Source organism: Paenibacillus sp. FSL H3-0321 (assembly GCF_038002865.1).
In the GTDB taxonomy this organism is placed as follows: Bacteria; Bacillota; Bacilli; order Paenibacillales; family Paenibacillaceae; genus Paenibacillus_AQ.
Genome location: NZ_JBBODH010000001.1, coordinates 1672469 through 1787811, shown reverse-complemented (window position 1 = coordinate 1787811; position 115343 = coordinate 1672469). Strand labels below are relative to the sequence as shown.

Here is a 115343-nt window from a genome sequence, read left to right as displayed (position 1 = left end):
TTATGCCGATGTTGCGTTTACCGGCCCTATGACCGTGAAGGAAAGTCTGTACGCCCAGTCGCTCACCAGTCTTCCGGTAAAAGGGATGCTGACCGGTCCGGTGACCATTCTGAACTGGTCGTTTGTCCGTGATGATCTCAGCCGTGAAGAGGTGGCTAACCAGATCGCCCTTACCTTACGTTATGAGGTTCAGGCGCTTGAGGAAGCGGGAATCGAGATGATTCAGGTGGATGAACCGGCGATCCGTGAAGGCCTGCCGTTAAAGGCTGAAGATCATGAGCATTATTTGAGCTGGGCGGTAAGATCTTTCCGTATCGCTACCAACTCTGTGAAGGCGACCACGCAGATCCATACGCATATGTGCTACAGTGAGTTCAATGACATGATCGGACCGATCTCGGCGATGGATGCCGATGTAATCTCCATCGAGACCTCGCGCAGCCATGGGGAGCTGATCGTCAGCTTTGAAGAACAGGAGTATGACAAGGGAATCGGTCTTGGTGTGTATGATATTCATAGTCCGCGTGTACCGAAGGTAGAGGAAATGACACAGGCTATTGAGCGGGCGCTGCGTGTGCTTGATGCCGGACAGTTCTGGATTAATCCGGACTGCGGCCTGAAGACACGGGGCTGGGAAGAAACCGGAGCGGCGCTGCGCAACATGGTGCAGGCTGCCGTGATTGTCAGAGAGAAGAGCGGAGCGGTCAGCCGCTGATACGTCCGTTATACCGGGCGCACATTTTCCCAGTGATCCGTAGGGGGGCTGAATATCCCGAGGAAGTCCAGCTAGGGTCGGCATATATACTGTAAAAACCAATCCGGGGTATTCCACCCCGGATTGGTTTTTTGTGGCGATCTTTTTAGCAGAAACACTTGATAATAATTCTCATTCTTGATAGAATGGGAAACAGAAAAGAAGGAACCGTGGAGGGTCCCTTCTACGTTTAACCTTATTTACTTTCGAAAGTTTTGCAGTCTGTTTCTTCAGACTGTGTAGGCTCTTTGGAGCTGTGATAAGCAACAAAAATGGACTCAGCGTTGCATTTGTTCTCTTCAGCCCAATAGGTGCAAGAGTTCACTGCGCACAATACGTCTTTTGCCATGAGGGTTCACCTCCCCTTATAGTGGATTGGCAACATGATTAGAACGTTGTGATTTGTCCTGTTCAGCAAGGTGGAGCTTGTCCGAACAGAACCATACCCTTATTCCTTGTGAATAGAGGGTATTTGGTGTTTCACTGTCTTTTCAGACACGATTATTGTAGCAAATAAAGCCTCCTTTCGCAAACAGGATCATTCAGCATTCGAATGATCCTGTTTGCGATGTAAACGGTGTTAAATTTGGGAATAAACATCAAAAAAGGTTCGGAATTCTCCAATCTCCTGCAACCTTCCAGCTTTTGGAACGTCAAAATAAATAACGCGGAAGAGACTCAGAGATCAAAGGGCCTTTCGCCGGAGTGTTTTATATAGAAGAAGCTGAAATTCCACTACACTTTTGGAGGAATGAGAATGCGAAAATGGGGTCTGCATTACTTTTTATCTTTATTGGTTCTAGCAGTTGTGCTGGCAGGCTGTGGTTCAGGCGACGACAGCAACTCGGCTGCTGATCAACTCAGTGCGAACACCTTCTCTGAGGGAGGGGCGGCAGATTCAGTACCTGCGGCTGCTTCGGTTCAATCGAAGGAATCTTCGGCGGAGTCTGCTACAGTAACAGCAGGCGGACAGGATCAGAAAACCGATGCGAACAAGACGGGGACAGCCAAGAATCTAGGTACAGAACAGGGTGCTGAACAACCTTCCGGATTTACCGGGAGCGATGTTGCAGCCGGACTGAACAAGAAGCTGATCTACCGGGCCAACCTCAATATGGAGGTAAAGGACTATGCCTCAGCGCAAAGTGATGTACGGAACATGATTACTTTGGCCGGCGGCTATATTATTGAATTCTCGGAGAATATGTCTGAATACGAGAAGGGCGGGACCTTTATTCTGAAGGTGCCGGCTTCCGGATTCGCCTCTTTTCTGGATAATCTGGAGAAGATCAAGAATGAAAAAATTCAGCAAAGCATCACCGGGCAGGACGTTTCAGAAGAATATGTTGATCTGGAATCACGTCTTAAGGCTAAGCAGCTGATGGAGAACCAGTATATCGAGTTTATGAAAAAAGCAACCAAATCGGCCGACCTGGTCGCTTTCGCTAACCAGCTTGGAGCGATTCAGGAGGAAATCGAACAGATTAAAGGCAGAATGCGTTATATTGATCAAAATGTCTCCTTCTCCACCGTGGAGCTCCGCCTCTATCAGACGGACGAAAGTTTTGCCGTTACGCAGAAGAAAGAGCAGGGTCCGCTGTTAGACCGGGCATCGGATGCACTCAAGAGCAGCCTGAACGCTTTGTCCATTATGTTCCAGTGGCTGGTTGTTTTTCTTGCAGCGGCCCTTCCGGTGCTCCTTATAGGCGGAGTGGTTACAGCGATTGTCCTCTGGTACCGGAGAAAATCCAAGGAGCGTGAGAAGACGCATATGGAGCGAATCGGTCAGATCAACCGGGAGCAGAACAGGGAGAATCTGAACCGCAGCAGCACAGAGCCTGCGCCGGAGAATAGAACTGCCCCCGAGGAAGATGGCGGTGAACCGGAGAATAAAGGATAAAGAATGAGCACCCTGTATGGGATGATAAGTTTTTTCGCAGCTTGGTTGTAATTCTCTTTTGAAATTTCCCTAATAGATGAGAAGCAAAGATGGCGCGCCAGCTTCTACTAACTAATATGTATAGGGAGATGGATAACAATGAACAGACACGGAGCAGTTAGAACAATTACCAATGCAGCCAGCTACACAGGGGTAACAACAAAGCTTATTCTGCCGACAACCATTAATCCGGTAAACGGCTACGTCGACTGGTACTTGGGCATCGGAGATGCCTCCATTGAAGCGGGGATTTCCTACTCTTACCTCGGGTTCAAAGTGTTTCTTGGAGCCTCCTACGGAGGAACCAGCACGTACTATGATTCCCAAGTTGTATCGAGTCTTGCCAAAGGCCAGACGGTTGACCTTAAGCTCACTTATGATCATTCCACGCGTCAAGCCACCTTGTATCTGAATGGTGCGGCGCTCCCTTGGACCGACCACAAGGATGTCGGCAATGCGTCGAAGGCGCTGGGGACGTATAACAAAGTGAAAATGATACACGGTGTGGAGGATCAAGGCGCCAGCTCGTACAGCCAGGCCAGCTTCTCCCAAACCCAGCTGCGTACGGACACAGCCGGGGCGAATTACACGCCTTGGACCAGCAGCCTCTCAACAACACAAAAGGTTGCTGTAGGCAGTGGTGATCCAACCAGTGCTAATAAATTCTCAGTGATTAATTTTGCACCACTTATTACGAAGCTTGACCCTGCATAAGCAAATACAAAAAAAGAAACTCTGTAATCAGAGTTTCTTTTTTTTGTATGGGTTAGATGTTTAGAATTCCTGTTCGTTATGAATCAGGCATGCTGGAAGAGCACACGGTACTCTCCATAGCCTTCCTTCTCCAGATCTTCTTTCGGCACAAAACGCAGGGCAGCCGAATTGATGCAGTACCGCAGGCCATTTTCACCGGGACCGTCGTTGAACACATGACCAAGGTGGGAATCGGCAGTTTTGCTGCGCACTTCCGTGCGGATCATCAAGTGGCTGAGATCGGTTTTCTCCTTGACCGAATAGTCGCGGATTGGCCGGGTAAAGCTGGGCCACCCGCAATCGGAATCGAATTTATCATGGGAACTGAAAAGCGGCTCACCGGATACGATATCTACGTATATACCGTCTCCATGATGATCCCAGAATTCGTTGCGGAAAGGCGATTCCGTAGCGTTGTTCTGCGTCACTTCGTATTGCAGCGGCGTCAAACGTTCCTTCAGACTGTTCTTATCCTCCTGATGTGTCCAGTGATTCTCGATAAAAGCATCCCGGCCGGAGCCCTTGCGGTAACGCTTGTAGTGTCCGGGATTCTTATGATGATAACCCTGGTGGTACTCTTCGGCAGGGAAAAACGGTTTGGCCGGCAGGATTGGAGTTACAATTGGCCCCGAGAAACGTCCGCTGGCCTGTAGCGCAGCCTTGGAAGCTTCTGCCTGCTGGCGCTGCTCCTCCGAATGGGTGAATATCGCCGTGCCGTAGGAAGTTCCGCGGTCATAGAATTGTCCTCCGGCATCGGTAGGGTCTATCTGTTGCCAGAACAGCTCCAGCAGCTTGCTGTATGGGAAAATATCCGGGTTAAAGGTAATCTGTACCGCTTCAACATGCCCGGTCGTTTCTGAGCACACTTCTTCATAGGTCGGATTGACCGTATGCCCGCCTGTATAACCGGAGAGGACCTCGACAATACCCGGCAGCTCCTCAAAAGGAGATACCATGCACCAGAAACAGCCTCCCGCAAAAGTCGCTTTTTCTGTTTTGGTGCCTATATGGTTAGACTGAACATCACTCATAAATATCCCTCCATTCATAGAATGCAATTAAATAGATCACAATTCAATTTAATTATAAAGCAAATTAGATCACTCTGCCAGCGGATGCCATTCGTGTGGCGGAATGCTTGTAAACAACATCCTCCTGGCTGCCGGGACTCTCACTGCTACATGTGTGCTCAGTTGACTCTTTATTCCAAGAAACGGCGGGGCCGGAGGGACCATACGGCCAGTGCGATTACGGCGACATAGACCAGAATAGCTATAACAGCGCTTTTCGGATGAAGGAACAGCTGTCCTCCAAGAAAGGCGTACAGCGATATGCCGGGGATTTTGCCTAGGCCGGTAGCGGCGAGATAACTCCAGAAGTGCAGTCCGGATACACCGGCGTAGATGTTCACCGCCATTTGCGGAATTACCGGAGTCAGGCGGGCAAGCACAATGGAAGCAAAGGGGCGCCGCTGTACGGCAGACGAGAATTTCTCAAGCAGTGGTATAGAGGCTAAGTATGTACCCGCCCTGTCTTGAAATATATATTTTACGATGCCGTACACTACCGCGGCAGCTATAGTGGTCGCTAACCAGCAGATGGCTGCGCCGGCTACACTTCCGTAGGCATATCCGTATAAAGCGATGACAGCCTTATAGGGTATGACAGGAAAAAAGGCCAGCAATGTGGCCGCGCCGATCGACAGGAGGAGATTGTGATCCTCCCGCAGCCAGCCCAGGATTTCATTTCTATAGATAAACGCAAGGATTACACCCGCAACATACAGCAAAGCCATCAGCCATTTTCTCATTCTACTATTCCCTTTCTTCCGTTCATTCATCTCATCATACTGAAAAAAAAGTAATTAATGAAGCAAAGATCATTTGTCGAATGAGCTTGTCACTGTATAATACATCTAAGAATGACAGAAGAGGGAGATGCTACGATGAATAACACTGCACGTAAAAGAGTGGCGATGGTCGGCATCGGGGATATTGCCCGTAAAGTCTATTTGCCGCTGCTCTCCCGTCATGACCAGGCCGAGGTAGTTGGAGTGCTAAGCCATTCTCCGGTTACGGTTCAGGGAGCGGTCGGTATGTACCGCTTGCCCAAAGGCACCACCGATCTAAATGAGCTGCTGTCCTGGGATCTTGACGCGGTCTTCGTGCATAGTCCCACGCCAACTCATTATGAAATTGTGACCCAGTGTCTGGAGCACGGATTATCGGTGTATGTAGATAAGCCGCTGTCTTATGAGCTGGAACAATCCCGGCGGATGGCGGAGCTGGCCGAAGACAAAGGACTGCTTCTGGCTGTAGGCTTCAACCGCCGGTATGCCCCGATGTATATGGCAGCCAAGGCCTGGCTAACCAAAGCCGGCGGTATCAGCCATTGTCAGGCGGTCAAACACCGCACGAAGCTGCAATCCGGCAGCAGCCGTGAAACTGTGCATGATGATCTGATTCATATGCTGGACCTGCTGCTCTGGCTCTGCGGCGGGGATTATGAGCTGCTTCACAGCAGTCTTAAGTCCGATCGGGAAGGCAGGCTGCTTCAATCCTCCGGAATGCTGTCCTGGACCAGCGGGGAGAGCGGAATGTACAGTATGGTCAGGGATGCCGGAGCTGACCTTGAGAAGCTGGAGCTGCACGGAAACGGCAGATCAGTAGAAGTGGTGGACATGGAGAAGGTTACGTTATTCGAGAAGGGTTCCCTGCCACGCAACCAAAGCTTCGGAAGCTGGGATACGATTCTGGAGCGGAGAGGCTTCAGCGGCGTGGTCAGTCATTTTTTGAACAATATTCATACCCCGGAGCAATGCGGCATCGCAGCTTCCGCCGTTCTGCCCAGCCATGTGCTGGCAGCGAAGCTTGCCGAATGACAGAAGAGCAGAAAGGAGCACACTATGGACGAGTACAGCAAATCAATGGAAGAGCAGATTATCGAAAGCTACAAACGGGATGAAGAAATGATGATTCTCGTGTTTGCCCAATGGTGTGTGAACAACAAATTAGACCCGCATGCGCTGTATCTGCAGGCTTACCCGCAGCAGGAGGGCAATGCCGCGCTCAGCAGGGCACTGGCGCTGACTGTACCCGAGGAGGAAGCAGGCTTTATCTCCGATGATACGGTTCTAGGAGTATTGTCTCTCTATAGCAACGATGATCTGGCTTACGTGGTAACCGAGGCGATTGCACAGCGAAAGCCGCCGCAAGGCACCGTGGATTGACATCAGGGATATAATAAGGTAGGCTAGTGAACTTTTTTTTGGTAAACGATGTTCATTACGCTATAAATGTGGTAAAATTATATATACTAACTAATTGTAAGTTTCATAAGTGAGAGGTGAGAACAATGGAAGAACATCAGCTGACGATGTGCCCAAGATTCGAAACGGCCTTCTCTTTCTTAGGCAAACGTTGGAATGGGCTGATTATCCAGACATTGATGAGTGGACCGAAGCGTTTTAAGGATATTTCCGGCCTGATTCCATCAATGAGCGATAAGATGCTGTCCGAACGAATGAAGGATTTGGAATGTGAGGGTATTCTGGTAAGGCATGTGTATCCGGAAACTCCGGTGCGCATCGAGTACGAATTAACCACTAAGGGCCGCGCACTTGAGCCGGTTATGCAGCAAATTCAGTCCTGGGCAGAGAGCTGGGTCGAGTAGCCCGCGCTTCAGCGTCCTATTGATCGCCTCTTTTCCGCTTCATGGAAAAGGGGCTTTTTCAAATTTATTCAAATTTATTCAAATAAAACTTGCACAATCAACCGCAGGATATAATATAATAGAAAAAACTGTTGCCGGACGTGTGCGGGCATGACCAAATATATGAATGTGCTTTCGAAGTAAGTTTTGTCGTAGTGGACTCGATAGAAGTAACGCTAACAAAACTAAGTGTATGCTTTCGAAGTAAGTTTTGTCGTAGTGGACTCGATAGAAGTAACGCTAACAAAACTGAGTGTATGCTTTCGAAGTAGTTTTGTCGTAGTGGACTCGATAGAAGTAACGCTAACAAAACTTTTAGGAGGCGAGGAAGATGAAAACCACCTTGTTTTCCCGGGAAATAACATATGGAAAAGACGATGTTGCCGAGCTGGAGACTGCCTCAATTAAAGTTCAGCTCATTTACGACAAGACGTTGTTTATGCTGCACGGACATCTTCCCGGCTCGTTATGGGATGCGTGGATTGGAGTGCCCTACGAAATCATATCCTCCTTATACAAGGGAGATAACGATAGCGGGAGCGTGTTTCAGAAATGGATCCAGAGCCCGACCGGCTGGAAATGCATCGGCTGTGAACGGCATTGCCTGGAACCATCGGCAGTCCCGGACAATCTCAGCTCCAGCCAGCAGCGCAGGTTCACCTTCCATAATGGCATCCGGCAGAGCATGGTGCTGCAGGCTGTAATATGGTCGCTATATGAGAATACGGTGCTGTTTCAGCCATACTTGGGCGAAGAAGCCTTTCTGGATGGCGATGATCTCGATACGATTTCCACGTATTTCGTACCGACCTATATGAATAATCTAAGGCTGGCCGAGATTGGCAAACCCAGCAAAGAATATAAAGAAAAGAACATAAGGGTGTATCAGGAATGGATCGCAGCTCCCGATCTTGTACTGCAGTGGAATGGCGGCCTGACTGAGGGGCGATGGATGACAGGAGTCTATGTAGACCATTCCCGCTTTGCCGGTCTGGGACCTTATCTGAAGGACGCTGAGGGCAAACGGACGTATATGCAGGCTACGGTTCGATAGCGAAGCTTGATAATAAGAAGAATGGTAAGAATATAAAATAAACCAGTGGGAATGTCTATGACAACAGCGCGTGCCGGCACAATCGGTGCGCGCTGTTTTGAGTTGGGCTTGAAATCGCTGAGAGTAATAAGTACGGACAATCTGAACTATGGCTGTGAAAATAAGTTATTGACTGTTCCCTTGGGTATTAGCTTATTTTATTACAAGGAGGTGTTATTGATGAAAATAAGTGCGATTATGGATATTACGGGCCTTACCAAAAAGGCAATAAACTATTATGAGGAAGAAGGGTTACTAAGCCCTCATGTTAATCCTGAAAACAATTATCGGGAGTATTCGCAAAGTGATGCCGATGTATTGGTGCAAATATCTGTTTTGAGACAATTTGATGTACCTCTAAAGGATATCAAAACCATGATATCGAACCCTCAAAGGTTGAAAGATTGTTTAGAACAACACCTAGTAAGACTTGACAATGAGATCAAAAGACTTGAAAAAAGCAAAAATGTGCTTCGATCCAGCCTGAGCAGTTTCGATTCTGATGAGATTGGACTTCTGCAATTAACACAACAACTATCGGTGCTGAATAAATCTCTTGAGCTGGATGAGCGTAGCAGAGAGGGTTTTATGAAAAAGCAGATTGAGCGTATTTTTCCAGGGAACTTTGGGAAGATGTTGATCATGCAATACAGTTCTTTCTTAAATGAACCTATAGATACGCCGGAAAAAGAGGAAGCGTGGATTTCCATAGTTAAATTCTTAGATGAAGTCGAAGTGATAAAATATCCACAGGAAATAGTCGACATGTATGAAAAGCTGACCATTAAAGATATTGAAAAGTATGAGAAACATATTAATGACTATATCGAGAAACGGCTTACCATAACAGACGAGGGACTTGTAAACGAAAGAGAGAAAATTTCTGATTATATTCACCGATTAAAACACGATCCTGATATGCAGGCAGAACATATAAGATTGACAAATCTATCCGAAGGGATGAGGGGATTGATGAATGATATTGGATATTATGATAAGTTTGTTAAAAATCTAAAAATTCTAAGCAAAGCGTTTTGTGCTTATAATGAAAAAGTCGAAGAGCTTTCGGAATTTTCAAAGTTATCAAATATTACATTTGACGTTCAATAAAATTTTATATATTCAGTGCGTTCAATCACTAGCTTGGGCTTCTCTGGGCGTTAAGGTGGAAGGGTAACAGAAACCAATTACGTAAGGGAGGGGCCATCATGACGGCCAATCAATTCAATAATACAATTACAGGAACACAGGACAATGCGGAAAACAGTTCTGCGGCAGCGCCTATCCAGTTTACCGGAGCGGACATGGTCAGAGATATTGTACTGCAATTCCCGAAGGCGGCAGATTATTTCAAGGGACAGCGGATCGATTTCTGCTGCGGAGGCGCAAAGGCGCTGGCCGAAGTGGCAGCTGAGAAAGGGCTTGACCCGGAGACACTGCTTGCAGATCTGCATAAGCTGCTGAAAGAGCATCCTGTGCTTGATGTAGATACTGCCTGGAATGAGGCATCTTCCGCTGAGCTGGTTGAGTATATTGTGAGCAAGCATCACCGCTACTTGCGCGAAGAGCTGCCCCTGATCAGTCAGAATGTAACCAAGGTATTCCGCGTCCATGGCGAGGATTCTCCGCATCTGGCCGAAGTTTACCGGTTATTTAACCTTCTGCGGGAAGATTTGCTGCAGCATACAGCGAAGGAGGAGGAATCTGAGTTTCCTAAGATGCTGGCGTACTCCGAGAATCCGAGCGAAGAAGGATTGGCCGAGCTGCGCGGGCTGCTGCATACGCTGGAAGAAGAGCATGACGGAGCCGGTGAGATTTTGCGGGAGCTCCGCAGAGTTACGAACGACTTCACTCCGCCAGAGCATGCCTGCACAACCTACCGCCTGACCTATGCCCGCCTGGAGGAGCTAGAGGGAATGACCTTCGAGCATGTGCATCTGGAGAATAATATCCTGTTCCTGCGTTATCAGTAAAATTGAGCACGCTGTTCTCAAAGTCCCTGCGGGGACTTTTTTTCTTCTGACCGCTCCGCTGCCTGATTAACGCCCGGAATTTATCGTTTGAGAACAAAGCTAGTTTGCGTTATTCTTAAAAGATAGTATACATAATGACTAAAGACCTGAGAAAATGATTGAGGTTATGATCGGGCGGAAGAGGGCGGTGCCGGGAATGTCCACGAAATTTCTGTGGCGTTTATGGTTAGGATTAATTATCATTGCGACGGTAGGCGGATGCTCGTCATTTGGTTCAGATGCGAACGGAAACAATGCCGCAGCCGGGGCTGCAGGCCCTACTTTTTCACTGATGGCCGGTGATAATGAGCTGGCAGGGAACTCGGGGAGACTGCTCAGCGAAGCCTACAAGCCGGGAATAACGCTTATAGAATTGCTGAAGAGTAGCGGTGTTGTTACTTTTGCCGAAGACGGATTTAGCATATTGGCAGTCAATAAAATATTTCTTGCCCCGGACATGATCTGGCAGATTCAGCTTGGCGGCAAAATCATAACCGATTGGAATAGTCCAGTCTCGCGTGAACAGGCGATTGTAATTACTGCGAAGCCGGCAGCCGGAGATGCCCCGCTTCTGCCCATCATTCTTGTAGTGAACGGCGGGAGCGAGCAGCCCGATCTGACACATTCGCATATTTTATCCTATAGCGAGGATCTGTCTGTCCGGGGTCTGCTGAAAAGTAGCGGAATTGTTCGGTTGGCGGAAGACAACAAGACGGTACTCACGGTTATGGGATATACTCCGCTCACCAGTGAAGACTGGAAGCTGAAGGTGAACGACAAAACGCTGCTTGACAGCGGAATTGATATGAAGCTCAGACCTCAAGATATACTCGAGATTTCACTGGTTCTCCGGTAAGGTGATAAATAACATAGCCAGTTGTCCTTAATGCAAGAGGAAGATTAAGGGGAGCGGGCTATTTTTCTATCACCAAAAAACCTTACATATGCTGGCATAAAAATATGTGAAAACATTCACATTTATTGTGATTTCAATCACAAATGCTCTTCAAATTTAAAACGTATAATTTTGTTATCAGATAAGTATATGAAGAAATCCAGAAGCATTGAGGAGGGTCTTAACAGTGACCGTGGAGAGAGAAAAGTTAGTTTTGATAGGGAATGGTATGGCTGGCGTAGGTACTATCGAACAGATCCTTAAGCTTGGCGGCACTTATGATATTACGATCTTTGGAAGCGAGCCTCATCCGAACTACAACCGGATAATGCTGTCCTATGTCCTCGAAGGAAGCAAGAGCATTGAGGATATCATTCTGAACGACCGGCAGTGGTACGAGGATAACCATATTACTCTGCATACTGGAACCACTGTTGTCCGGATTGATGAAGCCTCCCGTCAGATCATTACAGATAATGGAATGTCGGTTCCTTACGATAAAGTTATTATTGCAACAGGTTCAAATTCATTCATTCTGCCGGTACCGGGCAGCACAAAGGATGGAGTTGTAGGCTTCCGCGACATTGCGGATTGCGACGCCATGCTGGCTGCAGCACAGCAATACCGCACAGCGGCGGTGATTGGCGGCGGACTGCTTGGTCTTGAAGCAGCCAAAGGACTTGTGAACCTCGGCATGGATGTTACCGTCGTGCATCTGCTGGAGGATTTGATGGAGCGTCAGCTTGACCATACTGCTTCCTCCATGCTTCAAGCTGAGCTTGAACGACAGGGCGTGAAGTTTGCCATGGGAAAACAGACGGTTGAGCTGACCGGGGAGGAACGGGTAGACGGCCTGCGTTTCAGTGATGGAACCGAGCTGCAATCAGATTTTGTAGTGATGGCGGTCGGAATCAAACCGAATGTCCAACTGGCTAAAGACAGCGGCATCACAGTTAACCGCGGAATTGTCGTGAACGATTATCTCCAGACCTCGATGGCGAATGTCTATTCTGTAGGAGAATGTACGGAGCACCGCGGCACTTGCTACGGGCTGGTAGCTCCACTGTTCGAGCAGGGGATGGTGCTGGCGAAGCATTTGTGCGGCGCCTCCACCCAGCCGTATGAAGGTTCTGTCGTAGCCACCAAGCTGAAGATCTCGGGTGTGGATGTCTTTTCTGCCGGTGATTTCACTGAAACAGCGGAGCATACCGTCATTTCGGCTAAAGATGAATGGAAGAGAACCTATAAGAAAATTCTGCTCAGAAACAATATTATTGTCGGTGCAGTCCTGTTCGGCGATGTAACTGAATCCGCCAGTCTGCAGAAGCTGGTCAAGCAGGGCACCGAAATGACCGACGAAATTTATGGCGAAGTAATGGGCACGGGCTGCTGCGGCGGAGGAAGTGCGAAAAAAGGCTTGTCAGTCGAAACGATGGCTGATGAGGAGATCGTCTGCGGCTGCAACGGCGTGACCAAGAAGGCGATCGTTGATGCCGTTACGGAGAATGGTTTTACCACGGTAGACGAAATTAAAGCGTGCACCGGAGCTACCCGCTCCTGCGGTGGCTGCAAGCCGGTTGTCGAGCAGATTCTGCAGTTTGTTCTCGGTGACAGCTTCCAGGAAAGTGCGAAGCAGGGGATTTGCGGATGCACCACCTTGAGCCGCGATGAGATTGTAGCAGAGATTACCGCTAAAGGCTTGAAAACGACCAAAGAGGTTATGAATGTGCTGGGCTGGAAACAAGCAGAAGGCTGCTCCAAATGTCGTCCGGCTGTGAACTATTATCTCGGCATGATCTACCCGGATACCCATGAGGATGAGAAGGAATCGCGGTTCGTCAACGAACGGATGAGTGCGAACATCCAGAAAGACGGCACCTTCACCGTTATTCCACGGATGTACGGCGGTGTAACTACACCGGAAGACCTGAGACGAATTGCTGATGTTTCCTTGAAATATAACGTGAAGGTTGTAAAAGTGACCGGTGGTCAGCGTCTGGATCTGGTCGGTATCCAAAAAGAGGATGTGCCTAAAGTATGGGAGGAGCTGGATATGCCTTCCGGTTATGGCTATGCGAAATCGCTTCGTACGGTAAAAACTTGTGTAGGTTCGCAGTTCTGCCGCTTCGGGACACAGGATTCCATGGGTATGGGAGCTTTTATTGAACGTAAATATGAACGCCTTGATTTGCCGGCCAAATTCAAAATAGCAGTCAACGGCTGCCCGCGCAACTGTGCGGAATCCTGCACGAAGGATATCGGCATCGTCGGCAACGACGGCGGCTGGGAAGTGTTCATTGGCGGCAACGGCGGGATCAAACCGCGGATAGCCGATGCCTTCTGCAAGGTGAAAACCGATGATGAGCTGATCGAAATCTGCTCCGCCGTGATTCAGTACTACCGTGAAACCGGGAACTACCTGGAAAGAACCTCGGAGTGGGTCGAACGCATGGGACTGGAAAATATTCAGAACGTGATTCTGAACAATGAGGACAACCGCAAGGAGCTGGCTGCACGGATTGATTTTGCCCTGGCACAGGTAACTGATCCTTGGAAAAAAATGCTGAATGACGACAGCACCCGCACCGCGCTGTTTGAGAAGGCAAGAATCTAATCATAACCCAAAAGGAGAGAGAACAATGGATAGCGCAAAACAAGAATACGCCGTAGGACCGGTACAGAGTTTCCTGCCGCAAATTGGACGTGTTGTAACAGCCGGGAATCTGGAGCTGGCCATATTCCGCACCTCGGACGGAGCTTTCTATGCCGTAGAGAACAGCAGCCCTCATCCCAAGGGTGGGCCTCTCGCTGAGGGAATCGTATCGGGACATTATTTGTACGATCCGCTGTATGACTGGAAGATTGATCTTCGCAGCGGCGAGGTTCAGGCACCGGACCACGGTACAGTTGCAACCTTTCCCGTTTCTCTTGACGGAGATATTGTGAAAGTCAGCCTGCAACAGGCAGTTTTTCAAAGCTAAATTAAGATGAGGAATGGCGGGGTGGAGAGATGTTTACGCAAAGTGTCGAGAACATCGTAGAAACAGCAGTAGGCAAACGCGACAAAATGAACGAGAGTCTGCCGAGGTATTTTCTGGCTGCAATATTGGCCGGGGCTTACGTTGGGATCGGAATCATTCTTATTTTCTCACTCGGCGCACCGCTAGCGGCGGCCAAATCCCCTTTTCAGCCGCTTGTGATGGGCACCTCCTTCGGGATTGCACTGACACTGGTCGTATTTGCCGGATCTGAGCTGTTTACCGGGAACAATATGTTTTTTACCGTAAGTACACTTGCCGGAAGAACCAGTGTCTGGGATACGGTAAAGAACTGGATTATTGTATTTGTCGGCAATGTTGCCGGTGCGGTCATTCTGGCGCTGCTGATTCAAGGAACGGGCCTGTTCAATGCAGCTCCTGCTGAGCATCTGATCTTTACCGCTGCCGCCAAAAAAATGACACTGCCCTTCTCGGAGCTGTTCTTCCGCGGTATCCTCTGTAACTGGCTGGTCTGTCTGGCCTTGTGGATGTCCTCGCGTGCGAAAAGTGAAGCGGCAAAACTGGTGCTGATCTGGTGGTGTCTGTTCGCCTTTATCGCCAGCGGATATGAGCACAGTGTGGCTAACATGACACTGCTAAGCGTAGCCGTACTGCTGCCGAACCATCCGGAGACCATCAGCATTGCCGGCTGGCTGCATAACATGATTCCTGTTACCCTGGGCAATATCATCGGTGGTGGTGTGTTTGTTGGTATGGCCTATTGGCTGATTTCACCGGTGCGTGCTGCCCGAGGCAAACGTTAAGGTAATGATAAGTTTTGAATAGCAAGCAACTATAACTGTCTTGTGGGTCATAGCCCGCAGGACAGTTTTTTTGTTAAACTGTATCTGCACTGGGACTTTACATTAAGTCATATTGTTATTTTTTACAGGGAGAGATCTGCGATGAAGAGCTTCAATCATTTTGGGGTTTATGGAATTTGTGAACGCGAGGGCAGGCTGCTGGTCATACATAAAGGAAGAGGGGCTTACACCGGAAGATATGATCTTCCCGGGGGAAGGCTGGAGGAGAATGAATCGCTGGCTGATGGCTTGGTCAGAGAATTTGTGGAGGAAACCGGGTTGTCTGTAAAGGTGAGAGACAGTCTGGGCACCTTTGATTTTTTTGTACGCTATCAGGAGAATGACTTTACACATATGCATCACATCGCAGCGCTGTATACTGTGGATATCACGGACCCTCAACATGCTGTTACTATCGGCGTATTCGCGGAGCAGGATTCACTGGGGATGGAGTGGGTGGATCTGGCAGCCATTACGCTGGATTCGGCTTCACCAGTGGCGGTACTTGCAGCGGGTTGGCTAAGCGGAGGCAGCTTATCTCCAGAGGCTGGATATTATGGGGAATGGGAGATGAAAAGAGGCTCCATGTAGTATAGCTTCACAAATGGAACTCTGTCTTAAGGCAATACAAACGGAAAAAAAGACGCCCGCAAGCGTCTTAGACCACTCTATCTTTATTGTGAAGAAAATTTGGGCCCTATATGTTTCATTGAGGAGAATAGAGGGTATTATTACAAGGAAATTAAATACGGCAAATTTCGTTCGGACATAATTCACAGTGGCAGATTTCCTGCAGCATGCCAAGATCTTTAATTACGATCATGCCGTTTTCGTATTCCACAGCGTCTTTCTTGCGAAGGTCGCTTAGCATCCGGTTGACGCTCTCACGGGTAGCGCCGATCATGTTGGACAGATCCGTATGCGTAATTTTTTTGTTGATCAGAATGTTGTCGCCGTTCTTCTCGCCGTAAGTGTTGCCGAGGCGGATCAGCGTAGAACAAAGTGCGCCAGGTTTGCCGTACATCATCAAATCACGGAATTTCGTCTGGGTGAGACGGTGGTGAATGCCCATCCATTTCATAAAGTCGATGGCGAAATCACAGTGCTGGCAGATCAGAATCTCCAGATCCTTCTGCTCAATCACACCAACCTCGCTCTCCTCAATCACTTCTGCGGTGAAGCTGTGCTTCGTGCTGAAGAAAGGGTCTGCTTGGCCTACCATATCACCAGCCTGATACATATAAAGAATAAGTTCCTTACCCTCGTCAGTAGATTTGGTCAGTTTAACACGTCCACGTTTGATATAAAACAATTTATCCGAGTAGTCGCCTTCCCAAAACAAGTGAGATCCTTCAGGGACCATGCGTTCTTTCATTGTGACAAGAAGTCTGTTGAAGTTCTGTTCGGAGAAACAGTTTGTATTCCCGTGGGCTTCGATAACATTATAATGTTCCTTGATCATAATCGACATCCCCTTTATTCCCTCAGTTTTTCAGTAAATTTTAAATTAATTATACCTTGAAATCCCTCATTATGGGTAAAAATTTTCGCCAAAAAGTGTCGAATTTTTAACATTGTGATAATTTTCACTTCAAACGTGTGAGATTTAATATGCTTTTCAGGGCTGCTCAACTTCATTGATCATATCCTAAACTGCAGGATTCCTTCAACTCCGTAAAAATGCACATAACTCCATTACAGGCAGACATTGGCCAAGATTCTCCAGAAAGATACTCTTGAAGTGAGCGTCCGGCGTTTCCTGTGAGCACAGGGGGACGTGTGGATACAACTCGGGAGAAGGAGAAATCAGACATGGCAAAAGTGGCGGATAAATATTTAAAGGTCGATCCATGGGCGATCATTGAAGAGGGGTTTGACCCGGAAAGGAACCGTACCTCGGAATCGATTTTTTCACTGGGCAATGAGTATATGGGTGTGCGTGGTTATGCAGATGAAGGTTATAGCGGTGATTCACTGCCTGGCAGCTATTTTAATGGTCTGAACGAGCAGCAGGAGATTGGTAATCACTATAAGGGTATCATTCGTTCCTTGCGCTACATGGTAAATGCAGTGGACTGGCTGCACACCCGAATTACTGTGGACGGAGAAGTTCTGGATCTTGCAAAAAGCAAGGTTTCGGAGTTCAGCCGCAGACTGGATTATCAGAGCGGGACCTATTGCCGTGAATTCATCTGGCATCTGGAGTGCGGGAAGAATCTAAAAGTAACATTCACCCGGCTGGTCAGCATGACCCTGTCACATCTGGGGCTGCAGCAGGTTACCCTTCAGCCGCTGAATTTCTCAGGGACCGCAGAAGTGTGTGCAGGGCTTGATTTTAACATGATTCATGAGGAACGCGGGAAGAGTATGTGGAGAAGCCTTCGCAGCGGGGTGGAAGACGGCGTCACTGCGATTATGGCGGAAACGCTGACTACCGGCAATAAGCTGTTTAGCAGCTTTGTCCTGCAGTCTTCGCAGGTGATTAATGCTGTGCGGGTAGAACGGGATCGATTTATTGGCCAGCAGTTTACACTGGAGCTGACCCAGGGGAAAGCCGTGCATTACACGAAGCTTGCCGTCAATTGCACGGATAGTGACTCCTCACGGAGCGAAGATAGTCTGTGGGCAGAAGGAATGGAGCTTGCGGTTGCGGCAGGCAGACTAGACGAGCAAGCAGTATTCTCCGAACAAAAGACCTACTGGAGCGGCATCTGGCAGACCAGCGATATCCGCATCGAAGGAGATCCCGAGAACCAGCAGGGCATCCGCTTCTGTATCTTCCAGCTCTACCAGACATATCACGGTGACCATCCCGGCTTTAATATCGGTGCCAAAGGCTTAACGGGCGAGGCTTACCGTGGTCTTGCCTTCTGGGATACCGAGTCCTACTGCCTGCCGTTCTATATGTTCAATAATCCCAAGGCAGCTAAAAGCCTGCTCGAATTCCGCTATAAAACGCTGCCGGAAGCGATGATGCGCGCCAAAGACGTGGACTGCGAGGGAGCCTGTTATCCGATTGCCACGATTGACGGGACGGAGAGCTGCGACCTGTGGCAGCACTCTAATCTGCAGCTTCATGTTGGCACTGCCGTTTCCTACGGCATATGGCATTATGTGAAGAATACGGGCGACCGGGCCTTCCTGTACAGCAAAGGTGCAGAAATGCTGATCCAGATCAGCCGCTTCTATGCGACACGAGGGCAATGGGGACAGCGGAGCGGAGAATACGGCTATTTCGGTGTCATGGGTCCTGATGAGTTTCAATTGATGGTGAACAATAACTGCTATATCAACCTGATGGCCCAAAAATTGTTCGAATACACGCTGGCAACGGTCGCTGAAATGAAAGAGCAGGTACCTGATACGTTCGCCGGAGTGATGGCCAAGACGGGATTGCGTGACGAAGAATTAGCGGACTGGAGCCTTAAAGCGCAGCATATGCGGATTCCGCTGGACTCGAACAGCGGGATCTATGAGGAGCATGACGGATTTTTCGATATGCCGCATATTGATATTCATTCCATACCTGTCACGGATTTTCCGCTTTATGCGAATTGGTCCTATGACCGTCTCTACCGTTACGACATGATCAAGCAGCCTGATGTGCTGATGTTCATGTTCCTGTACAGCGGGCAGTTCTCCAGAGAAGCCAAAGTGGCGAACTATGAATATTACGAACCCAGATGTATCCATGAGTCTTCACTCTCTCCGTCGATCCATTCCATCCTGGCCAGTGAAATCGGCAAACATGAGGAGGCTTATACCTTCTTTGAATTTGCCACCCGGCTTGATCTGGATAATTATAACCGCAACACCCGGGAAGGCCTGCACACCACTTCAATTGCTGCCGCATGGATGAATATTGTATACGGCTTTGGCGGTATGCGTTCTGATGGCGATTGTCTGAGCTTCCAGCCTTATCTTCCGCAGCGCTGGACCTCTTACAGCTTCCAGGTGATGTATGAGGGAGTGCTGCTGCGCATCGAGGTCACGAAGGACGCGGTAAGCTTTAAAGCTGTGGATGGCGGAAGTACGGAGATTGTTGTCTATGGACAACAGTTGAAGGTGGATGCTGCCGGCACAGCGATTCCGCTGGGTGAAGGGATGTTGGCCGGATGAGCTGGACAGTAGCAGAGCATGGCTTCGACATAAGCAAGGTGACGACGAACGGAAACAAATATATGACCGGCAACGGCTATATGGGTTACCGCGGTACGCTGGAGGAATTCACCAAGGAGCAGCTGACAGCTGTAACTCTGGCCGGATTGTACGACAAATCCGGCGAGCAATGGCGAGAGCCGGTGAACGCTCCAAACGGTCTGTTCACCAAGTTGAGCTGCAATGGCCAGCCGCTTGGAGTTCTGGAGGCTGATCCGCTGTCCCATTGTCAGGAGCTGGACTTCCGTAACGCTGTCCATCGGCGGGAGACTGAATACGGGTTCCGCGGCGGCAAGCTGACCTTCACGGCCGAACGGTTTGTCAGCATGGATCAGCTGCATTTACTGGCAGGCAGGCTGACCCTGCACAGCACAGCGGATTGCCGTCTCTATATTGAGACCGGCATCGACGGAGAGGTGTGGGATATTAATGGCCCACATCTCACGGAGAGAAAAGAACAGTTCAAGGCAGGGACAGCCCTCTCCACTGCCATAACCGGAGAGTTGAAACTGCCGGTAGCTGTTGCGGAGAGGGCAGCTTTCACCTTTGATGTTCAGGAAACCGCCGGGGAAGGTGCCATGCGTGTGATCTCTTTTGACGCGAAGGCGGGAGAAACCTACGAATGGTTCAAATATGTTGCGGTTTATACCGGGCTTGATAACGCTGGCGATCCGGCAGCGGCAGCGGAGCAGGAGGTCCTGACCGCGGAAATGGCAGGCTACGAAGAGCTGCTCAAGGCTCACTGCGCGGTTTGGGAGGAGCGGTGGTCACGCTGCGATTGCCGGATTGAAGGTGATGAGGCGGCCCAGTTTGCGCTGAGGTACAGCATTTATCAGCTGCTGATTATTGCACCCGCCGAATCGGAGAAGGTTTCGATTCCGGCGCGGGGGTTATCCGGGCAAGTGTATAAAGGTGCCGTGTTCTGGGACACGGAAATGTTCATGCTGCCTTTTTTTCTGCACAGCGATCCCCGGATTGCCCGCAATCTGATGATGTACCGCATCCATACACTGGATGGAGCGCGCCGCAAGGCAGCGGAATACGGATTTCTTGGCGCTTTTTATGCCTGGGAAAGCCAGGACAGCGGAGACGATGCCTGTACATTATTTAATGTAAATGATATATTTACCGGCCGTCCGATGCGGACTTACTTCCGTGACAAGCAGGTGCATATCAGCGCGGATGTGGTGCACGGGATCTGGCAATACGTAACGTTTACCGGTGATGACAGTCTGCTGGTGGACGGTGGGGCAGAAGTGATCTGGGAATGTGCCCGCTTCTTCTATTCTTATGCCTACTATAACCCGGTCAAAAAACGGTATGAGATCCTCGATGTTACCGGGCCGGACGAATATCATGAGCGGGTGAACAACAACGCTTTTACAAATGCGCTGGTGAAGGAGACACTGGAAATCGCCCTGCGGGTTGTGCAGTTGCTGCAGGACAAATATCCCGGGCATTACCCGGGACTTGCAGCATTGTTTGCGGATGGACCTTTCGTGGCGGAATTTAACGAGATGCTGGAGCATTTTTATGTTCCACAGCCTGATCCGGAGAATCTTGTGATTGAGCAGTTCGACCGTTATTTCAAATTGGAAGAGGTGACACTTTCCGAGCTGAAATCCCGGGTCATCAACAAAAATGAATATTGGGGCGGCGGCAGCGGGCTGGCCACTACCACGACTATTCTGAAACAGGCTGATGTTGTGCTGATGCTGAATCTGTTCAAAGCTTCCTTCTCTAAGGAAGTGAAACAGGCAAACTGGGAATTCTATGAGCCGCGCACCGAGCATGGCTCCAGCCTCAGCCCCTGTATCTACGCATTGGTGGCCGCCGACATCGGCTCGCCTGATTGGGGATATCCGTATTTCATGCGTACAGCCACGGTTGATCTTACCGGGGAGTCGAAGCAATATGTCGGTGACCTCTACATCGGGGGAACCCATCCGGCCGCGAACGGCGGCGCCTGGATGGCTGCAGTACTCGGCTTTGCAGGGGTACAGTTTGACGGTGAAGTGCTGCACCTAAATCCTGCGCTGCCGGGACCGTGGCAGTCTGTGGAATTGCCTGTGATTCTGCGAGGAGGACTCTTCAGACTGCGGATCAGCCGAAATGAAGTGGCAGTCACTGCGGCTGCGGACAACCGCGAGCCATTGGCCATCAGCGCATTTGGCGGCGGGTGCGTGTTGTGTCTGCCGGGCGCCAAACTCCGTCTCTTGAATAGCGTAGCCGCCAGTGAGTAGGAGAGGACGGGCAAGGAAAGTTCATTAGAGAGGAAAGAAAATAAATGCTGGAACATATGAAAGGCGCAATCTTTGATCTCGACGGTGTGATTGTGGATACGGCCAAATATCATTTTTTGGCCTGGCGTTCACTTGCCGAGGAGCTTGGCTTCGTGTTTACAGAGGAACACAATGAACGGCTTAAGGGGGTGAGCCGGACGAGATCGCTGGACATTCTGCTGGAAATCGGCGGCATGGAATTCAGTGAAGCGGAGAAGCTTGCCATGGCAGACAAGAAAAACCGCCTGTATGTAGAGTACATCTCCGGTCTGAATGAATCTGCACTGCTGCCCGGCGTTAAGGGATACTTGAACAGCCTGAGAGCGCGTGGTGTGGCTATTGCCCTCGGTTCAGCCAGCAAAAATGCTGCGTTCATTCTGGATAAGCTGAACATTGCCGGATTATTTGATGCGGTTGTTGACGGCAACAAGGTAACCCTTGCCAAGCCGGACCCGGAAGTATTTCAAACTGCCTGCAAGGAGCTTGGTTTGCAGCCCGGCGAGTGCGTGGTGTTCGAGGATGCAGAGGCTGGCGTTGCAGCAGGCAAAGCGGCAGGGATGCTGGTTGTCGGTATCGGTAAACCGGAGGTGTTGAAGGAAGCTGATCTGGTGGTTGCCGGATTGCATGAACTGTAAGGCCTTGATAGACTAATGATAGAAGAGGATAAATTATCCTCCGTCTCATTATTCTATTATAGAAGGAAAGTATGAGGGATGCAGATGGAAACGTTGTTGTTATGGCCGGAGGGAGCTCCGGGAGCTCTGGGAAGTAGCGATGAGGACAGTCCGGCGATTACGCCGTATCTGGTAGAAGGAAAGCACAATGCTGCGGTATTGATATGCCCGGGTGGCGGCTACGGCATGCGGGCATATCATGAAGGGGAGCCGATAGCCGAGTGGCTGAATACACTGGGAATCTCAGCCTTTGTACTGCGCTATCGTGTGGCGCCATATCAATATCCAAGCGCGCTGCAAGACGCCCAAAGAGCACTGCGCACAATCCGCTTCCGTGCTGGCGAATACGGAATTGATCCCGGCAAACTTGGAATCCTGGGCTTCTCTGCCGGCGGACATCTCGCTTCGACCACTGGAGTCTCGTTTGACCGGGAAAATGCCGGGGCGGCCGAATCTCTGGACCGTCAGTCCAGCCGCCCGGACTTCATGATCCTGTGTTACCCGGTGATCACTATGTACGCCGCGGCAGCTCATGAAGGCTCCAGAACCAATCTGCTCGGGGAGACTGCGGAGGAGGAGCTGGTCAAGCTGCTCAGCAGTGAACTGCAAGTAACAGCGGACACTCCGCCAACCTTCCTCTGGCACACCTCAGATGACGGTTCAGTACCTGTGGCGAACAGCCTGCTGTTCGCCGCCGAATTAGAACGTCATCATATTCCGTTCGATCTGCATGTATACGCGCACGGGAGACATGGGCTCGGCCTGGCGGATGAAGAACCTCATACCCGCACTTGGACAGAGGCATGCGCTTCCTGGCTGCAACTGAACGGCTATGCCAAACAGCGCTAATATTTAGCTATAAGGAAATGCAAGGGAACTGTCCTGTGACAGTTCCTTTTTTGCCTGCCCACCGGAGAAATTGCATACAAATGCCCATAATAAACTTTAAAATAAACATATGTAAGCGCTTATTCATTTGATATATTATTGAAACTGGAGGTGTATCCAGATGTTGTCTGCACTTATGAAGCCGCTCGTCAGGCTGAACGTCAAGCAGCAGCTGATCCTGCTGTTTCTGATTATGGTCTCACCTATACTGATCCTGAACAGCTACGGAAATTACAAGGCGGAGGAGATTTTGAAGCGGCATGTCACCAATGCTTATGTAGAGCTGAATAAACAGAATTTTGCAATCATTAACAGGGACATTGATACAGTAAACAAAATCACTACGACGGTCATCCAGAACCCGATCCTGCAGCAGCTGAACATGCAAGGTGATGATACGGTATTGGAGCGGGTCGAACGTTATGAAACGATTGAAAAGCTCCTGGGGAGTTATTCACAGGGAGCCGAACACGGCGACGGAATCTTTTACTCTCTCTATGTGTACGATCCGGATAACTATTATTTTTTCGCACCTAACTTCCCGCAGGTGAAGAAAGCAGGCGTTTATTTTTTCTCCACAGGTGAGGAGCCGTATTGGTTCGATCAGGTGGTGCATGAGAAGGGCCGGGGGTATCTCATGTTTACGGAAAGACTCAGTCCGCAGGCCGAAAATATGAAGACACTCACCTACGTCAGAGCGGTCAACAACATTTACAGGGGAACAGGGACGATAGGCGTGCTGGTGGTGACCAAGATGGAATCCAAGATCGGCGAATCACTGAAATCCATCTCTCTGCCTGACGGAGAAATTTACTTAACGGATATGAGCAACCGTGTGCTGGCGTCCACTACAAATTCCACCGGTGAAGTGATTAAGCTGCCGGAGGGGGCAGAGAGCGGGGATCCCGAAGGGACGCGGGATGTGATTACAGATGATTTCATTTATGTTGTGAACAATAATCATATGCTGGGGCAGAAGCTGGTTTATAAGGTTCCGGTAAAAGCGCTGCTGCAGCAGCAGAATGAAATGAAGCAGGTCATTCAATACATAACGGTCGCTTATGCGCTATTCGGGATTATCATCATCACCTATTTTTGGCGCTCCCTAATGACACCGCTGCAGAAGCTGGCCTTTTTCGTCCGGAAATTTGAACCGGGGAACCGTGTGCCCGAAACGCCCAGAAGAGGGACCAACGACGAAGTCAGCGTCCTGATCTCCTCGACCTATGATATGGCCCGCAGGTTAAACGGCTTGATTATGTATAAATACCAAATGGAGCTGAAGCAGAAAGAATCCCAGCTGCAGCTGCTTTATCAGCAGATCAACCCACATTTGTTGTATAACACGCTGGAGAGCATCTACTGGAAAAGCTCGCTGGAAGGTAACGTGGAATCGGCGGAAATGATCAAGGAACTATCCAAGCTGATGAAAATCAGCCTGAGCCGGGGCAGGGAACTGATTACGCTGGAAGAAGAACTGGAGCATGCCAGTGCCTATATCAAACTGCAGCAGCACCGCTATGATTATGTTTTTGCTGTCATCTGGAGAATAGAGCCGGACACCAAAAGCAATCTGATTCCCAAGATCACTTTACAGCCATTGATTGAGAATGCCATCATACACGGTGTCAAAAACATGGATGAGGACGGAGAGATTATCATCAGCGCAAGCGCGCAGGATGACGTCATCCATATCACAATTGAAGACAACGGATATAAGCAGGCCGACTATGAGGCGATTAGGCAGGTGCTGAACGATGAGAGCCCGAACCCTGCCAGCGGCTATGGCATCCGCAATATTAATCAACGCGTGCATTTGCATTTTGGTCCTGATTATGGAATCAGTTATGCGCCGCGCCGGGAGGGCGGGACGGTAGTGACCGTCAAGCTTCCGAAGTCGGAGAATCAGGAATAGAGAGGAGAATCTGCATATGTTCAATATTTTGGTTGTGGACGATGAACCGCTCATTTGCAAAGGACTTAGCAGCCTGCTTGCTTCCTCTGGGCTGGATATCGGCCATATCTATACCGCGAACAGCGGTTTTGAGGCGCTGGATTGCGTTCGCATGGAAGAGATTGATCTGCTTGTTACCGATATCCAGATGGGAGCGATGAGCGGCATTGAACTGATGCAGCATGCGAAGCTGGCGAAACCCTGGGTGCAGACCATCGTCATTTCCGCCCATGAAACCTTTCAATATGCTCAAATGGCCGTAAGGCTGGGAGCTAAGGATTATTTGATTAAACCGCTGAACAGTGAGCAGTTTCTCGACTCGGTACGCAATGTGCTGCTCAAGATGGATAAGCCATCACCGGAGCTGGCGACTTTAATGAGCGGTATCGGCGAAAGCTTCCGGCTTGAGGAGCCGCTTCCGGCATACAGTCAGCTATTGAATGCGTTGCTGGCTGATCCGGGCGTTGTGATAGGCGATGAGGAAGGGATGCGCAAGCTGGATGAACTGCAGCTGAAGGGGCCTTATTTCTCGTTAATCAAGCTCAAGCTTCCGGGAGTAGGTCTGGGCAAGAAGTACAATGCCCGCGATAACGGCTTGCTGCGTTACGGTGTGCTTAACATCGCCAAAGAGCTGCTGGATCAGGAGTGGAGCTCCATTGCTTTTTATTCTCCCGGGGAAGAAATTACCGTTATCATCCAGTGGGATGAGAAAAGCTATGAGGAATCGGCGGCAGGCCAGGTAGGCAGGCTGGATATGCTCGGCCGCAGTCTGCATTTTAATATCCATAAATACCTGCATCTGAACGTGGTGATCGGGATCAGTCAGATTCTCAAGGGATTGTCGTTCATGGAGGTGCTGAACCGTCAGGCTTCCAAGGCTATTCTGTGGAACAAGGAACATAACGATCATTATGTGTTTTACTACGGAGATTTCAATTGGAACAATTATACCGCCGACCCCTCTGCAGAGGAGCTGCATACACGCAGCAATCTGATCGTACAGAAGGCCAAGGAATACATCGACGAGAATTACGCCCAGAAGGGCTTGACCATTCACGAGGTAGCTAAAAAAAATCATGTCAGCCCCAATTATTTAAGCTATCTGTTCAAAAAAAATACGGGCCACAACCTGTGGGAATATGTTATTAAGCTGCGGATGGAGGACAGCCGGGAGATGATTCTGCATACGGACCTGCGCCGTTATGAGATTGCCGAGCGGGTCGGCTACGAGTCACCGGAGCATTTCAGCAAGATTTTCAAAAAATATTATGGAATCAGCCCCAGTGAATTGAAGAAGTAAGAACGCTCACTACTTCGGTAGATATAGACATGTTCAGCCTCCCCCGCCTTTCCTACAATTAAGGTAGGAAGCACTTTGTCAAAGTGCTGAAGACGAAAGGAATGAGGGAGCAAGATGAACCAGACCGCTGCGTTACACGAGGAGCTGCCGGCGAAGCTCGAGAACAAACCGTACAAACAGAATCGCTGGAAAAAAAACTTTTGGGGCTATATGTTCCTTCTGCCAGCAATCATCATCTTTATCATGTTTATGTGGGTGCCTATTTTTAAAGGTTTTTTGTACAGCTTCTATACTGTAGATTTCGTTAAAGGCAATACCTTTGTCGGCATGGACAATTATGCGAGAGCCCTCACGGACCCCGATGTTCTGATTGCTGTCAAAAATACAGTCTACTATATGGGACTCTGTCTGGTTATAGGCTTTTGGGTACCGATCGCTTTTGCTATCGCTATCTCGGAACTGAGAAAATTCGGCGGTTTTGTACGCGTTGCGGCTTATCTGCCTTATGTTATGCCGGCCGTAGTGCTCTATGGGCTGTGGAGATGGCTGTATGATCCCGTAGGCCCGATCAATGCCTTGCTGGGCACGATGGGTGCAGACCAGATCCCGTTTCTGACGGACAGCAGGTGGTCGATGATCTCACTGGTGTTCATGGAAACCTGGCAGCAGTTCGGCTCCGGGATGCTGATTTATCTGGCAGCCGTGCTCAGTATTCCACGCGACTGGTATGAAGCTGCGGAAATTGACGGTGCCGGTGTCTGGGCCCGTATCCGCCATATCACACTTCCTTCACTGCGCAATCTGATTATCCTGATGCTGATCCTGCAGGTCATCGCGACTTCCCAGGGATACCAATCACAGCTGGCATTGCTTGACGGCGGACCCAATAAGACGACGCTGACCTATGCGCTGCTAATTGTGAAGTATGCATTTACCAGACTGGATTATGGAACCGCGACTGCACTGGGCATGCTGATGTTTGTTGTCCTCGGCGGTTTGGGCATTTTACAGTTCAAGCTGAATAAGGAGGACAACTAAGATGAAGAGCGCTGAGAGAGGGATTCTTTCCGAACATGATTTGAAGAAAACAAGCAACAAAATCGTCTATGGAATTATGGTGTTTTTCATTCTGATTATGATCTTTACCATGCTGTATCCCATCCTGATGACGATGTTCAACGGCCTGAAATCCAATCAGGAGGTCAACTCGTTCCCGCCGCATTTTTTCCCCCAGGAATGGCATTTCGCCAACCTGAAAGATGCGCTGGATTACATTGACCTGCTGAAATTCCTCAGGAACACGATTTATATTTTTGTCGGGAATATGATTATGACCCTGGTCGTGCTCGGTCTTGCTTCTTTCAGTATTTCGCGGATGAATGTTCCGTTCAAGAGAGTTTTCTATTTCTTCTTCCTGATGACACTGTTTATTCCGGCGACCAGCTATATGATCCCGAACTTTGTCAATCTTAAGGAACTCGGACTCTTGAACCAGTATGCAGCTTTCTGGCTTCCTGCCGGGGCGAATACGTTTTATTTCCTGCTCTTGAAGAACTTTTTTGACGGGCTCCATCCTGAGATTTTTGAAGCTGCGCGGATTGACGGTGCCTCGGAACCGCGAAGCTTCTTCTCAATCGCCGTACCACTGTCCATTCCAATCTTCGCCACACTGGCGATCTTTATCTTCTCGACAGCCTGGAATGACTGGTTCTGGCCATCGCTCGTCATGCATAGCGAGGACAAATATACACTTGCGACATCGATCTATAAATATGTGATCAACGTCAAGGCGCTCAATACTAATATCAAGTTCGCTATTCTTTTTCTAGTCTCGCTGCCGCCAATTTTGGTCTTCCTGATTTTTCAGAGATTCATTATGCGCGGGGTGGCGCTGTCAGCGGTTAAGGGCTGAATCAGAATATGACTTCTTCTATGCAGAGATCGTAAACATGCACACATAAGGAATATAAATACACCTCGTTTGTAAGCGATTTCTCTTTTATGATGATTTTGTTAGCTAATTATGAATTGAAAAGGGGAGTTTCAATGCGTAAAAATTCCAGCGTATTAGCCTGTCTCCTTGTGACCGGCTCGTTGTTATCCGCCTGCGGCAACAATAACAACAACGGAAATGCACAGGGGAATAAGGGAGGGGAAGCTTCACCAGCAGCTACTGCTGAGACAGCGGATAAAACTGCTGCTCCAACGGATGCGCCCGTGGATGATATCACTCAGAGAAAAGTAACGATCAAAATTCACTATCCTACACCTGACTTGACAGAAATGAGGGCACAGGAAGATGACCGGATCAAACGCTTCCAGGCAGAGTATCCGAATGTGGAGATCGTTAAAGACGACTGGCAGTACAACGTAAGTGAAATCGGCGTGAAGATGGCTGCGAATGAAGCGCCGACCTTCTTCAACACTTATGCTACAGAAGCCAAATTCCTGATTGAAAAAGGCTGGGTTGCCGATATTACCGATCTTTGGAACAAATATGAATACAAGGATCAGATCAATCCGGTGCTGCAGAACCAGTTCATTATTGACGGTAAAGTCTACGGGGTCACACAGAAGGGTTATGTTACCACGACAATGATCAATAAAAAAATGCTGGATGACAAAGGTGTAGCGGTGCCTGCAATGGATTGGACCTGGGATGATATGCTGAATACAGCCAAAGGTGTAGCAGATGCCAAAAAAGGCATTTCCGGTATCGCACCTATGGGTAAAGGCAATGAAGCAGGCTGGAACTGGACCAACTTCCTGTTCGAAGCGGGCGGAGAAATTCAAAAAGTTGAAGGAGGCAAGGTTGTTGCAACCTTCAATTCCGATGCAGGTGTGAAAGCGCTGGACTTCTACAAGAAGCTGAGATGGGAAGCGGAAGCAATTCCTCAGGATTGGGCACTTGGCTGGGGTGATGCTGTAGGCGCATTCCAACAAGGACGTACGGCCATGGTAATGGCGGGTTCCGACGGAGTTATTGAGCAAGCGCTGAATCAAGGCGGATTGAAGCCTGCAGATGTGCTGACCTATCCGATGCCTGCTTTTGAAAAAGGCGGCAAGCATACTGGAGTACTTGGCGGAGACTATCTGGTCATCAATCCTAACGCTACAAAAGACGAGCAGGAGATGGCGTTCCGTTACATTACCTTTGATTATTTCTCCGATAAAGGTCTCGATGCGCTCGACGCTATTCTGCAGCAGCGTAAAGCGGACGGCAAATACTTCATCCCGCCGCTTCTGGACTACTATGCTGCAGATTCCGAGTTCGGCAAGAAGACCAAAGCGGTATATGACAAGTATTCCGATATCGTGTACCAATATAACCCGGATATTATGGCCCTCTTGGACGGCAAACCGGAAGCACAGTACAATACTCAAGATTACTATGCAACCCTGTCCAATGTGATTCAGGAGCTGTTCTCCAAAAAAGGCACCGACTCCAAAGCACAGCTTGATGCTGCTGCCAAAACTGTGCAGGAGAAATTCTTTGATACTATTAAAGTAGAGTAGGGAATTTATAATTTAGTAATTTTTATAAATGAAATGTAAAAAGCGGAAGAGGCAGGGGACGTTGTTCCCTGTCTTTTTGCTGTAAATAGTTCTTCAAAGGTTAGGTGAGGGAAGAGGCGATCAAGGATGTGGCGGGAGGAATAAGATAAAGAAATATAGATGTAAATACCAATAAATAGCAAAGCAATGCTTTGTAGACCCCTGTAACAGGTTCATACGGTTAGAGTCCTTATTTTAGTGTTCGCAGATTGGACAAATATAAACGAAATTTACCATATAAAATGGAAATAATACCTGAATATGATTAAATGAAAGCGCTTTGAAAACAAATCAAAAAAAACTTTATACTTTGTGAAAGATTTCACTTTAAATATTGAAGAGGATGTGATAAGATAAATGTGTAGAGAAAAACAACCTAAAAATTGACAGGAGGACGAGGGAGATGGCAGTTAAAAACGAAGTCGCCGCCCAAGTGAAACAAACCACCGCTGAAGAGTATATTCAGATTTTGGTGGATAAAGCAAAGAAAGCTCAAGAAGCGTATATGGCGCTGGATCAAGAGCAAGTTAACACAATCGTTCATGCAATGGCATTGGCTGGGCTCGACAAGCATATGTACCTGGCAAAATTGGCTGTAGAAGAAACAGGACGCGGTGTATACGAAGACAAAATTACGAAGAACATCTTCTCAACAGAATATATCTGGCACGGAATTAAATACGACAAAACAGTAGGCGTCGTTGAAGATAATAAATATGACAGCTTCCAAAAAATTGCCGAGCCGGTCGGAATCGTAATGGGTATCACACCGGTAACCAACCCAACATCCACCACGATGTTTAAAGCACTGATTGCCGCTAAGACACGTAATCCTATTATATTCGGTTTCCATCCATCAGCGCAAGAGTGTAGTGCCGCAGCAGCAAGAATTCTTCATGATGCAGCTGTGAAAGCAGGCGCTCCTGAGAACTGTATCCAGTGGATTGAGCTTCCGACAATGGACAAAACAAACGCATTGATGAACAATCCGGACGTCGCTCTTATCCTGGCAACAGGCGGATCTGCAATGGTTAAAGCGGCATACAGCTGCGGTAAACCGGCTCTCGGCGTAGGCCCTGGTAACGTACCTGCCTTCATTGAGAAAAGTGCTGATATCGACCAAGCGGTTACTGACATTATTCTTTCCAAGACTTTTGACAATGGTATGATTTGCGCTTCTGAGCAGGCTGTTATTATTGAAGAAGCAATTTTTGACCAAGTGAAAAAGAAAATGATCGCAAATGGCTGCTACTTTGTGAATAAAGAAGAAGCTGCTAAGCTGACTAACGGCGCAATGAATGTAGAAAAATGTGCGGTTAACCCGGCAATCGTAGGTCAATCCGCTGTGAAGATCGCTGAAATGTGCGGTATTCAGGTTCCTGCCGGAACGAAGATTCTGGTAGCTGAACTCGAAGGCGTAGGCACCAAGTACCCGCTGTCCGCTGAGAAACTTAGCCCGGTTCTGGCTTGCTACAAGGTTAAGAACGCTGACCAAGGGATTGAACGCGCAGCTCAAGTTGTTGAATTCGGCGGCATGGGACACAGCTCGGCTATCCATTCCAACAATGAAGAAGTTATCATGAAGTTCTCGAACCGTCTGCAAACTGGACGTATTCTTGTTAACTCGCCTTCAACACATGGCGCCATCGGCGACATTTACAATACTAATATCGCTTCGCTGACTCTGGGCTGCGGATCTTATGGACGCAACTCGGTATCGCAAAACGTAACTGCCATCAATCTGATCAATGTGAAAAGGGTGAACCGTCGTACCGTGAATATGCAATGGTTTAAGGTGCCTGATAAGATTTATTTCGAAAAGGGATCCACTCAATACCTGGCCAAAATGCCTGATATTACCCGCGTAGCAATTATCACTGACCCTATGATGGTTAAACTGGGTTATGTAGAAAGAGTGGAGCATTACCTGCGTCAACGCCAGACTCCTGTAGCGATCGAAGTGTTCTCGGAAGTTGAACCGGATCCATCGACAACTACCGTGGAAAAAGGTACAGCTATGATGAACAGATTCCAACCGGACTGCATCATCGCACTCGGCGGCGGTTCCCCAATGGATGCTGCAAAAGGAATGTGGCTGTTCTATGAACACCCGGATGCTGACTTTAACGGTCTGAAACAAAAGTTCATGGATATCCGCAAACGGGTATACAAATTCCCTAAGCTCGGCAACAAAGCTAAATTTGTAGCTATTCCAACAACATCGGGTACAGGTTCGGAAGTAACCTCTTTCGCGGTTATTACTGACAAAACTACTGCAAATAATACTAAATATCCGCTTGCAGACTATGAGCTGACTCCGGACGTAGCGATCATCGACCCTGAGTTTGTATATAGCTTGCCTAAGACTGCTGTTGCCGATACAGGTATGGACGTATTGACACATGCGATTGAAGCTTATGTTTCTGTTATGGCAAGTGACTACTCCGATGGTCTGGCTATCAAAGCCATCCAGCTGGTATTCCAATACCTGGAGAAATCCGCACTTGAAGGCGACAAACTTGCCCGCGAAAAAATGCACAACGCATCGACGCTGGCTGGTATGGCATTTGCCAATGCATTCCTGGGCATCAACCACAGCTTGGCGCACAAATGGGGCGGTCAATACCACACGGCTCATGGACGTACCAATGCCATCCTGATGCCGCACGTTATCCGTTACAATGCCAAGAAACCAACGAAGTTTGCTTCGTTCCCTAAATATTCGCACTTTGTAGCTGACGAACGTTATGCTGAAATCGCCCGTATTCTGGGATTGCCTGCACGCACTACCGAAGAAGGCGTAACCAGCCTGATCAATGCAATCCGCGACATGAACAAAAAATTGGGCATTGAAGAGTCGTTCCAACAACTCGGCTTTGATCCTAAGGATTTCGAATCCCGCGTAGACTATCTGGCTGACCGTGCATTTGAAGACCAATGTACTACTGCCAACCCTAAACTGCCGCTGGTTACTGAACTTGCTGATGTATACCGCAACGCATTCTACGGAAGATTCGACAACTAATTGGTGATTGCTTAGCAAAGAATAAGGTTATAGGTTAATATGGAAGGGGATGGTAGTGACAAATATCACCGGAAAGGTGATATTTGTCACAGTCCTTTTTCAGAAAATAAACTAAAATGTTTATATAAAGAACGGTCCCAGTTATGAAGACGCGATTGTGAATTTAATTACAACCATATCTTTGGGATCACGAGACACGGGATTAACCTTCAAGCCCGCGATCTCTACAAATATAATAAATATAAATGGAGGGATTTAGCATGTCGGTGATTGAAAAAGATGTACAAGAAGTGAAGTCTAGTTGGAGAAGTTTTACAAAAGGTAAATGGGCCAGAAAAGTCGACGTTAACGAATTTATTTCCAAGAACATCAAGCCTTATGAAGGAAACGAAGATTTCCTCGTGGGTCCTACCAGCAATACTACTGAACTGTGGAAGATTATCTCCCAGCTGAGCAAGGAAGAAAGAGAAAGAGGCGGCGTATGGGATGTTTCCCTGGATACTGTCTCCACCATCACTTCCCACAAGCCAGGCTACATCGACAAGGACAAAGAACAGATTGTAGGCGTACAGACTGATGCTCCTTTCAGACGTTCTGTTCAACCGTTCGGCGGTATTAAGATGATGATCGATGCCACCAAAGCTTATGGCTTCGAGCTTCCGAACAACATTGTCGAAATGTTTACGAATATCCGCAAAACGCATAACCAAGGCGTGTTTGATGCATATACACCTGACATGAGAGCAGTGCGTAAATCCGGCGTTATTACAGGTCTTCCTGATGCTTACGGCCGCGGACGCATTATCGGTGACTACCGTCGTATTGCCCTGTACGGTATTGATTTCCTGATCAAAGACAAGAAACAACAACTAACCGAGCTTGAAGTTGATTCCATGACTGAAGAAGTAATCCGGTTGCGCGAAGAGCTGTCGGAGCAAATCCGCGCTTTGGGCGAGCTGAAAGAAATGGCTGCCGCTCACGGTCTTGATATTTCCAAACCGGCGAACAACTTCAAAGAAGCTACTCAATGGGTATACTTCGGTTATCTGGCAGCAGTAAAAGAACAAAACGGTGCTGCAATGTCTCTGGGACGCGTATCTTCCTTCCTCGACATCTATGCACAGCGCGATTTTGAAGAAGGTACTCTTACTGAAGAACAAGCACAAGAAATCGTTGACCATTTCGTAATGAAACTGCGTATTGTGAAATTCCTGCGTACGCCTGACTATAATGAACTGTTTTCCGGCGACCCTACTTGGGTAACGGAATCCATCGGTGGTATGGCTGAAGACGGAACAACACGCGTAACTAAGAACAGCTTCCGCTTCTTGCATACCCTGTACAACCTGGGACCTGCTCCAGAGCCTAACTTGACGGTTCTGTGGTCCGAAAGACTGCCTGAAGGCTTTAAAAAATATTGTGCCAAGGTTTCCATCGAAACCAGCGCTATCCAATATGAGAATGACGATGTAATGCGTCCATATTGGGGTGAAGATTACGCAATTGCTTGCTGCGTATCCCCAATGCGCATTGGTAAACAAATGCAGTTCTTCGGCGCCCGCGCCAACCTGGCGAAAGCTTTGCTGTACGCGATCAATGGTGGTGTAGACGAGAAATCAGGCGTACAAGTTGGACCTGAATTCCCTGCAATCACTTCCGAATATCTGGATTACAACGAAGTAATGAAACGCTTCAAACCGATGATGGAGTGGCTGGCTAAGACTTATGTCAACACCCTGAACATCATTCACTACATGCATGACAAATATTCCTACGAACGCATCGAAATGGCGCTGCATGACCGTGACATTCTGCGTACGATGGCTTGCGGTATCGCCGGCCTGTCCGTTGCTGCTGACTCCCTGAGCGCAATTAAATTCGCTAAGGTTAAACCGATCCGCAACGAACAAGGCATCGCCATCGACTTCGAAACCGAAGGAGAATTCCCTTGCTACGGCAACAACGACGATGCTGTTGACAACATCGCAGTTGAACTGGTTGAAACCTTCATGTCGATGATCCGCAAACACAAAACTTACCGTGATGCTATGCCGACTCAATCGGTATTGACTATCACTTCGAACGTAGTTTATGGTAAGAAGACTGGTACTACTCCTGACGGACGTAAGAAAGGTGAACCGTTCGCTCCAGGTGCTAACCCAATGCACGGACGCGACAAGAAAGGCGCACTGGCTTCCTTGAACTCTGTTGCCAAACTGCCGTATTCCGAGGCACAAGACGGTATTTCCAACACGTTCTCCATCGTTCCTAAGGCGCTGGGTAAAGACGAAGAGTCCCGTAAGTCCAACCTGGTATTCATGATGGACGGATACTTCCACAACAACGCTCAGCACTTGAACGTTAACGTATTTAACCGTGAACAACTGATCGATGCTATGGATCATCCGGAGAACTATCCTCAATTGACTATTCGTGTCTCCGGCTATGCTGTTAACTTCATCAAGCTGACCCGCGAACAACAGTTGGATGTTATCAACCGTACATTCCACGGTACAATGTAATTAAATTAACTGTGTAATACAGTTCTTGTATAAGATGTAATAGCAGTGAGGTGATACCGCCCTTGATTCAGGGGGCGGTAAAATCTTGCTAAAAATTAATTAAAATTTTAAGTTCTTTTCGAAAGGAAGTCATCATATGGCTAATGGACATATACATTCCTTAGAAACGTTCGGGACCGTAGACGGGCCTGGTATCCGTTTTGTTCTATTTATGCAGGGCTGCTTATTGAAATGCCAGTATTGTCATAACCCGGATACCTGGGGTCTTAATGAAGGCAGAGAAATGAGCATCGAGGAAGTGCTGGCGGAAATCGAACCTTACCTGAATTATTATAAGTCTTCAGGTGGCGGGCTTACCGTATCTGGCGGCGAACCAACGCTGCAGGCGCATTTTGTCAAACAACTGTTCACTGAAGTGAAACAGCGCTGGAATCTGCACACCACACTGGATACAAATGGCTATAATGATGGTTCGAAGATCAGCGATTTGCTGGATGTTACTGATCTTGTGCTGCTCGATCTCAAGCATATCGATGATGAAGCGCATATTAAACTGACCGGTAAATCGAATGATCGTACATTGAAGCTGGCCCGCTGGTTGTCGGATCATAACCGTAAAATGTGGATCCGCCACGTGTACGTTCCTGGCATTCATAATAAGGAAGAGGATTTACTGAATCTCGGCCGATTCATTGGAACGCTTAATGGGGTAGAGAAGTTTGAAATCCTGCCTTATCACCAAATGGGGATTTATAAATGGCAAGAACTTGGCCGTCCCTATGAGCTAGAAGGGGTACCCTCACCGAACGAAGAAGAAGTGCAGCGCGCTTACCGGCTGATTGAAGAAGGACGCAACGAGACAGCACTTGTTAAGTGATGATACTTATTATAGGAAGCCGAAGCCGTATCTTGCAGTAGCTTATGTACTGCGGAAACGGCTTTTTTGCTTTTTAATGATCCAGAAGGCATGTTATGTTCCAGCAGATTAAGGGAATATTTTGCAGGAATAATGATTTTGTGTAGAGGTTTAATGACGCAAGGTCTATTTTATATGGAATTATTTTTCAGTTTATGTAACTATAAATAACGTGGTATGTGATTAATTAGAGGTGTATTCGCTTACATTAGAGTATTTTATCCCTATAGTAGATGAATCTTAACCTTACGATTACACACACTGTTTTTTATAATAAGAGTTGTAAGGGAAATTAATAAATAGGGAGGGTCACCCGTAATGAGAAAAAGTATGACTATGCTGTTGTCCCTGGTTTTTGTCTCTTCTGCTTTGCTGGCTGGTTGTGGAGGCAACAATAATAAGGCAAGTAACAATGGAGAAACTGCAGCACCAAGCAATTCAGCTGCTGCAACCAATGCTGCTGCCACTGATGAGCCTGCCAGCGCTGAGCCTTTCGAAATGACGATCCGTCATACGCAGGTTGGTGCTGATAAGCAGAAACGTCTTGCTATTCTGGAGGATGTGGTAGGCAAGGTTCAAAGTGAAGTGCCGGGCCTGACATTTAAACTGGATGGTGTAGATTCGGATGTGAACCGCAAAGAGAAGCTGCGCGGTGAAATGGCCGCCGGCAATCCTCCGGCAGTGTTCGATCTCTTTGGGAGCCCTGACTCCAAAATATACGCCAAAGAAGGAAAATTGCTTGACCTGACCCCGATCCTCGAAGAATTGGGCATTAAAGACAAGTTCTCGAATCTTGATCCATTTACTTATGAAGGCAAAATTTACGGATTGCCAATCGGCGGTTCCGGTGAAGGTTTCTTCTATAATAAAGAATACTATGGCAGCAAGGGCTGGGCAGCTCCGAAGACCTTTGCAGAGCTTGAGAAGCAACTGGCCGATATTAAGGCTGATGGCAAAGTACCGCTGGCTGGCGCTTCCAAAGCCGGCTGGGTGCCGCTGATGCTGGCCAACCACCTCTGGTCACGTTATGCCGGACCGGATGTAACGGCTAAATTCGCGACCGGTGAAGCTAAATGGAACGATGCTAATGTTGTGAAAGGTTTTGCGAAATACAAGGAATGGGTAGATAAAGGCTACTTCAAAAAAGGCGAGCTTGGTTTCGAATATGCTGAGTATACCACCCAGTTCACTAGTGGCGAAGCCATTCTGCTCTATGATGGAACCTGGAAATCCTCTGTATTCAAAGCAGGACAATCCGGTGAAGGTCTGATCGGCAAGGTTGGATTCTTCAATATCCCGGCGGTTGACGGCGGGGTAGGCGACCAAACAGCACTGATGCGCGATGTGAACAACGGTTACGGATTCTCGGCTTCAGCGGCAGATGACGAGCGTCAGCTGGCTGCAGTGAAATCTTTTATCAAGAATATGTACAATGAAGAAATGCAGCTTCGCGGTCTGGTAGAGGACGGAGTGCTGCCGGCCATGAAGATTGATCAGAATATCCTGAACGAGAATATTACCGATGATCTGATGAGTGAAATCGTAGCGGTACTGAATAATTCCCAGTCTTCATTCCCTGCCTTTGACTCTCTGGTTCAAGCGGATGTCACCACCGAGATCAGCAACATTCAAATTCAGAAGCTGATCGGCGGACAGACAACACCTGAAAAAATGGGCGAGGCACTGCAAAAAGTTCAAGAAGAAGCTAACGCAGCAGTGGAATAAGGAACGGTAAATTCTATGTACCCTGGTGCTTGCTCCAGGGTGCATTTTTAAAATCTGCCCTAATCGCTCCCAGATAGTCTAAGCAATCGGAGGTAGTCATGAATAAATCACTCAGAAATCCATTGGTTTTTATCCTGTTTGTTATTCCTGCACTTGTATTGTTCTTCATGTTCTTTATATATCCGATCTTCAGCTCACTTTACTATAGCTTCACCAGTTGGAATGGAGTATCAGATACGGTTAAATTTACCGGCCTCACTAACTTCAAAAAAGCGCTTGGAGATGAACGCTTCTGGGTTTCGGTGAAGAATAACGGCTGGTTTATCCTGTTCTCCGTGTGTGTGCAGGTTCCCCTGATCGTTTTCTTTTCGCTATTGATTGCCAACGTTAAGAAACTGAAAGGACTCTACAAGACAGCCGTATTTATGCCTTCTATTATGTCTACTGCGGTAATCGGCATTCTCTGGGGATTTATTTATGAGCCCAATATCGGCCTCTTTAATAAGCTGATTGGTCTCGTTGGCATTGAGCCGGTGTACTGGCTGTCGGATGAGCGGTTTGCCATGCTGTCCATTCTGATCACGAATGCCTGGCAGTGGACCGGATTCTACATTGTTATGGTGCTGGCGGCTATTCTATCCATTCCTAGTGAACTGGATGAAGCTGCGGCCATTGACGGCGCTACCGGCTTTCAGCGTGCCACACGCATCACACTGCCGCTGATTGTGCCGATCATTTCCGTAGTTATTATGCTCTCCATCGCCGGTGCAATGAAGGCTGCGGATATCGTCATCGTGATGACGAAAGGCGGTCCGGCTGGATCGACCGAGGTCATGGCGACTTATATGATAAAATATGCGATCACCAACTTTAAGTATGGCTACGGCAATTCCATCGCAGTCCTGATCTTTGTATTCACGCTTGTGGTTACGGCGCTGTATCATCTGCTGTTTGCCCGGCGCAATGAAAGGATTGAATACTGATGCCACGCCTGAAAAAGAGTCTGCCGCATGTAGTGCTGTTGTCGTATCTGCTTGTTATTCTTTTTCCTTTCCTGTTCGTCCTGTTCTCTTCAGTAAAAAAAGACAACAACGCGATCGCCCTGAATCCATTCGGTATTCCGAAGGAATTTGCCTTCTCTAACTATGTGGAGGCCTGGGTCAACGCCAAGATTAGCACCTACTTCTTTAACAGCTTGTACATTTCTGTGCTGGCTTCTGTCGTCTCCATTTTGCTGGCGTCGATGTTTGCCTTTGCAGTCACACGGATGCGGCAGGGCAAATGGAACGGTATCCTGTTCTCGCTTGTACTGGTCGGAATGCTTATTCCTAACAATGCGCTGATGCTGCCGATTTATACGATTGTGCGCAAACTGCACATTCTGAATACACATTGGGCATTGATCATCCCTTATATTGCCAATGCAATACCGTTTACGATTATTATTTTGGCCGCATTTATGCGTTCGTTGCCCAGTGAAATTGAAGAAGCGGCAGTTATGGACGGCTTGAAGGCTCCCGGTATCTTTGCTAGAATTATTGTACCTCTGACGGTTCCCGCCATGGTTACAGTATTCATTGTTAATTTCCTGGGAAATTGGAATGAATTTTTGCTGGCTAACTATTTTCTTTCGAATGACGAGCTGCGCACACTTCCGGTGGGAATGGTCCAATTCCGCGATCAGTATCAGATGAATTATGCGCAAATGTCTGCAGGCATTGTCTACAGTGTGCTGCCGGTCATTATTATTTACGCCATTTTGCAGGAGAAAATTATTGAAGGCGTAACGGCAGGCAGCGTAAAAGGATAACCTTATTCACAGTCAGGAGCACTGCCGATGAATTTGCGCTATAAATTATTTACGGCATTTTTGGGCCTGATTATCATCCCCTTGTTTATTCTTGGCATGATTATGTTCTTCGTTACTTATAATTCAATTGAGAAGAAATACAGCCAGCAGTCCGAGTATTCACTTAAAGCGATCAGCTACAGCATCTCCAACGTCTTTAAGGATATGAACAACGTGACAGACAACGGAATTGCTACCTCGGTGTTTCATATGGCGCTCAGCGCGGATGATCCGTCAAAACAGGACCTGACTGATGCTGAGCAGCTGAGCCTGAATGCCAGCCAGCGCAATTTCCGTAGTCTGCTGTATAATCATCCTTCGATCAGCTATGCCTTTCTGTACAATTTTAACGGTAAAGGCAGCTCGGAGATCGTATCGGTATTCAACAAGGAAAATTTCCGCACACTCCCTTACGATAAATTCAAAGGAAGTGCTCTCTATCAGGAGGTCATGAAGCTCAATGGTGTGCCGAAATGGCTGGCACCGCATGAATATCCGGAACTGACAGGAACAGAAGCGGTGTTCACACAGATCCGGCTAGTGAAGGAGCTTAGCTTTTTTGAGAACATCGGCATTCTGGTCGTGCAGATCAAGAACTGGGAGTTCGAATCCATATTCCGGAATTTGAAGATTGGAGACAGTAACCAAAAGGTCTCTTTCATGCTGGTGAACGATGACGGAATGATTCTGCTGGATCCAGACCGCAAGCTGGACGGACAGGATTTCCAGTCGTTTACGGCGAAAAATATTACCTTCAAGGAAGGTTTTCAAAGCTTCAAAACCCAGTTCGACGGGGAGAAAAGTATTCTGTCCGTATATCATTTGAAGGAATATCCCTGGAGCCTCGTTTCTATAACCTCATGGGGTTCATTGTCACGGGAGGTTACAGTGTTCGCCCGCTGGTTCGTCGGGGTTATCTTCCTCTGCTTCCTGGCTGCCGTCATCTTTAATTTGTTCTTTATGAACCGGATAACGGGCGGGATTGCTGTTATTGTCCGCTTTATGCGACGCGTGGAGGATGGCGATCTTACTACAAGGGTTGAGGAGAAGGGCAATGACGAGATGACATTGCTTGCCAAAGGCTTTAACGATTTGATGGATAAAATCAACGGCTTGTTTAATCGGATCCATCTGGAGCAAAGACGGAAGAATCAGGCTGAGATGCGGGTTCTGCAGGCACAGATCAAGCCGCATTTCCTGTTCAACACGCTGGAGTCGATCAATGTGCTTGCTGTACAGAATGAAGGCCGCAAGGTTAGCGAGATGGTCTACCGGCTAGCCAGCATTCTGCGGATCAGCATTCAGGACCGGGATGAAATCACATTGGAAGAAGAAGTCACCCACCTGCGTAATTATCTCGATATCCAGAAATTCCGATTCGAGGATGTATTTGATTATGAAATAGACATCCAGGAAGGGCTTATGGGCTGCGGTATCCTCAAGCTGACACTGCAGCCGCTGGTGGAGAACAGTATCCAGCACGGGTTTGAGGGGATCGGCTACAAGGGCAAGGTGACTGTAAAGGGCTGGGAAGACCGCGGCAACTTGATCCTGCAGATTGAGGATAACGGAATCGGGATGACACCGGCCCAGCTCTCGATGTTCCAGTATATGGTCCATGAATCTGCGGAGCAGGCGGGACAGAACCAGGAGCATGGCATTCATCCGGAGCGGCGTGGTCTTGGGGTGCGCAGTGTGGCCGACCGTATCCGGATTGAATACGGCGACCGATACGGGATATTCATCTGTGCCAGCCCGGGTGAAGGAACAATCATCCAATGCGTCATACCTAAATACGGGCAGGGGGAAGATCATTATGCTAAAAGTATTATTGGTTGACGACGAAGCTCCCATTCTGAACAATCTCAACAGGGTGCTGCCATGGCAGGAAATGGGGATGGAGGTTGCCGGTATGGCCCGCAGCGGCATGGAAGCATTACGGATTGCCGAGGAGAACGCGCCGGACCTTGTGCTATGTGATATCCGCATGCCGGTGATGGACGGCTTGACGTTCATCGGCAAGCTGCGGGAGATGGGTCTGGAGAGCGAGGTACTGCTGCTCAGCGGCTACCAGGAATTTGATTACGCCCGGGAAGCCATACGACTTGGTGTAAAGGAATATATCTGCAAGCCGATTCATTATGAGGAGCTTGGCAACAAGGTGCGGGAGATCGGTACGCAAATCCGCAGCAGGCAGTACAAGGATAAGCTGTACAACAGCATTCCGCTGTTTCAGGAAGTGCCAGCAGCCGACGATTCCGTCAAAAAAACACCGGATCAGCTGATGAATCTGGCAGCACAGTATATTTCGGAGCGGCTGCATTATGATCTGGGCATAGAAGAAGTCGCGAACAAGATAGGTATCAGCGGCAGCTACTTCTGCCTGTTGTTCAAGAATCGCTTTGCGATGACCTTTGTGGAATATGTGACCCAGCAGCGGATTGAAGCCGCCAAGTTCATGCTGGCGAGCAGCGACAAGAGCATCACGGCGATTAGCTCTGGTGTAGGCTATCAGGAGCGGCGTTATTTTACCAAAGTGTTTCAGAAGCAGACAGGAATGTCCCCCAAGGAATACCGTGATCAGTACCGGGAAGTGTAACTATTTTGCTGTCATGGTAATGTAAGGTCTGAACGTACGTAACGGAAGAGAACAACCGGCACTGCAAATAATACTATAAAAGGCGATTAACCTTGAACGTCAAGGCTAATCGTCTTTTTTGTTTTAATTTCTGTATGTAGTTGCTTTTCTCATAGAAATCTAAGCTGTGCCTTATACTCCCATAAAAATCCATATGTTTTAATTAAAGGGCAGGGGGGTGCGGAAACAGAGAGGGATTGCAAGGGGAATAGAGGCTTCAAAGGATGATAGGAAATGGAGGAAAGAAACCATGAGCGCGAGTAATCCTTCCGTCAGCTTATCCAAAGCTAACAATGCCGGCAGGACCATAAAACCTTCGATATGGCGGGTCATGAGGAAATATTGGGTGTTCTACGTGATGATGCTTCCGGCGATTGTGGTTCTGGTCATTAACAACTACATTCCGATGTTCGGGACGCTGATCGCCTTTAAGGATGTCAATTATCAAAAAGGGATTTGGGGCAGTGATTGGGTTGGTTTTTCCAATTTCAAATATTTGTTCTCTACAGAAACGGCATGGATCATTACAAGAAATACGCTGCTGTACAATACAGCCTTTATCGTGCTGACACTGGTGATTTCAGTCGCCTTTGCCATTATGTTTAACGAAATGCGCAACAGGCTGCTGTCAAAGTTTCATCAGAGTGCAATGTTTCTTCCGTACTTTCTGTCCTGGGTAGTGGTCAGCTATCTGGTGTACGGCTTTCTGAGCAATGAGCATGGATTCATCAATCAGACGGTGCTGCCTTTTCTCGGCCTTAAGCCGATTGAATGGTATTCTCAGTCGCAATATTGGCCGATTATTCTCGTAGTGGTGAAGATATGGAAGGAAATAGGCTATACGACGGTCATATATATGGCCGCCATTATCGGAATCGACCACGAATATTACGAGGCTGCACTTATTGACGGAGCTTCGAAATGGCAGCAGATCCGCAAAATTACGATTCCGCTGATCAGTCCGGTGATCATTGTCATGACGCTGCTGCAGATCGGGAGGATTTTCAACGCGGATTTCGGACTTTTCTTCCAGGTTACGCGGAATGCAGGCGCACTCTATTCCACGACTCAGGTTATCGACACATATGTGTATCAGACCTTCCTGGCCATTGGAGATATCGGGATGTCATCCGCTGCCGGCCTTGTGCAATCGGTGGTAGGTTTTACACTGATCTACCTGTCTAACCTCGCGGTGCGGCGGATCAGTAAAGACGATGCCTTGTTCTGAGGCGGCCTTCGGCTATGCAGTTTTATAACAATATTAAGAGGTGGGGAGCATGAGTGTAAAAACGGAAACGGCAGACGGGTTAATTCTTAGGCCCGGCAAAGCCTTGAAACGGCAAAAAAAGCCCAATGAGATCTCCGGGATCTCCAACCTGCTCATAAATATATTCTTCTGGATCTACTCAGCACTCTGTATCATACCGCTCCTGCTGGTCATCATTGTATCGTTCTCGAATGAGGACGCCGTCCTCCGTAATGGATACAGCTTCTTCCCGAAGCAATGGGATACATCATCCTATGAGTTCCTATTGAAGGATTACAAGCAGATTCTTGATGCAGCAGCGGTTTCTTTATTCGTTACAGTGGCTGGAACGATTTTGAGCCTGCTTATTATGGCGCTGTATGCTTATCCAATTTCAAGAAGCGATTTTCCGCACAAAAATTTCTTCGCCTTCTTCATGTTTTTCACGATGCTGTTTAACGGGGGGCTGGTGCCATGGTATCTGGTCTATACACGGATGGTACATCTCAAGGATACGTTGTGGATCCTGATTATGCCGCTGCTGGTTTCTGCATTCTTTGTCATGCTGCTTCGAACGTTCTTTGCGAACACGATACCACCGGCACTAATTGAATCAGCTAAAATTGACGGCGCTTCCGAATTGCGGATATTTATCCGGATCATCCTGCCATTGTCGTTGCCTGTCCTTGCTACAGTGGGGCTGTTTCAGACTTTGGCCTATTGGAATGACTGGTATCTCAGTCTGATCTTTATATCTCCGGATGGACATGTCAATCTGCAGTACCTCATGTATAAAACAATGCTGAACGTGCAGTTTCTGACGGCAAGCCCGCAGGCAATGGCGGCGCTCGCAGCACAGGGTGTAGAGATTAAGCTGCCTACAGAAACGGTGCGGATGGCAATGGCTGTTATAGGGATTGGCCCGATCGTGTTCGTCTACTCCTTCTTCCAGAAGTATTTCATCCAAGGGCTTACCGTTGGTGCCGTCAAGGGCTGACCCTGCAACTTGTTCCGGTTTTACCCGGCCGATTTCCGGCACTGCCGTTAAAGCGGCCGGTCCAGCATAAACAAAATAATTGGGGAGGTTATGTTTCAGATGAAGGTTGCGCGAAAAGGCTCCATAGTACTGTTAATGCTCATGGTTGTTTTCACACTTGGTTTATCTGGTTGTGGGGGGAATAACGGCAACAACGCCAATAAAGATTCGGCGTCCCAGAAGCCTGCTGAAAATGCAAGCGCTGTCAAGACGGAGGCTAGCGCTGATCCGACGGCGGACCCGGCAAAGGAGCTTAAGCCTTACATTGTGAAGTTAATTTATGTTGGCGCTCCGCAAAAGGATGAAGTGATGGTAGAGGAAGCCATCAACAAGATTCTGGAGCCGAAGATTAATGCGAAGCTGGACATTGCTCCGATTGACTGGGGGCAATGGGACAGTGAGACGAATCTCAAGATTGCCAGCCAGGAGAAATTCGATCTGATCTTTACGGCGCAATGGAGATATTATGTTACCAACGCTGCCAAGGGTGCTTACCTTCCGCTGAATGATGATGGTGGACAGAGTGGCAATCTGCTGAAGGATTACGGCCAAGGCATACTGGATACCCTTGATCCGCAGTTCCTTAAGGGTTCAGCGATCAACGGTGTGAACTATGCGGTTCCTACAAATAAGGAGTTGGCAGCACAGGGAGGGATAGTCTACCGGTCGGATATTGCGGATGATCTTGGAATTGATATGGCGAATGTGAAATCCATTCAGGATCTGGATGCTGTACTTAAGGTAGTCAAAGATAAGAGACCGGATATTACTCCGCTTTATTTTAAACAGGGAGAAACGTTCAATTCTCAGTACATGGCACAGTATGATACACTCGGCGATGCAGCGATTCCCGGCATCCTGCTGAAGGATAGCCAGGATACCAAGATTACTTCGATGATTGAACTTGACCGCTACAAGGAGATTGTCAAGCTCACCCGCGAATACATGAAGAAAGGGTACATCAATGCCGATGCAGCGATTGCTACGACCTCAACCCAGGATGCGATGAAAGCAGGCAATGTCTTTATGACTGTGCAATCGCTTAAACCGGGAAAAGACAGCGAACTTGCAAATGCTACGGGTCTGGTAGGCAAGTTGAAGCAGATTGCCTTCAATGAGCCGACGATTTCCACAAGCGATGCTGCCGGGTCCATGCTGGCTATCTCGGCCTCGTCCGGCGACCCGGCCCGGGCCATGATGGTGCTGAACCTCCTGCACACGGATAAAGAGATCAACAATTTGCTGGTTTTCGGAGTAAAGGGTGTTCATTATGATGTCGTCAGCGGAGATACGATCAAGGCATCGGCTAAATCCGGTGACTATAATACAGCTGCCGCCTGGATGCTGGGCAGCCAATTCCTGAATCCCGTCTGGGAAAGCGAAGCTCCTGACAAATGGGAGCAGTTTAAGGCTTTCAATTCCCAGGGAAAGTCCACTGTGGCGCTTGGCTTCAACTTTGATGCTTCACAGATGAAGACAGAGGTAGCTGCCTGCAAAGCGGTTATGGATGAGTTCGATACCAGCCTGGATACCGGCTCCGTTGACCCGGATACCGTACTGACGAAATATGCCGAGAAGCTGAAGAAGGCGGGAGTCGAAAAGATTATTGCCGAGAAGCAGAACCAGCTGGATGCCTTTTTAGCAGCGCAGAAATAAAATACTGTTACGGATCAGTTGGATTTACACTATAAGAGGCTTTCTCCGGCAGTTTGATTCCGCTGGAGAAAGCCTCTTTGCCGGTCCGGGAGCTGCTAGCGGAACCCGGCATCAATCTTCTTCGCATTCTGGACAGCATAGGTCCAGGCAGTGTCAGGGTCAAGCTCACGAAGCTCGACACGGGTCAGGAATTCCAGCATGTTTTCTTCAATTGCGGTATGGTGCGGGCCGTAATAGGTTGGCTTGATGCGCAAGGCGGACTCGGAATAGATCAGCCCCGGCTGGGCGTTGCCGAAATAAGGATCAAGCTGATCCTTAATCTCCGGCGCTTCATAAATTTCCGGTGTCGAAGGGAAATTTCCCTGCGCTTTGAAGACGGCAAGCTGTTGCTGGGGGGAGGTCAGCCACTTAATCAGAGCGAAGGCTTCTTCGGGATGTTTGCCGCTCTTCGGCAAGGTCAGCACAGAGCCTCCCCGGTTGGCGCTATTTCCTGGAATCAGCGTCATATTCCACAGGCCGCTGGCCGTGGGCGCGCTACTCTTGATATGTCCGACCATCCAGGCCGGGCAGAGCATAACGGCAAAATCCCCGGTTAGCAGCTCTATTCCCCACTGCTGCGTATCTATGGCTGTATGTGCAGAAAGATCAAGCCGGTGAGCCTCGATCGCATACTCCCAGGCCCGCTTAATCTGCGGGTTGTCCTCAACCAGCAATTCTCCGGAAGGACTGTAATATTGCAGCGGAGATTGGCGCTGAATGGCCAGATACAGATCCTCCAGATTGTTGACGAAGGCTTTACCCGTCTTTTCTTTGATGATTTTGCCTGTCTCAATAAATTGCTCCCAGGTTCCAATTCTCTCAGCCACTGCCTCCGCTGTGTTCGGAAGTCCGGCAATCGAAAAAATATCCTGACGGTATAACAGGGCGTAGGGGCCAATATCCGTTGGCAGGCCGTAGATAAAAGTTCCATTCAGTGCTTCCTGCCACTTCCACGCCAGAAACTGCTTCTCCAGCTCTGCTGCACCATATTGACTCAAATCATAGAAATATTCGGGAAATTGCTTAAACTGATCCAGGTAGCTGATATCAATAGAAGCAATATCCGGGGAGCTGTAGCCCGCAGCAAATGAAGTCTGCAGCTTGAGGGGGAGCTGGGTGAAGGTAGATATCTGGATATGTATATCAAGCTCCGGATGCAGCGCCTGATATTGTCCGATCAGCGGCTCCAGACCCGATCCCGGTATAAGCCAAATATTCAGCTCAACCGGCGGGTCCGGCTCAACAAAACCTTCCTGCTCGGATGCGATGCGGCATCCTCCGGTAGATACAAGCAGTCCCAAGGCCAGAAGGAAGGCCGGCAGTTTGAAGGCCGGTGTTATAGGGTTTGCAGACAAGAAGTCCCACCTCAACTTTATTTATTGTGCTTCTGGTAATCCTGTGGCGTCACACCCATTGTTTTTTTGAAGATAAGGCTGAAATAGGCAGGGTCTCTGAATCCGACAAGATCGCTGACTTCATAAACCTTCAAGGTGACATCTTCCAGCAGCTCTGTTGCTTTCTGGATGCGGAGCCGGGTCAGGAAGCTGGAGAAGCATTCACCCATATCCTCCTTAAAAATGCGGCCCAGGTAGGTGGGATTCATGTAAAGCTCATCAGCAATCATCTTCAGGGTGAGATTCTCCTGCAGTCTTGATCTCATCGCCTCGGTCATCAGGGAGATGATTCTGCGTTTGGCTTTTACCTGCAGCTGTTCCTCCAACTGTGCGGAAGATGAGCTCCGGCTGCCGTCGCTGCGGGAAATATCAGGTGAGGCATTCTCTTTCTTAACCTGCCGCAAGGCTTCGAGGCTCTCACGGTAAGCAGGTGCAATTTCTTCCAGCGTCCGGTGAAACTTGGATATTCCAGCCCCAAATGAATATTTCAGCAGGTTCTTCAGCTTCTCCAGCCCTTTCAGAGCCAACGCTTCATTCATGTTCTCAAGATCTTCGGATTCCTGTGCATAGAACAGCAGGAAGATCGCTTCCTGCTCATCCTGAATCCCAACCGTGTAGGTATGCTGGTTGAACAACTCCTCGAGTATATTGATTGCTGCTGAATACATCGCCTGCTCTGACCAGCTTTGCGGGAGGGCATTCCCGCGGAGCGATATTGTGACGACAACCAGCGAATGGAAGGAGGGGAGGAGATTAGTTTCAAAAAAAGGCAGCGGCAGTCCGTAAAGCAGGTCGGACAGCAGCTTTTTCTGCAAGTGCTTATTACGCAGCAGCTGCAGCTGTTCCTGCTGCTTCTTTAGCTGCAGCCGTTCAGATGTTGCCGATACAACGCCCAGAATGCTTTCTACCGAATTTGGTTTCACAAGATACTCTCTTACCCCATAGCGGATCGCCTGACGGGCGTATGTGAAATCCTGGTAGCCGGTTAAGAGTACCGTCTCAGTATCGGGATAACCTTCGTGAATATGTCTGGCGAGCTCCAAGCCATCCATTCCCGGCATGCGGATATCCGAGATCACGAGATCAACCGCATGCTCCTGCAAGATGCGGACAGCTTCAATTCCGTTTTCTGCCGAGCTTACCTTGCTGGAGGGTGAATCCTCGCTTTCCAGCAGCTCTAACAAGGAGCGGCGGACAAAACTTTCATCATCGACGATTAGCACATGCATTTACGTGCTTCCCCCTTTGTGGTCCTGATCATATTGCAGTGGAACAGTCACCCTGACAAGCAGACCGCCCAATTCACTTTCTGACAGCTTGAGACCATACTCCTGGCCATAAATCAATTTAATGCGGTTATGCAGATTGGAGAGCCCGATCCCGGTATGCAGCAGATTTACCGGGCTGTTATTCTCTGTGGAGAGCGCTTCTATCATCCGCTCCCCGGTCATTCCTTCTCCATTGTCTTCTACGGTAATGACTAAAGACGAGCCTTCACTGTAGACCAGCACCCGTATCAGCCAATAATCGCGGACTGCAGGCTCCAGGCCATGGGTGATGGCATTCTCAATTAGAGGCTGAAGGGTAAGCTTCATAATCTGGCAAAGCCTGACCTCTGGAATCACGGTGAGCTCAACCCGGAGCTTCTCTTCATAACGCAATTTCTGCAGATAAATAAAGCGGTCAAGCTGCTGCAGGTCTTCCTCGACCGTGACGAATTCAGATCCCCGGTCGATGCTGTAGCGGAGCAGATCGCTTAACGCCAGCACCATCTGTGCTTCTTCACGCAGCCGTTTGCCGGCCAGAGACCAATAGATGGTGTTCAATGTGTTGTAGAGAAAATGAGGCCGGAATTGTGCCTTAAGGGCTACGATCTGCGCCTGCTTCTCACTGATCCGCTTATCTGCAAGATCGGCGATGGTATGATCCAGGTTCTGAAGCATGGAATTATAGCTTGAATAGAGAATATCCATTTCCTTGTTCATCGTTCTTTTCAAAAGCGGCAGCGTCGTTCCCCGTTCTACCTTATTCAGCTTGAAAGCCAGGATTCGGATGGGCCTCGACAGCGTCCATGAAAAAAAGAAAGTGAAGAGCAAGGCAGCTGCGATGCCGAACAAGCCGATAAGCAGGATATTCCGCCGGATGGTGTTCAAATCTTTAACCGCTTCCTTAGCATCTATATAGGCATAGACACTCCACTGGTTGTAGGCAGAGTGGGCGTACGAGATAAACATATTCCGTGAGGCTACTTTCTGCTGGATGACTTGCGCTTTCCCGCTGCTGAATTTCTCGACCATTCCGCTGTCCATGTACATCCCGATGTCCTTCGGATCAGTCGAATAGACGATGGTATTGAATGAATCGGAGATCTGAATCTTCTCGTGGGGGCCGAGCTGAAACTGGTTGACCGCATTGTCTATAACTGCTACTGGAAGAACAAGGAACAGGGTTCCCAGCGGCTGCAGATCATCATAGTTAATGATTTGGCGTGCGCCCATCAGTACCGGAATGTTGCCGTTCTGCCAGACATCGGCGCCGAACCAGACCATCTTCCCCCGGTTCTCTCCGATTGCCGGATACCAGTAGGCGCTGTGAATTTCCTGTTCCCGCTCCCAAAGCACCTTAAGTGAGCTGGTATTGGAGTAAACCTGTCTATCGTATAGACTGAAAAGCTTAAGCTGCACGTCGTAATTAATGGAACGCGTATGCTGGTCAATGAAATGGTTAATTTCCCGTCCATCTGTCCGCGGTCTGCGGTTGCCTGCGACATCTTTAAGGTTATTCTGGATGACAGGACTGAGCATAATCGTGGAGGATAATCTGTCATGGTCCAGCAGGATGGCGTCCATCTTGCCCTGAAGCTGCTTGACCGATTCCAGAAGGTACTGATTGGAGCGGCTCTGTACAGCTTCTGAGGAGGAGCGGTAGGACCAAAAAATGGTGACAGCAACAATGGCGATAATGATAAGCGAGAAGCCGGAAATCAGTTGGGTCAGAATCGAACTTTTCTTGGACAAAGGCATCACCTGCTGCGTTGATTCTATAATGCAATCATTGTAGCAAAGGTAAATAAAGGAGAATATAACAAAACGCAGCAACCTCGGTTTTTTTATAAAAAAATCATATTTTTACAGGTTGAAAATGGATTTTGATCTTTCTTTACATTTAATGAAACTTTTAAGGGCTTACTGCGTCTAATACTATGTTTTGTAAAAAGCATGTGGCAAAATTTTGCCTGCCGTCCTTTCGGGGCGTCATGCGTTTTTGCGGGGAATATAAGGATTACAGAGAGAGAACTGCAGGCCTTATATACTACAACTGGGAGTAGAAGGAGTCATATCATGAATCTTAAGAAATTATCATTAGCTGCTGTATTGGCCATCACACAGATTGCCGCAGCAGTGCCGGCTTTCGCCGCACCCGTCAGCACCACTTCGACGAGTAACGTGAGTACCGCGGAGGCAACACCAACACCGTCAGCATCATCTGTACCTCTATCTACTGACCCGTTGTCAGGCGGATTGTTGGACGGTGCAGCTTCACCGACCCCGTCTGCAGAGCCTACGGCAACACCGCTGCCGCCAGCAACGGTTACCGATCAAACGTACATGCAGACGAACAGTATGGATGCACAGATGCTCTCCGCCACAGGAGATGATCAGCTGGTGCTGATGTTGAACAGCAACAAAATGTACGTAAACGGTGTGTTATATTTGGCCAATCAGCCGATGGCAGTCAAGAACGGCGTATCCTACGTCTCTATCCGGGCGATGGTGGAACGTGTAGGACTGCAGGTTACTTATGATTCCAAGGCTAAGGAAACCGTAGTTACAAAAGGCAGCGATGTAATGCGCTTTAAGCTGAACAGCAAAACCTATACAGTCAATGGCAAGAAGTCCACAATGAAGGGTGCAACCTACCAGTACAAAGGAACGTTTATGATTCCTTTAACCTCCATTACATCGGCACTGAAATTAAATTATGTATTGGATACTGTTCAGAAACGTGTAATTCTTACACTTTCCACAAAGCCTAAGGCTTCTTTTACCGTTCAGCCTACTGAAATTTATGCTGGTCAAACCATGGTCAACTTTGTGACCTCCAGCAGTTCACCGAATGGAACACCTATCGTTAGTGATCTATGGGGTGGAGACAAGCGGGACTACTATGATGAACCCGGTATTTATACCGTTACCTATTCCGTTGTAGATGCCAATGGACGCACGAGTGATCCGTACACTGCGACCATCAATGTTCTGAAGCCGAATGAAGCCCCGGTGGCAAATTTCGTCACAGACAAGGAACAGTACAAAATGGGTGAACCAATCACTTATACGGATAACAGCAGTGATCCAGACGGCGACACGATTACAGTAACATGGACCAATAAAGCCCAGGCGTTCTTTACACCCGGTGCAACAGTCATCAGCCTGACTGCTACGGATTCCCATGGGGCCGTCAATACGTTTGAGAAAACAATTATTATTACGGAAGAACAACTTTACAATGAAGAGGATTTTAACCGCCTGTTCGCAGTACCCGGTACAGCATTCAAATTTGACGGCTCTCCGGTCCCTACTTGGCCGAATCTAAAATACAACACGTCTTCCGAGCCGTTTACCCTGATCCGCAGCAACAGCCCGGAAACGGTGTTCAGCGAGGGTGTTCTGTACCGTGAAACGGCTACAGGTGCAACACGTTTTCTGATTCACCATAAGAATAATTTGTCGATCAACACCAAGGTATATGTGATTGCCACAAATGACAATATGTATCCTGTGACAATTACAACCCAATATTCCGGATTTGGTGGTCCTAGCTCATTTGCAGAGCTAACCGGACAGAAATCTGTAACACGGTACTGGGAATCGATGCTGAACGGCAGCTCGTACAAGCAAACGGTAATCCAGCCAGGACAAAGCGTATCGATTCTTACAGAACTGAATACTATAGCCATGAAGCCAAATGATAACGTCTCGATGCAGGCTGATCTGTACAGTGATTTAGCGGTTACCTATTCCGTGATGATGATTGATGCGAATAAAGAGCCGATTTCTTCACTGCCTTTAACGCCTATCTTGCCGCGTGACGGAGTGCATAATCGGGGTACCTATCCGGATTCTACTCGTCTCATTAACGTTTCGGATTTGGTGGGAACTACTCCAGCCAGACTCGTGATCGGCGACAATAACAATGATCCGAACTTGCTCGGCCTCGATGCCCTGACAGGCCTCCAGGAAACGAACCTGGGGAACTTCGGTGTTCTGTACAAAATCAGGCTGGAGCGGGTAGCGGCCAATACGCTGATTACCTTTAACCCGCGTGGAGGAAACTATATGGGCACCGTTCTTGTTAACGGCAATCAAGTCGTGCAGGTGCCAAACGAGAAAAGTCTGGGAAGTTCCGATTTGAACAGCGTTGTGTACCGGACCGGTGATTATGAAGGTCCAGTAGAGATCCAGTTTACTCCGGCTTCCGGCAGTAACTTGTCAATTAACTTCCTGTTCACACCACTTCCTCCGAAGAAATAAACAGGGAAGTACTTAAGTAATACTGGAAAGCCCGGCAACGGACATTCCAATTTACAAACCCGGCTGCTGCTTCCGTCAAGGAAGGGCAGCCTTTTTTTGTGTCAAATACAGGGGCATTAGGTCTCAAGTCTTCCAGCAAGCGAGTCTTGGGTGGACCGCTTCATTGACGGGGCTTTTGTTTTGGGGCATTATAAAGAGAGTGCAATACAAATGACCTATGTTATGGGAGATGAGCGAATGCTGTCGACAGAACAAATACTGGAAGCCATGTCGGGGCAGGGACTGCGAATCACCGATCAGCGCAAAACGCTTGCCAAGTTATTCGGCGAGAATACGGGATATTTGTCGGCGAAGGATGTTTATGAGCATATGGGCCGCAAGTACAGCGGGCTCAGCTTTGATACAGTTTACCGCAACCTGCGTGTCATGGAGGAACTGGGTGTGCTGGAGCAGGTGGTCTTTGAGGATGGCGTCAAGTTCAAAGGCAGCTGCAATCAGGATCATCACCATCACCATATGATTTGCCTTCAATGCATGAAGACTTACCCGATTCATTTCTGCCCGATGAATTTAACGGATACACCGGATCAGTTCCGGGTGGTCAAGCATAAATTTGAGGTGTTCGGTTACTGCAAGGATTGTGAACAGAACCGTGAAGAAGAGACGGCACTTGCGGCGCACGGCAAAGAAGGGCACTGATTATGCCTATTATACGCAGAACGATCCAGGCCCCAATCCGCGTGTACCGCAAATTTATTTCGCCGCTTAAACCGGCGACCTGCCGCTTTTATCCGACTTGCTCAGCCTACGCGCTGGAAGCAATCGAAATCCATGGCCCGCTCAAGGGTTCGTGGCTTGCCGCGAAGCGTATTGGCAAATGCCATCCCTTCCATCCCGGGGGACTGGACCCGGTACCGCCGCGCAAAGAACACTCTACCGGGGACGAAGCGGCTCCCACGACTTGACATGATGCCTGCATTTTGGGTATATTTTGGATAATAACATCAATTTCCGAGGAACGGATGAGTAGATCGGGACGACCATTACAGAGAGCCGGGAACAGCTGGGAGCCGGTATGGTACGCAGGATTGAATATGGTCCGGGAGGAACTGTCTTCGAGCTGAGCCGGGTTGTCGCGGCTTAAGTAAGATAACAGCGTGTTCCAGCGTTAATGGACAGTTCCGCAAAGGAACTGGCGAAGCCTGTGTTCTGTGAAGAACCAGGGAACTTTGGGTGGTATCGCGTGAGTATACTCTCGCCCCATAAAGGGGCGGGAGTTTTTTGTGTTTATTGTGTTTGCCAAGACGAAAGGATGACATGAAATGAGCGATAAGAAAACTTTTTACCTGACTACACCGATTTATTATCCGAGTGACAAGCTGCATATCGGGCATGCTTACTCTACGGTAGCTGGAGATGCTATGGCCCGCTACAAGCGCTTGCGCGGCTATGAGGTCCGTTATCTTACCGGTACGGATGAACATGGGCAGAAGATCGAACGAAAGGCTGCTGAAGCCGGCAAGACCCCTCAGCAGTTCGTTGACGATATTGTCGTCGGCATTAAGGATCTGTGGCGCAAGCTGGATATTTCCAACGATGATTTCATCCGCACGACGGAAGAACGGCACAAGAAAGTGGTGCAGGATATCTTTGACCGCCTGCTGAAGCAGGGCGACATCTACAAAGGTGAATATGAAGGCTGGTACAGCATTCCGGATGAAACCTTCTACACCGAAACTCAGCTGGTGGATATCGAGCGGGACGCAAACGGTGCCATCACCGGCGGTAAAAGCCCGGACAGCGGCCACCCTGTCGAATTGGTCAAGGAAGCAAGCTATTTCTTCCGCATGAGCAAGTATGCTGACCGTCTGCTGAAGTATTATGAAGAGAATCCGGAGTTTATCCTGCCGGAATCACGCAAGAACGAAATGATCAACAATTTCATCAAGCCCGGGCTGGAGGACCTTGCGGTCTCCCGTACAACCTTTGATTGGGGCGTTAAGGTCAAGGGCGACGAGAAGCATGTCGTGTATGTATGGATTGATGCATTGACGAACTATATCACAGCGCTTGGCTATGGCTCCGAGGACCGCAGCTTGTATGACAAGTTCTGGCCTGCGGATGTGCACATTGTCGGCAAGGAAATTGTGCGCTTCCATACGATCTACTGGCCGATCATCCTGATGGCGCTAGGCGAGCCGCTTCCAAAGAAAGTATTCGCACACGGCTGGCTGCTGATGAAAGACGGCAAAATGTCCAAATCCAAGGGCAATGTAGTGGATCCGGTTACACTGATCGACCGCTACGGATTGGACGCGCTACGTTACTATCTGCTGCGTGAAGTGGCATTTGGCTCGGATGGCACCTTTACGCCTGAAAGCTTTGTAGACCGGATCAACTATGATCTGGCCAATGACCTCGGGAATCTGCTGAACCGGACCGGGGCGATGGTGGAGAAATATTTTGGCGGCGAACTCCCGGCTTACGAAGGCAAGGTAACGGCGTTCGACAGCGAGCTTGAAGCGGCTGCGGGCAGCACCTATGCCAAAGTTGAAGAAGCGATGGAAAAAATGGAGTTCTCCGTGGCGCTTACAGCGATCGGGGCATTCATCAGCCGTACGAATAAATACATTGATGAGACCCAGCCTTGGGTGCTCGCGAAGGATGAGAGCAGAACCGGTGAGCTGGCTTCCGTAATGAGACATCTCGTGGAGGGCCTGCGCACCGCTTCGATTCTTTTGCAGCCGTTCCTGACCAGCGCCCCGGCGAAGATCTGGGAGCAGCTTGGTATTCAGCCGGGTGAGCTGACAGCTTGGGACAGCGGCAAAACCTTCGGCCTCATTCCAGCCGGAACGAAGCTGGCCAAAGGCGATCCAATCTTCCCGCGCCTCGATGTTGCTGTAGAGGTTGCCTTTATCGCCGAGGCGATGGGTGCCGGCAAACCGGCGGCAGCAGAAGCAGAACCTGCACCTGCAAGCGCTGAAAGCGGCGCAGCAGCTGAGCCGGAGGAAGAGCATAAGGAAGAAATCGGTATCGACGATTTTGCCAAAGCCGAGCTGCGCGTGGCCCAGGTCATTGCCGCTGAGCCGGTGAAGAAGGCAGACAAGCTGCTGAAGCTGCAGCTTGATCTTGGTTATGAGCAGCGCCAGGTTGTGTCCGGGATTGCCAAGTTCTACACTCCAGAGGAGCTGGTGGGACAAAAGGTAATCTGCATCGTCAACCTGAAGCCGGTGAAGCTGCGCGGCGAGTTGTCGCAAGGCATGATCCTGGCCGCCTCCAAAGGCGACAAGCTGACGATCGCAACCGTACCGGACAGCATGCCGAACGGTGCAATTGTGAAGTAAACAGGCTGTACCAGAACAAATAACGGGTCCAAATGGGCAAATTCAATTGACCCGCCAAACGAATGCAAGGGAACGCACGCAAGCCAGCAATGGCTGCGGTGTTCCTTTTTGTTATGGATACAAGGGATACACGAAGCTTTGAAGCTGTTATTGACTCTGGCAGCAGAACGTTCGAGAGAACATGAGAGTTGACTTATCGTAACCATTACTATTATAATTCTCATAGTAAAATTTACGATTTAAGGAGTCGATAGCAATTATGTCTTTAACAAAACCACACAGAGGGCTGCTGCTGGTGCTTGCTCTGCTGGTAATCCTAACACTTGCGGCCTGCGGTCCCAAGAGCAGCGGGAGTATCGTTGAGGGTAAAGTGAATGTAGTCACTACTTTTTATCCTATATATGAATTTGCCAAAGAAATTGGCGGGGAAGATGCCAATGTCATCAATCTGCTTCCGGTTGGTGTGGAGCCTCATGATTGGACCCCGCGCAGCCAGGATATCATCAATACTTCCAAAGCCCAGCTGTTTCTGTACAATGGTGCCGGACTTGAGGGCTGGGTGCCGAACTTCCTCAAAAGCCTCAACAGCGACAGTAAAGCCAAAGCTGTTGAAGTCAGCAAAGGCGTCGATTATATTATGACAGATGAAGAAGACGGGCATGATCATGGAGGCGAGGAACATGCGCATGAAGGTGAGGAGCATGCGGATGAAGAGCATTCCGAAGAAACAGGCACCGACAGCCTGCATACAGATCCCCATACCTGGGTAAGTCCAAAATCCGCGCTTGTGATGGCTGAGAACATTAAAGAGAGCCTTCAGTCTGTCGATCCTGAGCATGAATCCGGTTATGAGGAACGTTATAATAAGCTTGCAGAGCGCTTGCAGGCGCTGGACAGTAAGTTTACGACAGAGCTTGCCAAGCTGCCGAATAAAGAAATCGTCGTGTCCCACCAGGCGTTTGCTTATCTCGCGCGTGATTATGGCTTGAAACAACATGCCATCATGGGCTTGTCCCCGGATGCGGAACCACGCGGGCAGGATTTGCTGGATTTGGCGGCTTTGGTAAAAGAGGAAGGCATCCGTTATATCTTCTTCGAGGAACTGGTTTCCGACAAGCTGGCCAAAACTCTGGCTGGTGAAGCCGGCGTGGAGACTATGGTGCTAAATCCGGTTGAGGGACTTACCACCGAACAGGACAAGAATGGAGACAACTATTTCACATTAATGGAAAAAAATTTGCAAAATCTAATTCTGGCTTTACAATAGTAAGGAAAGTATAAGTGAAAGGCGGTACTTCACAATGCAATCGGTATCCTTGGACTGCCATCAGCATATGATCGAGATACAGGATCTTTCCTTCTCTTACGGAGAGCAGAAGGTGATTTCCAATCTGAATTACACCGTTAAGGAACGGGACTTCCTGGGAATTATCGGTTCCAACGGCGCTGGCAAAACAACCTTGCTGAAGATGATCGTCGGGCTCCTGCCCGCAACCAGCGGGGATATTAAATTATTCGGCCAGTCTGTCCGCAAGTTTAAGGATTGGGAGCGCATCGGATATGTCCCGCAAAAAAATGCTTTCAACCCCTTGTTTCCGGCGACGGTCCGTGAAGTCGTGCTGTCCGGCTTGTACAACAATAAGAATCTGATCCGCAGAGTGTCCAAAGCGCAGCAGCGGCAGTGTGAGGACGCCCTTGAGGTAATGCGGATTCAGGATATCGCTGAGAAAAGAGTTGGCCAGCTGTCCGGCGGTCAACAGCAGCGTGTATTCCTGGCCCGTGCGCTGATCAACCATCCGGATTTGCTCATTTTGGACGAACCTACCGTCGGTATTGATGCCGAAACGCAAGCCGGGTTTTTCGATCTCATTATGCATATGCACGCCCATCATCATATGACTTTCCTGATGGTGTCGCATGACATCGACATGATCAAAAATTATCTGGGGCAGGAGCCGGTTCAGAAAAACGGCAAAATCAATTTCTACTGCCGCCACTCTCATGACGTCCAGGATTGCGCCGTGGAGAACCTGCAGCATACACTTACCTGATCCGGGGCTGCCACATAATACACTTAATACTCCAAACCAGTCGCTGACATACAAAATAGCTGCAGTAAATTCAATAATGCCGGATACTGTACCGTTAACCATCAGTCTGCCGCATCAGCAACTCAACCAGAAACTAACTTTAACAAGAAAACGCCTGATTTGGCATCTATGTACGGACTAATAACTTGATCTGCTGCATTATGTGCAGCAGAATAGCTACATATTTACTAGTTTTTATATTCTGATGTATTTCCTACACTAGAATTCAGTGAACGCACCATTATTCAGCCATATTGCTGCATTCTGCTGCACATAATGCAACAGAATTCCATATCAGCGCCAAAAGTGAGCAATCTATTGTATCATCTGCAGTAGATTGCTCTTCTCCGCTGAAACAAGCCGGTTTTACCGTTGGTCATCCATTGTACAACATAGGATGACCAGGTTTTTGATCTTAGCCTTTGATCTTAGCCTTTGATCTTAGCCTTTGATCTTAGCCTTTGATCTTAGCCTTTGATCTTAGCCTTTGATCTTAGCCTTTGATCTTAGCCTTTGATCTTAGCCTTTGATCTTAGCCTTTGATCTTAGCCTTTGATCTTAGCCTTTGATCTTAGCCTTTGATCTTAGCCTTTGATCTTAGCCTTTGATCTTAGCCTTTGATCTTAGCCTTTGATCTTAGCCTTTGATCTTAGCCTTTGATCTAGCCTTTGATCTTAGCCTTTGATCTTAGCCTTTGATCTTAGCCTTTGATCTTAGCCTTTGATCTTAGCCTTTGATCTAGCCTTTGATCTAGCCTTTAATCTTAGCCTTTGATCTTAGCCTTTATTCAGTACCCAGATCCCGCACCGGTAAAGCGTATCCCGTAAGGGAGGAAAAGCGTTTTTTCCTCCGCTGTTACAAGATACCGCAATACACCTCTCCCACGCCAGTTGCACTTAAGCGGGTGTCCAGAGGGCAGAGCCCTTGGGGCCCTCCCTTGGAAGGGAGGGTTTGGGAGGGTTCGAAATTGTTTCAGACGAGGAGAATATATCTTGGAAATTCTATTCAGTGACTTTTTTCAGCGGGCGCTTGCGGGCGGGCTGATGATCGGCATTACCGCGCCGCTTATAGGCGTTTTTCTTGTGCTCAGACGATTGTCGATGATCGGAGACACGTTGGCCCATGTGACCATCGCAGGTGTGGCGCTTGGCTTTCTAACCGGGTTTTATCCGCTGGGGGCAGGTCTGATTTTTGCGGTGGTGGCCTCCTTTGCCATCGAAAAGCTGCGCAAGGCGTACAAGAGCTATGCTGAGCTGTCCATCGCGATTATTATGTCAGGTGGGGTAGCGCTGGCTTCACTCTTTTTCACCTTGGGCAAAGGGTATAATGCGGATGTGATGAGCTATCTGTTCGGGAGTATCTATACGCTCAATAATACAGATCTGATCGTAGTGGGTATCGTGACGGTTGCCGTAGTTGTAGTTGTGACGCTGTTTTTCAAGGAGTTTTTTCTGCTCAGCTTTGAGGAGGATGCGGCGAGTGTCAGCGGCCTGCCTGTGAAGCTGCTCAACATGCTCATTACGGTGCTTACGGCGCTTGTGATCAGTACGGCCATTAAGATTGTCGGTTCGCTGCTCGTGTCTGCGCTGCTGACGATTCCGGTGGCGATCAGTCTGCTGCTGTCACGCAGCTTCAAGTCTTCGGTTGTATTGTCGGTTATCATTGCCGAGATTGCTGTTGTGGGAGGTCTGGTAGTTGCGGGGGTGTGGAATCTGGCGCCTGGGGCAACAATCGTCTTGCTGCTAATTGCCCTGCTGACCCTGACGCTAATCGGCAAAAAAGGATTGCCCACGTAAGGATGTAACTAGCAAAGTGACCCTGAACCCGGAAGGAGAGCTGCCGCTTTGTCGAACCTGAATGCAGGAATTGCTTTTGCCGCTGGTGTGGCATCGTTTATATCGCCTTGCTGTCTGCCGCTTTACCCTTCGTACTTATCTTATATTACCGGGTTGTCCGTGCAGCAGCTGAAGAGCGGCAGTAACAGCAAAGAGGTGCGTTTCCGCACCCTGTCGCATACGCTGGCTTTTATCCTGGGGTTTTCAGTGGTCTTTTATACGCTCGGCTTTGGGGCCGGGCTGTTCGGGCAATTTTTCAACGGGCAGCGTGATCTGATCCGTCAATTGTCGGCTATCCTAATCATTGTGATGGGACTGTTCCTGCTGGGGATTTTTCAGCCACAGTTTCTGCTGCGGGAACGCAAGCTTGATCTGAAATGGAAACCGGCGGGTTACGCCGGCTCCTTTATTTTTGGCATCGGCTTTTCCGCAGGCTGGTCACCTTGCATCGGGCCGATTCTGACGGCAATCATCGCGCTGTCTGCCAGTGATCCGGGAACTTGGTTTACGATGATTACCGCATACAGTATCGGCTTCGCCTTGCCGTTTTTTGCACTGGCTTTCTTCCTGGGCGGGGCGAGAAAAATTCTTAAGTATTCCAATGTGCTGATGAAGATCGGCGGCGCACTAATGGTCTTAATGGGGGTTTTGCTGTTTACGGATCAAATGTTCCGGATAACGATCTGGCTGCAGGGAGTCACACCGGACTGGCTGATCTTCTAGCTTAGGTAAAATAATCAATTCCCGCTTCCGGGAAATGTTCAAAAATCCGCTCTGTGATGAACTCCCGCAGGGCGGTTTGCTGTTCGTCGGGGTACACATATTTATTTTGGCCCCAGCGGCCCCATTTCTTTTTGCGCTTTTCAATATCCATCTCCAGCTTTGATTTGGGGTAACGTTTCTCGATCACGGTTTTGGCTGTTTTGGTGAAACGGTGCTGAATCATCTCAAAAGTCAATCCTTTGCCCACATCCGGCGGAAGGGTTTTGGCCAGTTTCTCCAGCAGTTCCGCATAGCCTTCTTCCCAGCCGTCATGCCAGATAATCGGTGCGATGATAAAGCCCAGCGGATATCCGGCCCGGGCTACTTTTCCCGCAGCCTCAATCCGCTCCTCAAACCGCGAAGTAGCGGGCTCGAAGTTCTTGATGACATAGTCGGCATTCACACTGAAACGGATTCGTGTATGGCCGTTATGCTTCAGTTGAAGCAGCGGCTCAACATGCTGGTATTTGGTTACGAAACGCAGCCGACCGAGCGGCTCTGCAGCCATGAAGCTGATCAGCTCCGTCAGGGAGCCGGTAATATGCTCCAACCCGAGCGGATCGGAAGTACAGGCAGCTTCAAACGTAGTGATTTCCGGAGCGCGCTCTTCGATATATTTTTTAGCGGCCTCGATGACGTCCCCGGTGTTCACATAGACACGGATATAGGGCTTGGCCCCCAGCGTGGTTTGCAAATAACAATAATGGCAATGTCCCATGCAGCCGGTGGCAATTGGAATCGCATAATCCGCGGACGGCTTGGACTGGTCAAAGGTCAACGTTTTGCGCAGGCCGACCACTAGTGTTCTTTTGGCGATTTTGTATTGCTCAACCTCGGTTTCGCCGGGCAGGTTCGTAATACGGTTATGCGAGGTTGTCATGCGGTAGGGGATGTTCTGGGCTTTGACCCATTCCATAATCCGAACTCCTTTGGGATAATTAAGTGAATCCGGCTCGAAAAAAACCAGCTCTGGAATGAAAAGACCGGTCGGCTTTTTCTGTCTTTTTACCGCGGGACGTTCGGGCGTTACTACAGTCATGGGTTCACGCTCCTTAGGGATGAGGATATCGTTATTGTGCCGATTAAGGATGGAATAAAATCATGGTAAACATCGCTATGCTGGGCAACAAGGGGCCGGAGGACTTGCCAAAGAGCGGCAGAAACATGTATCATTGTTAGAGCAAGGTTGGCCCCCGCGCCACGCTCATTATAGAAAAGAGGTAAACTTGAATGCCAACACCCAGCATGGAGGATTATTTGGAGCGCATATACAAGCTCATCGACGAGAAAGGATATGCGCGGGTTTCGGATATTGCCGAGGGACTGGAAGTACACCCCTCCTCTGTAACCAAGATGATCCAAAAACTGGATAAGGACGACTATCTCATCTATGAGAAATATCGTGGGCTTGTCCTAACGAGCAAAGGTAAAAAAGTAGGAAAACGTCTCGTTGACCGTCATCAGCTGCTGGAGGAATTTCTTGGCCTGATCGGAGTACAGCAGGAGCATATTTATAAGGATGTGGAAGGCATCGAACATCATTTGAGCTGGGATTCTATCACGCGGATTGAAACGCTGGTGGAATATTTCCGGCGCGATGAAGCACGTCTCCAGACCTTATACGATATTCACCATGAGCTGGTCAGCGATTCTTAAACGAAGCAGATTTTTCTTGCTTTGCGCAACTTTTCCAGTTTTTTTACGTCAAAACGGGTAACGTTCTTTTTTTCTATGACCCCGTTTCCAAAGCAAACGGCCGTCTCCCTTATTTAAGGACGAGAGGGCCGTTTCTTTTTGTTTATACACATTTCAGAATGTAAACCTGGGAGGAATTATGAATTACCGTAAATGGATTGTAGGATTGCTGGTTTTTGTCTTGTGCCTGTCTGTAGGGTTACCCGGTGTCCGTGCGGCAGCGGTGCCTATTACGATTGAGCTGGATGGGGAACTACTAAGCAGTGATGTGCCGCCGTACATTACCGCTTCCAACGTAACACTGGTGCCTGTCGCTGTAGTCAGCAGGGGACTTGGCGCGACAGTGGATTGGAACCAGAGCAGCAAGACGGCCACGATCAGCAAAGGGAACACTGTGCTGAAGCTGACCAGCGGCAGCACAACGGCCCTCGTGGACGGAGCTTTTATCAGCCTTGAAACATCGGTTCAGAGCCGGCAGGGCCGGGTGATGGTGCCGCTTCGTTTTGTAGGCGAACAGCTCGGGCTACAGGTGGCCTGGAACAAGGCAGCAAATAATATCGCCCTATACTCGAATACCGAAATTATCAGTCCTGTGACCCCGTCGGTTCCAGCTACACCGGCAACGCCTGCGGTGCCAACACCTACCGTGCCAACGCCAACGGTGCCGAAGCCAACCGTTCCTGAAATCCCGTCCATTCCGGGAGCAAAAACAGGCAAGGCGATGAAAGGGGCCTGGATCTCCACCGTATTTAATCTGGATTGGCCGTCGACCTCATCGGCAAACAATGCCGACAAACAGAAGAAAGAGTTCAACACCATGCTGGACAAGCTGCAGGCCACCGGCTACAACGCCGTATTTGTACAGGTCAGACCGTCAGGGGACAGCCTGTATCCTTCGGTGCTTGTTCCCTGGTCCAAGGTGTTAACCGGAACGCAGGGGAAAAATCCCGGTTATGATCCGCTGGAGTACATGGTTAGCAGCACACACGAGCGCGGCATGGAGTTTCATGCCTGGTTCAACCCGTTCCGTGCAACCACGGATGCCAGCACTTCAAGCCTTGCCAGCAATCATGTGGCCAAGGCCCATCCGGAGTGGATTGTAAAAGCAGAGAACAAGCTGTACATCAATCCGGGAATTCCTGAGGCGCGCCAGCATATTATCGACACGGTGATGGAGGTTGTCAAAGGCTACGACATTGATGGTGTGCATTTGGATGACTACTTTTATCCCTCCGGCTCTTTCGCCGATGACACGGCGTTCAATACATATAACGCCAAGGCTATCTCGAGTAAAGAGGATTGGCGGCGGGACAACATCAATGAATTTATCCGCCAGCTAGGCCAGGAGATTCATAGCGCCAAGTCTGATGTTTCTTACGGTGTCAGCCCGTTTGGCGTGTGGCGCAACAAGAAGGCCGACAGTACCGGCTCCGACACAACGGCAGGCGTATCGGCCTATGATAACATGTATGCGGATACCCGGACATGGATTAAAAACGGCTGGATCGATTATATTGCACCGCAGATTTACTGGAGTTTATCCTTCTCCGCAGCCCGCTATGACAAGCTTGTAGACTGGTGGGTAAATGAAGTTAAGGGTACCGGAGTGAAGCTGTACATTGGCCAGGCAGCTTATAAGGTTGGAGCAAGTGATCAGAAGGCCGAATGGCAGAGCGGCGAGCAAATCATCAACCAGCTCAAATATAACGAACAGTACGATGAGGTTGCCGGAAGCATTATGTTCCGTGCGAATGATATCGTCGTGCGTGATCCGTTCGGACTCTCCAGCTTATTGACGTTCTATTTCAAATCCTGATGAATTGCCGGCAATTGCAATCATAAGAAGTCATGAAACTTCCCCCGTGCTCATAGATAAGCAATAGGATCTATGGAACGGGGGTAAACTCTGTATGGAGATTAATGCTGTGTTTGAAGGCGGTGGGGTAAAGGGAATATCGCTCGCGGGAGCTGTGGAGGCGACGGAACATGCGGGCCGCACCTTTCGTAAAGTAGCCGGAACCTCCTCGGGTTCCATTATCGCCTCGATGCTGGCTGCAGGTTATAACGGTGAAGCCATGAGCCGGATTATAAAAGGAACTTCTTTTTCTTCTTTTTTGAAACGGGGAGCGTTGTACAACACAGCTTTCGTAGGCCCTGCGCTGCGGCTGATGATTAAAAAAGGCCTGTACTCAGGAGAGGCGCTGGAATCCTGGATCCGCGGCATTTTGCGGGAGAAAGGCATTGTTACCTTCAGTGATTTACCGCGCGGAAAGCTGTCCATCATTACTTCGGATATCTCGAACGGACGAATTGTTGTCCTTCCGGACGGACTGGAGGAATACGGCATAACCCCAGGCGGGTTTGAAGTCGCCAAGGCAGTCCGCATGAGCTGCAGCATTCCTTATTTTTTCGACCCGGTTATGCTGCGTTTAAGCGGGCAGGCTGCCCGGGGGAAGTCATTCACTGAACAATTCGTTTATTTCGTGGACGGAGGACTGCTCAGCAATTTTCCGTTATGGCTGTTCGATGAGAAACAAGCAGGCTTTAAAAGTCCGGGGCACAACATCCCTACAGTCGGCTATCAGCTGATCGGGAGAACGGATCCCCAGCCTCACCGGATCACCGGTCCATTCAGTATGCTGCAGGCGCTGGTTGGGACCATGCTGTCGGCCCATGATGAACGTTATATCGAAACCGAGAAACTTGTGCGGACGGTCAAAATTCCGACACTGGGGATTTCTACAACTAGTTTTCATATTTCCCCGGTGCAGGGTGATGATCTGTACGCAGCTGGATATAAGGCAGGGGAGGAATTCTTCAAAAACTGGAGGCCGCCCGTTCACAGGCTCACCCAGTGAGTCTCAATAGGGGACTCGCTCCCCGAGGGTCCCCATCTGGTATTAAAAAAGGCATCCCACACGTCAGTTATGCAACGTGGAGCTGCCTTTTTGAAAAGATAAGAATTTATATGTTTCACGCTATAAATTATCCTTCTATTTCTCGCTGAAACGGATACCGTCCTTTTGAGGACGGCAAAGCCGTTTCCACTTGTGCTTACAGTTTTCTGCTTGAGCAGCAAGAACCTGTTAATGATATTTTGGAAGCTGATCGTCGCTTTTACCCTTGCTGCCCTCGATAACCTGGAACGGATAGCTTTTGCGTTTGCCGGGAGCGGTTTGGGCTTTGCGTACCCCTGCCACTTTAGACATGGTTTTCTGTGAAGGCTTTACTTTTGTGCGCGGTCTGCCGGGAGTCCGTGTTTTTCCAGCCGGTGTCATCTTGTAGCCATAATAGAGGAGACCGAATAACACCAAAGGAAAAATGAATACCGACAACGTTCCGAATACATCGCTCAACATTCCTGTAACGAGACCCAGTACCGCGAGCGATACCGAAATCCAAAAAATCAAAGCATGCCTCATAGGCCACTCATCCTTTCGCAGGATCCAATATGCCGCCTGACACTCTCACTTCTGAATATTCCCCTGCTTCAATTGCGGCATCAAGCTCCCGCATCCGGTTGAACGAGGCGATGGAGACTTCCACCATATCATCCTTAGGTTCCTTAGTGGTGAGCAGCTGCAGCCACAGCCCCGGATAACCTAAATACTTGAGACCCGGAATGTCGCGTACAGCGTTGGTGCCCTTCAGCACTTCAAACGATACGCCAATGACGACAGGAAGGAGAATAATCCGCTGCAGTACACGCTGTGTAAGGTTATCCCAAGGGACAACGGAGTAAATGATCACACCCAGTACAATGGTCAGCATCATAAAGCTGCTTCCACAACGGTAATGCAGGCGGCTGTACTTCTGTACATTCTGAACAGTCAATTCCTCACCGGCTTCAAAAGCGCTGATGACCTTATGCTCGGCTCCGTGATACTGGAACAACCGCTTGACCACCGGGGTCTGTGAGATTGCCCATAAATAAACGAGCAGAAGAACCAGTTTAATTGCACCTTCTACGAGGTTGTGCAGAACATAGTTATCAAATGCATTGCCGAATAAAAAATCTTCAACGAATACCGGCACCAGTGTAAATATTACCTTACCGAAGAGAAAGGAGAGAATACCCATAACCGCCACGCCAAAAATCATGCCGAGGCTCCAGCCCTCATCCTTCTTCTTTTCTTTTTCTTTCTGCTGCTTGGCAAGCTCTTCCGGCTCTGTTTCATCCTCGGCATACGATTCCGCTGAGTAATTCAGATGTTTGGAGCCTTTGGCGCTGGAATCTATAATACTGACAATGCCGCGAAGCAGCGGAATCTTGCGCAGTTTAACGACCCAGCTCTTATCGCTTCTCGGCACCTCCAAAAATGTGATTTCCTGATTCTTCCTTCTTACGGCTGTTACGTTGATATGCTTGCCGCCGAACATGACGCCTTCAATAACGGCTTGGCCGCCGTAACTTGGAGTTTCTTGGGACAACCAATTCACCTTCCCATGTATTAATATGATTTATATAATACATTGTAACTAATTTATGCCCACATTGCTAGTTGGATTGCCTTTTCCTGTGCATACTAGCATTTAGAGAGCGGAGGGGCCGAAGGGCAACCCATATATTGAAAGTGAGGCAGTAAGATGAATAATGCAGGCAAGCAAAAATCGCAGCATACGAACCCTTTTTATTTTGCCATTGAACTGGGCTTTTTTGCCGGAATAATCTGGGGAGGGATCCGCTGGCTGATGTATGCTTTTCATTTCACCAAGGTTCTTCCGGGTTTTTTGGCCGAGCCTTTCTTTAAACATGAATTTCTGATGACAGCGGCCGGGCATTTGGCCGGGTACCTGTCTTTTATCGTGTTCTCGGTAGCAGCATCACTCTTTTATGTGCTGATCTTCCGCAAGCTGAAGGGTCCCTGGCCGGGGATGATTTACGGTGTTCTGTGCTGGTCCGCGCTCTTTCTTGCCGGGTCGTGGCAATTTCTGATGCAGCCTCCGTTCAGGTTGCCTTGGAACTCTGTAATCAGTGAATTTTGCATCTTTTTACTCTGGGGTTTGTTCATCGGCTATACCGCGGCGATCGAGTATACGGATGAGCGGAAACGCGAGCAGCAGACAAGCCTGGCTTAATGGCCCGAAAAAACTTCTCAAGGGCATGACCCTATGTTAAAATACAATGTGGCTATTTCGAGAGGAGAATGAAAATGGGCAACGGGCGCGTCTCCAAGCTGCGTACGGTTTTGCAGGAACAAGGATTGGATGCGATGTTAATAACCAGCGGCTTCAACCGCCGCTATTTGAGCGGATTTACCGGCTCTTCCGGTTATGTACTGGTGACCGGTGATGACAGTTATCTGCTGACCGACTTTAGGTACATGACACAGGCTGCAGAGCAGGTGAACGGACTTAAAGTGGTTCAGCATGGTGCTAAATTCATTGACACTGTACGCGAACTGCTGTCGCAGGGCGGCAATATCCGTGTCGGCTTTGAACAGGATGATGTAACCTTCAGCGCTTACACCGCATATGCTGCGGCTCTGCAGCCGGCGGTACTGGTTCCAGTCTCCAAAGCGGTTGAGAACCTGCGCATGTTCAAGGACAAGGAAGAGCTGGCCGTCATGCAGCGGGCAGCGGATCTGGCGGATGCAACATTCAGCCATATTCTGAATGTGATCAAGCCCGGCATGACCGAGCGGGATGTAGATCTGGAAATGGAATTCTACATGCGTACCCATGGCGCTACTTCTTCATCGTTTGACACCATTGTGGCTTCCGGTGAACGTTCGGCAATGCCTCATGGTGTGGCAAGCAGTAAGGTCATCCAGAACAACGAATTCGTAACCTTCGATTTCGGTGCGCTGCTGGACGGCTACTGTTCGGATGTGACCCGCACCATTGCGCTGGGAACTCCGGATCCGAAGCTGAAAGAAATCTATGATATTGTGCTTGAAGCGCAGCTGCACACGCTGGCTAACATCAAGCCGGGTATGACCGGACGGGAGTGCGACGCTTTGGCGCGTGACATTATTACCCGTTATGGCTATGGGGAATATTTCGGCCACAGCACAGGCCATGGCCTTGGCATGGAAGTCCATGAATGGCCGCGGTTGTCCAAGCTTGCCGATGAAATTATGCAGCCGGGTATGGTAGTAACCGTAGAGCCGGGCATTTATTTAGAAGGCCTCGGCGGTGTGCGCATTGAGGACGACATCGTGATTACAGACAGCGGTATTGCGCTGCTCACGCATTCGTCCAAAGATTATACGGTATTGTAAGGATCGCTTGAACAGGTAAATTATTGATTCCAGGAGGGATTTTTTGTGATTTCAGTTAACGATTTCAAAACAGGCTTGACCGTAGAGGTAGAAGGCGACATCTTTACCGTACTTGATTTCCAGCATGTTAAACCAGGTAAAGGTGCGGCATTTGTCCGCTCCAAACTGAAGAATCTGCGCAACGGCAACACTGTAGAACGTACATTCCGTGCAGGTGAAACTATTGGCCGGGCGATCATCGAGAACCGTGGTGTGCAATATCTGTATGCCAGCGGTGCGGACCATGTATTTATGGACAACGAAACTTATGATCAATTCGAATTGTCTGCCAAGCAATTGGAATGGGAGCTTAATTTCCTTAAGGAAAACATGACTGTGAACATCGTCAGCTACCAGGGCGAAATTCTCGGAATCAACCTGCCTACCAGCGTTGAGCTGAAGGTTGTAGAAACAGAGCCGGGCATCAAGGGTAACACGGCTCAGGGCGCTACTAAATTTGCTAAGGTAGAAACCGGATTGAACGTTCAGGTTCCTCTTTTCATTAATGAAAACGACGTACTTCTGATTGATACCCGCGAAGGTAAATACATCTCCCGCGCGTAAGATTTGTCCTGCCTTAACTTACATTTATACCAACCGGCCTCCCCCGCATCCTGCGGGGGAGGCTTTTGGCTATCCGGGTAAGGCAGTCTGGTAAATCACGGAAAGAAACGGAAATTGGGCGCTTTTTTTATGAAACCATTAACGCATGATATGGTTTTCGTATTATACTGGTTTAAAGCGTGAAACCAAATATAAGCTACATAGAGCGAAATAGGGAGTGAATGGGACTTTGTCACTTTATGTCATGAAATTCGGAGGCAGCTCCGTCGGCGATATTGAACGCATGCAGCGTGTCGCCAAACGCATCGCAGACAAGCAGGATGAAGGGCACCGCTGTGTTGTGGTTGTATCCGCCATGGGGGACACCACGGATGATCTAATCGATCAGGCTAAGCAGCTGAACGCTCAGCCGCCCACGCGTGAAATGGATATGCTGATGACGACGGGGGAACAAATCTCTGTTGCGCTTCTTTCCATCGCATTGCACGGAATCGGCCGCAATGCCGTATCGTATACAGGCTGGCAGGCGGGCTTCGTCACCGATGAGACTCACGGCCGGGCACGGATCAATGAAATTGACCCCCACCGCGTGCTGGAGTCGCTGGAGCGCGAGCAGATCGTCATTGTAGCCGGATTCCAGGGGATGACCCAGAGCGGCGAAATTACCACGCTGGGCCGCGGAGGTTCGGATACGACAGCTGTAGCGCTGGCAGCCGCCATCAAAGCGGATGTATGCGAAATTTACACGGATGTGGACGGCATCTACTCCACAGATCCTCGCATCGTGAAGAGAGCGCGTAAGCTGAAGGAAATCTCTTATGATGAGATGCTGGAGCTGGCCAACCTGGGAGCGGCAGTACTGCATCCGCGCGCCGTGGAATATGCCAAACGATATCAAGTGAAGCTGGTCGTCAGATCGAGCTTTAACCATAATGAAGGTACTGTTGTGAAGGAGGAAGCGAGCATGGAGCAGGGAGTAGTAGTTAGCGGAATTGCCTATGACAAGAACGTAGCGCGGATCAGTATTCTGGGAGTGCCTGATGTTCCCGGCGTATTGGCCCAAGTGTTCGGCAAGCTGGCTGAAGAAGGCGTTGACGTAGATATTATCGTACAGAGCGGCGTGCAGAATGAGAAAGCGGATTTCTCCTTTACGGTGGCGCTTAGCGAGCTCGCACGGGCCAAGGAAGTGATCGAGGGGCTGCACAGCGCCCTGCCATACCGTGAAGTCACTTCAGAGGATAATCTCGTCAAAGTATCGATCGTAGGCGCAGGCATGGTCAGCCATCCGGGTGTGGCCGCGCAAATGTTCGAGGTCATTTCCCAAGAGGGCGTAAGCATCAAGATGGTCAGCACCTCCGAGATCAAGGTATCTTGCGTGATTGAATCCGGCAATCTGCAGCAGATCATTCAGGCGCTTCATACCGCCTACAATCTGGATACAGAGGAGCAAGCCTTCGTCGGCGGTCCGCAGGACCGCCGCTAAGGAATGCTCTCGACAAGACGATCATAGTAAAAAGTCCTATTCCCGCTATAGAAGTGGGGAATAGGACTTTTTGTTATGGGCAGCTTTCCGCTGCTGCTATCCGAGACGCCGGAACCGGCCGACAATCTCTACGGTCTGCAGAACATTGACGAAGGACTTTGGATCGGTTTCCAGAATTGTTTTTCTCAGTTCGGCAAGCTCATATCGGGTCGTTACAGTCATCAGCATAGTATTGCCTTCATGGCTGTAGCCGCCTTCCGCATTGACGACGGTAACGCCGTGAGGCAGGAGCTTGAGGCGGGTCAGCATCTTTTCCCGTTCCTTCGTGACGATGAAGCAGGTCAGCTTGATGTGGCGGCTGTGGATCATATCGACTACACGGCTCTTGACGAAAATACAAAGCATAGCGTAAAGGGCAGAATCCCAGCTTTTGAAGAAGCCGAGGCTAAGGATTACCAGACCATCCATTACAAAGAGTACGGTGCCCATTGGAATATCGTGTTTGCGCGTAATAATAGAGCCAAGTATATCAAAACCCCCGGAAGAACCCCCTGCACGAAGCGAGAAGCCTACCCCGCCCGCAATTATTACCCCGCCGAAGATACTGGCAAGGATCGGGTCCTTGGTCAGTTTCACCAGGGGGATGACGGTCAGAAACCAGGTAGTGGCTAGTACCGAGAGCATGCTTAAGCAGATATATTTCTTCCCTACGGCAATGAAGCCCCAGATCAGAATTGGAAGATTGATACCAAAATAGAACAGTGAGATGTACTTCGGATTCGTTAAATAACCAAGGATGGATGCCGTCCCTGCTACCCCGCCACTTAGCAGCTGATGAGGAATAAGGAACAGCCGGAGTCCGCTCGCCACCAGAAAGGCCGAGAAAATAATGATGGCCACATCCCTCACCTGTTTGGCTACTGTGTTTGAAACAAGCGGCACTACGAAATTACGAACTTGCATGACATAAATCCCCTCTTTTTCCGATGTCTTTATCCAACTATAACAATGTAACAAGAAGCTTGAAGCGATAAGTACGCTTGTAGTTTATCCCACAGGCCGCCCTTATATTTTCCAGCTCCTTTTTTTCAGGCACTGCAAAATTTATTTTATCATACTGATGATATTTTTTTATAGAGGGATTCACTATGATTTCTTTCACATCTTCCAATTGAAAACCGCCCATTTCTTATTGTCTAAAGTAGGCAAGTCCAGCATATCCATGGATAACAGCAAGTTTTCCCGCGGGTGAAGTCTGGCAGGTTGCAATTCAATTTCCAATTGTAAAAAAGGAGTTGAACAGATTGGACAAGTATGTGAGCTGGATGGCGGCGCTTCGGCTGCTCTCAGGCAGTGTGGAAATAACGGCTGCGCTGATCATGCTGCGGCTGAATCAGGTGGACAAGGCACTGGCGGTCAATTCCGGGCTGGCTCTGGTCGGACCTACGATATTGATCTTAACGACGGCGGTTGGCCTCACAGGGATGGCGCAGGAGCTGTCCTGGGGCAAGCTGGGCTGGATTGGCTGCGGGGTAGCCTTTCTCTTAATCGGGATTCTGAAAAAATGATAGATGATAGTCATAAAGCACAGGTACAAGCATAAATATGGAATAAAGCTATTAAAGTAGAGGACAACTTGGGGGTACTCTGTATGGCTAACGACTGGCTTTTATTGTTTCCCGAAAAAGTAAGGGCGCTGCTGAGAGGACTTCCTGTTCATTTGCTGGACAAGGTGGAGGAAATCCGGGTCCGCGAAGGGCGTCCGCTGGAAATCAACTATTCCGGCAAATATCATTTCCTCACTGGCGACGGCAGTCTGACCCAAAGACCCGAAGAAGCGTACAAGCCAAGCCGAGAGGACACTCACCGGCTGCTTGACCTGATCAGCAATCATTCGCTCTATACGATGGAAGAAGAACTGCGCAAAGGCTTTATCACCATCCCTGGCGGACATCGCATTGGTCTTTCCGGCCGGACCGTCTTAAGCGGCGGCGGCGTGGAGCACTTGCGGGACATCACCGGCTTCAATGTCCGGATCGCCCGTGAGCTGCCCGGCATTGCCGACGGAATTCTGCCCTACCTGCTGGAAAGGGGGAGGCAGCGGGTCATGCACACGCTGATCCTCTCGCCGCCGCAGCATGGCAAGACTACACTGCTGCGCGATCTCGCCAGGCAGATCTCGACGGGGAGCCCAAGAGGGCGGGAGGGCAACCGGCCGGGACTGAAAGTCGGCATTGTCGACGAACGTTCAGAAATCGCCGGCAGCCGCCGCGGCATCCCGGCCTTTGACGTGGGTCCGCGTACGGACATCCTCGACGGCTGTCCCAAGGCGGAAGGCATGATGATGATGATCCGCTCCCTGTCGCCCGATGTGCTGATCGCCGATGAAATCGGCCGCCCTGAGGATGCCGAAGCCGTCACCGAAGCGCTGCACGCCGGCATCTCGGTAGTGGCCTCGGCCCACGGCAAGGAGGTGGCCGAGCTGGCCCGGCGGCCCGGCCTTGGCGGATTGCTGGAACATCATATGTTCGAGCGTTATGTCATCCTGCACCGGACGGACGCCGGGCTGTCGTTCCGTATCCTGGACGGGCAGAAACGCGGGCTGCTGCTGGTCTCGCCTGAGGAGCGGCTGGGCGGTGACCGCCATGCTTAAGCTGTTCGGAGCCGTGCTGATCGTGCTGGCGGGTACGCTGGCCGGGTTCAAGCGGGCTGCGCAGTATGCTGACAGGCCCCGGCACATCAGAGGCCTTATCGCAGCGCTGCAGCGGCTGGAGACCGAGATTCTGTACGGCTTCACCCCGCTCCCGGAAGCACTGCGCCGGATTGGGCTGCAGTCCAAGGATCCGCTGAGGGCGTTTTTTATGAGGGCGGCTGAAGAGATGAGCCCGCCACATGACCGCAGCGCCGAGGAAGCCATCCAGCGGGCTATGGATGCCCACTTCAAAACCGCCTCCCTGAAGGGAACGGAGCAGGAGATCCTCCGGCAGCTGAGCTGCACGCTCGGCACCAGCGACAGGTCGAATCAAAGCACGCATATCGCGCTGGCTTTGCAGCAATTGAAGCAGGAGGAGACAGTGGCCAGAGAAGATCAGGGCAAATATGAAAAAATGAGCAAAAGCCTGGGTCTGCTGCTTGGAGCATTGATCGTCATTTTGATCTTTTAGCGAGGTGCCAGGAATGAATATTGAAGTCAACGCGATCTTTCAGATTGCCGGCATCGGCATCATTATCGCCATGATTCACACGGTGCTCAAACAGATGGGTAAAGAGGACATCGCCCATTGGGTGACGATAGTCGGGTTCATCATTGTGCTATTTATGGTGATCCGCATGCTGGACGGACTGCTCCAGGAAATCAAAACGATTTTTCTTTTTCAATAGGCAGGCCTTATGGAAATCATTCAAGTGGTAGGAATAGGGCTCCTGTCAACGGTTCTGATCCTTGTTCTGAAGGAACAAAAGCCCATGTTCGCCTTTCTGCTGACCACTGCGGCAGGCATTCTGATCTTCCTGTTCCTGATCGGCAAGATCGGCACGATTCTGGGCACGCTGGAGCGGGTGGCGGAGTCCTCCGGGATGGAAATGATCTATCTCAAAACCGTGTTTAAAATCATCGGGATTTCCTATATCGCGGAGTTTGGAGCGCAGATTGTGCGTGATGCCGGACAGGAATCTATCGCCTCCAAAATCGAGCTGACCGGCAAGGTGCTGATCATGGTGCTTGCCGTACCGATCATCAGCATTATTATCGAAACGGTGATGAAGCTCCTGCCCGCCTGATCCGTGACCCTTAGTAAAAAGAAGCCAGAGAAAGGCGGGAGGAAAGGATATGCGTCAACGCAGTATTTTTCGTCCGCCAAAACTAAAAATGCTGCTGCTGCTCCTGCCCTGCCTGCTGTTTCTGTGGTGTGCGGATACCGCCCGGGCTACAGCCGCTGCGCCAACCAATGCGCCAACTACCCCACCAACGTCTTCAACCACCCAGGGAGGGTCTTCCTCTCCAGTGGATCAGTGGGTGAAAGGGCAAATGCAAAGTCTGCCGACAGACAAGGTGGAGTCGTACTGGGACCAGCTGATGAAGGATTACGGAGGATTTTTTCCGGACGGGAAGACTCCTTCGCTGATGGATATGCTGCTGCCGGGGGAGAAGGGACTCAGCTTCAAAAGCGTGCTGACCGGACTGACCTCCTACATGTGGCACGAGGTGCTGTACAACGGCAAGCTGCTGGTGACGATCGTTATGGTCAGTGTGCTCAGCATGATTCTGGAGACGCTGCAGACCGCTTTTGAACGGAAATCAGTCAGTAAAATCGCCTATATGCTCTGTTACATGGTTGTGCTGGTCATCGCTGTTAACAGCTTCAATATCGCAATCGGCTATGCCAAGGATGCCATCGACCGGATGATCGATTTCATGATGGCGATGATCCCGCTGCTCTTCGCGCTTCTGGCTTCGATGGGCAACATCGTTACGGTGTCGGTTACGCATCCGCTGATTGTTTTTATGATCCATGCGGTGGGCACGCTCATCCATACCGTCGTGTTCCCGCTGCTGTTCTTCTCGGCGGTGCTGCATCTGGTGAGCGCAATGTCCGAGAAATACAAGCTGACCCAGCTGGCCAATCTGCTGCGTAACATCGGAGCGGGCTTGCTCGGCGTACTGTTGACGGTGTTCCTAGGTGTCATTTCTGTCAGAGGGATTACCAGCTCGGTTACGGACGGAGTGACCATCCGTGCCGCCAAATATATTACGGGGAATTTCGTGCCGGTTATCGGCAAAATGTTCGCGGACGCCACCGATACGGTGATCTCGGCCTCACTACTGGTGAAGAATGCCATCGGGTTGTCGGGCGTCATTATCATCCTCTTCCTTTGTGCTTTTCCGGCGATCAAAATCCTGGTTCTCGCGCTGATCTACAATGTGGCCGCAGCAGTCATGCAGCCGCTGGGCGAGACACCGATTGTAACCTGCCTGCAGACGATCGGCAAAAGCATGATTTATGTATTCGCGGCGCTGGCCGCCGTATCGCTGATGTTCTTCCTGGCCGTCACGATCATGCTGACGGCCGGCAATGTCACTGTCATGATGAGGTGAATAGGGAACAGCTTCAAAGCGGTTTTTTCTCTGAAGTGAGTATTGTCGAAGCGAGTTCTGCGATGCAGTCCTAACAAAACTTGTAGGAGGTAGACAATGACCTGGTTGGGCGGATGGCTGCGGGAGCTCATTCTGGTGGTGCTGATGGCCGCCTTCGTGGAAATGCTGCTTCCGAGCAAGTCGATGGAGCGTTATGCCAGGCTGGTGCTCAGTCTGCTGGTTCTGCTTACTATGCTGAGCCCGATTGTCTCTTTTCTGAAAGGAGATGCTGCAGCAGAGCTGAGTGTGGCGATGGTGCAGCAGGAGAAACACGGCGGTCTTTTGTCCGGTGCAGGTGACGGGGCAGACTCGCTGGAGAAAATCCTGGCGGACGGGCGGATGCTGGCTGCGGGAGCGAAGGAACAAAGTCTGAAGCTGGCCGCCGAAGAGGTGGCTGGGCAGATGAGAGACCAGATTGCCGGCAGCACAGGGGTAGGCGGGGCGAAAGTCACCGTAACACTGGGGATGGGCAAGGCTCCCGGGGAGGGCGGAGGTGAAGATGTTCCGTTAATCTCTTCGGTGACCGTCTCCCTGCCGGCAGCAGCCGGAGCAGTGGAGGCTGGGGATACAGGTGCGGAATCAGACAATGGTACAGGTACGGCAGAGCCGATCATCATCCAGCCGGTGGAACCTGTGCAGGTTAGCCTGGGCGGGGAAGAGGGAGAGGCAGCTGAGGTTGGAACAGAAGCCGGGGCGTCGGTTGAAGACAGCTCCAGTACAAATACCGATGTGGACTTGATCATCAAGCTGCTGGAGCAGAACTGGAATTTAGACCGCGATGCGATTCATATTCAAGGCGGTAAAAACGGCGCCGAGAAATTATAAATATAGCTCTACCAATACGGCATACGCCGGTAACCGGAGGAGGGATAAGAAGTGGGCAATTGGCTGAAGAAACTGGAGCAATGGGCAGGAGGCGGGTCCGGCAGTCCGAAAAGGAGTCATACCTTCCGCTGGCTGATTATTTTGGGACTGCTGGGTGCGGCAATCATGCTGTTCAACTCCTTCGTGAACGTGAAAAAGCTGGACAGCGAGAACACTGGAAGAGAACCGCCGGTAAGCGAGAGTTCGCAGGCGACCCTGCAGCAGGGGGAATTGAGCACTCCCAATTCATTTGATGGCATTGAGCTGGCAATGGAGAACCGCACGAAAGAAATTCTGGAGAAAATCGTTGGTGTAGGCACGGTCGATATTATGGTCACTGTGGATTCTACTGAGGAAATTGTCGTGGTCCGGGATATGAACGATTCCCAGCAGCAGAGCGAAGAGACCGATGCCAACGGAGGCAAACGGCACACCACACAATACACAAGGGATGGCGAGATCGTCACCTACAGCCAATCGGGCGACGAAACCCCGATTATAACCAAGCGGATAAAACCCCAGGTGCGCGGCGTTCTCGTCGTTGCCAAGGGAGCGGAGAACAAAGTCGTCCGGGGATTGATTGAAGAGGCTGTCGAGAAGGGGCTGAACGTGCCTAGCTACCGCATATCCGTAGTGCCGCGCAAGCAGGAGCAGTGATTGATTACATGCTACAAACTTTGAGGAGGAATAAAAAATGAAGGGCAAAAGACAAACGATTTGGTTGGTATCCATGCTCAGCTTAATGGTTGTGCTTTCCGCATACTATTTATTCACAGAGGACTCCGGGGCCTCGGTCCCCCAGGAAACAGCGGGAAGTATTCAAGTGGATAACCTCAAGGAAACTGGCGCGAATTCATCAGTACTGGATAACGGCTTGGTCATCAATGAAGTGGACACAAAGGATGCAGTTACTTCTGATGCCGGAACAACGGGTACAGCGGACGACAGCACAGCTGTCACTGCTGATGACAGCACCGATGACAGCACTGTTACTGCGAAAGGTGACAACGATGATACCGCAGTAAAAGATGACAGCACCCTGCCGGCAAATGCCAAAGGTGAAGACGCCGATAAGACAGCAGCCGCAAAGGACGATAAATCAAGCGATTCGAAAACCGCAGCTGCAGATACCTCCGCAGCAGCCGGCAAAGATACTGCAGCAGCTTCCACAGAGAAAACTCCAGCCAAGGGCGATGATGAAATTCTGGATGAGGTAGCCTCCCAGAGTGTTTCTGCAAGCAGCCTGTTCAACAACTACCTCTATGAACGTGAGCAGCAGAATCTGAAGAATTACAACGATTTGCTGGCCCTGATCAATGACATGGACAAAACCCCTGCCGAAAATGCAGTTGCCCATGAACAGCTGAACAAGCTTGAAGAAAAAGAAACCAAAATCACCGGAATTGAAGAGCAGCTGCAGAAAAAATACGGTGAAGCCATTGTCAAAGAAGAATCCGGAGATGCTTATACCGTGGTGGTGCTGAGCGAGAAGCTGGATGTGAAGCAAGCTGTTGGAATCGTGGATCTCGTGATGAAGGAACTAAGCGTTTCCCAGGACAAGATCAGAGTTCAATATGTCAGCGAGCAATAATCAGCCTGTCGAAAACCAAAGAAAATGCCGAAAGAGCCCGGGCGCGCCCCGGGCTCTTTCCATTTCTATCGTTTGTGATATAATACATAAAGTTATCTTGACCGTATCAGAAGAGTGGCTTCGAGAGAAAGCTGAAGGAGTGAACTATTAAATGTTCAAGTTAAGCGAAATTAAGGAATTGATTAAATTGTTGGACCAGACCTCCTCCGTACACGAGTTGGAGATTGAAAGCGAAGGAATGAAGCTGGCTATTCGAAAACCGGATCGCCCTGAAGCTGATGGAACAGCAATACAGGCGACTCCTTATGGCTATCCCTTTACGCAAGCACCGCAGCCGCAAAGTCCGCAGCAAGTTGCACCTACGGCCGTTTATGAGATCCCTGCTGCACAGCAGCCGCCATCTTCACCGGCTGAAGGCGCATTACATAAAATTGTCTCACCGATGGTAGGGACTTTCTATAGTGCCGCTTCACCGGAAACCCCGTCTTTTGTTAATGTCGGCGACCGGGTCAGCGAGAAATCAACGGTCTGCATTATTGAAGCGATGAAGCTGATGAATGAGCTGGAGGCTGAAGTACGCGGAGAGATCGTCTCCGTCCTTGCCGAGAACGGCCAGCTTGTGGAATACGGCCAGCCGCTGTTTCTGGTGAAACCGGAATAAAGCACGCTGAACTTGAGGAGCTTGCAAGCTTCGTTAAACTTTGGGAGGAAACGCATGAACATTCAAAAAGTGTTGATTGCCAACCGCGGCGAAATCGCGGTCCGCATTATCAGGGCCTGCCGTGAACTGGGCATTTCCACCGTGGCGGTCTATTCGGAGCCTGACCGGGATTCACTGCATGTCCGGTTGGCTGACGAAGCTTACTGCATCGGCCCGATGCTGTCGAAGGATAGTTATCTGAATTTTACAAATATTATGAGTGTAGCCACGCTTACTGAATGCGATGCCATTCATCCGGGCTACGGTTTTTTGGCTGAGAATGCCGATTTCGCAGAAATCTGCGGATCCTGCAATATTACCTTCATCGGACCGTCTCCCGACGCGATTACGCGTATGGGCGACAAGGCTGTAGCCAAGGAAACGATGAAGCTGGCTGGCGTGCCGATCATTCCCGGCTCTGACGGGCTGGTGGGTGATGTGGAGGAGGCTATTATGCTGGGCCGCGATATCGGCTATCCGATTATCGTAAAGGCTACCGCAGGCGGCGGAGGCAAGGGCATCCGCATTGCCGAGGATGAGGAATCACTCGTGAAGCAGATTACCGCCGCACAGCAGGAAGCACAGAAGGCTTTCGGCAATGCAGGCGTGTACCTGGAGAAATTCCTGACCGGCATGAAGCATGTGGAGATTCAGATCATTGCCGATAACCACGGCAATGTTGTCCATCTAGGCGAACGGGATTGCTCCGTGCAGCGCCGCCGCCAGAAACTGGTGGAGGAAGCTCCATGCTCCGTACTTACGCCGGAGATCCGCGAAGCTATGGGCCAAGCAGCGGTGCGGGCCGCACTGGCGGTCAATTACTCGGGAGCGGGTACGCTGGAGTTTCTGCTGGGTCCGGACGGACAGTTTTATTTCATGGAGATGAATACACGGATTCAGGTTGAACACCCGGTAACGGAGATGGTTACGGGCGTTGACCTGATCAAGGAAATGATTTCTGTGGCTGAAGGGAATCCGCTGTCCTTTACACAGGAAGATATCGTGATTAACGGCTGGTCCATTGAATGCCGTATTAATGCAGAGGATCCGGAGCGTAACTTCATGCCTTCACCGGGCAAGATTGGCTTTTATCTGCCTCCGGGCGGACTGGGTGTACGTGTAGACAGCGCAGCTTATCCGGGATATACAATCTCACCTTTCTACGACTCGATGATTGCCAAATTGATTGTCTGGGCGCCTACGCGCCAGGAAGCGATTGCGAAGATGAAGCGTGCGCTTGCTGAATTTGCCGTGGAAGGCATACATACTACAATTCCTTTCCATCAGAAGCTGCTGGAGCACCCGGTATTTCTGGACGGCAATTTCGATATCAAATTCCTCGAAGAGTATGAAATTTAGGACGGCTTCTCATTGTTTGTCATAAAGTTCGGCAAATGATATAGTATGTTTAATAAGAGACGTGCTTGGCGCTTGAAATTGTGAACAACTTTTTGATTGAAAGGTGTGAAGTCCAAAATGAGTACATTGCCGACAGAATTCGAACGTACGGAGATCGGTGAGATCCAGATCGCTCCTGAAGTGATCGAGGTTATCGCAGGTTTGGCAACCGTAGAAGTTAAAGGTGTGGCTGGCATGAGCGGCGGCTTTGCCGGAGGAATCGTGGAGCTTCTCGGACGCAAGAACCTGTCCAAGGGCGTTAAGGTAGAGGTTGGCCAACGTGAGGCGGCTGTGGATGTGTCCGTCATTATTGAGTACGGCAACCGTCTCCCTGAAGTGGCTGCAGAAATTCAGCGCAACGTGAAACGTTCCATCGAGACAATGACAGGTCTGACCGTTGTGGAAGTAAATGTGCATATTCATGATGTGCAATTCAGAAACAACAACACTGCAGACAAGAGTGAAGATACAGATGCGGTTCTCCGCGTGAAATAAGGGCCTGCGTTCTTCCATAAACCCCCGACAGCACCGTCGAGGGTTTACTCTAATTTAAGGAGGTTATGTGACTCGTGGCAAAAATTTTGGACAGACTTCTGCTGTTTCTGTACAGCTTAAGTATCGGAATATTATCAGTAATTGCCATCCTCCTCTTAAGCGGCGCTATTCCGGATACGCTGGAGATTCCGGATGACCCTGCAGCGTATATAACCGCAATAGCCGTGGCTGTTATCCTGTTCTTGCTCAGCATCCGTTTCTTCTACATTTCTTTGCGCCGGGACCGCGCCTCGATGCCTTCGGTGGATCAGCGCACGGAGTATGGGGATATTCAGATCTCTATAGAGACCATTGAGAATCTGAGCCTCAAGGCTGCCGGTAAAGTAAAAGGGATCAGGGATTTGAAATCGCGCATTCGCGTTTCACAAGCCGGTCTTGAAATTATGATCCGAGCAGTGGTGGACGGCGAGCATTCCCTTCCGCTGCTTACAACAGAAGTGCAGCGCCAGGTGCATGAATTCGTGCAGGAAACGACCGGGATTCCGGTTGCTGACGTTTCTGTATATATTGCCAACCTTACTCAGTCTCCAAGCTTCAAAAGTCGAGTGGAATAGAGGTGAGTTTCCCTATGTTCTGGAGAGAAGTATGGGAAAGTCACGGGGGTAGAATTGCCGGTGTCACCTTCGGCATCGTTCTCGGATTGATTTATTTGATTAGCGGTTTTTGGGATATGCTGTTCTTTGCACTGGTAGTGTTCATCGGATATACGTTCGGCAAAAGAAAGGATACCGCACAGGGTCCCCTGTTTCAGTGGCAGGAGCTCGTAGCGCGGCTGTCCGGACGCTGGCGTCCCTTCAAGTGAACCGCTATAGTCTTTCTCCCGGAGCTGGAACCCGTTCGTTAGAGTTGCCTGTTTTGCCGGAAGAAGGGCTGTGCGGTTTTTTTTCTGGGGCAGGGCGGTAGTCGGCTGGATCGTTGACGTAAAATGAAGTTTTGCGCTTGTTTAATTGCATTTTGTGCATTTAAAATTGCAGTATTGGTCTTCAAAGCTTATTTAACTGTATTTCGTACAATTAAATACAGAAGTAAACACGGAAAAGAACTTTTTTTGATTTTTAATTGTACGAAATACAATTAGGGATAGAATTTGCTTGATTTAGCTTAAAATAATTGTATGAAATGCAACGCGACAGACTGGTGTGGAAACACGGCAGTGTAATATAAAATGCGAGATCAGATTGTAGGAGGAAACACATGAAAAGACGTTTAGCGAGAGAGATTATCGTCCAAAGCTTGTACCAGATGGAAATGAATGACGTAGACAGTGCGGAAGCCGTGGAGATGCTGATTGAGGAAGCTTCGGAAGAGAATGAGACTGAACGTGTCATTACAGACGAAATTGAATTGAAGGCGTATGTCGTTGAGCACGTAAATGGGGTTTGGGAGCATAAGGTTGCGATCGACGATATGCTTGAGCATTATCTTAAAGGCTGGCAAATGAGCCGGCTGTCGCGGGTGGACCGTCAGATTCTGCGCCTGGCCACGTTCGAAATGGTGTTTGGCAATGATGTGCCGGCTAAGGTTGCCGTCAATGAGGCGATTGATCTGGCCAAGCACTTCGGTACGGACGATTCCGGCAAGTTCGTCAATGGCGTACTCGGCAAGATGATTCAGGAGATTGATACGCTCAAAGCAGATCTTTAAAGTATTCTATCTACATCTTAATCAGACAAAAAGGGAGAGACTTACATGACAGCAGCAATCATCAGCGGTAAACAGGTATCCGACGAAATTCGTATCGACATTGCCCGGGAAGTTACCGGACTGGCCGAACGCGGCGTGAAGCCCGGTCTTGCTGTCGTTCTTGTCGGTGAAGATGCGGCTTCTCAGGTGTATGTCCGCAATAAAGAAAAATCCAGCACCCAGCTTGGCTTCCATTCGGAAGTCCACAGGCTGGATGCCTCCACTTCCCAGGAAGAGCTTCTGAAGCTGGTGGCAGAGCTGAACAGCCGTGATGATATTGACGGAATTCTGGTTCAGCTGCCGCTTCCGAAGCATATTGAGGAGAAGGCAGTGATTGACGCCATTTCCGTGGAGAAAGATGTTGACGGCTTCCATCCTATCAATGTCGGCAATCTGGTCATCGGCGATGACAGCCTGCTTCCTTGTACGCCTGCCGGAGTCATCGAGCTGATTAAACGTACCGGTACTGAATTGTCGGGCAAACATGCTGTAGTCATCGGGCGCAGCAATATCGTCGGCAAACCGGTCTCACTGCTGCTGCAGCGTGAGAACGCAACGGTAACAATGTGCCATTCGCGCACCGCGAACATTGCTGAGCTTAGCCGCCAGGCAGACATTTTGGTGGTAGCCATCGGCCGGGCCAACTTCATTGACGGATCTTATGTTAAGCCGGGAGCTGTTGTGATTGACGTCGGGATGAACCGTTTGGATAGCGGTAAGCTTGCCGGTGATGTCGATTATGAGAGCGCCAAGGAAGTTGCCGGATACATTACACCAGTACCGGGCGGAGTGGGGCCAATGACGATCACCATGCTGATGAGCAACACGCTGATAGCGGCCAAACGCCGCCGCGGCCTGGAATAGGTCAGGACTCATGGCGGCAGAACGGCAAGTCTACTCGATAAAGGATCTTAACCGTTACATCCGCATGAAGCTCGATTCCGACAACCTGCTGTCCGATGTGTGGATTCGCGGAGAAATCTCGAATTTCACCCATCACGGCAGCGGACATATGTATTTCACGCTGAAGGATGAGAGCAGCCGGATCAAGGCGATAATGTTCGCTTCGCATAACCAGCGCCTGCCCTTTGTCCCGAAGGAAGGCACCAAGGTTATTGCCAGAGGCAATGTAACCGTATATGAACGGGACGGGCAGTATCAGTTCTATGCTACGCATATGCAGCCTGACGGGATCGGCAGTCTGTACATGGCTTATGAGCAGCTCAAGCGCAAGCTGGAGCAGGAGGGACTGTTCGCGGCAGCACGCAAACGGCCGCTGCCGCGGTTCCCGCGCTGTATCGGGGTCGTGACTTCTCCTACAGGTGCGGCGGTCAGGGATATTGTGATTACGCTGCAGCGGCGTTTTCCGCAGGTGGCGATTGTGCTCTATCCCGTGCTTGTCCAGGGCAAAGGTGCAGGCCCTTCCATTGTGAAGGCCATCGAAACCTTAAATGACATGGGCGAGGCCGACGTACTGATCGTCGGCCGGGGCGGCGGCTCACTGGAGGAGCTATGGGCCTTCAACGAAGAAGCTGTCGCCCGGGCGATCGCGGCGTCAAGCATTCCGGTCATCTCGGCCGTCGGCCACGAGACCGACTTTACGATCGCCGATTTCGCCGCAGATCTGCGGGCGGCGACGCCTACGGCCGCTGCAGAGCTGGCCGTGCCGAGTGCGGCTGAACTGGCCGCGCAGCTGCGCACGGCAGAGCAGCGGCTGCGCCAGGGCCTGCTGCGCCGCTCCCAGCGCGGCGGCGAGCGCCTGGCTTCGCTGCAGCGCTCGCTGGCGCTGGTCGGCCCGCGCCGCCAGCTGGCCCAGCACGCGCAGCGGCTGGATATGCTCCGCACGGCGCTCACGCGCGCAGCGGAGACCCGGAACCGCCGTGCGCGTGAGCGCCAGGCGGTGCTGCACCACAGCCTGCAGCGGTTCCATCCGCTGGGCAGTGTCAGCGCTGCCCGCCAGCAGGCGGAGAGCATGACCCGCCAGCTGGCGGGGGCCATGCAGGCGCGCCTGCAGGACAAGCGCTCGCGGTATGTGTCCGAGCTGCGCCATCTGGATGCGCTCAGCCCGCTCAAGGTCATGTCACGGGGCTACAGCCTCGTCTACGACGAACAGGAACAGCATTTAATCAAATCGCTTAAGGAAGTCGAGCTTGGCGATGTGGTGAATATAAAGCTCAGTGACGGACAGCTAAGCTGCCAGGTATGGGGAATGAAGGAGGATGGCAAAGACGATGACGAAGGAAGCGGAACTGGATTTTGAAGGAGCTATGGAGCGGCTGGAGGAAATCGTACGTGAGCTTGAGCACGGCGACGTTCCCCTAGAGAAAGCTATAGATTTGTTTCAGCAGGGCATGAAGCTCTCGCAGCTATGCGGCAGCAAGCTGGAACAAGTGGAACGCAAGATTGAGATGATTACCCTGGAGGATGGGGAGCTGCGCAAAAAACCGTTCGGTGCCCGCCTGGAAGGGGATGCCGATGAGCCGCTTTGAGCATGACTTGGAGACAGGCACTGCCGGTAAGGCCCAGCAACCGCCGCTGAAGGATTACATTGCCGAAGTCTGCGGACTGGTTGGAGCTGAGATGGAGCGGACGCTTCCGGCAGCCTGGACGGTCCCTGTCCATTTGAAGGAAGCGATGGACTATTCGCTCCAGGCCGGAGGCAAGCGCCTTCGCCCGCTGCTCGTCATCGCTGCCTGTGAAGCGCTGGGAGGCAGCCGCGAGGCGGCTCTGCCGGTAGCAGCGGCCATTGAGATGGTGCATACGTATTCGCTGATTCACGACGATTTACCGGCCATGGATAATGATGATTACCGGCGCGGCAAATTGACGAATCACAAAGTATTCGGTGAAGCGACGGCAATTTTGGCCGGCGATGCGCTTTTGACGCATGCGTTCTACAGCGTGGTACAGGCTTCCCGCCGCCATGGCATTCCTGCGGAGCAGGTGCTGTCCATCGTGGAGGACCTGGCCGAAATGGCCGGTCCGCGCGGCATGGTCGGCGGCCAGGTTGCCGATATGGAGGGTGAGCAGGGGCTGACCGATCTGAAACAGCTGCAGTACATCCATCTTCATAAGACTGGCGATCTTATCGTTTTCTCGCTGCTGGCGGGCGGACGGATCGCCGGAGCCGATAAGAAGCAGCTGGAGGCGCTCCGTGAGTTCGGCACCCATATCGGGCTGGCTTTTCAGGTGCAGGATGATATTCTGGATCTGGTCGGCGACGAAGGCAAACTCGGCAAAAAAACAGGCAGTGACATCAAGCAGCAAAAGGTGACCTACCCGTATTTCATCGGGCTGGAATCCTCGCGCGAAGAGGTGAAACGCCTAACGGACGCTGCCCGGAGCGCGGTGCTGGAGGGCGGATTTCCCGACAATACACGGCTGCTTGAAATCGCGGGGTATTTAATGGCTCGCGATCATTAGAAAAATTTAGGGAGCGGCTGTGTTACGACAGCCGTTTCGTTTGTGTTATAATGGGTTTTATATATTTTACAACATCTAGGAAAGCGGGGAATACTCGTGCTGCTTCCACAAATAAATGATCCGGAGCAACTTAAATCCTTGTCAACCGAGGAGCTGGCTACCCTTGCGGAGGAAATCCGCCGGTTTCTGATCGAGAAGCTTACTGTAACCGGCGGGCACCTCGGATCCAACCTGGGGGTAGTGGAGCTTACACTGGCTTTGCACTATTGCTATGACAGTCCCCGGGACAAAATGATATATGACGTAGGGCATCAGGCTTATGTGCATAAGATACTGACCGGCCGCCAGGACCGGTTTGATACGCTGCGCAAGCGTGATGGGCTATGCGGCTTTGTAAAGCGTTCTGAAAGCGAGCATGACGTATGGGAAGCCGGGCACAGCAGCACCTCTTTGTCAGCTGCGATGGGCATGGCTATGGCCCGCGATTTGAAGGGCGAAGACAACAAGGTAATTGCTGTGATTGGCGATGGCGCGCTCACCGGCGGGATGGCTTTTGAAGCCTTGAACCATATCGGTCATGAGAAACGCAAGCTGATGGTCATCCTGAACGACAACGAAATGTCCATTGCTCCCAACGTCGGGGCGATGCATAATTATTTGAGCAAAATCCGTTCCGACCGCCATTACCTGCGGGCCAAAGATGAAGTTGAAAGATCCCTGAAGAAGATTCCGGCGATCGGCGGCAAGCTGGCCAAGACCGTTGAGAAGATCAAGGACAGTCTTAAATATATGATGGTTCCCGGAGTGCTGTTTGAAGAACTGGGCTTTACCTATCTTGGACCGGTAGACGGGCATGATCTGGAGAAGCTGATTGATACCTTCCATCAGGCGGATAATGTGTCCGGACCTGTTCTGGTGCATGTGCTGACCACTAAGGGCAAAGGTTATAAACCGGCTGAAACCGATTACTATAAATCACATGCCATTTCTCCTTACAAGATTGAGTCTGGACAGTCCCTAAAGGCTGTGGGCAATCCGATGTACACTGAAGTATTCGGGCAGACGCTGATTGAACTAGGTCATGAGGACAAGCGCCTCATTGCTGTTACCCCGGCGATGCCTGGGGGTTCGGGTTTATTCCCGTTTGCCAAGGAATTTCCGGATCGGATGATTGATGTCGGGATCGCCGAGCAGCATGCGGCGACACTCTGTGCGGCACTTGCAATGGAAGGCATGAAGCCGGTATTTGCCGTGTATTCGACCTTTATGCAGCGGGCTTACGATCAGATCGTTCACGATATCTGCCGGCATAACGCCAACGTAATGTTCGCGATTGACCGCGCCGGCTTCGTCGGCGCTGACGGCGAGACGCATCAAGGGGTGTATGACATCGCCTTTATGCGCCATATTCCGAATCTGGTCATGATGATGCCGAAGGATGAGAATGAGCTGCGCCATATGATGAAGACGGCGCTGGAGTACAACGACGGTCCGATTGCCTACCGTTATCCGCGGATTGACGGTACCGGAGTTCAACTGGATGCCGAGCTGCGCAGCCTGCCTATCGGCTCTTGGGAGCGTCTGCGCCCGGGTGATGATTATGCGGTGCTGGCCTGCGGACCAATGGTCCAGGTAGCAGAGGAAGCGGCGGAGATTCTGAAGCGTGAAGGCATCCAGGTAGGCGTTGTAAATGCGCGGTTCCTGAAACCGCTCGACAATTCTATGCTGCTTGAGCTCGCTCATGCTGCAACCAGCATGGTAGTGCTGGAGGAAGCCAGCCAGGCCGGTTCTTTGGGCAGTGCTGTGCTTGAATTTTATGCCCAACATGAAATTTATGATGCCCGCGTTCACTTAATGGGTGTGCCGGATCTGTTTATTGAACACGGCTCGATTAAAGAGCAGCGCCAGGAGACGGGACTTACCGTGGAAGCGCTGTGCGGACGCATTAAGGCAATGAAGGCATTAAGCAAATATACTTACAAGACGACTTCTACTTCCTGAATGAAGGAAGCTGAACTTGGGAGCCCAATGATCGGGAGATGAACATGGAACACCCTAAAGAACGTATAGATGTACTGTTAGTAGAACAAGGTTTTTATGAAAGCCGCGAGAAGGCCAAGGCTGCCATTATGGCCGGCCTGGTGCTTGCGGATGAAGAACGGATCGAGAAGGCGGGCATGAAGGTATCGCGCGGTGCAACCCTAAAGGTTAAGGGAGCTGTGCATCCTTATGTCAGCCGCGGGGGACTGAAGCTGGAGAAGGCGCTCCGCCAGTTTGGTATCGAACTGACCGGGAGAATCATGCTGGATATTGGCGCCTCTACCGGAGGGTTCACCGATTGCGCGCTGCAGAATGGTGCAAGCCATGTCTATGCGATTGATGTCGGTTATAACCAGCTGGATTGGGGTCTGCGCAATGATGAGCGGGTCAGCGTGATGGAACGGACCAACTTCCGCTACATGACGCCGCCTGATCTGATCGGGCCGGTGCCTGATTTTGCAAGCATAGATGTCTCTTTTATCTCGCTCAAAATCATTCTCCCGCCGCTCAAATCGCTGGTTAACCGCCCTGCGGACATCGCCGCACTCATCAAGCCGCAGTTCGAGGCTGGCCGTGAAAAGGTAGGCAAATCAGGAGTGGTGCGTGATCCGGCCGTTCATAAAGAGGTGCTGGTGAATGTGCTGACCATGGCTTCAGAGCTGGGCTACCGGCTGGAAGGTCTGACATTCTCACCGATTACTGGCGGAGAAGGAAATATCGAATTTCTGGCCCATTGGAAGCTGCTGCCGGAAGCTGTGGAAACAGCATCGGCAACGGACCCGGGGACTTCGTTTGCAGAGCTTGCTGATGCCGTAATTAAGGAAGCGGCGGCGACATTTACTGCCAATACCACTGGAAACTCATCGAAGAAACGATGAGTTTCTTTTGCTAGTTCAGCAACAAATAACCACGGGCTCAGTACGACAAGCAGGATTTCAGCGATCCTCAAGCGAATAAATCACCGAGGTGATTGCTTTGGCGAGCTCTGATAAAGTGGTTATGATACTCATTGGAGTGGCGGTATCGATCTTCCTGATTTACCGGATATTTATATGGCTGCAGAGCTCTCCGCGTTCGTTCATCAAGGACCGGCTGCCCCTCAATAAAGACATTCTGCCCCATCCTGCCATAGATCTGCTGGAGGCGGCTGGATATGAGGTGATTGGTGGCAAACTGAAGATTCCGCTATCTTTTCAGGTAGACGGGTCTCCGATGTACAGCAGGCTGTTCATTGACTACGTTGCCAGTAAAGAAGAGGACAATTTTTACCTGGTGATTTTATCCCGCCCGCGCAAAGGGCTGGAGTTTACCGGCAGCGGCCTTCGGGATACCCTGCTGCCTTATCTGCTGATTTATCCCGAATGCAGCGGTGTTCTGTATGTTAACACGTCTGCTTCGGCCATACATCTCATCAAACTTGGCAAAGATGATGGGGAATCGAATTAAAGTTCATTTTTTAAATACGGGAGGCAATAATGAAGGGACACAGGCATATTAAGATACGTGAAATTATTACACAGAGGGATATTGAAACGCAGGATGATCTGGTGGAGGCACTGCGTGGCGCCGGTTTCCAGGTCACTCAGGCTACGGTATCGCGTGACATCAAGGAACTGCTGCTGATCAAGGTTCCCATGGATGACGGCAGATACAAATATTCTCTTCCGACCGACCAGCGCTACAACCCGATTCAGAAGCTAAAGCGCGTGCTGGTGGACAACTTTGTTCATATTGATTTCTCCGCCAACCTCGTGGTGATGAAATGTCTTCCGGGTACTGCCAATTCAGTAGCGGCTCTGATCGACAATATTGACTGGCCGCAAATTATGGGCACCATTTCCGGTGACGACACTATTCTGATTATTTGCCGTCAGCCGGAGGACAGCAAAGATGTTATTTCGCAAATTATGGGTTATATCTCTTAATTTAAAAAACTCAGTGATCATCTTTTCGGAGGTGTTGTATTCGTGTTAGAAACCTTGTCGATCCGCAATCTTGCCGTTGTTGAAGCGGTAGATGTGCATTTTTATCCCGGTTTTCATGTGCTTACAGGGGAAACCGGGGCAGGTAAATCGATTATTATAGATGCGCTTGGACTTATTGCAGGCGGACGCGGGTCAGCGGATTCGATCCGCTACGGCTGTGAGAAGGCAGAAATGGAAGCGTTATTCAGCTTACCCGCCAGCCATCCGGTATGGGAAACCCTAGATCGTCTTGGCATCGGAGCCGACCGGGAGGAGCATCTGGTTATCCGCCGTGAAATCACCTCCCTTGGCAAAAGCACTTCGCGGGTCAACGGGCAAATGGTGAATCTCAGCATGCTGCGTGAGATCGGTGAACAGCTGGTCAATATTCACGGGCAGCATGAGCACCAGAACCTGCTGAAGGCAGATCGTCACCTGGGATTGCTGGATACATACGGAGATGCCGTGATTGGCCCTCTTAAGGCTGATTATCAAGAGAAATATTCCGCTTTTGCCAAAGTAGAGAAAGAACTGCGGGAGCTTCAGGAATCAAGCCAAAAAGCTTACCAAATGCTCGATTTGTACCGCTTTCAATTAGAGGAAATTTCTTCTGCAGGATTAAAACCCGGAGAAGATGAATTACTTGCTGAAGAAAGGGTCAAACTATCCCACAGCGAGAAAATGATGGATTCCGTATCCGGCGCATACGAGCTGCTGTATGACAGGCAGGGATTGGAATCAATTGGTAACGTGATCTCGAAGCTGGAGGACGCGGTGCGTTATGATGAAAAGGGTCTCCGGGCAGTGCTTGATCAGCTGCAGTCTTCTTATTATCAGCTTGAGGATGCTGCGTTCCAGCTGCGTGACTACCGTGAGGAAATCGAGTTCAATCCGGTCCGGCTGGAGGAAATTGAGAACCGTCTGGATCAGATTACCGGCCTGCGGCGCAAATACGGGGAAAGTGTTGAGCAGATTCTGGCTTATTATGAGCAGATTGAGCGGGAGACCGATCTTCTGGAGAATAAAGACGAATATATAGAGAAGCTGACCGTGAAGCGTGATGGATTGCTGAACGTTCTAATGGAGGCAGCCGGGAAGCTCAGTGTTGCGCGCAGCCAGTGTGCAACAGATCTGTCTACCCAGGTTGAAGGTGAACTCAAGGATCTGCAGATGGAACGGACCTCGCTGCAGGTCAAGCTGGAACCTCTGGTGGACCCCCGGGGTATCGAACATCAGGGGCGGCGTTACCGTCTGACCCGACAGGGGATCGACGGCGCCGAATTTATGATCTCACCGAACCCGGGAGAACCGCTGAGACCGCTGGGCAAGATTGCCTCCGGCGGGGAGCTGTCGCGGATTATGCTGGCGATGAAGAGCATATTCGCGCGGACCGATGCGATTCCGGTTCTTATCTTTGATGAAGTGGATACCGGTGTCAGCGGCCGGGCTGCCCAGTCCATAGCGGATAAGCTGTTCAGGTTGTCATCTTCTTGCCAGGTGTTTTCAATTACGCATTTACCGCAGGTGGCCTGCATGGCCGATCATCAGTATTTAATTCGCAAAAAAGTCGAGGACGGACGGACGATGACCGAAGTGGAGTCTCTCTCAGCGGAAGGCCGGGTGATGGAGCTGGCCCGGATGCTGGGCGGTGTGGAAATTACCGAAAAAACATTGCATCACGCACAGGAGATGCTTGGTCTGGCCGAGGCCAGCAAAGCAGCTTTAGGGTAAGCGGGACAATGATTGACAGTAATAAAAGCCTGGGGGCAAGGTTATCTTATAGGTACGCAATTGGCGACCACCTTTTTCGTCAAGCGAAAGAAGCAAAAGGGAGCGTGACAGCCATTGAAGCCGAACCTCAGGAAGTTAATGCCCGGCCTTTTATTTGCCTTCTTTCTCAGCATGTCAGGAATGACGGGATCTCTCCAGGCCTATGCATCACCGCTGGATATTCCGCCTGACAAGCCGGTACAAGGAATTGACGGGGAGCTGAAAGTCATCCCTGGAGGACAGACGATTGGCGTCAAAGTGAAGTCAGCAGGTGTTCTGGTTGTGGGCCATCATCTTATTGAAGTATCCGAGCAGTCCAAGCTTTCACCAGGAGAGAACAGTGGTCTGGTGCCGGGTGATCTGATGATCTCGATTGACGGGAACAAGCTGGACGAGGTATCTAAGGTAACCAAGCTTGTGGAGCGTGCAGGAAAGGCAAATGAGCCGCTGACCATCGTGTACAAACGCGACGGGAAAGAACATACGGCGAAGCTGAAGCCTGCTTATGACCGTAATGACAAGGTATGGAGATTAGGGCTGTACATCCGCGATTCAGCAGCCGGTGTCGGCACCTTAACGTTCTATGCTCCTGAACAGGGCGTATATGGCGCTCTGGGCCATGTCATTACGGACATGAATACCGGAACACCGATTGTCGTCGGCAGCGGTCACATCGTCCAGTCCAGTGTGACCTCAATCTCTAAGAGCCAGGACGGTGATCCCGGCGAGAAACGTGCTGTATTTCTAAAGGAAAGCCAAGTGCTTGGCAATGTTCAAAGCAATACGGACTTCGGGATCTTTGGTAAAATGACCCGCAATCCGGAGCACAGCCTGTATAAGCAGCCGATACCGATTGCCATGAGCAGTGAAGTCAAGGAAGGGCCCGCGCAAATTCTTACAGTGGTTGACGGACAGCAGGTCGAGCGATTCAATGTAGAAATCATCCATGTTGCCCATCAGCAGACCCCGGCAACCAAAGGTCTGGTGCTGCGTATTACCGATCCCCGTCTGATCGACAAAACCGGAGGAATCGTTCAAGGCATGAGCGGCAGTCCGATTGTGCAGAATGGCCGTTTAATCGGCGCAGTGACCCATGTATTCGTTAATGACCCGAAGTCAGGGTATGGCTGCTTCATCGAATGGATGCTGAAAGACTCTGGTGTGGCTCAGCAGAGCAATATTGCTCCCTACAATCTTAAGGCGGTTTAGCCTTAAGATTTTTTTGTCGAAGCTAAGCGAGAAAGATCGAAAAATGAAACAAAATATTTAATTATAATCCAACGCCGAAAAAAAATAAAGAAAAATAATTTTCGACAGAAGGATATTCAAACTGCATGTCGAAAATGTAAGGGAGACAAGATAAATGTTATTTTCGAATAGCAGTTATTAATAAGGAGGAAGCAGCCAGTGCAGAATATTGAAGTGTTGTTGGCCGATGATAACAGGGAATTTACGAACTTGCTTGCCGAATACATTACGGAACAGGAAGACATGACCGTGACGGGCATTGCCTATAATGGTGAAGAAGTGCTTCAAATGCTTAGCGGGGCACGTAAAGTTCCGGATGTGCTAATTCTTGATATCATTATGCCGCATTTAGATGGACTTGGCGTCCTGGAACGCCTGCGTGATATGGATTTGAATCCGCAACCGAAGATCATTATGCTGACTGCTTTTGGGCAGGAGAACATCACTCAAAGAGCTGTGCAGCTTGGCGCGTCCTATTATATTCTTAAGCCGTTTGATATGGAGGTTCTGGCCAATCGTGTGCGTCAGCTTGTCGGTACCCAAGGCAGTATGAGCTCCTCCTCCAGCATGTCCAATTATTCCGGCTCCAGAAATAACAACAATGTTGTGCCGCTCTCCAAAGGCAAAAATCTGGATGCCAACATTACCTCAATCATTCATGAAATCGGCGTTCCGGCCCATATTAAGGGTTACCAGTATTTACGTGAAGCCATTACGATGGTGTACAACAATATCGAAATCCTCGGTGCCATCACCAAGACACTTTATCCGGCCATCGCCGAGAAATTCAAGACCACGCCTTCACGCGTAGAACGCGCGATCCGTCATGCCATTGAAGTGGCTTGGACCCGTGGCAACATCGACAGCATCTCCCACCTGTTCGGCTATACCATTAATATCTCCAAATCCAAGCCGACTAACTCAGAATTTATTGCCATGGTAGCCGACAAGCTGCGGATTGAGCATAAGGTTTCTTGAAAGGGTTAGGATCAGGATATGTGAAGGACTTTGTAGGGATTGTTGCGATGTTTATGGTAAAGCAAGGGTACCGATAAATATCGGGAAATGGTCATTTCAAACCGATAAATATTTTTACAATGAGCTATAAATACCGCTATTTATTGGGTTTCCAAATCCAATGAAGGGCGGTTTTTTATTGATAGCGTGCCCAGAAGCACGCATGATCTAGTTGGTGAAAGTCCAACCCAAGGAGGGACCAAGCCACCTTGGTAGCTAGGATGCTTGCATATGGCGAAATCTGTGTGTAAAAGCGCATCGACAAAAGTCCGGTCAGAGGCAGGGCGAGCAACACCCCAGGCCGCAACATCAAGTGAATCCTGCCGCGTCGTCAAAAAGGCCCTGCAAAGGGGAAGAGAGGGAGCCGAGTCTCGTGTCTTTGGACGAAGGCCAAGGAAGCTGTACAGAACTTGGAGCAGCAGCGAAGAACCCTCCGGCGTATAGGGAACGGCATGGGCTGAAAGATCGTGCAGTGAACTGGGGAGACCCTCCCCTGCACGGGATTTTTTTTTTAGGAAACCGTAAAGAGGCATTCTATAAGTCCAAAAGACGAAGTGAATCGTCTGCAGGAAGGGAGTCCGAGGGGCTCATAGTACCGAAGAACCTAAGGACAACATAACCTTAGGGAGGGAAGGAGCCCTGCTTTGTTTATGCTTTTGGAGGAGGTACGAGTGAGTGAATGCCAAACGGCTAACGACACCCAAGGAAAAAGTTCAAGAACTCCAAGAAAAGCTAGGTCATGCGGCCAAGGAGAACAACAAGCGTAAATTCCATGCACTATATGACAAAGTCTACCGGTGGGACATCCTGTGTGAAGCGTGGAAACGAGTAAAAGCCAACAAGGGAGCCGCAGGAGTAGATGCCGTGACGCTAGCAGATATCGAGGAACAAGGAGAAACGAGATTCCTCAAGGACTGTGAGCGAGAATTGAAAGAAGGCACCTACCACCCGCAGCCCGTACGGCGACACTATATCCCGAAGAAGGATGGGAAGCCAAGGCCGCTGGGCATACCCACCGTGCGCGACCGAGTCCTACAGATGGCAACGAAACTCGTGATTGAACCCATCTTTGAAGCGGATTTTGAGGAAGTATCCTTCGGATTTCGCCCGAAGCGAAGTGCAAAAGGAGCGCTGGAACGAATCCGGAAAGCCTGCAACCGCAAAGGAAATTGGGTAGTCGATGTGGATATCCAAGGCTATTTCGACAATATTAATCAAGAGAAGCTTATGAAATTAGTACAGATGCGTATCAATGACAGGCGGACCCTGAAGTTAATACGGAAGTGGCTTCAGGCGGGAGTCATGGAAGAAGGAACCGTAAGGCGTTCCGATTTAGGAACACCGCAGGGTGGAGTCATTTCACCGCTTTTGGCGAATATCTATCTGAACTATTTCGACCGACTGTGGGAGAAACACGGGAGCGGAATAGGTGAACTCACGAGGTATGCAGATGATCTTGTGGTGGTCTGCAAAACCAAGAAGGACGCCGACCATGCGTATGAACTTATACGTAAAATTATGGAGCGTCTGGAGTTGACCCTACACCCGACCAAAACCCGCATTGTAGGACTGTGGACAGGAGACGAAGGATTCGACTTCTTAGGGATGCATCACCGGAAAACCAAAGCAGAAACCTCCCAAGGCAAGGTGTACACCACCACGCAGCAGTGGCTAACGAAAAAGGCGGAGGAGCGTATTCGAGGGGTAGTCAAGGAAAGACTGTCACCACCCAGCATGCGTTCGAGATCGTTCGCGGAACATGTAGAATGGCTCAATCCAAAGATTCAAGGATGGAGAAACTATTACTACACGAACTACAGTCAAAAGAGGTTAGCCAAGTTGGATTGGTATACTTTGCAGCGATTAAACCGGTGGTACGCCAAGAAAAGACAACGCAGAAGATGGAGGGGATCACGGTCGGAGGTCAAATACTTAGCCATGCAATATGGACTAAAAACGCTGTTGTAACCTGCATGCCCATGAATGACGAACATCGGAAAGCCGTATGAGGGAAAACCTCACGTACGGTTTGATGAGGATTGCGCCTTGCAAGTTCAAGAAACACGTATCGCCTGAAATGGTGATCAGGACAAAGCCTAGCCAGCAGTCCTGTACCGAGTCTTGCGTGGTGCATGGTAACATGTACGGCGAAGCGTAGACAGGGAGACAGTAGGCCGGAATCAAGTGAAGAGGATAATTAGCCCCGAAATCAAACGTGGTTGAAGCAGCCGATCCTATTTCTCTGTGGAGAAGGCAGAACCGGCATCATCGATAGGGCAAGAGGGTGACCGGGGCTTCCGGGGTTCGTACCTACAGCATGCTGTCCAAGGGTTTCTTGGGAACAAGGGAGATCCGGCAGTTCCAATTTTTTTTTTGGTAGAGCCGAACAAGCCTACAAAGCAAGGGAGGCTCAAAGACTTGCCGGAAGTCTTACTGACGGATAGTACTCCGAGGCAGGGAGAGCCTGCTACATGGGGAAGCGGTCAGCAGAAATGGAATCTTTCTAAGGCAACATGGGCTCCATACAACGGGAGGACACAGGCCTTCATACAACGGAAGGAAGAACCTAGCCATGACAACAGGATTGGAAAGAATAGCAGCAAAAGCACGAGAAGATACGAAACTTCAGTTCACTTCGCTTACCCACCACATCTCTAAAGAACGGCTACAAGACTGTCTGCAGCATATTCCCAGACGAACGGCTCCCGGTGTGGATGGGGTTACCCGAGACGAGGCTGTGAAAAGCTTCGGGGTGTGGGCAGAAGAAATGCTCACGTCCATACACCGGAAAGGCTACCAACCGCCAGCCGTAAGAAGAGTCTGGATACCGAAGCCTGGAAAGAAGGAGAAACGTCCGTTAGGTGTCCCGGCCGTGGCAGACCGAGCTTTACAACGGTGCACAGCAGAGATACTAACCGCTATCTATGAGCAAGATTTTCTAAATTGTTCATTTGGAGGCAGACCGGGCAGAGGGCAGCACAACGCGTTAGCAACACTGAATGAGATCATAGCCGGAGAAAAGGTGGGTTGGGTATTCGAAGCCGATTTAAAGAATTTCTTCGGCAGCCTGGATCATGAGTGGATGATGAAATTTGTGGAACATCGCATGGGTGATCCGCGAATCCTCCGGCTGATCCAGCGCTGGCTCAAAGTTGGCGTATTGGAAGACGGGAAAGTCCACGCCAGTGAAGAAGGTACGCCGCAGGGCGGCTCCATTAGTGTGCTTTTAAGCAATGTGTACCTGCACTATGTGCTGGACTTATGGTTTGAGAAGGCAGTTAAGCCGCGGCTTAGAGGCGAAGCCTATCTAATTCGGTATATCGACGACTTTATCGTATGTTTTCAATACCGAAGCGACGCCATCCGTTTTCAGGAAGCGCTGGTAAATCGGCTTCATAAGTTCAAGCTGGAGTTGGAACCGAGCAAAACCAGATTAATCGAGTTTGGGAGATTTGCGAGCAAACATAGCCAAAGAAAAGGGAAGAAGAAGCCGGATACGCTCTACTTTCTAGGGTTTACGCATTACTGTACGCGAAACCGGCAAGGGAATTTCATGGTGGGCAGAAAGACAGAGAAGAAGCGACTGAAGCGAAGTATGGGAAACGTGCAGGAAACCATGAGAAGAATGCAGCATGAACCGCTGGAGGTACAGGCAAAGAAGATTAACCAAATGTTGCAAGGACATTACGCTTACTATGGAATGGCAGGCAACATGAGGTGTCTGAGTAAAGTGTACGCCACAGCCGTCACCTATTGGCGGAAGGTACTCAGTAGACGAAGCCGGAAGAGCTACGTGACTTGGAAGGAATACCAGCGACTACGTTCATTGTTTCCACTGATGCGACCGAAAATCTTCATCCCATATCAACGGTTGAAGACATACGCGATGCTGTAAAACCAGTTCTGAAGAGCCCGGTGCGGGAAATCCGCACGCCGGGTTCTGTGGGGGTTCGGGTCACCAGTTGGGTGGCCCTTCTACCCGGAGGGGCTGGTTTTGAACCCAGCCCTTTACTCTAGAATCGGTCAGAGTTGATAGAGATGCCAGGGAATGCTTCAAATACCGCAGTTACATCTTGATTAGGTTTTGCTAATCCGATACGAAAAGTGATGGGAGCGTGAAAATTAATGAATAAGTATGGAACGGCAGCAGTGAATGCTACTCAAATATTAAATAACAGAGCAGTCCAAACTCCTCTAGATGCGTGGAATCAAACTACAATTGAATTATTTGGAGCGAACACACCTGCACAGCGTAAAGGATGTCCAAAGAATGCTTTTCTTGGTTTATGTGAAGAAGGCTTAGTCAGAGGTATTTCTAAGGGGAATTATACCTATAAATCGGATAGCCTAAACAAGACCTATGCTGTTGAAGCTGTGAGGTTGTTGAGAGGGAATCCAGAATTAGCTAATGATAGGAATAGCTTGTGGAAAGAAGTTATGCAGGGCGTTAAGAAATCTCACAACTCTCAAATGGATGTTGTACTTGCGTTGTGGGCGAGCGGACAAATTATTTAAGGAAACCTAAATGATTTTACCCCGTATATTTACTATTACAATATTATCCAAAGGAAAGAGAGGACGAACGTATGATAGAAGAATTGAAAAAAGCTTTTTACATTGTGATAGAGACAAAAAACAATCCAGATGAGCATGGGTATCTAGGCTACATAGTTGCAAGAACAAACAACTATAATGAGGCAATCAGAGTCTATGAAGAAAACATAAAGGATAGAGTTGTACAAAAGTGGGAAAATGACCAAGGTCAGTGGATTCGCTGATAACTTTAAAATGATACACTGATCTATAAATAGCGGAGCACATATTCAGTAAAGATTATCTAGTAGTATCGTTAATTGTTGTTTGTAAAGTGAAAAAATAATATTGCATTAAAGCGGAGGCTAATATTAATGGGGATGTTTAGTTGGAAATGTGCGGTAAGTGGCATGAGCATTGCTAATGTTAATGTAGGTCTTAATCCTGAACAATCAAAATGCTATTTGGTTACTCCAGATAAAGTTTATTATGAACCTGCTTACCAAGGATATGGGGAATTTGGAGGGGTTGATGTTTTTGGATTGTTGGGAAATGGGAATAGAAATAAAGGAATTAAATTACATGATAAGGGTAAAGGGGATTTCGAAATTAAAATTATCCTCAAAAAGTTCTATAGTGGGCAAACATATAATGAATTAAAAGTTTCGGAAAATTGCGAATATCAAGGCTCTTCTTACCCTAGAGACTATCAAGGTATTTAGAGAAAAACAACAGTAACATTCAATTTATTAAACTTATACATTTTAGCTTTAAGCTTCGAAGGACTAACTTTTTAAGTTGGTTCTTTGTTTTTGCTTCTTTTCACAGAGCAGTCCCCTTTTAGGGAAACTTTGAAGAGGAGACGAGTCGTCCTAGTACGTTATGAAATGTATTTTAGACACCTACTTTCCTGAAATCCTTAGCTAGCCTCGATCCATTGAAGGCATTCTTGGCTTTACTAATGTTACAGTTTCGTTAAAAAATTTTAAAAAATGAAAAAGTCATACTGAGTTATATGCACTTTTTAAGGATTGTTGAGAACTGATGAAAATGCTTGAAGATGATAGGATATATACGTTAAAAATCCGAAAATCATCATAAAGATGAGAATTTAAGTAATAGGTAATGTTAGCATTAACGAGTTATGGATTCAATCATAGATGAAATTCGAGTTTTATCTACAAGAATTAGGTATAATATGTATTGGAATAAATTCTAATAATTAGGATGTGGGGTTCATGGGTGAAAGTCTTTTAGGTGGATACGAGGGAATGTATCAAACATATTATCAGAGAATTCTGGAAGAGGTAGAGGCAATAAAGACAGAAAATGATTACGAAAGAAAAAGCCATGCCTTTGCTCATTGGTATTTAATGAATATACGTGGTTTAAGCGATGATGATATTTCGGAGTATATAACAGATGGATTTAACGATTGGGGAATCGATGCAGTTATAATAGATGAAGCAAAAGAAATAATCGAATTGTATCAGTTTAAACTACCGGATAAAGTGAGTAATATTGATAAACTGATAGGTAAAGATGAGATTGAAACATTTTTAAGAGGTTACAAGATCTGTTCAAGCGGAAAGGCTCCTGGAAATGCAAACGATGAGCTGAAAGAAAAAATAAAAGAGATTTTAGATTCTGATATCTTTACTTTCAAAATGGTGTTTGTTGGATATAGTGGAGGGTTAAGTGAAACGGCGCAAATTATTCTCGATGGGGAACTAAAATATATTAAAGATACTGGTAACAAAATATATTGGGAGTTGTTTGATAAAGAAAGGATAGCAAATGTTATATATTCCAGTAAAAAGACATTTGAAGACTTTGAAATCGAATTAAAACAATCTGGTTCAAGTACTGGCATTTTAACTTCTGAAAATTCTGCATCCTATACTATTTATTGTTCATTGGAGGAACTGGCGGATATTTGTGAGAAGCATAAAGAAATTATTTTCGACGAAAACGTAAGACTATTTCATGGAGCAGGTAATAAATTTAATAAAGGTATTATTGAAACAGCGGCTTCTCCTGATGAAGTTATTAATTTCCAGTTGTATAATAATGGAATAGTTATGGTTTCGCCAAATGTAAAGTATATTGATACAAGGAAAAAATTAAAGATTAGAAATCCCATGGTCGTTAACGGCTGTCAAACAATGAATAGTTTGTTAGAAACCAAGAGTCAAGGTAAGTTATTGGAAGGTTATGTTCAAGTAAAAGTCATAGAAGTTAACGATCCTCAAATAAGACAGAATATATCAATCTTTTTAAATTCTCAAACTGAAATTAAAGATAGTTATCTAATTTCAAATTTACCTATTATTAGACAATTGGAAATAGATTTATCAGAAAAGGGTTACTTTTTGGAGAGACAAGCTAATAAAGTACAGACTCTTAAAAAGTTGCTTTCTAAAAAGGAAAAAGCGAATGTTTTTGGTTTAAATCAAAATAAAACTATATCCCTGGAATTAGCAATTCAGTTATATGCAACATTTTATGAAAATATGGGGCCAATTGCCAAAAAGGATAAATCGCTTCTTTTTACAAATGAGAATCTTTCTATTATTTTCAAAAATATAAATGCAGAAAGGGTTATTTGCTGTTTTGAGCTATACCAAAGAATATTGGAAGTAATAAAAAGCTATCGACAATATATTCGTAATTCGAGAAAAAGGGCTATACTAGAGTATTTAAGTATAAGAGGAATGAAGGAAGCCAGAGAGTATACATTTCTTAATACAGCTGATATTTATTTATTATCTTTATTTTCACAGTTCTCCCAAAAAGATGTTTGCTCGTTTGACAAGATAGGTAAGATAGTCAGCAATCACAGTGAATGGACTTTTCAAGTAAATGAAAAATTTGATGAAATACTATTGAAATCTATCGGAATTATGAAAGAAACAATAAAAGAGCAATCAGATAACAAAAGTATTGCAACTTTGACTAAAAGTCAATTCTTTCATAAAACGTTATTGGAGAAAGTTGGGATGTCATATTTTGTATCGAGTTAAATTAATTCTAAAAACTTAAAACTTGATAAATGTATTGAAAAACTATATTAGGGAAATTACATACCACTTTGGTAAAAGTGAAACCCGGGACATTTATTCCATTAGGATTGTTAGCTACTTTGAATCGAAGGTGAGGACTGGAATTAAGACTTGGGGTATTATAACCCGGGTGTGAAAGTGCTAAAGGCAATAAATGTTACAAAAGAAACCCAATAAATAGTGACTATAGCTCATAATAAAATCGGTCTATAACCCGTGGCAACATCGACAGCATCTCCCACCTGTTCGGCTATACCATTAATATCTCCAAATCCAAGCCGACTAACTCAGAATTTATTGCTATGGTAGCCGACAAGCTGCGGATTGAGCATAAGGTTTCTTGAAAGGGTTAGAATCAGGATATGTGAAGGACTTTGTGGGGATTAGAATAATTGTTTGGCTAAATGAATTTTGCCTATAAACTTTTTTTTGGGCAATTTAAAGCCAATCAATTTGAATTTCAAATTGAGAACTTTATGTTTTATTGTACAACAAGAAATCTGGCAAAGAAGACATTAGCTAGTTACTAGCAAACTTTAAAATTGTTGTAGCCCTCATCTTGATGTCAAGGTGTGGGCTATTTGACGCTTACGATACTATTTATTATGGCAAAATAATCATAAACCATCTTTTTGTTAATGTTAATTAGTGCAGAGATCCTAAATACATAGCCCAATCGATTCTTTTAGAAAATCGCATTCCATTTAATAGGGTTTATGCTATACTTTTCCTAACGTGAGTGGTGCCTTGTGATGACACTCAGCATCGAAGAAACTGCTCTTATTCCCAGATTGAATGCACATGTAACTGATTAATCCATGTTTCTGGATGGTCGATGATTAGGAGCGCTCCTGATGTCATTCGTTCTTGAACGACTGAATATAAGGCAACTTTAAATTTACTATTTGTGTCTGTATTAAGGGGGCAAAGGCTATAAGCGCCCGTAAGAGAAAGTTGGTGCTACAATGGGCATGTTTTGGAAAATGGGAGCCAGAAATTTCATAGCCCAGATACGGCAAACGCTACTCACCGTATGCATAGGGTCAATCGGTGTCATCCTGATTTTTTCATGTTATTTTGTCATTTCTTCTATTACATACAGTAAATCACTATGGGAAGAAAAACACTTTGGTGTAATTGGTTCAGAGATTTATCCGCGTCTCGGACTTGAATTAACCGAGGCTCAGATTAAAAATGTTAAGACGAAACTTCAAGCCAGAAATATTACCAGTCTTCCCTACGTGTCTCAGGTGGTTTCCGCGCACAGCGGGAATAATGATGAAGCTGGGGAAGATAGCATCATTGCATTAGGATTTGATTTTCAAAATGCCCGGGAACTGGAACCGCAGCAACCGTTGTGGTCTACTGATCCTCTGACAGCAGAAGAAGCGATTGTATCGGTTCCGCTGGCACGGCAGTTGGGACTTAGTGTCGGTGAAACAATGATAATCTCGTTTGACGGGCAAGAAGTGCCTGTAACGATTCGTGATTTAGCAGAGGAAAGCGGATTAACGGGTTTTCGTGGAACAATGCGGGCACAAGGGACAGTTATTCTCTCGGACAGGCTTGCGCATCAGATATTCGGCGTTCCAGAAGCAAGCGCACACAGTATTTTACTGGCGACGGACAAGATGTATTCATCATTACCAGGCAGTTCCTTCTTTACTGATCTCATTGAGAAACCAGTCAAAAAAGAAGCGCTATCTCATATGTCGATGGTGCAGAGTATTTTCACGCCTCCATTTTTGTTTTTTGTCGCAGTTTCTTTGTTCGCTGGAATTTTGCTGTTGACCCAGTTGTTTAATATCCTGAAAGAAAGGCGCAAATATTATCTTGGCGTGCTTCGATCGCTTGGACTCAGTAACCGCAACTGCTTTGTCATCTACGTGAGTGAGTGCACGTTATTGTGTGCGGTCATTACCATATCGGGAGTTGTTCTCGGGAATGTACTCGGTTTCGGATTGCTGTCTATTAATGTATTTTATATCGAACAATTACTGGATCGGTATTCCGCTTACGCCTATCCAATCCAACCCCATGTGGATGTGACGGCAACGTGCTGGATTGCGCTTTCCATGTTTATCGTTTTCTTACTGCTGGCATGTTTTGTCGGGCGTTTCATTAAGCGCACATCCATTCTGCACCTGATGGGCAAGGAGGATAATCGTGTTAATCCGTCACGGAAGCGTCTGTTCAAAGTCTTATGTTGTCTCCTTGTCACAGTGGCATTTATTTATTTCAATTATTTCGCCACAGAGGGGGTTACAGATGCCGATAGGCTTAATGCAAGAGTATTCGGTTCGATTATAAGCTGGCTTGCTGGAATTATAACAACTGCCTATCTTATGTTTCTCATTGTACCTTGGATGAAACGGGCATCCTCCATTTTGCCACATCGGTGGGTGGATCGTTTGTCTGTTACGTTAGGCACGCAGTACCCGAATATGCGGTTTAGTCGTTCATTAGGCATCGTTTTATTGTTCACGGTATTATCCTGCTGTTTGATCGTGATGATAAGTTTCGCTTCCAATGTTGAAGATTATGCCGCTATAAACAAGAAAGATTCTTTTATGGCTGCTGACGCCTATATCTCTTATGTCGATGAGCGGGAAAAAGATAAGCTGACAGCCAATATGAATGAAGTGCAAGAAATCGTCCAAAGTGCTGCCTACATGGATACGTACAGAATACTCGTTTCATCTCCCGATGATGCACTTGATCTTACAGAAGTAACCCCTTCTAAAAATGGTAGCAAATGGGCATATTCACAAGTTGTGTGGGGAAAGTGGCTAGGGGAAGGTTACCAATTACCGCTCACCTCCCGCGCGCCGCAATTTCAGAGTGATGCAGAAGTATATCAGGCCATGAGCGATCAAGCGTCTGTCGTTCTCGTGGATGATAAATTGGAAGGCACGTACCAAGCAGGCGATCAAATTCCACTCCGCTTACTGAAAGGTGGGGGCAAAGAGGAAAACCTGATTGGAGAGGAAGTGGTCACGGTAGCTGGAACGTTCGCCATTGGTGATGATAACCGCTTCAATGGCAGGGTATTTATAGTGGCTGACGAACCCTACAACAAATATAATACAAACGGCGCTTATAAGTGGCCTAGAGAACCCAAAGGCTATGCGCTGTTGCAGTTGAATAATACAGATGGGACGGCGGCAGATTCCATAAAGACACTGAAATACCATTTTACAAAAACAGCTGGTGTTACGATGACTACGCCTGGTGAGGACCACGCCATCATTACGATGATTGTTAAAGCTGAATTGACGCTGTTCTCTATCATTATGTCATTCATGATGCTTATGGCTTTACTCGGCATGTATGTGATTCAGATTCGATCCGTACAGGAGCGGGTTCCCCATATGGTTATGTTACGGCAGATGGGGGTAAGCCAAAAGTCGTTGAAACAGATTTTTATCGTAGAGGGTTGTCTGATTGGTATCGTTGGGTTAGTTAGCGGTATTGTGGTCGGAAGGCTCGGTTCGGAGATGCTGCTGCGTCTGGCGTGGATGGGTGTTCAGTTTTCGTTCCCTTATCTGAAAGTGACAGGTCTCATCATCGGATTGCTGATCTTCATCTGGTTGTTTAACCGGTTCAGCACAGCCGGATTAAGACGTATACAGAACAGTCGGACAGAGTAACAAGGGGTCACTTGGGTGAAGTGCCGATGTTTGCTGGGCGAACACACTATGCAACTCCACTTTAATTGTATTCGATAGGTAGATTGTTCTTGTAAGCGATGGTGACGTGGATGAAGCACTAGTAATCCAGCAGCATTTTGACTTTTCCTTCGACGTACTGTCTGCTTCCGCTGAGGAATTCCATTACGTGTACCGTCTGGAATTTTCCCATATGCCTATGTGCTTAACGCTGACCGTACGATTGCCTACATGGGGCATGTGGGAGAGGTAACGACGACGAGGGAACGATTGCCCAATTAGGTCTTATACCCGTGTAGAGGAGGTTTCTAGGTCATGATTGCAGCCAAAGCTGTCCGTAAGAACTACGGCATGGCAGCGACTCCACAAACAGTCGCATTATCAGGGGTGGATTTACACATCCATAGGGGTGAGATGGTGAGCATTATGGGGCCATCTGGTTGTGGTAAATCCACGTTGCTTTATACGCTGTCAGGTATTGAGTCAGCTGACAGTGGCGAGATTTGGTTCGACAAGCAAGCATTGCACCAAATGAGCGAAAAAGATGTCTCCGCGCTCAGGCTGACGTCGATGGGTTTTGTCTATCAGCAATACAATCTGATTCCTGTATTGAATGTCATTGATAACGTTGCATTGCCGCTTATCAGTCAGGGCGCTAAGATGTCAGTTGCCCACAAAGCTGCAAAGGCGGCACTTAAAGATGTCATGCTATCGGATAAGTTGAAGGCCATGCCGCATGAACTGTCCGGAGGACAAGCCCAGCGGGTTGCAATTGCCCGCGCTATTGTGCATAATCCTTGCGTCATCTGGGCTGATGAGCCTACTGGAGCTTTAGATACTGTGACATCGGAGGCGATAGTAACCTTGCTGCGTAAGATAAATACGGACAAGCAAGTGACCGTGGTTATCGTCACGCATGACCCGTTAGTTGCATCAGCAACAGATCGTGTAATCCGTATGAAAGACGGAAGACTCACTGATTCTGTTGAGCACGACAGGGGAGAAGGAACAGACGGGTGATATCATGATATGGCAGTCTTGCCACACGGCAGTGACTATCCATTCATTCTTAATATAAGGGGATTTATATTTTCTAGCGGCAAGAGCTATTCAGAAATGAATGCAGTAAAAAGACACTGAGATCTATTCATCAGTGTCTTTCTTGTTGTAATCATTTCAATCCAGAAGGTTGTAGTTTAAAGCAACTTAATCAGCTCTTCCAGCTCATCAACCAATACTTTTGCAAGTTCAAAATCAGTATCCTTTAAAGCCAATTCTATTTTCATTTCAACTGATTTTTTCTTTTGTTCAGTTTCTAAATAGTCTCTGTCAAAATGACTAGCATAAATCATCTTTCTGAATTTTCGCATACTCATTTTTCTAATCGTCTTATCGGCAATGATTAAAACATAATCCATACCATTTACCACAGAATAGAAATCATGAGAAATCATGAGAATCGCACCTTTATAGTCTTCAATGGCTTTCTCCAGTGCTATTTGTGTATAGGTGTCTAAATGGCTTGTCGGCTCATCAAGAAGCAATACGTTTGCTTTACTGGCAGAAACTTTAGCCAATTGAAGCATATTTTTTTCTCCACCAGATAAAGATTCTATCTTTTGATTAACGATTTCTCCTTCAAAGCCATAGTTTGAAATATACGATCTTATCTCTTCATAAGTTTTAAACCCAGCATCGATGAATTCTTCCAGTATTGTATTAGAATCCTTTAGCATTTCGCCTTGAAGCTGAGATAAATAAGCCATTTTAACATCAGTGTTTATTTCAATTGAATCATGATTATTTTTAAAGATTTCTCGGAGTAAAGTCGTTTTCCCAGTACCGTTTGAACCGATAAGGGCTACTTTATCAGTAGATTTTATCTCAAAGTTAACATTTTCTAAAAGCAATTCATCAAAGGAAACACTATAATTATTGACATTTACAACAACGGTGTCTTCAATTTCATAATCAATACCTAAACTGATATCCGGTTGCTTAATATCTACGAATGGCGCTTTAATTCTACGCGCTTCCAATCTTTCTTGAAATTTAACTCTAGCTTTCAGCGCTTTCCCTCTAGATGCTTCTGAATTGTAAGTTGCGATATTTCTAAGATTAATGATTATGCTCTCGTTTCTCTCAATTTCTTCATCCTCAGCGATTGTGAGTTCTTGTAACTCAATTTTAGTTTGAAGTAATGAGAAGTTATAATCAATATATCGCCCATTAAACTCTTGGATCTCCATGTTTTCAAGGTGCATAATTTTGTTAAAACAATGATTCAATAGATATCGGTTGTGCGTAACAACTAGCAGTATTCCTTTGTGGGAATTAATAAGATTTTTAAGCGCATTTAGGTTTTCGAAGTCTAAAAATACATCTGGTTCGTCCATAATCATTAAGTCTGGACTACTAAGCATTTCCTTCATCACTTGAATAAGTTTGAATTCTCCGCCACTCAGGTCGGATACCCTAAGATCTTTTAGCTTCATGAGGTTTGCTAGATTTAGTTTCTTATTAATATTGCTTTCAAAATCATCCCCGCCAATTGAATCAAATGCGTCTAAAGCTAATTGATACTTTTCTAGTAACGAATCAATATCCGATGATGTTTCCATTTCAGTGCAAATAGATTTTATTTCATTTTGGATCTTAATAAATTCTTCTCCTATATATTCAAAAACTGTTGTTTCTTTAGATTTGTCCAGTTGCGAGAACTGACTTACATACCCGATTGTGCAAGTTGGGTCGATCTCTAACATGCCATCGAAAATATATCTTTCTGGATCCATCAGTATATCTATCAGTGTACTTTTCCCACTGCCACTTGTTCCTATAAAAGCGCAATGTTGAGCCTCTTCTAACGTAAATGAAATATTTTTATATAGTTCTTTTTGCGGAAACGAGAAGGATAAGTTATCAACTTTTATCATAGTATTACCTTTCTTTATAACTAAAATAGTGACGATTAATAGATGTATTGAAGATCATAGATTTTGAGTTTACCGTTGATAGAGTAACACTGTTTACAACCAACTTCAATCATTTCGCATTAAAGTTGTTCGTGAAATTGAAAAATACAACTTAGAACATCATGATCTCGCCTGTTGAGATGGCGTTTGGCAGCGGATAAGCTGTGGATCAGGATAGGTGAAGGGTTTTTGAAATCTATACTTTTTTCCCATCTCACCCGATAAACTATTTGAATAATACTTTCATTGAGAGAGGAAGATATATTTTGAATTTGAAGAAATTTAATTCTTTAACAAAGTACCCAAGCATTCTTACCTATCATCAATTAGGTGAACGGGGTCGCTTGAATGATGTATTAACTGAGTCCAAAGGCTTCTCAGAATCAGACGATGTTTTTGTTTACGAAAAAGTAGATGGTGAAAATTCAAGAATCATTCTATTTAAAAATGATTATAACGAAGTTGATTATCTGATTGGTTCCAGAGAAGAATTGTTATATGCAAAAGGAGACAGAATCGGTAATCCTTACGGGAACATTGCGGAATTCCTTAAACCGTTTGCAGAGAAAGTAACAGCAGATATCTTTTCACAGGGTGACTGGGCATTAACCGTAATTTATCAGGAATCTTATGGAGGAAAAACTAAAGCTTCCAAGAACTATTCTGACAGAAGAACTCAAGGGTATCGTGTATTTGATGTGTTTTCCTTGGATAAGGATGAATTAGATAGACTTCTAGAGTTATCGCAGGAGAAAATTGCGGAGTGGCGAGATCATGGTAATCAGCCATTTTATAATGAGATTGAGAAGAAGAGATTTGTAGAGCGCATGGATTTGCAGTCCGCCCCCCTTCTGGAAACCATCAAGGGTTCCCAATTTCCAACTTCTCTTGAGAATACATATTCTTACTTAACAAGGTTCGAAAATACGCAAGTAGGGATCGAGGCAACAGGCAAATCAGAAGGAATCATTGTTAGAACAACTGACCGTAAACAAATTAGAAAGATCCGTTTCGAAGATTATGAACGAACGTTTAGAAAATAACTGTGCAAAGTAAGGGAGTTATTATGGAGACTCATTATACAAGAGCCGTAAATCGAATTAACAATATTGATGCTAAGTATTATATAGATATCTCTAATAAAAGGTATGAAGATGTAAGGTCCAAAGGTGAATATACTGCAGACGCTACACTTATCGCTGAATACTATCGTAGAGTTGGTGTTTTATTACAATTTATGTCTATTGAAGGCGTTAGTATTTATGCAGGCATGGCGAAAATCATTAATAATGAAATGGAGCTTCTCGATTTTGATAATCTGTTCAAAATTTGTCCTAATCTTGAGCCGATAAATTTAACGGTTTTAAAAATGATTTGCTCCAATTATATTCAATGGTGCAGTCTGCTTGATGCCGGCGACCCGATTGCTGTTAAATTTCATGATACATATGAGCCAATCATCAAGTTATTTGAAAGAGGTGGAGGACGGATTAGTACGCATCATCACGAATTGGTTGGAGGGTTTGGTGCGTTTGGCCGGTCTATACATGCTAGTAGAGGAGACATGAAAGAATTCGACATCAGTGACCAGGCACTTAGACAAGAAATCAAAGAGGTAGAACATGCCGAAGAATATGTTAAAGAGTATAAGTTAGATAGCAGCGTAACAAAGAATTGCCTACGATGCGGAAATAGACTGGTTGTACAAGAAAACGAGGGCTATGGTGGTAAATGGTACAAAATTAAATGTGAAACTAATACATGTTTTGATCAGAATTTTAGTTGAAAGCTTCAATGAAATAAATCTTAGTCTAGCTGAACCGCTATTCATTTGATTAACCAATCGAAGTGAATAGCGGTTTTTGTTAATCTCCTCGAAAGCCTTCACACCCGTACGTCAATTGATTTTACCGCCCCGGAAGCTCCAGCATCATCCCCAGTTTTTTCGTCTCCCGGGAGCGATTTATCTTTCGAAGTGCTGTCTTTGGTATCCTTCTTATCACTATCCGTATCTTCCTCAAGTCCGGAAATTTCCGGTACGGCTTTATTTGCTTGTGACAAGCGGGAGTTATCCTCTTTGAGCTCGGAAACCAACTCGCCAATTTTTTGATCGACATTATGTATGGTAGAGCGGATATCCAGTATCCGTTCCCGTTTGGTCTGCAGGACGGTATATTCTGCATTCTCCAGCATTTCGTATCTGCCGATATCTTTGGTAGGGTTGTTAGCCAGTCTGTCGTGCTCCATCTTGGATTCGCTCTTTAACGGATCTATAGAGCCTTCCAGCTTCTTGCTCAGGCCCACCAGCTTGCCCAGGCGGTCATAAGTCGTGCTGTGCTTTAAAACAACGTCCAGCACTGCTGCAGAGCTGTCTGTTGACGTTGGTTTGCTGTCCTGCTGCTCGGGCCGGTTGCGTTCAGCTTTTTCTTGCATTTCTTGGGCTTTGAGCTCGGCAATTTGGGCATCAATGTTTTGGATTGAGGTCCTCAGGGACTGAACCCGTTCGGCCTTCATCTTCGTGTCCAAATCTTTATCGGCCTTAACCGCGCTGATTTCTTCATTTAATTTGCTTTTTTGGCTGATTAAGCTTTGGATCTCCTTGCCACGGGGGGAAGCAATGGTTTGGTTTGCGTTATTAGTGTTAACGTTACTTGAGATTGAGGGGATGGACTTCATGGGTATTTCCTCCAAATCAAAGAATTATTTACCATATAAATGTTTTATCGGTAAAGCAGGGCGCTAAAATAAGAATAATGCTTAAATAAGCAGCAAGTATTTTAGGGATTAATTGTTATATTGAAACACAAAGTGTTATCTTGTGTTATGATATAGGTAGAGGTGACTCCCATGAACGATTTCGATAACTATCCTGATGAGCTGGGGGATTTTATCCGGCACTTCAGAAAAGCACGCGGGTTGACCTTAAGAGGACTGGAAGAGAAGAGCGGCATCAGTTACTCTCAGCTCAGCAAGATTGAACGCGGGGAAAGTATTCCTCTCAAAGATAACCTGGATAAGATCATTGAAGCGCTTGGAGCGGATCTTAAGAACCGCATGTATCATCTGGCCGACTATATGCCGGATATTGAATACATCAAGACACTTAAGCAGGGCTACAAGCTGCCTGTCCTTAATCAGTCCCAGGATTATATATATGAGACGGCATTTAACAAGCTGAAGGAGTTTCGGTCCAAGGAAGGGAAAGAAACTTCGTACGTTTCGTTTGATTCCGATGAGGTCATCGTTTATGAAACGGAATATGGGGCAGGAATGGTAATAGAAAAAATTGAGAAATATAACCTTACTGATGTGCTCAACGACAAATTTGAAGGCAATCTGGATTCACTCCGCAAGCAGCCCCGAAAAGGCCGACAGGCCTATATCTTCGGCGAGTGGCTGCGGGAATGCATCTATGAGCTGAAGGATGAGGAGCAGGACGAGGTTATCCAGGCACTTAAGGAGTTTACCCAATTTAAGGTGCAGCAGGTTAAGGGCGCGTTTAAATGAGCGTGCGTCCGTTCTATTGTTTTCAAAAATGAATAATGTTGCCCTTTCTTGCAGCCATCTATTCATCTTGATCCATAAACCAACAACAAAAATGGTTACACAGAAAAGGGGATATCTCAAATGAGAGTTAACATGAAATTTACCAGCAAGGGAAAAGCGGCAATCGAAAATTTCAACAACGAAGAGCTGCTGGAGATCTTTGCGAGATACATCAAAACATTGACCAAGAAATATGATATCGAAGTGGACGTGCCTCTCGAAGTGAACCAGAATATCGTGGGGGACGGAACCATAATCGCCATGGCACAGAATGTGAAGTGTGATATCGAAACCTTCTTCAAAGAACTGGGCCGGGATATCAAGGTACCTCTCAAAAAAAGACTGGGCGGAAAGCTCGACAACGTCTTCAAGACAGAATTCATCGAGTAGTCCAGAAGTACTCTCCTTTATCTAATCATTAATCATTCCAATAAAAGAAGCCATCCTGCACATTAAAGTGAGGATGGCTTCTTTGCTGTTTATCGGGCAAGCTCTATTCCAAAAAGCAGGAACTATGTAAGAATATGCTGAGATTATAGCAGCATCAAGCATCCAGGTGCTCTGAGCCCATTAATTTTCTCCCGGTCAATACATTTTTAATAATTTCAATAAAATCAGGCGAAGCCTTCGCCTCCACCGCCAATTCATAGATGTTCAATAACTGTTCGTCAGATAACATTTCAAGGGATGAGGGGCGCGGAGAAGGATGAAAGTAATAATCCATTAGATTCCTCCATCGGTTATTTAGAATGACTTAAATTATAGTAATATCTAAATGGTACCATTTGGAAAGAAATCCGTCTCCTGGTATTCGCAGGGTGAATTCCCCTTTACAAAAAATGAATGATATGGGAAAATGAAGGATTGGGTCGAAGAATGTTGAATAAAAGCAACGATCCCAGTGCTAATGTGCACCGGGATCACTGCTTATTGATGCTGTCTTTGTTCTCTTGCGAGGAATCTTTCTTGCGTCCTGCCAAATGTTTTTTGAGGCGGGCTTCATTGGACTCAGATACAGTGGCAAATTGTTCTCCTTGATTAAAAAGTACGATCTTCCGCTCCGCATCATAACTGTCCACATTGCTGAGACTCACGACATTGCTGCGGTCAAGACGCTCAAATCCTTTACCCTTATAAGCAACCCATAGATCGGAAAGAGTAGTGGGGAGAACAAATTCGCCTTCTTTCGTATGGACGAATATTGCATTTTTGTAGCTGGAAAAATACAATATCTCTTCTTCCTGGATGTCCAGGGAGGAGCCGTCGTTTTGTAAGACACGCATGTTTTCCCCATCCTTGTTTAATTACTTCCGCAATTCTTTTGGTGCTTCAGGGCTGTGTAAACCAATTTTCATAACAGAGACAAAGAATCGTGCGGAAGCCTCAAGAGCTGAGGATGCTTGTTTCGCAATGTATGACTTCATAACTTCAACCTTCCTTTCCATGGAATTACTGTTAAGGACTGAATCAGAAAAGCCAGTCCGATGACAGACGAACCAATAATAAAATTAAAACCAACAAGTGCTATAGAAGCCATCTTCAGACCGGGAAACCATCTGAGCGGAATTTGGGCATTTTTATCCGGGTTTGGGGCAAATAAAAACATAATGATTAAACTAAAAGCATTTATTATCCAAAGTGAAGATCCAGTGAAATTCAAAAGAAATGGGGTGAGAACACAAATTAATGTAGTAACAATATTGCAGGCAGTCGCCGTCCGTAAATGAAAACCGCCTGAACATATGCGCAGTATGCTAAAACATATATAAAAAATCAAGGTTTCAGTGAAATTATTTAACAACCCGCCAATGACAAGGGAAGCTGTGATGGTTAGAAGAGTGTTTAAAATAATATTCAAGGCATACTGCATTATTTCTTCAGAACAAGTTTCCTCTGGATTGGCCCGCTTTATTGCGGCTGAAATTTTAATAGCCAAACTGTTCAAAATTCATCACCACGGTTCTTCTTGATCGAAAAATTTAAATATCCGAACAAAAGCACAGCGTAAGCGAGAGGAATGAGAATAAATAACTGAAAGGAATTCTCAGAAACATAAATCATTAAATAAACAATAAGAATAGAAGGTAGACTTAATGTAAAGAGGACTTTTTCCTGATGTCCTAAAACGATTCTCTCTTCGGGCTTGTCCGGAACAAAATCAAAGCCTTTCCTTTTCCTCCCAATATAGTGTCCGATAGAGAATGCTGTCAAGGCAGATAGCGTCTGCATTAAATATACTCCTATCGATATTGAGTGAAGTTTAAAATCTGTAATTCCTGAAGTGCTCATTAACAAATATAGTATAGATTGGATAAGCATGTAGAGCTGGTAGGACATACCTGTCATAATAGCTGCGTAAAAAACATGAATTCGAAATAGCAGCCATAAAAAGAGAAAAACAAGCAGGTATTGGGTAAATACATCAATCCCTGCAAAACCGTTATTCACTCGAATGACATAAGAGAAGAAAGCCATAATCAAACCAGCAAAAACTATCTCTTTCGGATAAAGATCAATCTTGAATATCTTAAATGCCAGATAAAATAATGCGGTACTTTCGAGTACCGAAAACACAATAAAAAGTACAGAATCCAGCATACCGACACTCCCGAAGGTCAGATTAACTCAACCTTTAATCTTGCAAATATTATACCTAATGAACTAAAATACAACAATAAGATTTTGTTCTTTTCACCAAATTTTTCTTAATATTGTTGGAAAAGAGGCGTTATTTGATGAATCAGCGTCTG

106 protein-coding genes and 1 pseudogene (2 of these 107 running past the window's edge) are annotated in these 115343 nt (G+C 48.2%); 89 read left to right on the top strand and 18 right to left on the bottom strand.

Annotated features, from left to right (window positions below; all coding sequences use genetic code 11):
- A protein-coding gene (gene metE, locus MHI45_RS07935) for a 5-methyltetrahydropteroyltriglutamate--homocysteine S-methyltransferase (RefSeq protein ID WP_341118951.1) crosses the window boundary here: on the top strand, positions 1–715 show its end. The gene continues 1586 nt to the left of window position 1, outside the view; the window shows 715 of its 2301 coding nt (coding positions 1587–2301); its start codon lies beyond the left edge, outside the window; its stop codon occupies positions 713–715.
- Positions 716–950: 235 nt separating this feature from the next.
- Here the strand turns inward: metE and MHI45_RS07930 are convergent, their stop codons facing one another.
- Positions 951–1103 carry a DUF1540 domain-containing protein gene (locus tag MHI45_RS07930; RefSeq protein ID WP_076108838.1) on the bottom strand — a complete coding sequence of 51 codons (153 nt, stop codon included), beginning with the start codon at positions 1101–1103 and terminating at the stop codon, positions 951–953.
- Positions 1104–1511: 408 nt separating this feature from the next.
- On the opposite strand from MHI45_RS07930, the gene MHI45_RS07925 reads away from it, so the two are divergent.
- Together MHI45_RS07925 and MHI45_RS07920 are read left to right on the top strand one after the other, a co-directional pair.
- On the top strand, positions 1512–2654 hold the full coding sequence (locus MHI45_RS07925) for a DUF4349 domain-containing protein (protein ID WP_341118950.1): 1143 nt from the start codon (positions 1512–1514) through the stop codon (positions 2652–2654).
- Positions 2655–2792: 138 nt separating this feature from the next.
- On the top strand, positions 2793–3407 hold the full coding sequence (locus MHI45_RS07920) for a hypothetical protein (protein ID WP_052092225.1): 615 nt from the start codon (positions 2793–2795) through the stop codon (positions 3405–3407).
- A gap of 83 nt (positions 3408–3490) precedes the next feature.
- On the opposite strand, the gene msrB is transcribed toward MHI45_RS07920, so the two are convergent.
- Both msrB and MHI45_RS07910 read right to left on the bottom strand, forming a co-directional pair.
- Entirely contained in the window at positions 3491–4477 is a 987-nt protein-coding gene (msrB, locus tag MHI45_RS07915; RefSeq protein WP_341118949.1) for a peptide-methionine (R)-S-oxide reductase MsrB, read from the bottom strand.
- Between the two features lie 170 nt (positions 4478–4647).
- On the bottom strand, positions 4648–5256 hold the full coding sequence (locus tag MHI45_RS07910) for a TVP38/TMEM64 family protein (protein WP_341118948.1): 609 nt from the start codon (positions 5254–5256) through the stop codon (positions 4648–4650).
- 135 nt (positions 5257–5391) lie between these two features.
- Here MHI45_RS07910 and MHI45_RS07905 point away from each other — a divergent pair, with 135 nt between their 5' ends.
- From MHI45_RS07905 to MHI45_RS07855, 11 genes are all read left to right on the top strand, one after another.
- Complete coding sequence (locus MHI45_RS07905) at positions 5392–6327, top strand: Gfo/Idh/MocA family protein (protein WP_341118947.1); 936 nt, start codon at positions 5392–5394, stop codon at positions 6325–6327.
- Positions 6328–6351: 24 nt separating this feature from the next.
- Positions 6352–6675: a hypothetical protein gene (locus MHI45_RS07900; protein ID WP_341118946.1), complete on the top strand. Its 324-nt coding sequence runs from the start codon at positions 6352–6354 to the stop codon at positions 6673–6675.
- Between the two features lie 125 nt (positions 6676–6800).
- Positions 6801–7118 carry a winged helix-turn-helix transcriptional regulator gene (locus tag MHI45_RS07895; protein ID WP_038594991.1) on the top strand — a complete coding sequence of 106 codons (318 nt, stop codon included), beginning with the start codon at positions 6801–6803 and terminating at the stop codon, positions 7116–7118.
- 370 nt (positions 7119–7488) lie between these two features.
- On the top strand, positions 7489–8211 hold the full coding sequence (locus MHI45_RS07890; RefSeq protein ID WP_341118945.1) for a hypothetical protein: 723 nt from the start codon (positions 7489–7491) through the stop codon (positions 8209–8211).
- 57 nt (positions 8212–8268) lie between these two features.
- Entirely contained in the window at positions 8269–9360 is a 1092-nt protein-coding gene (locus tag MHI45_RS07885) for a MerR family transcriptional regulator (protein WP_341118944.1), read from the top strand.
- Positions 9361–9554: 194 nt separating this feature from the next.
- The gene (gene ric / locus MHI45_RS07880; RefSeq protein WP_341119146.1) at positions 9555–10223 is read left to right on the top strand and encodes an iron-sulfur cluster repair di-iron protein; all 669 of its coding nucleotides are present in this window, start codon (positions 9555–9557) and stop codon (positions 10221–10223) included.
- A 196-nt stretch (positions 10224–10419) separates the two neighbouring features.
- Complete coding sequence (locus tag MHI45_RS07875; RefSeq protein WP_341118943.1) at positions 10420–11118, top strand: hypothetical protein; 699 nt, start codon at positions 10420–10422, stop codon at positions 11116–11118.
- A gap of 226 nt (positions 11119–11344) precedes the next feature.
- Entirely contained in the window at positions 11345–13771 is a 2427-nt protein-coding gene (gene nirB, locus MHI45_RS07870) for a nitrite reductase large subunit NirB (protein ID WP_341118942.1), read from the top strand.
- A gap of 25 nt (positions 13772–13796) precedes the next feature.
- Positions 13797–14138: a nitrite reductase small subunit NirD gene (gene nirD / locus MHI45_RS07865; RefSeq protein ID WP_038594983.1), complete on the top strand. Its 342-nt coding sequence runs from the start codon at positions 13797–13799 to the stop codon at positions 14136–14138.
- Positions 14139–14167: 29 nt separating this feature from the next.
- Positions 14168–14959 (top strand): formate/nitrite transporter family protein, encoded by a 792-nt coding sequence (locus tag MHI45_RS07860; RefSeq protein WP_076108849.1) that lies wholly within the window; start codon positions 14168–14170, stop codon positions 14957–14959.
- 141 nt (positions 14960–15100) lie between these two features.
- Positions 15101–15589: an NUDIX hydrolase gene (locus tag MHI45_RS07855; protein ID WP_340897271.1), complete on the top strand. Its 489-nt coding sequence runs from the start codon at positions 15101–15103 to the stop codon at positions 15587–15589.
- Between the two features lie 151 nt (positions 15590–15740).
- Here the strand turns inward: MHI45_RS07855 and MHI45_RS07850 are convergent, their stop codons facing one another.
- Complete coding sequence (locus MHI45_RS07850) at positions 15741–16460, bottom strand: Crp/Fnr family transcriptional regulator (RefSeq protein ID WP_379140765.1); 720 nt, start codon at positions 16458–16460, stop codon at positions 15741–15743.
- A gap of 350 nt (positions 16461–16810) precedes the next feature.
- Between MHI45_RS07850 and MHI45_RS07845 the strand changes: the two genes are divergently transcribed.
- From MHI45_RS07845 to MHI45_RS07750, 20 genes are all read left to right on the top strand, one after another.
- The gene (locus MHI45_RS07845; RefSeq protein WP_340897272.1) at positions 16811–19117 is read left to right on the top strand and encodes a glycoside hydrolase family 65 protein; all 2307 of its coding nucleotides are present in this window, start codon (positions 16811–16813) and stop codon (positions 19115–19117) included.
- Positions 19114–21399, top strand: a complete 2286-nt coding sequence (locus MHI45_RS07840; protein ID WP_340897273.1) for a glycosyl hydrolase family 65 protein — start codon at positions 19114–19116, stop codon at positions 21397–21399. Before MHI45_RS07845 ends, MHI45_RS07840 begins: the two co-directional genes overlap by 4 nt.
- A 44-nt stretch (positions 21400–21443) precedes the next feature.
- Positions 21444–22073 (top strand): beta-phosphoglucomutase, encoded by a 630-nt coding sequence (gene pgmB / locus MHI45_RS07835; protein WP_340897275.1) that lies wholly within the window; start codon positions 21444–21446, stop codon positions 22071–22073.
- Between the two features lie 84 nt (positions 22074–22157).
- Positions 22158–22961 carry an alpha/beta hydrolase gene (locus MHI45_RS07830; protein WP_076109006.1) on the top strand — a complete coding sequence of 268 codons (804 nt, stop codon included), beginning with the start codon at positions 22158–22160 and terminating at the stop codon, positions 22959–22961.
- A 160-nt stretch (positions 22962–23121) separates the two neighbouring features.
- Positions 23122–24915, top strand: a complete 1794-nt coding sequence (locus MHI45_RS07825; RefSeq protein WP_076108854.1) for a cache domain-containing sensor histidine kinase — start codon at positions 23122–23124, stop codon at positions 24913–24915.
- Between the two features lie 16 nt (positions 24916–24931).
- Complete coding sequence (locus MHI45_RS07820; protein ID WP_340897278.1) at positions 24932–26254, top strand: response regulator; 1323 nt, start codon at positions 24932–24934, stop codon at positions 26252–26254.
- Positions 26255–26368: 114 nt separating this feature from the next.
- A complete protein-coding gene (locus MHI45_RS07815) occupies positions 26369–27292 on the top strand; it encodes a carbohydrate ABC transporter permease (RefSeq protein ID WP_038594970.1) in 924 nt (307 codons plus the stop codon).
- Position 27293: 1 nt separating this feature from the next.
- Positions 27294–28166: a carbohydrate ABC transporter permease gene (locus MHI45_RS07810; protein WP_038594969.1), complete on the top strand. Its 873-nt coding sequence runs from the start codon at positions 27294–27296 to the stop codon at positions 28164–28166.
- Between the two features lie 134 nt (positions 28167–28300).
- On the top strand, positions 28301–29770 hold the full coding sequence (locus MHI45_RS07805) for an ABC transporter substrate-binding protein (RefSeq protein ID WP_340897280.1): 1470 nt from the start codon (positions 28301–28303) through the stop codon (positions 29768–29770).
- 442 nt (positions 29771–30212) lie between these two features.
- Complete coding sequence (gene adhE, locus MHI45_RS07800; protein ID WP_340897282.1) at positions 30213–32834, top strand: bifunctional acetaldehyde-CoA/alcohol dehydrogenase; 2622 nt, start codon at positions 30213–30215, stop codon at positions 32832–32834.
- 260 nt (positions 32835–33094) lie between these two features.
- Positions 33095–35356, top strand: a complete 2262-nt coding sequence (gene pflB / locus MHI45_RS07795; protein WP_076108859.1) for a formate C-acetyltransferase — start codon at positions 33095–33097, stop codon at positions 35354–35356.
- 136 nt (positions 35357–35492) lie between these two features.
- On the top strand, positions 35493–36233 hold the full coding sequence (gene pflA / locus MHI45_RS07790) for a pyruvate formate-lyase-activating protein (RefSeq protein WP_076108860.1): 741 nt from the start codon (positions 35493–35495) through the stop codon (positions 36231–36233).
- A gap of 357 nt (positions 36234–36590) precedes the next feature.
- On the top strand, positions 36591–37997 hold the full coding sequence (locus tag MHI45_RS07785) for an extracellular solute-binding protein (RefSeq protein WP_076108861.1): 1407 nt from the start codon (positions 36591–36593) through the stop codon (positions 37995–37997).
- 98 nt (positions 37998–38095) lie between these two features.
- Complete coding sequence (locus MHI45_RS07780) at positions 38096–38980, top strand: carbohydrate ABC transporter permease (protein ID WP_341118941.1); 885 nt, start codon at positions 38096–38098, stop codon at positions 38978–38980.
- Positions 38980–39807, top strand: a complete 828-nt coding sequence (locus MHI45_RS07775) for a carbohydrate ABC transporter permease (RefSeq protein ID WP_038594962.1) — start codon at positions 38980–38982, stop codon at positions 39805–39807. The genes MHI45_RS07780 and MHI45_RS07775 overlap by 1 nt, the downstream gene beginning before the upstream one ends.
- A 27-nt stretch (positions 39808–39834) precedes the next feature.
- Positions 39835–41685 carry a cache domain-containing sensor histidine kinase gene (locus MHI45_RS07770; protein ID WP_076108863.1) on the top strand — a complete coding sequence of 617 codons (1851 nt, stop codon included), beginning with the start codon at positions 39835–39837 and terminating at the stop codon, positions 41683–41685.
- Positions 41663–42445, top strand: coding sequence for a response regulator transcription factor (locus MHI45_RS07765; protein ID WP_076108864.1), 783 nt, complete (start codon positions 41663–41665; stop codon positions 42443–42445). Before MHI45_RS07770 ends, MHI45_RS07765 begins: the two co-directional genes overlap by 23 nt.
- A gap of 289 nt (positions 42446–42734) precedes the next feature.
- The gene (locus MHI45_RS07760; protein ID WP_038594959.1) at positions 42735–43712 is read left to right on the top strand and encodes an ABC transporter permease; all 978 of its coding nucleotides are present in this window, start codon (positions 42735–42737) and stop codon (positions 43710–43712) included.
- Positions 43713–43761: 49 nt separating this feature from the next.
- Positions 43762–44727 carry a carbohydrate ABC transporter permease gene (locus MHI45_RS07755; protein ID WP_083675436.1) on the top strand — a complete coding sequence of 322 codons (966 nt, stop codon included), beginning with the start codon at positions 43762–43764 and terminating at the stop codon, positions 44725–44727.
- A gap of 99 nt (positions 44728–44826) precedes the next feature.
- Positions 44827–46422 carry an ABC transporter substrate-binding protein gene (locus tag MHI45_RS07750; protein ID WP_076108865.1) on the top strand — a complete coding sequence of 532 codons (1596 nt, stop codon included), beginning with the start codon at positions 44827–44829 and terminating at the stop codon, positions 46420–46422.
- Between the two features lie 95 nt (positions 46423–46517).
- On the opposite strand, the gene MHI45_RS07745 is transcribed toward MHI45_RS07750, so the two are convergent.
- The 3 genes from MHI45_RS07745 to MHI45_RS07735 are packed head-to-tail and all read right to left on the bottom strand — an operon-like array spanning position 46518 to position 50872.
- Positions 46518–47816, bottom strand: coding sequence for an ABC transporter substrate-binding protein (locus MHI45_RS07745; protein ID WP_076108866.1), 1299 nt, complete (start codon positions 47814–47816; stop codon positions 46518–46520).
- Positions 47817–47833: 17 nt separating this feature from the next.
- Complete coding sequence (locus MHI45_RS07740) at positions 47834–49084, bottom strand: response regulator (protein WP_076108867.1); 1251 nt, start codon at positions 49082–49084, stop codon at positions 47834–47836.
- The gene (locus MHI45_RS07735; protein WP_076108868.1) at positions 49085–50872 is read right to left on the bottom strand and encodes a sensor histidine kinase; all 1788 of its coding nucleotides are present in this window, start codon (positions 50870–50872) and stop codon (positions 49085–49087) included.
- A gap of 324 nt (positions 50873–51196) precedes the next feature.
- Here MHI45_RS07735 and MHI45_RS07730 point away from each other — a divergent pair, with 324 nt between their 5' ends.
- The 8 genes from MHI45_RS07730 to MHI45_RS07695 all read left to right on the top strand — a co-directional run bounded on the left by MHI45_RS07730 (position 51197) and on the right by MHI45_RS07695 (position 61378).
- The gene (locus MHI45_RS07730) at positions 51197–53386 is read left to right on the top strand and encodes a copper amine oxidase N-terminal domain-containing protein (RefSeq protein ID WP_341118940.1); all 2190 of its coding nucleotides are present in this window, start codon (positions 51197–51199) and stop codon (positions 53384–53386) included.
- A 237-nt stretch (positions 53387–53623) separates the two neighbouring features.
- Positions 53624–54085 (top strand): Fur family transcriptional regulator, encoded by a 462-nt coding sequence (locus tag MHI45_RS07725; RefSeq protein ID WP_076109008.1) that lies wholly within the window; start codon positions 53624–53626, stop codon positions 54083–54085.
- A 2-nt stretch (positions 54086–54087) separates the two neighbouring features.
- Entirely contained in the window at positions 54088–54351 is a 264-nt protein-coding gene (gene yidD / locus MHI45_RS07720) for a membrane protein insertion efficiency factor YidD (RefSeq protein ID WP_076108870.1), read from the top strand.
- Between the two features lie 357 nt (positions 54352–54708).
- Positions 54709–56730, top strand: a complete 2022-nt coding sequence (gene metG, locus MHI45_RS07715) for a methionine--tRNA ligase (RefSeq protein ID WP_076108871.1) — start codon at positions 54709–54711, stop codon at positions 56728–56730.
- Between the two features lie 259 nt (positions 56731–56989).
- Entirely contained in the window at positions 56990–57997 is a 1008-nt protein-coding gene (locus MHI45_RS07710; RefSeq protein WP_076108872.1) for a metal ABC transporter solute-binding protein, Zn/Mn family, read from the top strand.
- Positions 57998–58031: 34 nt separating this feature from the next.
- Positions 58032–58781 carry a metal ABC transporter ATP-binding protein gene (locus MHI45_RS07705; protein ID WP_076108873.1) on the top strand — a complete coding sequence of 250 codons (750 nt, stop codon included), beginning with the start codon at positions 58032–58034 and terminating at the stop codon, positions 58779–58781.
- Between the two features lie 1031 nt (positions 58782–59812).
- Complete coding sequence (locus MHI45_RS07700) at positions 59813–60616, top strand: metal ABC transporter permease (protein WP_076108874.1); 804 nt, start codon at positions 59813–59815, stop codon at positions 60614–60616.
- A gap of 48 nt (positions 60617–60664) precedes the next feature.
- Positions 60665–61378 (top strand): cytochrome c biogenesis CcdA family protein, encoded by a 714-nt coding sequence (locus MHI45_RS07695; protein WP_038594949.1) that lies wholly within the window; start codon positions 60665–60667, stop codon positions 61376–61378.
- A 1-nt stretch (position 61379) separates the two neighbouring features.
- Here MHI45_RS07695 and splB read toward each other — a convergent pair whose 3' ends face one another.
- Positions 61380–62456 (bottom strand): spore photoproduct lyase, encoded by a 1077-nt coding sequence (splB, locus tag MHI45_RS07690; protein ID WP_341118939.1) that lies wholly within the window; start codon positions 62454–62456, stop codon positions 61380–61382.
- A gap of 191 nt (positions 62457–62647) precedes the next feature.
- Between splB and mntR the strand changes: the two genes are divergently transcribed.
- The 3 genes from mntR (at position 62648) to MHI45_RS07675 (ending at position 65970) form a co-directional block, all read left to right on the top strand.
- Entirely contained in the window at positions 62648–63073 is a 426-nt protein-coding gene (gene mntR / locus MHI45_RS07685; protein ID WP_038594947.1) for a transcriptional regulator MntR, read from the top strand.
- 178 nt (positions 63074–63251) lie between these two features.
- Entirely contained in the window at positions 63252–64928 is a 1677-nt protein-coding gene (locus MHI45_RS07680) for a family 10 glycosylhydrolase (RefSeq protein WP_076108876.1), read from the top strand.
- A 94-nt stretch (positions 64929–65022) separates the two neighbouring features.
- Positions 65023–65970 (top strand): patatin-like phospholipase family protein, encoded by a 948-nt coding sequence (locus MHI45_RS07675; RefSeq protein WP_341118938.1) that lies wholly within the window; start codon positions 65023–65025, stop codon positions 65968–65970.
- A 228-nt stretch (positions 65971–66198) separates the two neighbouring features.
- On the opposite strand, the gene MHI45_RS07670 is transcribed toward MHI45_RS07675, so the two are convergent.
- Both MHI45_RS07670 and MHI45_RS07665 read right to left on the bottom strand, forming a co-directional pair.
- On the bottom strand, positions 66199–66534 hold the full coding sequence (locus MHI45_RS07670; RefSeq protein ID WP_038594944.1) for a hypothetical protein: 336 nt from the start codon (positions 66532–66534) through the stop codon (positions 66199–66201).
- Between the two features lie 7 nt (positions 66535–66541).
- Positions 66542–67492, bottom strand: a complete 951-nt coding sequence (locus MHI45_RS07665) for a DUF1385 domain-containing protein (protein ID WP_144024220.1) — start codon at positions 67490–67492, stop codon at positions 66542–66544.
- A 207-nt stretch (positions 67493–67699) separates the two neighbouring features.
- Between MHI45_RS07665 and MHI45_RS07660 the strand changes: the two genes are divergently transcribed.
- From MHI45_RS07660 to MHI45_RS07645, 4 genes are all read left to right on the top strand, one after another.
- The gene (locus MHI45_RS07660) at positions 67700–68191 is read left to right on the top strand and encodes a YqhR family membrane protein (protein ID WP_340897292.1); all 492 of its coding nucleotides are present in this window, start codon (positions 67700–67702) and stop codon (positions 68189–68191) included.
- A 74-nt stretch (positions 68192–68265) separates the two neighbouring features.
- Positions 68266–69336, top strand: a complete 1071-nt coding sequence (locus MHI45_RS07655) for a M24 family metallopeptidase (RefSeq protein ID WP_341118937.1) — start codon at positions 68266–68268, stop codon at positions 69334–69336.
- 45 nt (positions 69337–69381) lie between these two features.
- Positions 69382–69939 carry an elongation factor P gene (efp, locus tag MHI45_RS07650; protein WP_076108880.1) on the top strand — a complete coding sequence of 186 codons (558 nt, stop codon included), beginning with the start codon at positions 69382–69384 and terminating at the stop codon, positions 69937–69939.
- 229 nt (positions 69940–70168) lie between these two features.
- Positions 70169–71422, top strand: coding sequence for an aspartate kinase (locus MHI45_RS07645; protein WP_076108881.1), 1254 nt, complete (start codon positions 70169–70171; stop codon positions 71420–71422).
- A gap of 96 nt (positions 71423–71518) precedes the next feature.
- Here MHI45_RS07645 and MHI45_RS07640 read toward each other — a convergent pair whose 3' ends face one another.
- Entirely contained in the window at positions 71519–72385 is an 867-nt protein-coding gene (locus MHI45_RS07640) for a YitT family protein (protein WP_052092222.1), read from the bottom strand.
- 37 nt (positions 72386–72422) lie between these two features.
- Positions 72423–72593 (bottom strand): hypothetical protein, encoded by a 171-nt coding sequence (locus MHI45_RS07635; protein WP_156130937.1) that lies wholly within the window; start codon positions 72591–72593, stop codon positions 72423–72425.
- Positions 72594–72726: 133 nt separating this feature from the next.
- Here MHI45_RS07635 and MHI45_RS07630 point away from each other — a divergent pair, with 133 nt between their 5' ends.
- The 35 genes and pseudogenes from MHI45_RS07630 (at position 72727) to MHI45_RS07460 (ending at position 107092) form a co-directional block, all read left to right on the top strand.
- Positions 72727–72990: a YqhV family protein gene (locus tag MHI45_RS07630; protein ID WP_379140721.1), complete on the top strand. Its 264-nt coding sequence runs from the start codon at positions 72727–72729 to the stop codon at positions 72988–72990.
- An 83-nt stretch (positions 72991–73073) separates the two neighbouring features.
- Complete coding sequence (spoIIIAA, locus tag MHI45_RS07625; protein WP_038594938.1) at positions 73074–74075, top strand: stage III sporulation protein AA; 1002 nt, start codon at positions 73074–73076, stop codon at positions 74073–74075.
- Positions 74068–74586, top strand: coding sequence for a stage III sporulation protein SpoIIIAB (spoIIIAB, locus tag MHI45_RS07620; RefSeq protein WP_038594937.1), 519 nt, complete (start codon positions 74068–74070; stop codon positions 74584–74586). The genes spoIIIAA and spoIIIAB overlap by 8 nt, the downstream gene beginning before the upstream one ends.
- 13 nt (positions 74587–74599) lie before the next feature.
- Complete coding sequence (gene spoIIIAC, locus MHI45_RS07615; RefSeq protein WP_020426549.1) at positions 74600–74803, top strand: stage III sporulation protein AC; 204 nt, start codon at positions 74600–74602, stop codon at positions 74801–74803.
- A 9-nt stretch (positions 74804–74812) separates the two neighbouring features.
- Complete coding sequence (spoIIIAD, locus tag MHI45_RS07610) at positions 74813–75202, top strand: stage III sporulation protein AD (RefSeq protein WP_038594936.1); 390 nt, start codon at positions 74813–74815, stop codon at positions 75200–75202.
- Positions 75203–75251: 49 nt separating this feature from the next.
- A complete protein-coding gene (gene spoIIIAE, locus MHI45_RS07605; protein WP_076108883.1) occupies positions 75252–76517 on the top strand; it encodes a stage III sporulation protein AE in 1266 nt (421 codons plus the stop codon).
- A gap of 96 nt (positions 76518–76613) precedes the next feature.
- On the top strand, positions 76614–77381 hold the full coding sequence (spoIIIAF, locus tag MHI45_RS07600; protein ID WP_341118936.1) for a stage III sporulation protein AF: 768 nt from the start codon (positions 76614–76616) through the stop codon (positions 77379–77381).
- 51 nt (positions 77382–77432) lie between these two features.
- On the top strand, positions 77433–78077 hold the full coding sequence (gene spoIIIAG / locus MHI45_RS07595) for a stage III sporulation protein AG (protein ID WP_038594934.1): 645 nt from the start codon (positions 77433–77435) through the stop codon (positions 78075–78077).
- Between the two features lie 37 nt (positions 78078–78114).
- Entirely contained in the window at positions 78115–79011 is an 897-nt protein-coding gene (locus MHI45_RS07590; RefSeq protein ID WP_341118935.1) for a SpoIIIAH-like family protein, read from the top strand.
- Between the two features lie 151 nt (positions 79012–79162).
- The gene (gene accB / locus MHI45_RS07585) at positions 79163–79672 is read left to right on the top strand and encodes an acetyl-CoA carboxylase biotin carboxyl carrier protein (RefSeq protein ID WP_038594932.1); all 510 of its coding nucleotides are present in this window, start codon (positions 79163–79165) and stop codon (positions 79670–79672) included.
- Between the two features lie 54 nt (positions 79673–79726).
- Entirely contained in the window at positions 79727–81070 is a 1344-nt protein-coding gene (gene accC / locus MHI45_RS07580) for an acetyl-CoA carboxylase biotin carboxylase subunit (RefSeq protein WP_038594931.1), read from the top strand.
- 117 nt (positions 81071–81187) lie between these two features.
- Positions 81188–81604: an Asp23/Gls24 family envelope stress response protein gene (locus tag MHI45_RS07575; protein WP_038594930.1), complete on the top strand. Its 417-nt coding sequence runs from the start codon at positions 81188–81190 to the stop codon at positions 81602–81604.
- Positions 81605–81678: 74 nt separating this feature from the next.
- Entirely contained in the window at positions 81679–82218 is a 540-nt protein-coding gene (gene amaP, locus MHI45_RS07570; protein ID WP_076108886.1) for an alkaline shock response membrane anchor protein AmaP, read from the top strand.
- Positions 82219–82232: 14 nt separating this feature from the next.
- Positions 82233–82466, top strand: a complete 234-nt coding sequence (locus MHI45_RS07565; RefSeq protein ID WP_038594928.1) for a DUF2273 domain-containing protein — start codon at positions 82233–82235, stop codon at positions 82464–82466.
- 392 nt (positions 82467–82858) lie between these two features.
- Positions 82859–83308, top strand: a complete 450-nt coding sequence (nusB, locus tag MHI45_RS07560; RefSeq protein WP_340897300.1) for a transcription antitermination factor NusB — start codon at positions 82859–82861, stop codon at positions 83306–83308.
- 45 nt (positions 83309–83353) lie between these two features.
- Entirely contained in the window at positions 83354–84211 is an 858-nt protein-coding gene (folD, locus tag MHI45_RS07555; RefSeq protein ID WP_076108888.1) for a bifunctional methylenetetrahydrofolate dehydrogenase/methenyltetrahydrofolate cyclohydrolase FolD, read from the top strand.
- A 10-nt stretch (positions 84212–84221) separates the two neighbouring features.
- Entirely contained in the window at positions 84222–85607 is a 1386-nt protein-coding gene (xseA, locus tag MHI45_RS07550; RefSeq protein ID WP_038594925.1) for an exodeoxyribonuclease VII large subunit, read from the top strand.
- Entirely contained in the window at positions 85579–85836 is a 258-nt protein-coding gene (xseB, locus tag MHI45_RS07545) for an exodeoxyribonuclease VII small subunit (protein ID WP_038594924.1), read from the top strand. Before xseA ends, xseB begins: the two co-directional genes overlap by 29 nt.
- Positions 85823–86770, top strand: a complete 948-nt coding sequence (locus MHI45_RS07540; protein WP_340897301.1) for a polyprenyl synthetase family protein — start codon at positions 85823–85825, stop codon at positions 86768–86770. Before xseB ends, MHI45_RS07540 begins: the two co-directional genes overlap by 14 nt.
- 96 nt (positions 86771–86866) lie before the next feature.
- Positions 86867–88771, top strand: a complete 1905-nt coding sequence (dxs, locus tag MHI45_RS07535) for a 1-deoxy-D-xylulose-5-phosphate synthase (protein ID WP_340897303.1) — start codon at positions 86867–86869, stop codon at positions 88769–88771.
- A 44-nt stretch (positions 88772–88815) separates the two neighbouring features.
- On the top strand, positions 88816–89688 hold the full coding sequence (locus MHI45_RS07530; RefSeq protein WP_076108890.1) for a TlyA family RNA methyltransferase: 873 nt from the start codon (positions 88816–88818) through the stop codon (positions 89686–89688).
- Positions 89689–89785: 97 nt separating this feature from the next.
- Positions 89786–90256: a hypothetical protein gene (locus MHI45_RS07525; RefSeq protein ID WP_256718008.1), complete on the top strand. Its 471-nt coding sequence runs from the start codon at positions 89786–89788 to the stop codon at positions 90254–90256.
- Positions 90257–90285: 29 nt separating this feature from the next.
- Positions 90286–90735 carry a transcriptional regulator AhrC/ArgR gene (gene ahrC / locus MHI45_RS07520; RefSeq protein WP_038594921.1) on the top strand — a complete coding sequence of 150 codons (450 nt, stop codon included), beginning with the start codon at positions 90286–90288 and terminating at the stop codon, positions 90733–90735.
- A gap of 42 nt (positions 90736–90777) precedes the next feature.
- On the top strand, positions 90778–92505 hold the full coding sequence (gene recN, locus MHI45_RS07515; protein ID WP_340897304.1) for a DNA repair protein RecN: 1728 nt from the start codon (positions 90778–90780) through the stop codon (positions 92503–92505).
- A gap of 171 nt (positions 92506–92676) precedes the next feature.
- Positions 92677–93753, top strand: a complete 1077-nt coding sequence (gene spoIVB / locus MHI45_RS07510) for a SpoIVB peptidase (protein WP_340897305.1) — start codon at positions 92677–92679, stop codon at positions 93751–93753.
- A 198-nt stretch (positions 93754–93951) separates the two neighbouring features.
- A complete protein-coding gene (spo0A, locus tag MHI45_RS07505; protein ID WP_076108893.1) occupies positions 93952–94770 on the top strand; it encodes a sporulation transcription factor Spo0A in 819 nt (272 codons plus the stop codon).
- Positions 94771–95484: 714 nt separating this feature from the next.
- Positions 95485–96777, top strand: a complete 1293-nt coding sequence (ltrA, locus tag MHI45_RS07500; protein WP_076108940.1) for a group II intron reverse transcriptase/maturase — start codon at positions 95485–95487, stop codon at positions 96775–96777.
- 604 nt (positions 96778–97381) lie between these two features.
- Positions 97382–98704: a group II intron reverse transcriptase/maturase gene (gene ltrA / locus MHI45_RS07495; RefSeq protein ID WP_341159857.1), complete on the top strand. Its 1323-nt coding sequence runs from the start codon at positions 97382–97384 to the stop codon at positions 98702–98704.
- A gap of 230 nt (positions 98705–98934) precedes the next feature.
- A complete protein-coding gene (locus MHI45_RS07490) occupies positions 98935–99324 on the top strand; it encodes a DUF6979 family protein (protein ID WP_076108894.1) in 390 nt (129 codons plus the stop codon).
- 71 nt (positions 99325–99395) lie between these two features.
- A complete protein-coding gene (locus MHI45_RS07485) occupies positions 99396–99587 on the top strand; it encodes a hypothetical protein (protein ID WP_076108895.1) in 192 nt (63 codons plus the stop codon).
- A gap of 129 nt (positions 99588–99716) precedes the next feature.
- Positions 99717–100064, top strand: coding sequence for a hypothetical protein (locus MHI45_RS07480; RefSeq protein ID WP_076108896.1), 348 nt, complete (start codon positions 99717–99719; stop codon positions 100062–100064).
- A 516-nt stretch (positions 100065–100580) separates the two neighbouring features.
- Positions 100581–102365, top strand: coding sequence for an AIPR family protein (locus tag MHI45_RS07475; protein ID WP_076108897.1), 1785 nt, complete (start codon positions 100581–100583; stop codon positions 102363–102365).
- A gap of 251 nt (positions 102366–102616) precedes the next feature.
- Positions 102617–102748, top strand: a pseudogene (locus tag MHI45_RS07470) (sporulation initiation factor Spo0A C-terminal domain-containing protein); the annotation flags it as partial.
- Between the two features lie 627 nt (positions 102749–103375).
- On the top strand, positions 103376–106054 hold the full coding sequence (locus MHI45_RS07465) for an ABC transporter permease (protein ID WP_340897307.1): 2679 nt from the start codon (positions 103376–103378) through the stop codon (positions 106052–106054).
- A gap of 333 nt (positions 106055–106387) precedes the next feature.
- On the top strand, positions 106388–107092 hold the full coding sequence (locus MHI45_RS07460) for an ABC transporter ATP-binding protein (RefSeq protein ID WP_076108899.1): 705 nt from the start codon (positions 106388–106390) through the stop codon (positions 107090–107092).
- A gap of 176 nt (positions 107093–107268) precedes the next feature.
- Here MHI45_RS07460 and MHI45_RS07455 read toward each other — a convergent pair whose 3' ends face one another.
- A complete protein-coding gene (locus MHI45_RS07455; RefSeq protein WP_340897311.1) occupies positions 107269–109008 on the bottom strand; it encodes an ABC-F family ATP-binding cassette domain-containing protein in 1740 nt (579 codons plus the stop codon).
- A gap of 305 nt (positions 109009–109313) precedes the next feature.
- Between MHI45_RS07455 and MHI45_RS07450 the strand changes: the two genes are divergently transcribed.
- Both MHI45_RS07450 and MHI45_RS07445 read left to right on the top strand, forming a co-directional pair.
- Complete coding sequence (locus MHI45_RS07450) at positions 109314–110090, top strand: RNA ligase family protein (RefSeq protein WP_076108901.1); 777 nt, start codon at positions 109314–109316, stop codon at positions 110088–110090.
- Positions 110091–110113: 23 nt separating this feature from the next.
- Positions 110114–110833 carry a hypothetical protein gene (locus tag MHI45_RS07445; RefSeq protein ID WP_076108902.1) on the top strand — a complete coding sequence of 240 codons (720 nt, stop codon included), beginning with the start codon at positions 110114–110116 and terminating at the stop codon, positions 110831–110833.
- Between the two features lie 98 nt (positions 110834–110931).
- On the opposite strand, the gene MHI45_RS07440 is transcribed toward MHI45_RS07445, so the two are convergent.
- Positions 110932–111723: a FlxA-like family protein gene (locus MHI45_RS07440; protein WP_340897312.1), complete on the bottom strand. Its 792-nt coding sequence runs from the start codon at positions 111721–111723 to the stop codon at positions 110932–110934.
- Between the two features lie 171 nt (positions 111724–111894).
- On the opposite strand from MHI45_RS07440, the gene MHI45_RS07435 reads away from it, so the two are divergent.
- Both MHI45_RS07435 and MHI45_RS07430 read left to right on the top strand, forming a co-directional pair.
- Positions 111895–112554, top strand: coding sequence for a helix-turn-helix domain-containing protein (locus MHI45_RS07435; protein WP_038594913.1), 660 nt, complete (start codon positions 111895–111897; stop codon positions 112552–112554).
- A gap of 120 nt (positions 112555–112674) precedes the next feature.
- Positions 112675–112983 carry a hypothetical protein gene (locus tag MHI45_RS07430; RefSeq protein ID WP_038594912.1) on the top strand — a complete coding sequence of 103 codons (309 nt, stop codon included), beginning with the start codon at positions 112675–112677 and terminating at the stop codon, positions 112981–112983.
- Positions 112984–113137: 154 nt separating this feature from the next.
- Here MHI45_RS07430 and MHI45_RS07425 read toward each other — a convergent pair whose 3' ends face one another.
- From MHI45_RS07425 to MHI45_RS07410, 4 genes are all read right to left on the bottom strand, one after another.
- Entirely contained in the window at positions 113138–113317 is a 180-nt protein-coding gene (locus tag MHI45_RS07425; protein ID WP_076108905.1) for a sporulation histidine kinase inhibitor Sda, read from the bottom strand.
- A 196-nt stretch (positions 113318–113513) separates the two neighbouring features.
- The gene (locus MHI45_RS07420; protein WP_076108906.1) at positions 113514–113876 is read right to left on the bottom strand and encodes a LytTR family DNA-binding domain-containing protein; all 363 of its coding nucleotides are present in this window, start codon (positions 113874–113876) and stop codon (positions 113514–113516) included.
- A 137-nt stretch (positions 113877–114013) separates the two neighbouring features.
- A complete protein-coding gene (locus tag MHI45_RS07415; RefSeq protein ID WP_076108907.1) occupies positions 114014–114538 on the bottom strand; it encodes an accessory gene regulator ArgB-like protein in 525 nt (174 codons plus the stop codon).
- On the bottom strand, positions 114535–115191 hold the full coding sequence (locus MHI45_RS07410) for a hypothetical protein (RefSeq protein WP_076108908.1): 657 nt from the start codon (positions 115189–115191) through the stop codon (positions 114535–114537). Before MHI45_RS07410 ends, MHI45_RS07415 begins: the two co-directional genes overlap by 4 nt.
- Positions 115192–115328: 137 nt before the next feature.
- Between MHI45_RS07410 and MHI45_RS07405 the strand changes: the two genes are divergently transcribed.
- A protein-coding gene (locus MHI45_RS07405; protein WP_076108909.1) for a DinB family protein crosses the window boundary here: on the top strand, positions 115329–115343 show its 5' portion. 504 nt of this gene lie beyond the right edge of the window; the window shows 15 of its 519 coding nt (coding positions 1–15); it begins with the start codon at positions 115329–115331; the stop codon falls past the right edge of the window.

Bases quoted from the DNA above. Each gene is read 5' to 3' on its own strand.
- MHI45_RS07930 (WP_076108838.1), bottom strand. From the start codon at position 1,103: ATGGCAAAAGACGTATTGTGCGCAGTGAACTCTTGCACCTATTGGGCT.
- MHI45_RS07925 (WP_341118950.1), top strand. From the start codon at position 1,512: ATGCGAAAATGGGGTCTGCATTACTTTTTATCTTTATTGGTTCTAGCA.
- MHI45_RS07920 (WP_052092225.1), top strand. From the start codon at position 2,793: ATGAACAGACACGGAGCAGTTAGAACAATTACCAATGCAGCCAGCTAC.
- msrB (WP_341118949.1), bottom strand. From the start codon at position 4,477: ATGAGTGATGTTCAGTCTAACCATATAGGCACCAAAACAGAAAAAGCG.
- MHI45_RS07910 (WP_341118948.1), bottom strand. From the start codon at position 5,256: ATGAGAAAATGGCTGATGGCTTTGCTGTATGTTGCGGGTGTAATCCTT.
- MHI45_RS07905 (WP_341118947.1), top strand. From the start codon at position 5,392: ATGAATAACACTGCACGTAAAAGAGTGGCGATGGTCGGCATCGGGGAT.
- MHI45_RS07900 (WP_341118946.1), top strand. From the start codon at position 6,352: ATGGACGAGTACAGCAAATCAATGGAAGAGCAGATTATCGAAAGCTAC.
- MHI45_RS07895 (WP_038594991.1), top strand. From the start codon at position 6,801: ATGGAAGAACATCAGCTGACGATGTGCCCAAGATTCGAAACGGCCTTC.
- MHI45_RS07890 (WP_341118945.1), top strand. From the start codon at position 7,489: ATGAAAACCACCTTGTTTTCCCGGGAAATAACATATGGAAAAGACGAT.
- MHI45_RS07885 (WP_341118944.1), top strand. From the start codon at position 8,269: ATGACAACAGCGCGTGCCGGCACAATCGGTGCGCGCTGTTTTGAGTTG.
- ric (WP_341119146.1), top strand. From the start codon at position 9,555: ATGGTCAGAGATATTGTACTGCAATTCCCGAAGGCGGCAGATTATTTC.
- MHI45_RS07875 (WP_341118943.1), top strand. From the start codon at position 10,420: ATGTCCACGAAATTTCTGTGGCGTTTATGGTTAGGATTAATTATCATT.
- nirD (WP_038594983.1), top strand. From the start codon at position 13,797: ATGGATAGCGCAAAACAAGAATACGCCGTAGGACCGGTACAGAGTTTC.
- MHI45_RS07860 (WP_076108849.1), top strand. From the start codon at position 14,168: ATGTTTACGCAAAGTGTCGAGAACATCGTAGAAACAGCAGTAGGCAAA.
- MHI45_RS07855 (WP_340897271.1), top strand. From the start codon at position 15,101: ATGAAGAGCTTCAATCATTTTGGGGTTTATGGAATTTGTGAACGCGAG.
- MHI45_RS07850 (WP_379140765.1), bottom strand. From the start codon at position 16,460: ATGATCAAGGAACATTATAATGTTATCGAAGCCCACGGGAATACAAAC.
- MHI45_RS07845 (WP_340897272.1), top strand. From the start codon at position 16,811: ATGGCAAAAGTGGCGGATAAATATTTAAAGGTCGATCCATGGGCGATC.
- MHI45_RS07840 (WP_340897273.1), top strand. From the start codon at position 19,114: ATGAGCTGGACAGTAGCAGAGCATGGCTTCGACATAAGCAAGGTGACG.
- pgmB (WP_340897275.1), top strand. From the start codon at position 21,444: ATGCTGGAACATATGAAAGGCGCAATCTTTGATCTCGACGGTGTGATT.
- MHI45_RS07830 (WP_076109006.1), top strand. From the start codon at position 22,158: ATGGAAACGTTGTTGTTATGGCCGGAGGGAGCTCCGGGAGCTCTGGGA.
- MHI45_RS07825 (WP_076108854.1), top strand. From the start codon at position 23,122: ATGTTGTCTGCACTTATGAAGCCGCTCGTCAGGCTGAACGTCAAGCAG.
- MHI45_RS07820 (WP_340897278.1), top strand. From the start codon at position 24,932: ATGTTCAATATTTTGGTTGTGGACGATGAACCGCTCATTTGCAAAGGA.
- MHI45_RS07815 (WP_038594970.1), top strand. From the start codon at position 26,369: ATGAACCAGACCGCTGCGTTACACGAGGAGCTGCCGGCGAAGCTCGAG.
- MHI45_RS07810 (WP_038594969.1), top strand. From the start codon at position 27,294: ATGAAGAGCGCTGAGAGAGGGATTCTTTCCGAACATGATTTGAAGAAA.
- MHI45_RS07805 (WP_340897280.1), top strand. From the start codon at position 28,301: ATGCGTAAAAATTCCAGCGTATTAGCCTGTCTCCTTGTGACCGGCTCG.
- adhE (WP_340897282.1), top strand. From the start codon at position 30,213: ATGGCAGTTAAAAACGAAGTCGCCGCCCAAGTGAAACAAACCACCGCT.
- pflB (WP_076108859.1), top strand. From the start codon at position 33,095: ATGTCGGTGATTGAAAAAGATGTACAAGAAGTGAAGTCTAGTTGGAGA.
- pflA (WP_076108860.1), top strand. From the start codon at position 35,493: ATGGCTAATGGACATATACATTCCTTAGAAACGTTCGGGACCGTAGAC.
- MHI45_RS07785 (WP_076108861.1), top strand. From the start codon at position 36,591: ATGAGAAAAAGTATGACTATGCTGTTGTCCCTGGTTTTTGTCTCTTCT.
- MHI45_RS07780 (WP_341118941.1), top strand. From the start codon at position 38,096: ATGAATAAATCACTCAGAAATCCATTGGTTTTTATCCTGTTTGTTATT.
- MHI45_RS07775 (WP_038594962.1), top strand. From the start codon at position 38,980: ATGCCACGCCTGAAAAAGAGTCTGCCGCATGTAGTGCTGTTGTCGTAT.
- MHI45_RS07770 (WP_076108863.1), top strand. From the start codon at position 39,835: ATGAATTTGCGCTATAAATTATTTACGGCATTTTTGGGCCTGATTATC.
- MHI45_RS07765 (WP_076108864.1), top strand. From the start codon at position 41,663: ATGCTAAAAGTATTATTGGTTGACGACGAAGCTCCCATTCTGAACAAT.
- MHI45_RS07760 (WP_038594959.1), top strand. From the start codon at position 42,735: ATGAGCGCGAGTAATCCTTCCGTCAGCTTATCCAAAGCTAACAATGCC.
- MHI45_RS07755 (WP_083675436.1), top strand. From the start codon at position 43,762: ATGAGTGTAAAAACGGAAACGGCAGACGGGTTAATTCTTAGGCCCGGC.
- MHI45_RS07750 (WP_076108865.1), top strand. From the start codon at position 44,827: ATGAAGGTTGCGCGAAAAGGCTCCATAGTACTGTTAATGCTCATGGTT.
- MHI45_RS07740 (WP_076108867.1), bottom strand. From the start codon at position 49,084: ATGCATGTGCTAATCGTCGATGATGAAAGTTTTGTCCGCCGCTCCTTG.
- MHI45_RS07730 (WP_341118940.1), top strand. From the start codon at position 51,197: ATGAATCTTAAGAAATTATCATTAGCTGCTGTATTGGCCATCACACAG.
- MHI45_RS07725 (WP_076109008.1), top strand. From the start codon at position 53,624: ATGCTGTCGACAGAACAAATACTGGAAGCCATGTCGGGGCAGGGACTG.
- yidD (WP_076108870.1), top strand. From the start codon at position 54,088: ATGCCTATTATACGCAGAACGATCCAGGCCCCAATCCGCGTGTACCGC.
- metG (WP_076108871.1), top strand. From the start codon at position 54,709: ATGAGCGATAAGAAAACTTTTTACCTGACTACACCGATTTATTATCCG.
- MHI45_RS07710 (WP_076108872.1), top strand. From the start codon at position 56,990: ATGTCTTTAACAAAACCACACAGAGGGCTGCTGCTGGTGCTTGCTCTG.
- MHI45_RS07705 (WP_076108873.1), top strand. From the start codon at position 58,032: ATGCAATCGGTATCCTTGGACTGCCATCAGCATATGATCGAGATACAG.
- splB (WP_341118939.1), bottom strand. From the start codon at position 62,456: ATGACTGTAGTAACGCCCGAACGTCCCGCGGTAAAAAGACAGAAAAAG.
- mntR (WP_038594947.1), top strand. From the start codon at position 62,648: ATGCCAACACCCAGCATGGAGGATTATTTGGAGCGCATATACAAGCTC.
- MHI45_RS07680 (WP_076108876.1), top strand. From the start codon at position 63,252: ATGAATTACCGTAAATGGATTGTAGGATTGCTGGTTTTTGTCTTGTGC.
- MHI45_RS07675 (WP_341118938.1), top strand. From the start codon at position 65,023: ATGGAGATTAATGCTGTGTTTGAAGGCGGTGGGGTAAAGGGAATATCG.
- MHI45_RS07670 (WP_038594944.1), bottom strand. From the start codon at position 66,534: ATGAGGCATGCTTTGATTTTTTGGATTTCGGTATCGCTCGCGGTACTG.
- MHI45_RS07665 (WP_144024220.1), bottom strand. From the start codon at position 67,492: ATGTTCGGCGGCAAGCATATCAACGTAACAGCCGTAAGAAGGAAGAAT.
- MHI45_RS07660 (WP_340897292.1), top strand. From the start codon at position 67,700: ATGAATAATGCAGGCAAGCAAAAATCGCAGCATACGAACCCTTTTTAT.
- MHI45_RS07655 (WP_341118937.1), top strand. From the start codon at position 68,266: ATGGGCAACGGGCGCGTCTCCAAGCTGCGTACGGTTTTGCAGGAACAA.
- MHI45_RS07640 (WP_052092222.1), bottom strand. From the start codon at position 72,385: ATGCAAGTTCGTAATTTCGTAGTGCCGCTTGTTTCAAACACAGTAGCC.
- spoIIIAA (WP_038594938.1), top strand. From the start codon at position 73,074: ATGGCTAACGACTGGCTTTTATTGTTTCCCGAAAAAGTAAGGGCGCTG.
- spoIIIAB (WP_038594937.1), top strand. From the start codon at position 74,068: ATGCTTAAGCTGTTCGGAGCCGTGCTGATCGTGCTGGCGGGTACGCTG.
- spoIIIAC (WP_020426549.1), top strand. From the start codon at position 74,600: ATGAATATTGAAGTCAACGCGATCTTTCAGATTGCCGGCATCGGCATC.
- spoIIIAD (WP_038594936.1), top strand. From the start codon at position 74,813: ATGGAAATCATTCAAGTGGTAGGAATAGGGCTCCTGTCAACGGTTCTG.
- spoIIIAE (WP_076108883.1), top strand. From the start codon at position 75,252: ATGCGTCAACGCAGTATTTTTCGTCCGCCAAAACTAAAAATGCTGCTG.
- spoIIIAF (WP_341118936.1), top strand. From the start codon at position 76,614: ATGACCTGGTTGGGCGGATGGCTGCGGGAGCTCATTCTGGTGGTGCTG.
- MHI45_RS07590 (WP_341118935.1), top strand. From the start codon at position 78,115: ATGAAGGGCAAAAGACAAACGATTTGGTTGGTATCCATGCTCAGCTTA.
- accB (WP_038594932.1), top strand. From the start codon at position 79,163: ATGTTCAAGTTAAGCGAAATTAAGGAATTGATTAAATTGTTGGACCAG.
- accC (WP_038594931.1), top strand. From the start codon at position 79,727: ATGAACATTCAAAAAGTGTTGATTGCCAACCGCGGCGAAATCGCGGTC.
- MHI45_RS07575 (WP_038594930.1), top strand. From the start codon at position 81,188: ATGAGTACATTGCCGACAGAATTCGAACGTACGGAGATCGGTGAGATC.
- MHI45_RS07565 (WP_038594928.1), top strand. From the start codon at position 82,233: ATGTTCTGGAGAGAAGTATGGGAAAGTCACGGGGGTAGAATTGCCGGT.
- nusB (WP_340897300.1), top strand. From the start codon at position 82,859: ATGAAAAGACGTTTAGCGAGAGAGATTATCGTCCAAAGCTTGTACCAG.
- folD (WP_076108888.1), top strand. From the start codon at position 83,354: ATGACAGCAGCAATCATCAGCGGTAAACAGGTATCCGACGAAATTCGT.
- xseA (WP_038594925.1), top strand. From the start codon at position 84,222: ATGGCGGCAGAACGGCAAGTCTACTCGATAAAGGATCTTAACCGTTAC.
- xseB (WP_038594924.1), top strand. From the start codon at position 85,579: ATGACGAAGGAAGCGGAACTGGATTTTGAAGGAGCTATGGAGCGGCTG.
- MHI45_RS07540 (WP_340897301.1), top strand. From the start codon at position 85,823: ATGAGCCGCTTTGAGCATGACTTGGAGACAGGCACTGCCGGTAAGGCC.
- MHI45_RS07530 (WP_076108890.1), top strand. From the start codon at position 88,816: ATGGAACACCCTAAAGAACGTATAGATGTACTGTTAGTAGAACAAGGT.
- ahrC (WP_038594921.1), top strand. From the start codon at position 90,286: ATGAAGGGACACAGGCATATTAAGATACGTGAAATTATTACACAGAGG.
- spoIVB (WP_340897305.1), top strand. From the start codon at position 92,677: ATGTCAGGAATGACGGGATCTCTCCAGGCCTATGCATCACCGCTGGAT.
- ltrA (WP_341159857.1), top strand. From the start codon at position 97,382: ATGACAACAGGATTGGAAAGAATAGCAGCAAAAGCACGAGAAGATACG.
- MHI45_RS07490 (WP_076108894.1), top strand. From the start codon at position 98,935: ATGAATAAGTATGGAACGGCAGCAGTGAATGCTACTCAAATATTAAAT.
- MHI45_RS07485 (WP_076108895.1), top strand. From the start codon at position 99,396: ATGATAGAAGAATTGAAAAAAGCTTTTTACATTGTGATAGAGACAAAA.
- MHI45_RS07480 (WP_076108896.1), top strand. From the start codon at position 99,717: ATGGGGATGTTTAGTTGGAAATGTGCGGTAAGTGGCATGAGCATTGCT.
- MHI45_RS07475 (WP_076108897.1), top strand. From the start codon at position 100,581: ATGGGTGAAAGTCTTTTAGGTGGATACGAGGGAATGTATCAAACATAT.
- MHI45_RS07465 (WP_340897307.1), top strand. From the start codon at position 103,376: ATGTTTTGGAAAATGGGAGCCAGAAATTTCATAGCCCAGATACGGCAA.
- MHI45_RS07460 (WP_076108899.1), top strand. From the start codon at position 106,388: ATGATTGCAGCCAAAGCTGTCCGTAAGAACTACGGCATGGCAGCGACT.
- MHI45_RS07455 (WP_340897311.1), bottom strand. From the start codon at position 109,008: ATGATAAAAGTTGATAACTTATCCTTCTCGTTTCCGCAAAAAGAACTA.
- MHI45_RS07445 (WP_076108902.1), top strand. From the start codon at position 110,114: ATGGAGACTCATTATACAAGAGCCGTAAATCGAATTAACAATATTGAT.
- MHI45_RS07440 (WP_340897312.1), bottom strand. From the start codon at position 111,723: ATGAAGTCCATCCCCTCAATCTCAAGTAACGTTAACACTAATAACGCA.
- MHI45_RS07435 (WP_038594913.1), top strand. From the start codon at position 111,895: ATGAACGATTTCGATAACTATCCTGATGAGCTGGGGGATTTTATCCGG.
- MHI45_RS07430 (WP_038594912.1), top strand. From the start codon at position 112,675: ATGAGAGTTAACATGAAATTTACCAGCAAGGGAAAAGCGGCAATCGAA.
- MHI45_RS07425 (WP_076108905.1), bottom strand. From the start codon at position 113,317: ATGGATTATTACTTTCATCCTTCTCCGCGCCCCTCATCCCTTGAAATG.
- MHI45_RS07420 (WP_076108906.1), bottom strand. From the start codon at position 113,876: ATGCGTGTCTTACAAAACGACGGCTCCTCCCTGGACATCCAGGAAGAA.
- MHI45_RS07410 (WP_076108908.1), bottom strand. From the start codon at position 115,191: ATGCTGGATTCTGTACTTTTTATTGTGTTTTCGGTACTCGAAAGTACC.